Source organism: Psychrobacter sp. D2 (assembly GCF_013608135.1).
Classification (GTDB): Bacteria; Pseudomonadota; Gammaproteobacteria; order Pseudomonadales; family Moraxellaceae; genus Psychrobacter; species Psychrobacter cryohalolentis.
On sequence record NZ_JACDXZ010000001.1, the window covers coordinates 1 to 115,343 of the forward strand.

A 115,343-nucleotide genomic window follows, 5' to 3' on the forward strand; every position below is an offset into this window, starting at 1 on the left:
GAATAGAGAGCTGACGATGACCTACTCTCACATGGGCGAACCACACTACCATTGGCGCGACGATGTTTCACTTCTGAGTTCGGGAAGGGATCAGGTGGTTCCATCGTGCTATTGTCGTCAGCAAAGGGGGTTAGATATGAGTCTGTTATTATTGTTTTGACGTCAAGATATTATCTATTGGTCGACCAACTTGTAACCTAACTGAATCAAGGTTAAAGGTGATATCGAAATTATATATATTCTATAGCCTAGGCTATACAAGATAGATTAATTAGAGCTTTCATACAAACCACTTGGGTGTTGTATGGTCAAGCCAAACGAGCAATTAGTACAGGTTAGCTACACACATCGCTGTGCTTCCACACCCTGCCTATCAACGTCGTAGTCTTCAACGGCTCTTTAGGGAAATCTAATCTTGAGGTGGGCTTCTCGCTTAGATGCTTTCAGCGATTATCCCATCCGAACGTAGCTACCGGGCAATGCCACTGGCGTGACAACCCGAACACCAGAGGTTCGTCCACTCTGGTCCTCTCGTACTAGGAGCAGATCCTCTCAAATTTCCAACGCCCACGGTAGATAGGGACCGAACTGTCTCACGACGTTCTAAACCCAGCTCGCGTACCTCTTTAAATGGCGAACAGCCATACCCTTAGGACCTGCTTCAGCCCTAGGATGAGATGAGCCGACATCGAGGTGCCAAACACCGCCGTCGATATGAACTCTTGGGCGGTATCAGCCTGTTATCCCCAGAGTACCTTTTATCCGTTGAGCGATGGCCCTTCCATACAGAACCACCGGATCACTAAGACCTACTTTCGTACCTGCTCGACTTGTGGGTCTCGCAGTTAAGCGCGCTTTTGCCTTTATACTCTACGACCGATTTCCGACCGGTCTGAGCGCACCTTCGTACTCCTCCGTTACTCTTTAGGAGGAGACCGCCCCAGTCAAACTACCCACCATACATTGTCCTCGGTATTGTTATACCTGAGTTAGAACCCCAACATGACCAGGGTGGTATTTCAAGATTGGCTCCACAAACACTAGCGTGTCTGCTTCAAAGCCTCCCACCTATCCTGCACAAGTCAGGTCAAAGTTCAATGTAAAGCTGTAGTAAAGGTTCACGGGGTCTTTCCGTCTAGCCGCGGGTACACAGCATCTTCACTGCGATTTCGATTTCACTGAGTCTCTGCTGGAGACAGCGCTGCCATCATTATGTCATTCGTGCAGGTCGGAACTTACCCGACAAGGAATTTCGCTACCTTAGGACCGTTATAGTTACGGCCGCCGTTTACTGGGGCTTCGATCAAGAGCTTCGCTTACGCTAACCCCATCAATTAACCTTCCAGCACCGGGCAGACATCACACCCTATACGTCCACTTTCGTGTTTGCAGAGTGCTGTGTTTTTAATAAACAGTTGCAGCAGCCTGGTATCTGCGACTGCCAACAGCTCAAGGAGCAAGTCCTATCACCATCGGCAGCGTACCTTCTCCCGAAGTTACGGTACCATTTTGCCTAGTTCCTTCAGCAGAGTTCTCTCAAGCGCCTTGGTATTCTCTACCTGATCACCTGTGTCGGTTTAGGGTACGATTCGTTTATAACTATTGCTTAGAAGCTTTTCCTGGAAGCATGGTATTTGCCACTTCGCTGTACAAGTACAGCTTGCTATCAGATCTCAGCATAATGACAGTCCGGATTTGCCTAAACTGTCTGCCTACATCCTTTCACCTGGACAACCAACGCCAGGCTGACATAACCTACTCCGTCCCTCCATCGCATTATAAACAAGTATCGGAATATTAACCGATTTCCCATCGACTACGCCTTTCGGCCTCGCCTTAGGGGTCGACTCACCCAGCCCCGATTAACGTTGGACTGGAACCCTTGATCTTCCGGCGTGCGAGCTTTTCACTCGCATTATCGTTACTCACGTCAGCATTCGCTCTTGTGATACCTCCAGCATGCCTTACGACACACCTTCACAGGCTTACACAACGCTCCCCTACCACTTGAAAACAAATTCAAATCCGCAGCTTCGGCTCCTAGTTTGAGCCCCGTTACATCTTCCGCGCGGGCCGACTCGACTAGTGAGCTATTACGCTTTCTTTAAAGGATGGCTGCTTCTAAGCCAACCTCCTAGCTGTCTATGCCTTCCCACCTCGTTTCCCACTTAACTAGGAATTTGGGGCCTTAGCTGGCGGTCTGGGTTGTTTCCCTCTCCACAATGGACGTTAGCACCCACTGTGTGTCTCCCGGATATCACTCATCGGTATTCGGAGTTTGCATCGGTTTGGTAAGTCGGTATGACCCCCTAGCCGAAACAGTGCTCTACCCCCAATGGTGTTCGTCCGAGGCGCTACCTAAATAGCTTTCGGGGAGAACCAGCTATCACCGAGTTTGATTAGCCTTTCACCCCTATCCACAAGTCATCCCCTAGCTTTTCAACGATAGTGGGTTCGGTCCTCCGGTGCCTGTTACGGCACTTTCAACCTGCTCATGGATAGATCACTCGGTTTCGGGTCTATGCCCTGCAACTAAACGCCCTATTAAGACTCGGTTTCCCTACGGCTCCCCTAAACGGTTAACCTTGCTACAGAACATAAGTCGCTGACCCATTATACAAAAGGTACGCGGTCACCCTAATAAATTAAGGCTCCCACTGCTTGTACGCACACGGTTTCAGGTTCTATTTCACTCCCCTCACAGGGGTTCTTTTCGCCTTTCCCTCACGGTACTGGTTCACTATCGGTCAGTCAGGAGTATTTAGCCTTGGAGGATGGTCCCCCCATCTTCAAACAGGATTTCTCGTGTCCCGCCCTACTTAATATGTTAACGCTAATGTTTCGAATACAGGACTATCACCTACTACGGTCAGCTTTCCCACGCTGTTCTTCTACATTAGCATTAATCGGCTTCTCCCCGTTCGCTCGCCGCTACTTGGGGAATCTCATTTGATGTCTTTTCCTAAGGGTACTGAGATGTTTCACTTCCCCTCGTTTGCCTCTTGTACAAGTACAAGATACCTACCTTATGGTAGGTGGGTTTCCCCATTCAGAAATCTCCGGATCACAGGATATTGCCGCCTCCCCGAAGCTTATCGCAGGCTGTCACGTCTTTCATCGCCTCTGACTGCCAAGGCATCCACCATGTGCGCTTCATTACTTGACCATACAACCCCAAGTAGTCTTTCTCTAACCTTTATTACTAAAGATAGGAGTTAGATTTCTAAGTGCTATATAAGTCTAATTATGATAACGATATCACCTAATTTTATACGCTTGATTCAGTTCTCTTTACTTTTTTAATAACTCACCACTGGGATAACAACTGATGTCGTTAAGTAGTGAGTTATTAAGGTTAGAAACAACGCGTGAACACGTGTTCCTAACCCAGACTCATATCTATGTTTTTAAATAGTCTCTATGCTCTCGTCGAGTCACAGATTCTGTATAAAACAGAAAGAAGTAATCTTGTCTTTGTTAAGACGAATCACTTGTTTCTATTTGATACCTATTTATTTATTAGCATCTAAAGAATAGTTTATTATGTGGTGGAGCCAAACGGAGTCGAACCGTTGACCTCCTGCGTGCAAGGCAGGCGCTCTACCAACTGAGCTATGGCCCCTAATAATGGTAGGCCTGGGCAGACTTGAACTGCCGACCCCCGCGTTATCAACACGGTGCTCTAACCAGCTGAGCTACAGGCCTGTGCGAGGCATATACCTCTAGCTAATAAACTAGCTTAAACTAAAGAACAACTTGTTGTGAATTCTTGCTGACCGAATGCCATCTATAAGGAGGTGATCCAGCCGCAGGTTCCCCTACGGCTACCTTGTTACGACTTCACCCCAGTCATCAACCACACCGTGGTGAACGCTCCCCCGAAGGTTAAGCTATCCACTTCTGGTGCAATCAACTCCCATGGTGTGACGGGCGGTGTGTACAAGGCCCGGGAACGTATTCACCGCGGCATTCTGATCCGCGATTACTAGCGATTCCTACTTCATGGAGTCGAGTTGCAGACTCCAATCTGGACTACGATAGGCTTTTTGAGATTCGCATCACATCGCTGTGTAGCTGCCCTCTGTACCTACCATTGTAGCACGTGTGTAGCCCTGGTCGTAAGGGCCATGATGACTTGACGTCGTCCCCGCCTTCCTCCAGTTTGTCACTGGCAGTATCCTTAGAGTTCCCGGCTTAACCCGCTGGTAACTAAGGACAAGGGTTGCGCTCGTTGCGGGACTTAACCCAACATCTCACGACACGAGCTGACGACAGCCATGCAGCACCTGTATTCTAATTCCCGAAGGCACTCCCGCATCTCTGCAGGATTCTAGATATGTCAAGACCAGGTAAGGTTCTTCGCGTTGCATCGAATTAAACCACATGCTCCACCGCTTGTGCGGGCCCCCGTCAATTCATTTGAGTTTTAACCTTGCGGCCGTACTCCCCAGGCGGTCTACTTATTGCGTTAGCTGCGTCACTAAGTCCTCAAGGGACCCAACGACTAGTAGACATCGTTTACGGCGTGGACTACCAGGGTATCTAATCCTGTTTGCTACCCACGCTTTCGAGCCTCAGTGTCAGTATTATGCCAGAAGGCTGCCTTCGCCATCGGTATTCCTCCAGATCTCTACGCATTTCACCGCTACACCTGGAATTCTACCTTCCTCTCACATACTCTAGCTCAACAGTATCAGATGCAGTTCCCAGGTTGAGCCCGGGGATTTCACATCTGACTTATCGAGCCACCTACGCTCCCTTTACGCCCAGTAATTCCGATTAACGCTTGCACCCTCTGTATTACCGCGGCTGCTGGCACAGAGTTAGCCGGTGCTTATTCTGCAGCTAATGTCATCGTCTCCGGGTATTAACCGAAGAGTCTTCTTCACTGCTTAAAGTGCTTTACAACCAAAAGGCCTTCTTCACACACGCGGCATGGCTGGATCAGGGTTTCCCCCATTGTCCAATATTCCCCACTGCTGCCTCCCGTAGGAGTCCGGGCCGTGTCTCAGTCCCGGTGTGGCTGATCATCCTCTCAGACCAGCTACAGATCGTCGCCATGGTAGGCCTTTACCCCACCATCTAGCTAATCCGACTTAGGCTCATCTAATAGCGAGAGCAGTAAACTGCCCCCTTTCTCCCGTAGGTCGTATGCGGTATTAATACGAGTTTCCCCGTGCTATCCCCCACTACTAGGTAGATTCCTAAGTATTACTCACCCGTCCGCCGCTCGACGCCTGATAGCAAGCTATCATCGTTTCCGCTCGACTTGCATGTGTTAAGCCTGCCGCCAGCGTTCAATCTGAGCCATGATCAAACTCTTCAGTTTAATCTTGCTATGAAGTCCTTTAAAGAGACTTCTAAACTTGGCTCATCTAATCTGGCAAAATCGCTAAAAATTATGTTCGTAATGAATTAACTTTGAGTTTTTTTACTGTCTTAAATGATAATTTTTATAGTTAGAATCCTATCGAAAAGATAGTCAACCAACTTTATTTTTTAGCATTCTGAATCAGCAAAAATCCACACAAGTTGTTCTTTAGTTATGCTTTTAAATAATGTCTCTACTGTCGTCCAGTTAGAGTATTCTAACTAAATATGCTAAACCAATCTGGCTTATCCTATTTAGCGAGCTGACCATCATATCATGTTTTAATAGTCTGTCAACTTCTTTTCTTAATTTGTTTCAACTCGGTAATCTAAGTGATAAGTTGGTTAACTTATTGCCTAGCTTCCTTTGCTGTGGGGCGTATTATATAGATTCTGACTGGGGTGTCAACTGCTTTATCAAAGGTTTTTAAACTAATTTAAGTAGGGTTCAAATAGTCGATTGTTTTCAAATACTTAACGCATTAATTATCTTTGCTATCATTAAATAATCTTGTAAATGCACCTTTGGTCATAAATGCCCCTATTTAATTGCATTACCACTGCCTACTATCAATCTATTTTGAGTAGCTGCTTTATCGCTAAAAAGCCTTTTATTTGAGTGTATTGATATTGGTATAGAAAGCACCTATATATGGAAACTTGTTAACGACCATATAGAATAGATGGCTATTCATAACAGTCCCTACTCCCCATTTATCTAGTGTTAATAGACATTTTTTGCTATAATAGCTGACTTTATAATATTACTTAATGGCACTTCGTTTATTAAGACTTAGCTAAGAAGCTGCTGCTTTGAGCCTTGCCTTTAAGTAATACCATCTCTTACAACATATCATAGTAATTAGATATAATTGACGCAGTCTTACGGTTATATGATTGATGGTTGCAATCATCACTGCCAACGGACGCAAAAAGGTGAATAGATTATGGTAGCGATTACTTTACCCGATGGTAGCGTAAAAAACTTCGAAGGTAATACAACGGTCATGGAAGTGGCGCAAAGTATTGGGACAGGGCTTGCTAAAGCGACTGTCGCTGGACGTGTGGATGGTCAGTTGGTAGATGCGCATGACCCTATCGCCCATGATGCGAAAGTTGAAATCGTGACACCAAAAGATGATGACGGTGTCGATATCATTCGCCATTCTTGTGCTCACCTATTAGGTCATGCCGTTAAGCAGTTATATCCTGATGTGAAAATGGTGATTGGTCCCGTTATCGATGATGGTTTTTATTATGACATCTATAGCGAAACGCCGTTTACGCCTGAGCATATGGCAGCCATTGAAAAACGCATGATGGAGCTCATCAAGCAAGATTATGACGTTATCAAAAAAATAACGCCACGTGCTGAAGTCATTAAAATCTTTGAAGAACGTGGTGAAGACTATAAGCTTAAGCTGATTAATGATATGCCAGGCGAAGAAGCCTTTGGTCTATATCATCATCAAGAATATGTCGATATGTGCCGTGGTCCACACGTGCCAAATACCCGCTTCTTAAAAGTCTTTAAACTGACCAAAATGTCAGGTGCTTATTGGCGCGGTGATGCCAAAAATGAACAGCTTCAGCGTATTTATGGTACGGCTTGGGCGGATAAAAAAGATTTAAAAGCCTATATCCAGCGTATTGAAGAAGCCGAAAAACGTGACCATCGTAAAATTGGTAAAGCGTTAAATCTATTCCATATGCAAGAGCAAGCACCAGGTATGGTGTTTTGGCATGCCAATGGTTGGACGATTTATCAAGTACTTGAGCAATATATGCGTAAAGTGCAGCACGATAATGGTTATGAAGAGATTAAAACGCCGCAAATTGTCGATCGTAGCTTGTGGGAGCGTTCTGGACATTGGGGCAACTATGCGACCAATATGTTTACCACTTCGAGCGAAAATCGTGATTATGCGGTAAAACCGATGAACTGTCCTTGTCACGTGCAAGTCTTTAATCAAGGCTTAAAATCTTACCGTGACTTGCCATTACGTATGGCAGAGTTTGGTTCATGCCATCGAAACGAGCCATCAGGTTCGCTCCATGGTTTGATGCGGGTTCGCGGTTTCACTCAAGATGATGCTCATATCTTCTGTACACAATCGCAGATTCAACAAGAAGTCGCAGATTTTATTAAGCTGACCCTTGCTGTTTACGAAGATTTTGGTTTTGATAAGATCATTATGAAACTATCGACTCGTCCTGAAAAACGTGTCGGTAGCGATGAGTCTTGGGATTTTGCAGAAAAAGCATTAGCCGATGCATTGGATAGTTCCGGTCTTGATTGGGCTTATCTACCAGGTGAAGGCGCATTCTATGGTCCCAAGATTGAATTTAGTCTAAAAGATTCATTAGGTCGCGTATGGCAGTGCGGTACTATTCAGGTTGACCCGAATATGCCTGAGCGTCTTGATGCCGAATTCGTCAATGAGCAAAACGAGCGCGAAGTACCGATTATGTTGCACCGTGCCATCTTAGGTTCATTTGAGCGCTTTATCGGTATCTTGATTGAGAACTATGCCGGTTGGATGCCAGTATGGCTAGCGCCGCAACAATTAGTAGTCATGAATATCACAGATAAACAGGCAGATGCATGTGAAAATGTGGTCAATGAGTTGAAAAAAGCAGGCTTACGCGCCATTAGTGACTTGCGTAACGAAAAGATTGGATTTAAGATACGAGAGAAAACATTAGAACGTATTCCCTATATGCTAGTATTAGGGGATAAAGAAGTCGAATCAGGCAGCGTCAACGTTAGGACTCGCGAAGGCGAAAATCTAGGCGTGATGAGTGTCGCTGAATTTATCACATTAGTAGAAGCAGCTGTTGCCAAAAAGGGCCGACAGATCCCAAAAATAGATCAGGAGTAATACCTATTAAACAGTCAAACCGTTTGAACATTAATGAAGATATCAGTGCCAAAGAAGTCCGTCTGGTCAAAGAAGACGGTGAACAAATGGGCGTGGTCGATATCGACACCGCGATGAAAGCGGCACGTGAAGACAGTCTAGATTTAGTAGAGCTGGTTCCCGAAGCCAAACCGCCAGTATGTAAAATCATGGATTATAAACATTTCCTCTATGATCAGAAGCAAAAGGCGAAAGAAGCTAAAAAGAACCAAAAGCAGACTCAGCTAAAAGAGATGAAGCTACGTCCTAGCACTGAAGAAGCCGATTATCAGGTTAAATTGAGAAAAATCGTTAGCTTCTTAGAAGATCAGGATAAAGTTAAAATTAGCATCCGTTTCCGCGGACGTGAAATGGCGCACCAAGAAATTGGTCGCAAGCAACTTGATCGTATCATTGAAGATACGGCTGATATCTCAAACGTCGAACAGTATCCTAAGATGGAAGGTCGTCAAATGGGTATGCTGTTAGGACCTACTAAGAAGAAATAGACTTTTTAATCGTCTATTCTTAGTAGTGGCTGTGTTTATATAGATATTCATGATTTCTCACCACCAATATGCTACGGCGTATTGGTGGTTTTTAGTATGTAGGGCTTAATAAGCATATTTATATAGTCAGGGAAAAGTAATATCGATACATCAAGTACTGCTGATATTCATTTTCTTGCTTGCTGTGCCTACGCAGACAGAGGCTGCAAAAAATTTATATCAGCAGCACTGTAGCGTTTTTGAGATATTTTAACTATAGTTCATTATAACACTGACACCTCTTTGACCATCGTTACTTTAAATATATGAAGCCGACAGTGCTTTACAAAACCCATCTTCTCAACCTTTTCATTACACGGTAATCTAAAGACCTACTCTATCTTTATGAATCATAATTTCAATGAAAACAATTAAACTGATAAAAATAATCCATGCCTCGACTATGAAGGTCGCTGATAAAAAATATAATCTCTTTTAGATATCATAGGAAGCCTTATGCAAGAATTAACCCCACCTGTTAACACCTCTACACCAACGATTACTCTAACCGCGCCAGAACCAGTTAAAGAGATACAAAAAAGTGAAGCAGATCAGATGGTCAAGTTAGATGACAGCGATATTCCAGAGCTTGATGCTAAAGTCGATGCTTTTGTCGATCATGTCATCAATAACTCTGTACACAGCTCTGAATTTCAACAGAACGTCCAATCTATTCATAATTTGGGTAATAAAGAAATCCGTGAATCGGCGCAAGTGTCTAACCGTATGTTAGAGCTACCCGCTAAAAGCCTCAACGATAGCTTATTTGATAACTCCCCTATTGCAAAATCATTGACGGAGCTGCGCGGTATCGTCGAAGATTTAGACCCCAGCAAAAAAGAGCTGACCAGCTCACGCAAGCTATTTGGCTTGATTCCATTTGGTAATAAAGTACAAGATTATTTCCGTCAGTATGAGTCAGCGCAATCTCATATTAATGCGGTAGTAACGAGCCTATATAATGGTAAAGATGAGCTGCTCAAAGACAATGCGATGATTGAGCAAGAAAAAATTAATATGTGGGAGCTGATGCAATCGATTCGCCAATATATCTATGTGGGTAAAAAAATCGATGAGCAGCTCGAGCAAAAAGTCTATGCGATAGAAGCGACTGACCCTGAGAAAGCACGTATTATTAAAGAAGAGATGCTGTTTTATGTCCGCCAAAAAAATACCGACTTTTTGACACAATTGGCGGTAAACGTTCAAGGTTATTTAGCATTGGATACTATCCGTAAAAACAATTTAGAGCTGATTAAAGGGGTAGATCGCGCCACTACTACCACTATCTCAGCCCTACGTACGGCAGTGGTTGTGGCACAAGCCATGACTAACCAAAAACTGGTACTTGACCAAATTACTGCTTTAAATAAAACGACCAGTAGCTTGATTGAATCAACTTCGGCAATGCTCAAGCGTCAATCACTTGAGATTCATGAGCAAGCGACCAGCAGCACTATTGAGCTTGATAAATTGCAAAATGCCTTCAATAATGTCTATGACACCATGGATATGATTAGCAATTATAAAATTGAAGCGCTTGAGAATATGAAGCAAACGGTCAATACCTTGACCACTGAGGTTGATAAAGCCCAAAAATACCTCGATAAATCTAATCAGACCACGGTATTAGAAGTGTCAAAAGAATTGAGCATGGAAAAAATAACCAATAAATCAAATACGGTCGATATTGATATTTGATTTAGATAAGCATTCACTTTTAATAAAATTTGACCACTAACGACTACTCGCTATCAAATACAGATAAGACAATTGACCTAAGATATTGGGACGTTGTTCGTGTTAAGATAGTCATTATTAATAATTTAAAAATAGATACGGTAATTTATGAGTTGGAATGATCCAAACGCCTCAAGTGAGGCACAAAAATATGATAACCCGATTCCTAGTCGCGAGCTTATATTAAGCACGATTAATGAACACGGTGAAATCACCCATCAGCAATTGGCAAAAGCCTTTAATATTGCTGATCCTGATCAGTTTGACGCTTTGGGCAACCGCCTAAAAGCGATGACGCGCGATGGACAAGTCAATCGTGATGGTCGCCCTTATCGCTATCGTACGGTCACTCAGCACGATATTGTCACCGGTACAGTAACAGCCCATCCAAAGGGCTTTGGCTTTGTATTATTAAGTGATATGCCTGACCTATTCTTGCATGAAAAACAAATGCGTTGGGTCTTTAATGGCGATACAGTAGAAGCCGTTGGCACGTCAACAGACAACCGCGGTCGTACTGAAGGTCGTATCGTTGATGTCGTTGAGCGTCGTCAAAATCATTTTATTGGTACGCTGGCTCATGATGAAGACGGTTACTGCGTTGAGCTTGGTAGCCCAAATAACCATCAGCCGATTACCGTTACAGAAGACAATGTACAGGCTTTCAATGCTAAGCAAGGCTCGCCGGTAAAAGTTGATATTATTGATTGGCCAAATCAGCATGAATTTGCCACGGGCAAAATCACTGAAGTCTTATCTGATGACAATGATCGCGAACTGATCATTGAGACTACGTTACTTAATTATGATATTCCATCAGAGTTCAGTGAAGCGGCGCTCAATCAAGCAAATGATTATAAAGAGCCGACTGAAAAAGATCTAAAAGGTCGTGTCGACTTACGTGAGTTGCCATTAGTGACGATCGATGGTGAAGATGCTCGTGATTTTGATGATGCTGTGTTTGCAGAAAAGCGTTCTGGTGGTAATTATCGCGTCTTGGTAGCGATTGCGGATGTCAGTTATTATGTGACACCGAACTCGCCACTTGATCAAAATGCTTACGAGCGTGGTACGTCAGTATATTTCCCGCATCAAGTGATTCCTATGTTACCTGAAGTACTGTCTAATGGTCTCTGTTCGCTGAATCCTAATCTTGATCGCCTCTGTATGGTTGCTGATATTAAGATATCACGTGCTGGTAAAATCACCAGTTATGAGTTTTATCCTGGCGTCATGCACTCGCAAGCGCGCTTGACTTATAATCAAGTGAATGCTTATCTTGAGAATCCAAAAGACAGTAGCGTTCCAAAATCGTTGACAGAAAATAAAGAGGTCAAAAAATCTGTCGATACCTTACATCAACTGTATGAGCTACTCCTCAAAAAGCGTGAAGAGCGTCATGCGATGGAGTTTGAGACCGTTGAAACGTATATTAAGTTCAATGAAAAAGGTGGTATCGAAGCCATCTTGCCTCGTACGCGCGGTGATGCGCAAAAGCTTATCGAAGAGTGCATGTTGCTTGCCAATACCTGTGCAGCAAACTTTGCACTAAAAAACGAGCTGCCTGTGTTATATCGTAATCATGATAAGCCTGATGGCGAAAAGTCGATGCGTATCCATGAATATGCCAAAAACTTTGGTCTAAGCTTCCCAGAAGAAAATCCTACTCAAGCGGATTATCAGCGTATCATTGAAGCGACTAAAGAGCGACCGGATGCGATTAGCATTCATAGCATGCTGTTACGTTCGATGATGCAAGCAAACTATTCACCTGACAATATCGGTCACTTTGGTTTGGCTTACGACGAGTACAGCCATTTTACCTCGCCGATTCGTCGTTATCCTGATTTAATGTTGCATCGTGCGATCAAGGCGAAAGTGACAAATGCCAAACAGCCTGTGATGGATTTTTCATTAGAAGGTGCTGGCATGCAAACCTCAGATACTGAGCGCCGTGCTGAAAAGGCTTCACGCTACGTAGAATCATGGCTCAAATGTCATTATATGAAAGATCATGTCGGCGAAGAGTTCGATGGTGTCGTAACTACCGTCACAAACTTTGGTTTATTTATTACTCTGACGGATTTGTATATCGATGGTTTGGTGCATATCTCAAACGTTGGTGACGATTTCTTTGTTTATGATGAGCAGCAGCAACAGCTTATCGGTAAAGATAGAGGCACAGTGTTTGGGCTGGGCGATTTGGTTAAAGTGAAAGTAGCTGGCGTTAATATGGATCTGCTACAAATTGACTTTGGTTTACAAGCAAAGCTGCACTCTAGTAAAATGAATCAAACTAAGAAAGATCATTCAAACTCTAGTCAGCCAAACCGCAGCTCCACAAGCAAAGATCAGCCAAAGAAATCACCTGCGAAGAGAAGCGGCAGTCGTGGTGGTAGAGGCAGTAGTAAAAAGAGCTAAACCAGCTTGAATCTATAAGTATTAAAGAAGGCTAACGTTATCGTTAGCCTTCTTTGTGTCTTCAGTTTTCTAATAACAGATCTATCACTGCTCCGCAGGACTCATTTGCTCTAAGCGCGCAGCATCTGCTTGCTGTGCCTGATCGATCTTGGTAGTAGCATCATCTAGAATCGCTTTCGGCTGCTGACCTAAGGGCTTGCTTGCGATATCTGATGTATCGCTGGCATTAGCATTTCTCGTATCAGAACCATTATTTTCAGATACAGCTGCCTCACTACTCGCTGCTATAACTTCTCGGTTTTGTTCACGTTGACTGCCATTCATGACATTAAAACCCAATAACACAACCATACCAACGACCGCGAATATAATCAGATGTTTCATTTGCATAAAAATGTCTCGTTTAGTTCGATAAAATGTAGATAAACATTTCGCTGCATTTTCTATGCCGATTTTTATAGTTGGTATTCAACGCTACTCTTGCGGGCTACTATTGCTTAATAAATCAGTTTCATCTGAATTTTCGGCAATTTCCTGCTCAACCTTTTCCATTAGCTTTTCGTCAGGGCGCGCATCAAGCACTTGATCGGCATTCCGACCTTGCAAGATATGCTTCGCCCGCGCCTTTGCTTGTTGTTTATCTTTATCTTCAATCGTAGTTTCAGCCGCTTGAGCGTCATTAGCTATTTTAGAATCATTAGAAGGCTTAACGATGATAGGCGTTACTGTTATGTTTTCTTGAGACTTATCACCATTTCGACTGCTTTGGAAATACTCAAACGCTTGTTCTAGTTTATGGTTAAAGCGTAACTGATAAATGGGCTCAGGTAAGCTAAAACCTTCATCTTCTAAAGCATGCTTGGTCTCGCGAATAGCTATACTGCGGGCTTTGGAAAAATCAGCTTCTGATTGATTGACCCATACTTGGAACTGCAAAATAATGTTTGAGTCGCCTACTTCCTTGATAATCGCGGTGACTTTTGGCTTATCTAAGGCAAAACCCAATTGAGAAATCGCATCGATACCCACTTTGATGGCAGCAAGCGGATCGTCATTGGCATCAACGCCTAATTCAAAGGTAAAGCGGCGTTCAGGATTTTTGGTGTAATTTAAAATCGTGGCTTTAAAGACTTCGGCATTGGGAATACGTAATTGATTGCCATCTAACGTCATTAAAATAGTCGCGCGCGACGTCAGGCGCACCACTATTCCCTCTTGAGCATTAATCAAAATATGATCGCGGGCGCGAAATGGTTGGCGAATACTGAGCATTAAAGAGGCAATATAATTTTCAATAGTATCCTTAACCGCGAAACCAACGGCAATACCGATGACCCCAGCGCCGCCAAGTAGCGTTCCCAAAATCGTCTCCGCGCCGATTAGGCTTAACGCTAATATAAGCCCCAGAATAATAAAAATGACTTTGACAGTCTGCGACAATAATTCTGCAACAAAAGGATTGGGCGTTAAGCGCTGCCACATTTTTTGCCGATTGGACAACCAACTACCAAACCAAGTTACTAAAGCAAATAAAATAATCCCGACCAATAATAACGGCACAGCTTTGATAAGGTTTTTGGCTTGAGCTTTGATGCTTTGATAAACCGTCGTGACATTATCCTGGACATCAAGCGTTCGGTTAATCTTATCTTCAACTGTGACAACATCTGTCAAACGATTGGTAAGATTAATGGCTTGTTGGGCTTTTTTCTCGTTGGGTGTTTCACCGGTTAGAGTAACAACGCCTTGAGTGACACCAACATTAATTGCTTGCAAGCCTTCAATTTCTGAGAATATCCCACTGATACGTTGGCGGATGTCATTATCATGTTGCACAGTTTGAGCAGTTTCAATTTGAGTGTTATTACTGCTCTCGCCATCGATAGGAGGTGCAGGTTCAATTGAAATAGGGGTTAGCGGAGGTGGTACAGCTGGCGCTTGAGCCGGCAAAGTGCCACTTTCAGGAGTATTACTAGGAAGAGGGGTGCTATTAATGTCATTAGCCGCATTAGGTAATGCGTTGCTATCAAGCGCAGGCTTGGCAGCATTACTGTCTAATACAGTAGGATTAACAGTTTCGCTTTCTTGAGCGGCATAAGCTGGTAAACTTAATAGGATGCTTAATAGCAACAGCCATTGACTCCACATTTTTTGGCACTTGCGTGATGTAATGCAGTCAAAATAAGTGGCCATAAGCATCCTTGATTACGCCTTATCTATTCAAAATCTGATAAGCGTATTTTTCAAATATTATTTACCGTCCAAATAAAGTTGTGCCTCGCCCAAATCTAACGTGCCCTCATAGATAGCACGACCAGTAATGATACCTTCAATGCAATCACCATAAGGTTTTAACAACTCAATATCTTTCATATCGGTGACGCCGCCTGATGCAATCACTGGTAAGCCACCTTCACGTGCCAAATTGACGGTTTGCTCGACATTAACGCCTTGCATCATGCCATCACGGGCGATATCGGTATAGACGATAGAAGACACGCCAACATCAGCAAAACGTTTGGCAAGCTCAGTGGCTTTGGTGTCAGTCACGTTTGCCCAACCATGGGTTGCGACCATGCCATCTTTGGCATCGATACCAACGATAATGTGTCCAGCAAACTCACGGCACGCCTCAGCAACAAAATCCGGATCTTCAACCGCTTTGGTACCGATAATAATATAGGTCAGACCAGCAGTAATATACTGCTCAATAGTTTGCATATTGCGCACACCGCCGCCCAATTGAATTGGCAGTTTAGGAAAAGCTTTTGCAATGTCATGTACCACTTGCTTATGCACTGGAATCCCATCAAATGCGCCATTTAGATCGACCAAATGCAGACGGCGCGCGCCTTCTTTTACCCAACGTGCCGCCATCGCCACAGGGTCATCAGAAAATACCGTATCATCTTCCATACGACCTTGTTTTAAGCGCACACACTTACCATCTTTGAGATCGATAGCAGGGATAATCACAGGGACAGCGCACATATAGGATTCCTTATAAAACGATATTAATAATCAAAACTTGGAGGTAGGTTAGCTTACAAGAGCCATTTAAACACAAACTTAATATAAAATGTCTAGAACTGCCAATTTAAGCAGGTCACGATAAAGTCAATTCACTACGAAAGATGTATAAGCATGATAGTGATTCAAAAATGATATAGGTACTCTAGTCATAAAATCAACTAAAGTTTTCTCTCTATTGCAGCAGAAAACAGACAGTCATAACCATAAGTTTTAGCACAAAGGATTACTAGCAACATTGGGTAAATTCGATTACCAACTGGCAATTTTAGGTCAGTTTAGCGTATAATCCTAGGTAAATTTGTATTTGTGCGATAAAGCCAGATCGTCTGCTACCTATAGATGGTTTCGATCATTGCAAGATAGATGATAATGCGGTATTGATACGCTATTAAACGTTTCGCTTAGCAACGGCTGTTACTCAGTCCTAATATTTATCCTATAATCATAGGTTATTCAATAGCGCTTAGATAGCTTCTACTCAGTATCATAAGTCATTTATCTCTCATTTGTATTTAAGCAAATGGGTTGTGCTGCTTAAATCTCACAAATAGTATGGATTTTAAGATTTTAATAAATCGTATGGTAAAACCGTATTTTGTCTAACACCATTTCTTTAAGAGATGAGAGTTAGATTGCAGTGTTTTAGTATACACCTTGGTAGCCAGTCGCCACTTTGGTCATTCGAATAAGACATTAACGTGTTGTTAAGGAGTCTAAGGTCAGCGTTAATACTCTTACTAGTAGTCATGAAGTGTCATTATTAAAAACCTTATCGCTGTCTTTTTATAAGATATGATTTGGTTATTTTAGTGATGGCGTTACCATTCATGCTGCCGATATACCACACAGGACGTCTGGTATCGTTTTAGACTATGGACTAAGTTTTCGCTTATGATTACCATCAAGAAAGGTTTGGATTTACCCATCACTGGTGAACCCTCTCGCGAGATATCTGAGCACAGACCCGCCCATGTGGCACTTATTGGCTATGATTACGTTGGTATGAAGCCGACGATGAATGTCAAAGAAGGCGATATCGTAGCAAAAGGTCAACCCGTTTTTGAAGACAAAAAACGGGCTGGCGTTATCTACACTGCGCCTGCTGCTGGTAAAGTCATCGCCATTAAACGCGGTGAACGTCGTGTGTTTGAAAGTCTTGTAATTGCGGTCGACCCAAATGGTGCGGAAGTAGAATTTCAGCGCTACGACTCCCAGCAACTTGCTGACCTAGATTCTGAAGTCGTTGAAACCCAACTGCTTGCCTCTGGTGAATGGACGGCGTTCCGTACGCGCCCCTTTAGCCGTGCTCCTGAAATCGGTGCGCGTCCTCATGCTATCTTCGTCACAGCCATGGATACCAATCCATTGGCATTTGACCCGATGTTGCTGATCAATGAGCAACTGCAAGCGTTCAACGACGGTCTTGCTGTATTATCCACTTTGAGCCCAAAGACCTTTGTCTGCCATCATGGCAATAGTCAGTTGACACCAGTTGCAAAAACTGCAGCTAATAATGTCACTGAGTATCATAGCTTTGCGGGCAAACATCCTGCTGGTCTTGCAGGCACGCACATTCATTTCTTGCACCCTATCATGCGTGGTACAAGCGTTTGGACGATTGGTTATCAAGATGTGATTGCGATTGGCAAGCTATTTACTAGCGGGCGCTTATATACGCGTCGCCTACTGAGCTTAGCCGGTCCTGCTGTCAGTAACCCGCATATTATCGCCACCGAACGCGGTGCGGATATTGCTGCCTTGACCAAAGGTAATTTGACAGCTGGCGAGAACCGTGTGATTTCAGGTTCAGTGCTATCTGGGCGTCAAGTATTTGGCAATATTGCCTATCTTGGTCGCTTTGATAATCAAGTCAGTGTGCTAGCAGAAGGTCGTGAGCGTCCAGCGTTCCACTTCTTTACGCCAGGCGCCAACCGCTTCTCTAAACTGCCTATCTATATTTCGCAGTTTTTTGGTGGCAAAAAGTATAACTTCACCACCACGAGCAATGGCTCACCTAGAGCGATGGTGCCAATCGGTGTCTATGAAGAAGTCATGCCACAAGACTATCTGCCAACCCAGCTATTGCGTGCTTTGATTGTCGAAGACATTATCACGGCTGTAGATTTGGGTGTACTTGAATTGGACGAAGAAGATTTAGCATTATGCACCTTCGTATCTCCTGGCAAATATGAATTCGGCGATATTTTGCGTGATAACTTAACGCGCATTGAGCTGGAGGGCTAACCACGATGAAATTTTTACACAATATGTTCGATCGTATGGAGCCGTCTTTCACCAAGGGTGGCAAACACACAAAATACTACGCTATCTTTGAGATGTTTGATACGTTTTTGCGTCAACCAAGCTCAACGACATACGCCTCATCACATGTGCGCGACGGTATTGACCTTAAGCGTATTATGATTACCGTCTGGTTATGTACCTTCCCAGCCATGTTTTGGGGTATGTACAATATCGGTCATCAAGCATTGACTGCGATTGCAACCCTCGGCTTACAGCCTGAAGGCTGGCGCACCATTATCACCAGTATGGCAGGCTATAATCCAGACAGTATCTGGGCAAGCTTCGTCTACGGTGCTATGCAGTTCTTACCGATTTACCTTGTGACCTTTGGGGTTGGTATTCTCTGTGAGATTATCTTCGCCGTCGTCCGTGGTCATGAAGTCAACGAAGGCTTCTTTGTTACCTCTGTACTGTTTGCACTATGTCTGCCACCCGATATCCCATTATGGCAAGTTGCCTTAGGTATTATCTTTGGTGTTGTCGTGGCAAAAGAGGTATTCGGTGGTACAGGTAAAAACTTCCTTAACCCTGCCCTATCGGGTCGTGCGTTCTTATACTTTGCTTATCCGGCTTATATGTCAGGCGACTCAGTATGGACTGCCGTTGATGGTTTCTCAGGAGCAACGCCACTTGGTCTTGCTGCCCTTGGGGTTGTCCCACAAGATTTTGTTGATGTTTATGGCAATGCCATCACGTGGAGTGATGCATTCTTAGGCAACATGCAAGGCAGTATCGGTGAAGTATCGACGCTAGCTATCTTAATGGGTGCTGCTGTCCTACTTTGGACGCGCATTGCCTCATGGCGCATCATGGCAGGTTGTGTGGTTGGTCTAATTGCCACATCTCTTGTGTTTAATATGATTGGCTCTGAAGACAATATGATGATGAGCTTGCCGTTTTACTGGCACTTAGTGATCGGTGGTTTTGCTTTTGGTGCCGTGTTTATGGCAACTGATCCAGTATCTGCTGCGCATACCAATAAAGGGCGCTGGGCTTACGGTATCTTGATTGGTTTTATGACCGTATTGATTCGTGTCATTAATCCAGCTTTCCCAGAAGGCATCATGCTAGCCATTTTATTTGCTAACTTATTTGCGCCACTGTTTGACTATTTTGTCACTCAAGCAAATATCAAACGCCAAACTGCTCGGAGGGTTCGCTATGTCCAAGCCCAAAAGTAATAACGCAAAAACCATCAGTGTGGCGTTGACGCTATGTTTGGTGTGTTCGGTATTGGTCTCAGCTGCGGCTGTGGGTCTAAAGCCTGCGCAAGTAGAAAACGCGCGCTTAGACCGTAATAAAAACATCTTGGTTGCCGCTGGTATGTTTGACCCTGCGTCTGATACCAATGAAGATGTGGCGGAGCGCTTTAAAGATTTTGAGGTAAAAATCGTTGACCTAAATAAAGGCAACTACCTTGATGATGACGCGCTGACCGCTGCTGGCATCCCTGACCGTAATGCTTATGACGCCAGCCAAGCAACTAAGAATAAAGCACTGAGTGAAGATTTGGGTGGTAATGATCCTGCCGGTATCGGTCGTAAGCCTAAATATGCCAAAGTTTATGTCAAGAATGACGACGCTGGACAACCTGAAATAGTGGTACTACCGATCCAAGGCTACGGTCTTTGGGGTACTATTTATGGTTTCTTGACCCTTGAAAGCGACATGAATACCATCAAAGGTATCAGTTTCTATGACCATAAAGAAACTCCAGGTCTAGGCGCTCGTATCGAAGAGCCAGAATGGCGTGCGATGTGGAGTGGTATTCACTCTTATGATGACAAAGGTGCCGTTGCTACTGGCGTGACCAAAGCTGGTAATCCAAAAGAGAACTGGGTTGACGGTATTAGTGGTGCAACTTTGACCAGTCGCGGCGTAAGTAACATGATTCAGTTTTGGTTGGGTGAGCAAGGCTATAAGCCATACTTAGACCAGCTGCGTAAAGAGAGTGGTAAAACACTGGTAGACGCTGAAGTAAAAGCAAGTCAAAGCCCGTATAAAAAACTGGGTCAAAACTTACATCAACAGCAGGCGCATTCTGTAACCGAACTGGTAGCAGTGATACCAGCAGCACACGGCAAGGAGGCATAACATGGCTGATACAAAAAGTATTTTAACCTCGCCCATTTTTGATAATAACCCGATTGCTCTACAGATATTAGGTATCTGTTCGGCACTGGCGGTAACGACCAGTGTAGCAAATGCACTGGTGATGAGCGTGGCATTGACTTTGGTCACAGCATTTTCAAGCTTTTTTATCTCTATCATCCGTAAGCAAATCCCATCGAGTATTCGTATTATCGTGCAGATGACGATTATTGCTTCATTGGTTATCTTGGTCGATCAGATACTAAAAGCGGTCGCTTATGATGTGAGTAAAGGCTTGTCGGTATTTGTTGGTTTGATTATCACCAACTGTATCGTCATGGGACGTGCTGAAGCATTTGCCATGAGCAATCCGCCTATTCCAAGTTTCTTGGATGGTATCGGTAACGGTTTGGGTTATTCAGCCGTACTACTATTTGTCGCAAGTATTCGTGAAATCTTGGGTGCAGGCAGCTGGTTTGGTATCACTATCCTACAAACTGCGACCGATGGTGGCTGGTATGTACCAAATGGTTTATTGCTACTACCACCGTCAGCATTCTTCATTATCGCCCTGTTTATCGTGATTATCCGTACATGGAAACCTGATCAGGTCGAAGATGCTGAATTTGTAATGAAGCCGCAATCTAAAGGCATGGCTCAAGGGGGCGGTCACTAATGGGACATTATGTCAGTTTATTTATAACCTCGGTCTTTATCGAGAATATGGCGCTGGCCTACTTTTTAGGCATGTGTACCTTTTTAGCCGTATCAAAAAAGGTTTCAACCGCTATCGGTCTTGGGGTAGCAGTCGTTGTCGTGATGGCCATTACCGTACCGCTAAATAACCTACTGTTCCAGTTCATCCTAAAAGATGGTGCATTGGCATGGGCAGGTTTCCCTGATATCGACTTAAGCTTCTTAGGCTTACTCAGTTATATCGGTTTGATTGCTGCCACCGTACAGATTCTAGAGATGTTCTTAGATAAGTTCGTCCCAAGTCTGTATAACGCACTCGGTGTATTTTTGCCACTTATTACCGTTAACTGTGCCATCTTAGGTGGCGTACTGTTCATGGTGGAACGTGACTATAATTTTGGTGAATCAGTGGTGTACGGTGTCGGTGCAGGCTTTGGTTGGGCACTGGCGATTACCGCATTGGCAGGTATTCGTGAAAAATTGAAATACTCAGACATTCCAGCGCCACTGCGCGGTCTTGGTATTACTTTTATCACGGTTGGTCTGATGTCACTTGGCTTTATGTCGTTTGGCGGTATGTCAATTTAAACCGCTGAGCTTAAAAGCTTATTTAGCGATTTGACCTATTTAATTCATTTATTCGGTAGGGGTTCAGAGAAAACGCAATGACGTCTTTTCGCTCCCCTACTCCATAGATTAAGGATACCTACCATGGATTACGCTACGGCGATTGGTGGCGTTGCTATGTTTACCTTGATCATCATGGGTCTCGTTGCCATTATTTTGGCAGCGCGCTCACGACTGGTCAGTTCAGGCGATGTTACTATCCATATTAATGATAATCCCGAGAATGACGTTGTAACACCTGCAGGCGGCAAACTGCTACAAACATTGGCAAGCGAAGGTATTTTCTTATCTTCAGCTTGTGGTGGCGGTGGTACTTGTGCCCAGTGTCGTTGCCGCGTGATTGAGGGAGGCGGATCTATTCTGCCTACTGAAGAAGGTTACTTTACCCAAGGTGAGATTCGCAATCATATGCGTCTTGCCTGTCAGGTAGCTGTTAAGCAAGATATGAAAATTGAGATTGATCCTGAATTCTTTGATGTGCAAAAGTGGGAATGTGAAGTTATTTCTAATGATAACGTTGCGACCTTTATTAAAGAATTGGTACTGAAGATTCCAGATGGCGAAGAAGTGAACTTCCGTGCTGGTGGTTATGTACAGTTAGAAGCGCCACCGCATGAAGTGCATTATAAAGACTTTGATATTGCTGAAGAGTATCAAGACGATTGGAATAACTTTGGCATCTTTAAATACGTCTCAAAAGTTGATGAGCCTGTTATCCGTGCCTATTCAATGGCTAACTATCCGGATGAAAAAGGTTTAATCAAATTTAATATTCGTATTGCCAGTCCGCCGCCGCGCGGTCCTGATGGTATTCCACCGGGAAAAATGTCTTCTTGGACCTTTAGCCTAAAACCTGGCGATAAAGTCACAGTATCTGGTCCTTATGGTGAGTTCTTCGCCAAAAAGACCGAAGCTGAGATGATATTTGTCGGTGGTGGTGCTGGTATGGCACCGATGCGCTCGCACATTTTCGATCAGCTCAAACGCCTCAACTCTGATCGTAAGATTAGTTTCTGGTATGGCGCGCGTTCTATTCGTGAGATGTTCTACGTTGAAGATTATGATCAGCTAGAAGAAGAGTTTGCTAACTTTGAGTGGCATGTGGCATTGTCTGATCCATTACCAGAAGATAACTGGGATGGCTATACAGGCTTTATCCATAATGTCTTGTTAGAGGAATACCTCAAAGACCATCCAAATCCAGAAGATTGTGAATACTATATGTGTGGGCCACCGATGATGAATGCGGCGGTCATCGATATGCTGCACAGCATGGGTGTTGAAGATGAAAATATCATGCTTGATGACTTTGGTGGTTAATTGGGATGGTTAAGCTTAATCGTTAAGCAACCACAATTAACAGAATAATATATGCTAAATTAAGAGTCTCAATTGAGGCTCTTTTTTTATGGGCGAAACGGAAAGGATTCCTATGAAAACCAACTATAAAGAATTGACCATTTGGGTAACAGGCGCGTCAAGCGGTATCGGTGAAGCATTAACCATCGCCTTTGCCAAACGCGGCGCTCGTATTATTCTAAGTGGACGTGATAAAGAGAAACTAGCACTGGTAAAAAGCCGCTGTAAGAATAGTAAAAAACATATCGTTATCCCTTTTGATATAACCGATGCTGAGCAAGTAAAAAAAGCATACGCTACCGCTAAAACTCAAGCAGGAAAAATCGATTGGCTGATTAATAATGCGGGTATCAGTCAACGCGCGCTTATCATGGATACCACTGAAGACGTCGAACGCCAAATTATGGAGATAGATTATTTTGCACAGACGCGTCTGAGCAGATTGGTATTGCCAGATATGCTCGAACAAGGTGGTGGCAAAATAGTGATGGTATCAAGTGTTGCAGGGTTACTAGGTACACAATATCGCGGTGCTTATGGTGCTGCCAAAGCGGCTATTCATATGTGGGCGAACAGTCTGCGTGCTGAACTGCACGAACAAGGAATAGAAGTAGCAACGATATTCCCAGGCTTTATTCAGACCAATATCTCTATTAATGCCTTGACTGGTGATGGTAGTGCACAAGGGACGATGGATGCAGCAACCAATAAAGGTCTGACGGCGACTAGCTTTGCCAAACAAGTCGTCAAAGCCCTTACCAAAGGGGAAGAGTATATTATCGTTGCTGGTCGTAAAGAAAAGCTCGCCACCAAGGTTAATCGCCTATCACCACCAAAACTTTATAAGCTCATTCGTGAGTCGCAAGTCAAATAAATCTAGCATGTTAATTAACTATAGTTAGTGACATGTGATATCGCTACATCACGTACGGCTGGTATTAATTTTTCTTGCTTGCTATGCCTACATAGACCGCAAAAAATTCATACCAGCCTTACCGTAGCTTTTTTAGGTATTCTAGCTATATATTACATAGCAATCAATATCTGAAAATGTTTTAAGCCGACGATTGGCGTTATGGGTGACAAGGAGTGTAAAATAGGCAACGCTTAGCTTACTTAATAGCTAACACCTCATTTATCCCTTCGCTATATCAAGTTGTGATGACTCATATGAAAAACCCAAGCATAAAAAAATCAATACCACTCTCATTTTCTGTCAAATCGATGAATACCGCCCTACTACCTATTATCGCTATAAGCACTGCACTAGGGATGAGCGCTTGCCAGCAAAAGACCGATTATAATAATCTGAGCGGTGAGACCATGGGCACCAGCTATCATATTAGCTATCAGTTACCTAAGGGTGCTGATGAAGCGGCCATACAAGCAGCCATCGATAAGCGCCTGCAAGATATCAATGACAGTATGTCCACTTATCAAGCGGACTCTACCATCTCTAAATTTAATCAACTAGGCAAAGATGAGCCTATTACCATCGATGAAGATTTTAATCATGTGCTGGTAGCTTCAAGACAAGTTTATGATCTATCGGGTGGTGCCTTTGATCCTACAGTGATGCCATTGATAGACACTTGGGGATTTGGTAGCACGATGACCGTTGAGCGTTTGCAAACCCCACCGACGGCGCTTGAGATTGCGCAAGCCAAAGCCTTGGTCGACTTTGAAAGTATCATTCAAAAAGATAAGACTATCTATAAAGCCAAAGATGGCATTGGGCTTGATTTTTCAGCAGTGGCTAAAGGCTATGGTGTCGATGTCATCGCTGATGTGCTAAAAAACAATTATCAAATTCGCAATTATATGGTTGAGATTGGTGGTGAGGTGGCAACCTCTGGTGTCAGTGCGCAACAACAACCTTGGCAAATTGCGATAGATGCACCAATTGAAGGTAGTACCGTCAGCGAGCGCCAAACTATGGCAGTGATTCGCCAACCGATAAATAATGGCAACACGATGCATCTAGCGACCTCTGGCAACTATCGGAACTCAGTCGTCTTTGATGGTAAGCACTACAGTCATACCATTGACCCGACCACAGGTGAGCCGATTGTAGGTGGTGCGCCATCGGTAACCGTCGCGGCAGACACCGTCGCGCTGGCTGATGCTTGGGCAACCGCCTTAACTGCTATGCCTTACAAAAAAGCTTTGAGCGTTGCCAAGGAGCAAAACATAGCGGCATTGTTTGTCGTGTTGGCAGATGGTGTGAGCATAGAAGCAGCTGCGGACAGCATTGATGATTGGCAATTGGTGCAAACACCTGCTATGCAAGCATTACGTGCTGATAAAAAGTCCAGCTAAATCTAAAAACACTAATAGAAGCTAATTCGGTATTTTTCTTAAATTGTCTTACTCAGCTGAGAAGCTCAAACGGACAAGATGAATTTTTGCTATACTATTAAGAGGTTATCACACAGATAACTGTCCTACTTTTAACACGAGGTCTCCTCTATGCTTAGCCAACTGCTTCCCATGCTTGCTATCACCTTTACCGTATTCATGCTGTTTTTTATCTTTATGGGTATCGGTTATATGGTCAATAAAAAGCCGCTTAGAGGGTCTTGTGGCGGTGTTGCCAAATTGATGGGCAATGAGAAATGCTCGTACTGCGGTGATGATCCTAATAAATGCGATTCTCTAATCGCTGAACAACAAGAGAACGCTTTAAAAGCGGCTCAATTGGGCAAATCGGTATAAATAGTCGGTTTGTTACCATACGCTGGTAGTATTTAGCCGTCATTTGTTCTTATAATAGCGCCAGACCTTATAAAAAAAGGGCTGGCGCTATTTTTTATGGCGCAGCGTTATTGTTCCACATCATTATTTATAGATATTCATATTGCCTTACCCGTTGAGGTAGCAAGTTCATATGAATTGCTTTCTGCCAATATTTCGACATTCTATTTTTTCGTCTCACTCATCTTCTTTGTGAGATTTTTTCGGTGTTATTTTGCAAGCGACGACTCTTCGGCGCTGTTTAATGACGTGTCCTTTTTCTTATTCTAATAATAGTCGTGCTGCCATGTCTACCTCTCCTAATGTGCAAAATGATTTGCCTTTACAGTCTCAGACGGATAATCCTTCACCGTTTCAGCTGCCCTCTTCGCGCTTTACGTTTTGGCTGGTGTTGTGTGCCATGATTCTATTGGCGACCAATATGCGCTCGCCGATTGTGGCACTAGGTTCTATAGCACCGGTGGTTCAAGGAGCGCTCAATATCTCCGAAACCCAAATTGGCTGGCTTGGCGCGGTGCCGATGCTGACTTTTGCACTTGGGGCTTTTATCTCGCCAGCGATTGGTAAGCGTTTTGGGCTTGAAAACACTTTAATTGCGATGATTAGCCTCCTAACAATAGGTATGATTATTCGCAGCCTTATTCCGACTTGGATGGGTTTTTTGGGCGGCACATTACTGCTGACGTTAGCGATTGGTTTTGCCAATACCCTTGCGGCGCCTGTTATCAAGCAACGTACACCCAATCATATTCCTTTAGTTACTGGATTATTCAGTCTCACTATGACCGTATCGGCAGGGATTGTCGCGGGCGTGGTCTTGCCATTATCTGAGCAAGTAGGCTGGCAATGGGCGCTTGGTGGTTGGTCGATTTTGGGCGTGTTTGCCTTAGTGATTTGGGTGCTGCTACGACTGCGTTTGGGTTCTTCAAACCATCAGCCCGTAGTACCGCTTGCTGAAGGCATTCAAGCGTCATCGCCCATTTCTATGTGGCGCACACCCTTTGCTTGGCAAATTGCCATATTTATGGGCTTACAATCGCTGCTTTTTTATACAGCTGCCAGTTTTTTACCGTCGATTTGGCTCAGTAAAGGCTTGACAGCAGTAAGCGCGGGACAGATGAACTCGGTATTCCAGTTTATGGCACCTGTGGCGATTTTAAGCTTAACATGGTTGGTCAATCGTGGACGACCTATTCAGGCACTGGCGGTACTTGCATCGGTTTTAAATGTGATTGGTATCTTAGGTGTCAGCTATTTATCTGCTGATTTGGCATGGTTGTGGTCGGCGCTGATGGGCATTGGTTGTTCAGCGATTTTTACCTTAAGTATGATGCTGTTTTCGATGCGTACTTATACCGCCAATCAATCAAGTGAGCTGTCGGGTATGGCGCAAGCGGTCGGTTATTTGATTGCGTTTTTTGGTCCATTGGGGACTGGTTGGTTACATGAAGCAACGGACAGCTGGGATTTACCCTTATTGATTATGCTGATATTGATGGTGGTAAACGTAGGATTTGCGTGGCTGGTCAGCCGTCCGGTGATGGTCGATGGGAAGAAGGTTTAGTTTTTATCATTAATCGATTAACTTTTGCACCATATTGCTGTTTATCTGATTCTGCTAGACTGGCTCTATTGCCTATAGGACAGCAGAATTATGATAAACAAACCTTTCCGCTTACCGCAGCGCTTGCTCACGATTGTAGCATTGACGGTAGCAATCGCAATCAGTGGTTGCCAAAAAACGCCTGATGCTAATGAAGCTCAGACGGATACTGGCACTCAAGATAGTACTCAAAACAGCAGTCAACCCTCCGATACCCAATTGTCTCAAACCACATCTACAACGAACCCTGCTGAACAACAAGCGCCTTTGACCATATTGGCATTAGGTGACTCGTTAACAGAAGGGCTTGGGGTGGATAATAATGCCAATTACCCCGCCCAGCTACAAACACGCTTGCAGGAACTGGGTTATAAAGACATTAAAGTGATTAATTCAGGATTGAGTGGCGAGACCAGTACAGGCTTGGTCAATCGATTGGATTGGGTATTACAGACCAAACCTGATGTTACTATTTTGACCATTGGTGCCAATGATGCTATTCGTGGTATTGATGTCGCGACGGTTGAAGCCAATATTCGTACTGCCGTAAAGCGCTTACAGGACAATGATAGCGTGGTCATCTTAGGTGGTATGCAGATCTATGATAACCTTGGCTCTGATTATGTAAAATCTTTTGCAGCGATATATCCCAGAGTGGCGAAAGACATGAACGTGACGCTTATTCCGTTCTTTTTAGACGGTGTTGGCGGCGACCCTAAACTCAATCAAGCAGATGCCATTCATCCGACCAAAGAAGGTTATACGCTGATCGTTAATAACAATATTTTGCCGATATTACAGCCTGAGCTTAAAAAAATAAATCCGTCGAATGTGACCAATATGCCTACTGAGACTGCACAATGACATCCGCATTACCTACTTCGCAAGCAGCGCTGCTCACTGCCACTAAGCTAAATAAAACCGTACACGTTGGTGACCAGTCTTTATCTATTATTAAAGACGTCAACATTCACGTTAATGCTGGCGAGTTTGTGGTGATCATGGGTAAATCTGGCTCTGGCAAATCCACCTTGTTGGGTTTGTTAGCGGCATTAGATTATCCTGATAGCGGCGACGTTGAGCTGGCAGGTCAAACCTTAAGCCGATTAAATGAAGATGCCTTGGCGGTTATTCGTCAGCGCGATATGGGTTTTGTCTTTCAGTCTTTTCATCTGCTACCAACGTTAACCGTTGCTGAAAACATCGCTTTTCCATTGGACATCGCCCGTCGTCCAGATGCGGCGCGTGTCGATGAGTTGATTGAGGCGGTTGATTTGGGTCATAGGCGTCATAGCTTGCCAAACCAATTATCCGGTGGCGAGCAGCAGCGTACAGCAGTTGCACGCGCATTGGTATCACGCCCAAAGATTGTCTTTGCTGATGAGCCTACCGGCAACTTAGATGAACAAAATGCCAATCAAGTGATGCAGCTATTACTGGATTTGCGTCAGAAAACTGGCTCAGCGTTGGTGGTGGTCACCCATGATTCAGCACTTGCTGACATGGCAGATCGCGTTATCACCATGCATGATGGGCGGATTATATCTTGATGGATAATAAGAATATAGAAGACACTTTATCGACTGATAATACCGACAGCATGGCTAAAGAGTCAGACGCTAGTGGCGGTATCGTACGCCAGCTATTGACGAGTACCCTTGGTTTACAAAAACTAGGCTTACAAGGATTGGGCGCGCAAGCACTTAGTCGGAGCTGGTGGCAGCGCTGGATATATCCAGTATTATTTTTACTGACTTTGACGCTGTCACTTGCGACCTACCTCACACTTGACTCTATCCAGCAGTCAGTTGACACCTATATCAATGACAATCAGCGCGCTTTGGTCGGTGGCGATTTAATATTAAACAGTAAGCAAGACTGGCCAAGCGAGGTGTTGACGCAGGTAGAAACTATCGCTGATACCCAGACAGTATATGACTATCAATTTAGCGCCATGCTGGTCAATGATGAGCAAACCTTGCTTGCCAGCGTCAAAGCGGTCTCGCCGTCGTATCCCTTATACGGTACAGCGGAGCTTGCCTCAGGAAAGCCGCTTTGGGAGCAGCTAACGTCTGACAGTGTCATCGTCGCACCAGAAGTACTCAGTAGTCTACAGGCCAATGTCGGTGACCGTATCACCATTGGCGATGCGCAATTCACGATCGGTGATGTACTGACAAAAGAACCTGATAGACCGCTGACCACATTTGGGTTCGGGGGTCGTGTATTAATGCATCAAGACTCGCTTGCAGCGACCAACCTATTGGGTCAACGTAGCCGCATAAACTATCGTATCGAGATGGCAGGTGATACTGCGCTGATAACCACGCAGCGTAACAAGCTCACAGACATCCTAACCAATTATCCCGATATTGAGCTTTCTGATGCAGAATCAGCAGATACTTCGGTCTCGCGTATCTCTGACAATGTACTGATGTTTTTAAAGCTACTGGTCATCGCAGTGTTGCTATTATCTGCGGTTGCGATGTATGGTGTCATTAGCGCGTTTGTCAGTAAGCAGCAGTCTAATAATGCCATTCGTTTGGCGCTAGGCGAGCCGCTTGGGTCACTCAAACGTAGCTACTATCAATTGCTCATCATCACGACCGCTATCGCTTGTATCGCAGCGATTTTAGTCAGCTTTGGCTTACTCAAAGTCGATCAGCCTTATCTTGTGGCTATCTTGCCAGCGGACGTCAGCTTGGCTATTAATCCTATCAGCGCCATCAAAACCACCGTCATAGCTTTGGTGCTCACGCTACTCATCGCCCAACGGGGCTTGAGCACATTGAATACCACCAAACCTGCTACCTTACTCAATCAAGGTGCAAGCTCAGCTGTGCAACACCTGCCTTGGTATAAACGTTTGCCGTTAGCTTGGTATGGGTTAATGCTGGCTGGTCTATATGTGTTTTTTGTTTATGAAGTAGGTGGATGGTTATTTGGCGCGCAATTATTAATCGGTTTAATTGGCTTTGTGAGTATATTTTGGCTATTGGCACGTGGCTGGCTGTGGTTACTGGCACGTATCGCAAGTAACGCTAAAATCGGCTGGATGCAGCGTATTGCGATTCATAACCTTGCGCGTAAGGGCAACCAATCAGCATTATTTTTTGTCACCTTAGCACTATCGGTGGCGGTACTGACCCTCATTACCACACTCAATCACAGTATCAACGCCCAGTTTATTAACGCTTATCCTGAAGATGCACCCAATTTGTTTTTGTTAGATATTCAGAGTAATCAGCATGATGAGATTGATAGCATTATTGGCGCACCAGTGAGCTATTACCCTGTTATACGCGCTCGAGTAGTGACTGCTAATAATATACCGGTACAAGATATCGAGCCTGCTGATGGCTTTGATGATCCTGCGCGTGTCTTTAATCTAAGCTATGCAGATACGGTGATGGACACTGAATTTATTACGGATGCTGTAGCAGACAATCAGCTGTATGCACCCATTAACACTGAAAATAAAGACCCAGCGTCAACCGTTGCGCCCTTATCTATTTTGGACACTGCTGCTAGCTTACTCAATGTCGGTATGGGTGATGAGGTACGTTTTAATATCCAAGGGATTGAAATCGTCGGGCAGATTACCAGTATCCGCTCGCGTTTCGAGCAAGGTCCCAGTCCTTATTTCTACTTTTTATTTGAGCCAGCGGTTCTCTCTACTGCCCCGCAGATTCAATTTGCCACTGCTCATGTAAACGCTGATGATATTCCAGACCTGCAAGGAAAAATGGTACGACAATTCCCTGCGGTGACGACGATAGACGGGACCGCAATTGCTCAGCAAATTCAAGAGCTTGTAGTGCAAATGAGCCTTTTGGTCTACGTCTTTACGCTACTTGCCTTACTGACTGGGGTTATGGTCTTGATTAGCTCGTTATTATCCACCTCACAAGACCGATTGCAAGAAAGCGCCTCATTTAGGCTGCTAGGGATGCAAAAACGCGACTTATATATGCTAAACATACTAGAGCTTGGGGTATTGGGAATTAGTGCGGCGACATTTGCGATCATTATCGCCAGCGTTGGCGCATGGGCTGCCCTCACCCAATGGTTTAATCTACGCTTTAGCGTGCCGTGGACAAGTTTGGCTATCGGCGGTGCGGCTTTAATCGTGTTGCTGTTTGCCATTGCCATTATTTATGTCAGATTAGTGATTGGGCGTGGGATTATGGCTAGGGTAAGGGCGATGATTTAGCATCTATTACTAACCCTTAAAAAGCTTAAAAAAGTTGTATTCAATTTTAGCTTTAAACGAAAAACCCCTTAATAGGGTTTTTTTTAGTTCGCTATTATCTGCAAATTTTGAAGAGACTATGGCTACAACTTGGTGAGTCTCTTTCCCACGTAGCTACATCAAAAACTAGCGACCGCAACTCGCTCAGCCTGTCAGGATAGCCGCTGCTATCAGGGCTAAAATACTAATTTATCTGACGTTTATGCTGAACTACACAGTAATTTACACTACTATCTAACTGATCTTAGGATTACTAAAAACATTGAAAAGAGGATTTATGAGAGAGTTAAGTTCTAAAGAGAAGATATCATTAGCAAATATTCTAAAAGACCATTTTGACGGTGGTGACTGGCAAGAACTTATGGCTAATACAGAATGTGAATTTTATAATATTTCACAATTATTGAAAGATGTTAAATGGGGAAACGATACTTTAAAACAAAGCTGTATTGAAGTTGTTAGATTTATTTTAGATAGAGATTCCTGTAACTTAACGCATATCTGGAATATTGAAGGTACACCAAATAGAGTGGAAAGGAAATCTATTGAATTATATAAGAAAATTATCTCTATTATTGAAGACATTCCGATCGTTCAAAATGCTCCGATGGTAAATCGCACTGAAGTTACAAATAGGTTACTACAAAATGCTGAAGCATCAATAAGTATCGGTAACCCTGATGAAGCTCTTGATAGAATGCATACAGCACTACACAGCCATTTTCGAAGTATATGTGATCAACACGATATAGAGTATTCAACTAAAGACCGAGTAGATGAACTATCAAAAAAGATAGGTGATCATATACAGAATAACGATTCTATAGAAACGAACAATGATGTTTTCAAAACTTTAAGGAGTTGTAATTCTATTTTAAACAACATGAATAATCTCAGAAATGATTACAGCTTATCTCATCCTAATGAAAGCCTTTTATCTACGAGTGATGCTATGTTCTCGATAAATCTTGCACGTTCAATTATGAGGTATCTTGATGACCTTCTTAAAGATATATAAAGACGGCAAAATAGATAGTTAAGTCATATAGCAAGACAACTATAATTAAGCAGACCAGCAGGAATTTTAAACTCAACAGGTCAAATGAGTCTAATACTGCAATAGAGATACAGTTAATCCATTACAAAATCTCAAACCAAAACGCATTCTATATGAATAGAAGGCGTTTTTTGGTTCATTCAATATATAAGCATATAAACCAATATCAGCCATGCAGTTTGCTTATTTTACAGTCCTCATTTGCTATACTAGCCCAACTTTATCGGTTAAATACCAACTTATAACACCCTCCCAAACATCATGGTAGCCTTATGAAATTCTCGAAGTTCGGTCAAAAATTTACCCAACCCACTGGCATCTCGCAATTGATGGATGATCTGGGCGATGCGCTAAAAAGCGATCAGCCAGTCAACATGCTGGGCGGTGGTAACCCTGCCAAAATTGATGCCGTCAATGAGCTATTTTTGGAGACGTATAAAGCGCTTGGTAATGATAACGATGCAGGTGAGGCCAATAGTAGCGCGATTATTAGTATGGCAAATTACTCCAATCCGCAAGGTGATTCTGCCTTTATCGATGCCTTGGTTGGCTTCTTTAACCGTCATTATGATTGGAATCTGACCTCAGAAAATATCGCTCTGACCAACGGCTCACAGAACGCGTTTTTCTATTTGTTTAATCTATTTGGCGGCGCTTTCGCTGATGAAAATAGCGAATCTATCGACAAATCCATTCTATTGCCATTGACCCCTGAGTATATTGGCTATAGCGACGTGCATGTGGAAGGTCAGCATTTCGCAGCCGTATTACCGCATATCGATGAAGTGACTCATGATGGCGAAGAAGGTTTCTTTAAATATCGCGTCGACTTTGACGCACTAGAAAACTTGCCAGCATTAAAGGAAGGTCGTATCGGTGCGATTTGCTGCTCACGTCCTACCAACCCGACGGGCAATGTCTTAACGGATGAGGAAATGGCACATTTGGCCAAGATTGCCAAACGCTATGACATACCGCTGATTATCGATAACGCTTACGGTATGCCCTTTCCCAATATCATCTATTCGGACGCGCATCTGAATTGGGATAACAATACAATTCTTTGCTTTAGCCTGTCTAAAATTGGCCTACCCGGTATGCGTACGGGTATTATCGTTGCCGATGCGAAAGTGATCGAAGCAGTCAGCGCGATGAATGCGGTAGTGAATCTAGCGCCCACGCGTTTTGGTGCAGCCATTGCCACGCCACTGGTAGAAAACGATCGTATCAAGCAATTATCTGATAATGAAATTAAGCCGTTTTATCAAAAGCAGGCGAACCTCGCTGTGAAGCTGTTAAAAGAAGCGTTGGGTGATTATCCACTGATGATCCATAAGCCTGAAGGCGCGATTTTCCTATGGTTGTGGTTTAAAGACTTGCCGATTAGTACGCTTGAGCTGTACGAGCGCCTCAAAGAAAAAGGCACCCTTATAGTACCAAGTGAGTATTTCTTCCCCGGTGTCGATGTTAGCGATTATCAGCATGCGCACGAGTGTATCCGCATGAGTATCGCGGCGGATGAGCGGACACTGACTGATGGTATTAGAATGATTGGTGAGGTGGTACGCGAGCTGTATGATGCGGCTAAAAATAACAGAGCATCATAACTTCAATGATAAAAATAGTTAAATAGTAAAAAACGGACTTATGAATAATCCGTTTTTTTCTGTCGTTTGATCATAGGTTTGACTGTATTGATTGACTGAAAAATCTTCGTCCACATGGTAAGTCCATAAAGCACATACGACAGCATACAAGTATTGATAATATCATGGATACTTGCCATCAGCTCTGCGCTTTCTATACCTGCGAGACCTAGCTCGGTAATGGTCTGACGGTTATCCAAATACTCGCCTAATAAAGCAATACAGGTCACCATAATTAAAGCGATAAACGCTCTGATACTGTATTTTTTGAAAATTGGACGCAGCAAAATAATGCTCAATAGATAAACACTGACGCCCACATAGATATGTAGGGCATCTTTTTCTAATCCTGTGGCACTCACGACGCCGTTTTTAAAGAGATAAAAGTCCACTATTTATTCCACATATAAGAGAGTAGGAAGTCATTAAGCTTAAAATAAGAATAAAAAAGAGTTTGCGACCATGCAAACTCTTTTGCGCGAGAGCAAAGCAGTACTGTGCTCCTTCCTCGCTCAGATTGTGCCTTTGCCAACCTGACTGCGCAACCAAATATGTCATACTTATTTTTAAATATCCCAGTCTACAAAATTCTTTAATAGCTGCAAACCTGCGGTATGGCTTTTTTCTGGATGGAACTGGGTGGCAAATAAATTATCTTGCAAGATACTGGCACAAAACGGCTGACCATAATCACAAATAGCAGCCACTTGCGAGCTATCTGCAGGCTCACAGTAATAGCTATGTACAAAATAAAAGTGCGCCTTATCTTCGATACCACTCCACAATGGATGAGTAAAATCCATACCACTAATAGTATTCCAGCCCATATGCGGTACTTTTATTTGTGCGCCTTTTTCATCTTTCCATGCTGGATCAAAAGCGGGTACCGTGCCATCTAAGATGCTCAAACAAGGCGTGCCACCATTTTCAGCAGACTGCTCAAACAACGCCTGCATACCAACACAGATAGCCATAACAGGCTTATTAAATATCGCCTGTCGTATGACATCATCAATACCTGCCGCATGCATGCCAGCGATACAATCACGCATAGCACCGACGCCTGGGAAGAAAATCTTATCTGCTGCCGCCACGACCTTTGGGTCATTGGTGATAGCGACTTCTGCCCCGACCGCTGACAATGCTTTGCTGGCTGAGTGCAAGTTACCCATACCATAATCTAATAGTGCAATTTTTGTGGCACGACTCATCTAAAACGCCTCTTTGGTCGATGGCAAGGTATTTAGCGCACGTTCATCATATTCACACGCCATACGTAGCGCACGAGCAAAGGCTTTAAAGGTAGATTCGATTTGATGATGACTGTTTTTGCCTTTTAGATTGTCTAAATGCACGGTCATCCACGAATGATTCACAAAACCGTAGAAAAATTCGCTAAATAAATCGACATCAAAAGTGCCGACATGCGAGCGGGTAAATGGAATGTCCATATGCAGACCGGGACGACCGGATAAATCAACCACTGCTCGCGTCAATGCTTCGTCTAGTGGCGCATAAAAATGCCCATAACGACGGATACCTTTTTTATCACCTAGCGCTTTGTTAAATGCTTGACCAAGCGTAATACCCGTATCTTCAACACTGTGGTGATCATCAATAAAGGTATCGCCCGTACATTTGATGTCTAAGTCAAACAAACCGTGACGCTTGATTTGGTCAATCATATGATCCAAAAACGGGACGCCAGTGTCCACAGTGCCTTGCCCTGTACCATCGAGATTGACCGTACAGGTCACTTGGGTCTCAGCAGTAATACGCTCAACAGTCGCGATACGTTCAGGGCGACCATGTAAATTTAGTTTTTGCGTAGGATCTTGCTCAGCTGTATTGGGTATATTGGCTGTCGTCATTAAATTGGCTGTCATGGCTACTCTCTATAAATGAAAAGCGGTCAATAAAATAGGGCGAAAAACGCCCAATATATTCTTACTAGTGTCTAAAATAGATAATAAAACAATCAGGCTAAAAATAAGTTCAATGCTTATTCAAAAAGCCTGTTCAACAAGCCAAAATATGAGGCTTGATGCACACAGAACCTTGTCTATCTTCATCATAGCAAACCCTACCATTTACTGCCATGACCAAGCAGTAAACCAAGCACAAAATTCTCGCATTCTGCTAAAATAATAGCTTCAGTTTTATCAATCGTCACCTTTGCTGATTCTATTATGCCTTGCTGTATTAAATTATAGGAATTAAACATGCCTTTAGAAGCCATTGCCATCAATAGTTTGGATGCGCCACTCATCAAAAAGCCTGCTCGTGAAAACGAATTAACCGAGCGCTTAGAGGCGCTCTATGACACCGATGATAGCCAGCCTGATGGTGCTGAAGTATTGGCTATTATTGAGCAAGGTTTTAAACGTGGTCAAACGCTGTATGTCGGTATGTTTAATGACAAGCCTATCGCCGCAGTTGGCTGCTTTGATGACGGGCAAACCGATGCCAAACGCTTGCAGTATCTCACCGTACATCTGCAAAATCGCGGTCGTGCTATCGATGCTAAGTTTATCAAACTGGTTTATGATGCTGAAGTCAAAAAAGGCGTGCGTGCATTTGTTCCGGTTGATGCCGAGATTCATCGTATTATGAGTGAATACGAGCTACTACGCGTCAAGGATTAATTTTAGCCTAAATAGGCTTATTTCGATGACTCGTTCATTATTTTTGCCCTTTTATTACATATAATGCAAAAACCTCTTGACAGTAAGCGCTATATTTAGTTTAATAGCGCCTCAACGAAGACGGCTCGATAGCTCAGTCGGTAGAGCAACGGATTGAAAATCCGTGTGTCGGCAGTTCGAACCTGCCTCGAGCCACCATTCGTTTAAGCATTCTAAAAAGCCTCAAACATCACTGTTTGAGGCTTTTTTTATACCTGCAATCATGACTCCCTTCTATTAACGCTCACTTTCACTTATCTATAACATATCTATGCTACATTTGAATCGTGTAGTCTCTTTATACTAAGGCATCTATGGATAGCCGATAGGTAAGATAATGAGAGAATTTGATTATGACTTGGACTATAAAAATTTAGATTTGCGCGCGCAGCCTGAGCTATACCGTGTCGGTCGTGGCGAGCAAGGCGTATTATTGGTAGAGCCTTATAAGTCTGAAATCCTACCGCATTGGCGCTTTGCCACCCCTGAGATTGCGCTTGAGAGTAGCGATACTATTTATCAGATGTTTTTAGATTATCTAGCAGCCAATGACTTTGTAGGCGCTGATATGGCACGCAAATTTATTCAAATGGGTTTTACCCGTGCCCGCCGCTATGCCAATCATAAAGGCGGTAAAAAGTATAAAGGGGCGGTCCCTGATGATAAAAAAGGTCAAAGCGGCGCGCATGGTCGCGAAGAGTTACCACGACAAATTGAAGACCCTATCAAAGCAGAGTCTGCACGTATTTTTAAGGAAAAATGGGATTTATGCCGTGAAAATAAAGATTATTTAGCGATGAAAGCTGAGCACCGTGAGCGCTATAAAGATATTGAATAGGATAGCAACATTAAGGCTTACTGGTTTCTTATGCTATGGTAATCAACATTAACCGAATATCAATAAAAAATACAGCACTTTTAACGGGTAGAAATAATGGATAAGCAACTTTTAATTTTTGATTTTGATGGTACCCTTATTGATAGCGTGCCAGATTTGGCGGATGCGACCAATGCGATGCTGACCACTCTTGGCAAAAAGCCCTATCCTCTCAATAGCATTCGTAACTGGGTCGGTAATGGCTCAAGAATGCTTGTTGAGCGTGCTTTGGTTGGTAAGATAGAGGTGTTAGAGGGTGAATTAACTAAAGAAAGCGTCGACCATGCTGAGCAAGTGTTTTTTGACGCTTATAAAAATATCAGTGGCAGCAAAACTGTCGCTTATCCCGATGTTGATAGTGGGCTCAGAAAGTTACAAGCAGCAGGATATGAGCTGGCATTGGTCACCAATAAGCCGATTCGTTTTGTACCAAAAATACTGCAATCCTTTGGCTGGCAAGACATCTTTAGCGAAGTGCTTGGCGGTGATAGCTTGCCTAGCAAAAAACCAGACCCCGCGCCGTTATTACATGTCTGTGAGGCGCTGAATGTTACTCCAAAACAAGCGCTCATGATTGGTGATTCAAGAAATGATATCTTAGCGGGACAAAATGCCAATATGGACACGCTCGCATTGTCTTATGGTTATAACTATGGGCAAGATATTCGTGAGCTTAATCCTACGGCAGCCTTCGATGATTTTAGCGCTTTAGTTGACTATTTATTAAAGAGTTAGCCTGCAAATATAGTCAGTCTTAAATAAAAGAAGTACAAAAATTATAAGGTACTACTGGTATCAATTTTTCTTGCTTACTGTGCCTACGCAGACAGAGGCTGCGAATAATTAATCCCAGTAGCACTGTATTCTTTTAAAAGTGTATCTATTATAATTGGATCTTAAAACTATCATTTACTACGATAACTGAGCGCTTCTGATACATGGGCGCTCGTGATATCCGCGCTGTCCGCCAAATCAGCAATCGTTCGTGCGACGCGTAGTACCCGATGATAGCCACGAGCAGATAAATTAAGGCGCTGCTGAGCAAGCTGTAGTAGCTGCTGCTCGCCCGCACCTAGCTGAATATATTTATCAATCTCACTAGGACTAAGCTCATTGTTGACCTTGTTCTGTCGTATTAATTGGCGATTATGTGCTGCCGATACTCGAGTACGTACTTGCTCGGAGGTTTCTCCCGCTTGAGCGTTTTGCAGATCCACAATCGGTAATGCCGGTACGGTGATATGCAAATCAATACGATCAAGTAGCGGACCTGATAGCTTATCTTGATAGCGCTTAATCTGCTCAGGTCGGCAACGACTGACAACTACAATTTTAATTGATAATATAAGGTGAATAATGAAGAAAAAAACACAAAAATAGATGATAATTTAATGACGACTACTGAATCTACAATACTAAATGATAATTCTCCAGCAAGAATCATCCCTAGGAACCATAGAACCATGACAGGGTTTGTTCATGGTAATAACAATGGAATGTACTCAGGCTTCGAGTCAAGTCTAGAACGCGATGCCTTAATACTAATTGCGTTCAATCCATCAATAGTAAGCTATCTTTCTCAACCAAGAACTTTTAATTATTTTCATGATAATAAAAAAAGAGAATATACGCCCGATATTTTCATTGAGTATAGCAATGGAAAAAAAGTCTACATTGAAGTTAAATATCGAGAAGATATACAAAAAGACTGGAATATATTAAAGCCCAAGTTTAAAGCAGCTATAGAACATCTATCCGCTGAAAAAGATACACGATTTAAAATCTGGACAGAGAAAGAAATTAGAACTCCTCTTTTGAAAAACGCCACATTCCTCCTACCTTATAAGCATAGAAGCTTCGAAAACTACCAACTTGAGATGATTAAGAAAGTCGTTTCAAGATTCCCTGAAACTAATCCCGAAGACGTTATCAATATATGTTCTAGTAACTTGGAAGCTAGAGCTGAATTCTTAAATACTCTGTGGTATGCCTTATCTAATCAGATAGTAAATGCTGATTTAACTCGTCCTTTAACAATGAAATCTTCTATATGGATTTAGTCAAATGCAATCAGTTAAATTAAGTATAGGCGAGGAAGTTTTTAATGATAACTCTCGTTATAGAATAACAGCTATTCTAGATATGGAACACGTATGCGTTCGTAGTAGTTTCACAGGTAAAACTCAGAAGTTTCATATATCTGAGCTGTCTTCAAGTCCTACCAATATAGATAATTCAGGGATAATACCATCTGTTGAATTAATGAATATTCCAGACGATGAGTGGATCGAAATCCATGATAAAGCTGGTCTTTTCAATAATATCCTTCAATCTCCGTATGATGATAGACGTAATGAAATAAAAAAAGCTGCCGAGGAATTAGATGTATCAGAACCTACCTTATATAGGCAGTTACAGAAGTATAAGTTAAGCAACGGTGACCCGACAAGCTTATTGAGAAAGAAGCGTGTAGATAAAGGAAGGTTTGAGCCTGAAATAGAGAAAATCATTCAGTCTTGTATAACTCAATACTTATCGACCAATAAATTAAAAATTTCAGACATTTTTAGAAGTTTAGAGATTCAAATTTATCAATACAATAAGTTGCATGGTAGTTCATTCGATACTCCACATATCAATACTTTAAGGTACAGAATATCGCAACTTACTGCGGCTGAAGTAGGTTCAACAAGGTTTGGCAAAAATGGCAGAGAGTCTTATCGTCCTATTATAGGAAAGTTTCCTGAGGTAATAAAACCTTTAGAAATCGTACAGATTGATCATACTCCACTTGATGTCATGATTGTTGATGATGTTAATCGTCTCGCTATAGGTAGGCCAACAATTACACTTGCAATCGATGTATTCAGTAGAATGGTAACTGGGTTTTATATCTCTCTAGAAAAGCCTAATACTTTACTAACTGGATGTTGTATTACTCACTCCATCTTAGACAAGAAAAAATGGTTAGCAGACCATAAAATCGATGCTCAATGGCCTGTATATGGACTGATAGATACTATTCATACTGATAACGGTAAAGAGTTTCATGGTAAAGCATTAAAAAGAGCTTGTGAGAAATATCATATTAACTTAACTAAGAGACCAGTGGGGACACCAAGGTATGGGGGACATATCGAACGATTATTTAAGACCTTTAACGATGGGGGCATACATGCTCTTCCTGGTACTACGAAGTCAAATATCGTGGATAAAGGAGAGTACGATTCAGAAAAGAAAGCCGTATTAACTCTTTTTGAATTGGAAACGTGGTTTACTGAGCTGGTAGTAAATGTTTATCACCATACGGTTCATTCTGAACTTGGAATGACACCATTTGAAAAGTATAAAGAAGGTATTTTAGGTAATGAGACCACTTTAGGTAGAGGACTACCACCTAAAATAGAGAATGAACTACAACTTAAGATAGATTTTCTACCTTACGAAGAAAGAAGTGTACAGAAGTATGGCATACAACTCTTTGGTATTCTTTATTACCACGATCTTTTAAGGAAATGGATACGTCAACCTGATAAAACTCGTAAAAACTCAAAACAATTTACTATTAAGTATGACCCTAGGGACTTAAGCTCAGTATTCTTCTACGATCCTGATATGAACTCCTATATTACTATTCCATATAGAAATTTGAGCAGACCAGCGATTTCTTTGTGGGAACTAAGAGAGATTAAGAAAAGATTAGCGGATACGGCTCCAACAAGTCAGGTAACCGAAGCTGACATTTTCGAAGCTAGAATTAAAATGGCAAATATTGTTGAAAATGCATCGAAAGAAACGAAAAAAATAAGACGTTTAAAACAAAAAGAAACTGTCAGAGTAAGAGACTCCCTTCCACAAATGGCTTTGAAAAATGAGCATTTGGAAGAAATACATTTAGAAGAAGTTGACGACATAGACTTTGATATTCAGCCATTTGAAGACATAGAGGAGTAACGTATGGAGCATTTATCCGATAAAGCTCGAAGCTTAATAAACGTTCCAAATGATGAGAAAATCTTCTATATGAATACCGATAGATGGATTGGCTATCCACGATCTCAGGAAGTGCTTAATAGTTTAGAGGACTTAATGTGTTATCCAAAGACAGATAGAATGCCAAACTTGTTAATTATTGGGGATTCTAACAATGGTAAGACAAAAATACTAAAGCAGTTCTTAAAACGTTATCCAGTTGATATTGATGAGGATACTGCTCTCAACATTCAACCAGTTGTTATGGTTTCAGCCCCTTCAAAACCGGATGAAAATAGCTTCTATATTCGGCTACTACAAGAGCTTTGCACGCCTTATGTAAAGAATGAAAGCGCAAGTGTAAAGAGAGAGAGAGTCATAAGAGTATTGAAAAAGCGTAAGACTAGAATGTTAATTATTGACGAAATACAACATGTTATCGCAGGCTCATACAACTCTCAAAAGAATTTTCTTAATGCGATAAAGGATTTGAGTAACACGCTACAAATTCCAATAGTCGGATCTGGTATCGAAGATGCTTTTCATGCTATTCAAGTAGATCCACAGTTAGCCAATCGCTTTCAAGTAGAAATTTTGCCAAGGTGGAAAGTCAATACACCCGATAACACTAAGAATTTTGCTCGCTTAATTGCATCAATTGAAAAAGGTTTAGTATTACCAGAAGCGTCTCATCTCTACAAGAAACCTTATCTAGACAAAATATATTACCTAAGTGAAGGATTGATTGGCGAGGTTTTTCAAATACTAAGACAACTGGCTATTTTCTCTATTAAGAACGATCAAACTAGTATTAACGAAGAAACGTTTGAGGCTTTAGGCTTAATACCACCTTCAAGCAGACGTAAGTTATTAAGTCAATTACGATGAGCAGTAATAAATACCAAGGTTTAGAACTATCTTATAGATTGCAGTTACTTCCAATATGTAAGGATGAATTGCTTAGATCTTGGTTCATCCGTAACGCCCTATTTCTAAATATGAAGCCATCGCAGCTATCTACTATCATTTTCCGTAATACTGATATTTGGAAGTCAGATATTGATACTCAACTCTCTACCAAGAGTATTAAGTCACTACTAAGTGCTGTAGAGATTAAGAAAGAAGACTTAGATAAGACCTTAATTTCTTTGAACTGTGATTACTTTTACCCTCATTTAAATGATTCTAAGCAAATAAAGTGGGTTTTGAACATTGGTGTTCATCAAAGAGGTCGAAAAAGTAGTATTCAATATTGTCCGTTGTGCATCTCTACAGATAGGGTTCCCTACTTTAGAACATACTGGCGGTTCGGGTTTTTAACAAGCTGTCATATTCACAATATCTGCTTTTTAGACAGCTGTTATAGCTGTGGCGCTTTAATAGATTTGGTTCGTTACGATAAAAAAAATGATAGTTACTTCAACCAAATTGATTATCTAAAATGCAGTCAATGCTCTTTCGATTTACGAGAGGCTCCCAAGATAAGACCTCATCATCATGAACTTAAAGCAAACCAAGAGCATTTTAAGTTACTAACAAAAGGCTATGGTAGTGTTGGTAACTTGCATTTCAATTACTCTCATATTTACTATGATGGTTTTAAACGAATTATGTCGTTTCTACTCTGTAGTAAAAAAGGAGCTGAGATATTCAAGTACATTGTTGATATAAACAACCTAGACAAAAATCTCGTCGACGATAGATACTTAGTGCGTCAGCATTCAGAGCCTGAACATTTACGTCTTAGCATGCGAAAAGTTAGTATTATTTTCTCATACTATATAATGAAAGACTGGCCTGTAAGTTTCATTGAAATCTGTAAAGAATTCGGAATTACTAAACGATTCATATACTCTCCACATCTCAATTATCCTTTTTGGCTACAAAGAGTCTTAGATTCAAAGCTAAAGTAAATTTATGAGGGTAAGACTTAATTTATAGTGAAGAGACCTGCTTATCAATATAGTCAACTATATGATCAGTTTAACAAAACAGTAATATATTAAAACTTTTGTTGGGTTATATTACTGTTTCACTTTTTATAAATTCCTACTTTTCAAGGATGATGAAACAATGAAGTCAAAGATGTTCCAAATTAGCTTATTAGTAGCTTCAATATTTACTGTTTCAAGTATGGCACATGCTGAGACTATATCAATAGATGCTTACACGGCAGAAAACTACTCCAAGGACTTTAACGTTTCTGTACAAGAAGCAGAAAGAAGATTAGCTATTCAGTCTCAGCTGGACTATATAACTAAAAAACTGCATGAGCAATTTGGTGACACTATAGCAAGCGTATACTTTGATAATGGGTTAGACTTCAAACTGGTTGTGAGAACAACCAAAAAAGGAAATGCTCAAAAGCAAGTTATAGATTTAACGAATCAGTTATCAAAGCAGTATGAGTTACCGATAGAGGTAATTGCCAACTCACCTAGAAATTTTAAAGCTATTGAAAATATTATTGAAAATCAAAAAGCAAGAATAGCTAAGCAATATAGTGGTTTTCAAATGATAGGCTATCAACCTCAAAGAGATGCTATTAGAGTTGCTTTTTATGAGCCGGATGTATCAAAACAGAACGAAATAAAAGCTAAATTACAAAAGATCTCGGGGATGCCTACTATACTTGAGTTTATACCTAACCCTATAGAAAACACTGCTGGAACAGTTGGCGGAGGCTCTATACGGTATTCAAGTGGCGTTGGCTACTGTAGTGGAGGCTTCACTGGTACTATGAATGGTAAGCTAGGAGTGCTAACAGCAACGCACTGTATTAAGGGTGCAAATAAAAGCGTTTCTTCTTATGTGAATACTAATACTGTCAACCAAGCATATTCTCTTCCAAATGGAGAAGCTATTGTTCCACCTTCACAATACCATGAAATTTCATTTTTACCTCTTAATACAACAAGTTTGTCAGGCTCAGTTCAGCGTTCTACCGTATACCCTAGTACTAATCCTGATCTTACTATAAAGGGATTAGGGTCTGCACAAGGTCCTACTATAATAAATGGACAGAATGTAGCTGGAACGTATTTATGTCATACAGGCGATAGAACAGGATTTAGTTGTGGCAATGTAACGGTGGTAAGTTCTTATTGGGGTGGTGGTGGATGTAATACATCAGTTATAAATAATACAAATCCACTAAATGTATGCTACCCCTCTTATATAGTGGTAGAAGGACCATCTTTTAGAATTAACCAGGGAGATAGTGGTGGTCCACTTTTTGATAGTTCAGGTAAAGCGCATGGTATAGCAAGTGCCATGTATTCCTTGAACTCTGGCATTTTTTCTTCCATGTCATATCTTTCAAATTTCACTTTAAAAACTGAGAGGTAATCTAAAAATGTTTAAATTTATTACTATTTCACTAAGTATTTTTTTGTTTGGATGTTCTTCCATTAACCATACTTTACCACCTGAGAAAACAAGCAATAAAGAACAACAGATAAATAAAACCAGTATTTTTTATTACTACGTTAACCCAGTAAGGCAAGCTCAATCGGCGGCTGTTGTAGAAGGAAAATTCGCTTGGAAAGATGGTTGCATATACCTAATAGGAAAAGATGGCATTTACAATACAGCTATGTTTCCTCTATACCCGAAAGGTATTGTTCAGTGGGATGAATCAAGTAAGACTCTGAATCTGAATGGACGTGTTTATAAAATGGGAGATTCTATTTCAACGAATGGTCAGTACTCAGATTACGTACCTAATAGTCCTATTGGCAGAGAATATGAAGCGCAAGGCGATAAAAATTGTCTCAACCCTACCATGGCTTTAATTGGGACAATGGGTATAGAAAATTAAGAGATTGTTTAGTTAATACTACTGATTGTAGTAACAAAATATTGTGTGCGTTAACTGTACGAATATGTTTATCACAATTTGAAATTATCAAATATGATCCAATAAAAAAACCAGAAGCTAAGAGCTTCTGGTTTTTCATCATGTTGGTAACACTAACATTCAAACTTTCTAACTTTCAGCATTTTCTCTGCTCAAAAGACCTTTACTTATCAAGCCCTGCTTGAATCTATCTGAAACTTTATTGGCTATATGATCAGAAATTAGTTCACGGTTAGCGTATATATCACTATATATTTCTTCTTCAGTTGGTCTCTTATTGCTAGCAACAAACGCACCATCCATATTTCTGACCGTATTGTATTTGTTACTTCCAAATGCAAATTCAGTATTATTTAACATGATATATCTCCTTGTTTAGGGCGATTAGAGCTGCTTATCAATTAAAGTAGTTTTGGAAAAAGTGTTGATTAAGCTTATCTTCGAAATAATGTTTACGCTTCTTCCAAATAAAACCATCACCTTTACTAATGATGGCGACGTCGATCGCCCCACCTACACTCTCTAATGAAGAAGTCGTCCTTCTCTTCAAGAATGTTAGATAAATCAAACTCTCTGCAAGTTCAGCCAAATCTTCCTTAGATAGAAATCTTAACGCTTGTAAAGTAGGTTGTATGTGAGAATTCTGTAGAATAGATTCTATATCATTTTGCATTGAGGACATAATGTTTTCTTTGAAATCTTGTTTCAAAGTTTCTAGAAGAGTCTTATCTATTTTTCCTTCTGTATTCTTAACAATCGTACTATTGTAGGTATCTAAAGTACTTGATAATGACTTATCTAATGAATCCTTAATTATATTGTGAATGTCAGGATTCATACCTCGGATAAAAGTATTCATTACATCAGTCTGTGCAAACGGTACTAGGTTACACGGATGATGATCGCTGATAACAATATCTTGATTTACACTATAACGAAGAGCTCCGTTTACTATTCCATCTGTTTCTATAGAGTATAATGCTGGATATATTTGATCACTACCGTATCCTACAAAGACCAGCCCTGTAGCACCTAATAAGTTGATTTTCGATTGTACAATACTAATGAAAAGGTCAGCAATTTTAAGCTTTAAGTCTTCAATTTTATCTGAATATATTAGTGAAGGCGTGCTATGCTTCAACATTTCAGTAATAAAGTGATGAATCCAGTCCCTATTATTCTTATTGAAAATTTCTAAATCAAACTCGGATAAACCTTCCGATTTAGGGCAGCCATTGAAATCCTTGATATTTTGATCTAGTATTCCTTCTAATCTGTCTGCGATTTGCTTTATAATATCAATTTCATCTTGAGGTGGATTTTCATACTTTTCAAGATTATGTAGTAAAGATAAAGCTTTCAAATCATTTTGGTCAATCAAATAGTTCCTTAGATCTTCTATAATATTTTGAACTATACGGTATAAGTTATTTTCGAGAAACTCTCTTTCCTTTTTTTTAAAATTTAATAATTGGTTTTTTAAAAGAAACTTCCTGAAATCTTCACTATACTCCATTACAGTTCTAAATGACTTTTTACCTAACCCCTTCCTATATAACTTAATAATTAGCTCCCAAGGTGTAGAAAGGAACTCTGAGTTATTGTAAATCATTATCGCGACAGGATGGTGTTTCGATAAAGTAAATACTTTGTTAGCCGTATTAAAAACTTTACTCTGCGAATTATTACCATTGGTTATTGTTGCAGCACTGTCTGCTGCTAAAGCCATACCAGTTTTGTTTAGAATAGCTACTACTGCTGTCATGTAATTCCCTTTAGTTTATAAGCTTCAAACACTCTAAATATTGTATATCCCTTTAAGCAGCTCTATTTCACCTTACAAGCCATTCTTCTTAATTGATATCTATATAATTAGGTTTTAATGATCTATTGTATAACGGACAGCTCTATCAGAGCATTTAGGTAAAATACTGATAATACTACGATATACCTATATGGGTTAAAAAGGTAAGACACTCTTACTACTCTACTGGTAGTCGTGCCTAAGCAAACTGTTGGTTAAATCTAGTATAAATTATACAATAACATCAGGAATAGTAAACATTATTCTTATATTAAATAGAATTCTATAACGTCTTATTTTCTAACGTAATTTCCTATAATAGAGAAACTGAAATTCTTAAAAAATGACATCCAGATTTTCTAAGAAGTAGATCGAAAGTTACTATCACTGTAGTCTATAATTAACTTCTTTACTAAGCTCCTGCGGATTCCACTTATTCATTTTAAATTATTATATTGGAACTAAACTATATGCTTTCACCTTTGGTAACTTTCGAAGAGTTTTTAGAAAAATCTACTTTATTGAAAGATATAAATATACATTTTGGCGGTTTAATAACCTTAAACCTTCTAGCGAAGTATGAACCTTCACGTCATTCACTTAACGAATACTTAGAAATAGATACAGATAATTTAGGGTTTAATAAGAAACCTGATGTAGGTACATTATGGTATGTACGCTGTCGTGCGGATACGAAAGTAGATGCTATGAGGAAAATTCTCGATTATTTAGCTACCTTTTTAGAAGAAAACAACATAAGTCTTATGCATGTCGCGATTAGTATTCAATTAATACATTTGAATCATAAACCTATAGATCACCCTATGGTCGATCCTATTGACTATAATTTGATTGATCATCTTGAGCATAAGCAAGCTGCTATCTTTAAAAATGTTATTGAACCTGTAGAACCATATTTTGCTGTATGGAATGGTAAAAAATGGAGTCCTTCGACTTAGATTCTGTTAAAAAATAGGTTTCATCGAAGAAGTATAGTGTGTAAAAAACATCCTAAGACTAGTTGGAACCTAAGAATATAAACAAGTTTAATTTGTTCGCATTACCTATGATATTCTCAAGAAAATTTCTTAAGATATATAGAGGGATTTATTCACACTAAGGATTTCGATTATGGATGCTCTGACACTTTCAACTAGCTTTGCAGCAATAGTTGGACTGCTTGCCACATTTCAGTCCATTAATGACGAAACTTCAAATGATCTGAATGATTTTCTAGCATGGCTCCGACAAACTAATAATGAGAATACTGCTGCTATTATAGAGAGCGATACTGCCCTACAGATAAACCTGAATCACTTTATGAAACAAAATCATGATGAAGTAATGTCCCAACTATTTACTCTTAACGACCTGATGGTGACTATTGCTAATCGAATTGAAGGTTTAGATAGGCTTGCTTCTACGTTTCGCTCTGATAGTGGGCTATCAGTTCAAGCTATTGATGTATTAAGGCAATTTGTGGAATCTGGTAGTACCAATATGCATCATATGAGAAATCTTAGTCGTAATGATGGAAACGATTATATTCTCGAAGGTGCTTCTGACATAAAATATAATGAACCTAGATTTATTGAGGATGATATTAAAGGCTTAGTAGCCTTGGGTTTAATAACCCAAAGCTTTACTAAAGGTGGTGGATTAGTCTATAAAATAACTCGACAAGCTGTAAATTTCATCGAAAGTACAAAATCATAATACATAAATCATGATAGCTATCAAACAAATCTACTTGCTATACTGCGAATTTTCTAGCGCTGATCTTTGAATTAATGGAGTCAATAACTTCTTGATAACTAGTCACGATATTAAATATGGGTAGAGCCTTCTCTAAAACCTCTTTCGAGGGTGAAAATAAGTACCCATGAGTTACAGCTTCTAGCATAGTGAAATCGTTGAATGCATCGCCTATCGCCATACTATTTTCTAATGATAAAGGATATTTTTCTATAACCTCATGTTTACCATGTTGGCGACTGTATAGGACTTTATTCACATAACCTTCACTATCAACCTGTAAACGATGACAATATACGGTATCTATTGGAACTTTAAGCTGCTGCAAAAACCCTTCAAGTAATTCATGAAAGCAGTCTGATACGATCTTAATCTCAAAACCTTTCCTCTTTAATTCTTGTAGAAACTCTGTTGCTCCCTCAATTGGATCAAGTTGCCCGATAATACTCTGTATTTTTGGTAGAGTGATCTGGTACTTTGCTAGAACAGCTATTCGATATAGCATCAGTTTTTCATAATCCTCTACCTCCCTTGTGGTTATTCTAAGCTCAGATATATTTAAACGTTTAGCCAAAAACTTCCATATTTCTGGGACTAAGACGCCTTCCATATCGATAAAGGCTACTTTGTTCATTTTGATCTTCCTTAGTTTAAGTTTGTAAAGAGCAAGAACACACCTAATAGACCTAATATGAAACCAATCACTCGGTTAATTGCTACTTGCCTGTTCAACATTTTCTCTCTTAAGGTACGCTGAGAGAACAACAAAGCCACTAAAGCAAACCATATGAAATGAGCTACAGACATAAACAATCCATAACTGATCAAAATAGACTTTGGTGTGATAGCGCTAACAATTTGCGTATAGGTGCTGATAACAAATAATGTAGTCTTAGGATTCAAGGCATTCGTAAAGAAACCATATCGTAATGCTTGTGCAGAACTGATGCAGGTAGAAGAACCTACATCCTGTACAGGCTTTTGTATAAATGTCTTATACCCAATATAAATGAGATAAAACGCACCAAGATATTTTATGATAGTCAAAAAATTGGGCGCAAACTCCATTACAATTGCAACGGCTAACAAGGTATAGGCGACATGTACTAATACTCCTAACGCTATACCAATAGAAGTCAATACACCAATAGAGCGCCCATATAAGTAGCTATTTTTGGTCACAATAGCGAAATCAGCCCCTGGACTGATAACAGCAAGAATGGTAATCATAATAACTGCTAAAAATTCTGTCATTTGTCTATCTCTTTAAAAGTGACAACCAGTACATCTCTTGAACCTACTTTGTTATCACTATTATCTTGGGGATGTATCTCTGATACGCCATGGTAAACATCATGATCATTTACCATAGCAATATCTAAAAAGTTTTCAAGCTCGAAGGAAGCAAGCTTATTTTTATCTAAGTCATAAATAGTTGTAACGCCACCCACTACACTTTCTTTATTTACCATCGCCATAAGTACATAATCAACGCCGTCTCTATGAATACCCTCTGGAGTGGGTTTGCCATTAGATTGATCCTTTGCTTCAATCCTAAACTGATGAGCTTCTATATACCATTTTTTCATCTTGCCTTTATCAAAAGCTGAATAAGCTAACTGAATTAGACTGTTAAAAATAGGATTTTTAAGCGTATTTGAGTCGATCTCTTTATAGAACCTTTCAATTCCACCATTTAGGCCATTGTACTCGGTTGTTTGATAATGAGGCTGATAGTCATTCTTACTATAGTTTTGGCCATTGCCTTCTGTCGTAAAAGTAGCATGTCTTCTTGTTCTATACGTTCCATTATCCGACATAAATCTATCTAATTCTAAGTTCTTCCAGCTTTCGACAAATTCTAATTTGTCTTTATTTGAGATAATTTGATGATTTTCTTCCTGTAGATTTTGGAATGAGTTACTATCAATAAAGACATAACCATTATCTTCCAAAGTAGATACAAAATTTTGAACATTATTAAACTTGTTCAGCTCTATACTTCTAGTAGCTATATATGCTGTATTTTTCACACTTACCTCATGTAGTCATTCAATTTAGTTGTATCTTCCTATATTTCTTAGTAAACTAAAATTGAGTTATTTACATGAGTAATTATGAGTTTTTGGCATGATAGAAAAGATATCGTTGAATTCAATAAAGTTTTTTTATTACGTTGCACAGCATGGCAGTGTAACGATAGCTTCTCAAAAACTGTTTGTAACGCAAAGTGCTGTGAGCAAACAGATTAAAAATTTAGAGGACGCTTTAGGTCTAGTTTTGTTTGACAGAGTGAACAAGAAGCTTGTACTTACGCCAAACGGTCGCTTACTTTTCGTCTGTTGCCAGCAAGTTTTTGCAAAATTAGATGATTGCTTGGTTGACTTGAAGAACCAGCAATATGAAAAGAAACAATTGGTACTATCCTGCGAACCTACAATCTCTATGAAATGGTTGATACCACGTTTAGCTGAATTTAATTCGCTAAACTATGGCTTTGAAATTGTATTGCTCACAGGAGGAGGGCCAATAGACTTTCAGGAGAAATCTATCGATATTGCTTTAAGAAGAAATGATTTTGAATGGAGTAAAGGTATTTTTAATGAGAAGATTATTGAAGAATACATAGTAGCCGTTCGTAACACTCGAACTGAACAGACAAATACGCTTTTACTGACCTCTTCTCGACCAAATTTATGGCAACACATAAACAAGTCTAAGTTAGTAAGTAGTGAAATTTTATCGTACGAACATATGATTTTAGAGCATTTTTATTTGTGTATTGAGGGATGTTTAGCTGGTTTAGGAACAGCCATTGTTTCAATATTTATGGTGGAAAAGGAAATCTCGCATCAATTTTTAGAATTGGTACATCCTCCCGTAGCGGATAGTTCTTCTTATCATTTATTGTCCTATTATCCTTTCTACGAAGATGAAAGAAAGGTGATATTCAAAAACTGGTTAAAAACAGAGATGCTCAATAGCAAAGTACAGTTTATGGAAAATTTAAAATAAATCTGAAACTTCTTTGAGTCTGTATACCTGCTTATGTTCTATTAACACAGGAGTAAATAAGAGGCAACTGATTTGACGGTAAGGAACTGACTGATAAAATTGTAAGTAGCATTAGTATCTCTAATAATATCAAGGACTTTTGGAAGCAGCTCATACGATCATTTATAGAAACCAAGTTTTAAGCTAAGATGAAATATGCGCTAATATGATAACGTTGGAAGAGCTATGAATAAGTTAGTGTTTATTGTATTTCCACTTTTTATAGCGTCTTGTATGCCTACAGAAAAAGAATATGATGAATACTACGGTTCAGGTTTTACTAATGTGAATGAGATATGGTGGTCACTCGATCATACTGCTTCTTACCCTTTTACTGTCTCTCATGGTGAAATCTCCTGTAGCGTTCATCCAAAATTTGGTCGTAAAGTATATTTCATGCCGGACGGTTATACTGATGAATCGTATATAGGAACACCCTTAAATAAGTCAGCATCTGATTTTCTTGAGCAAAACAGTATGCATCCAAATGTACCTTACAGGATCAAAAAGAGCGCTGACTTAAGTGAAGCTATAGCAATTGGTTTAAAGGTATGTGATGAACAGCAAGAGGTGCTTAGCAACAATGTTTAAATAAGCATAGTGGTGGCCCCGTTTATACCAAAATGGCAGTACCGCTCTAACTTATGATATTGCTAGTTCAAAAACTCAATATACAAATGATGCATATGCTTCACTATCTTTTTCACCCATTGATTTTGCAGTATCTAGCTATGGGTTCAAGCTCAAAACTGCATCTTAATGACATAGTAATGATAGTTAATAGATGTTTTCTAGTAGTAGCTTTAGCCACTTCAAGTCTAATGGCATGTGTGAATACATCCCCAGTAACGAATAGCGCGTTAATAAAACCTATTTTAGATAATAAGCAAAGCAAAGAGCCTTATTCTTATAATAAGCATTTTGTAAATGGTCCTATTAAATATAAAAACTACGAAGAGCTAGATGGAGATAGGACACTACCAGTCGACGCCATCGGGGTAGTTGGAAGATTCTATATCAGTGAAGAAGATAATTGCCTTATATTTTTCAGTGAGGATAGCACCAAAGTAGTTACGCCCATTTTGAATTATAAATATACACAATGGAATTCTGAGACTCAGTCACTTACCATGGGTAATACTCATGTAGAGATGGGTCAATTAGTTTTAGTAGTAGGTGGGATTCAAGATACGCCTAAATCCTACCAAGGTTCCTGCTTGAACAGAGGATATATTGTAGATATGGCATCGTTTGGAGTAAAACTATTACTGGAATCCGATCTCCATTTATATAAGCAGAAATTTTAGATTTATATATTGGAGGTTATTCAAACTAAGGCTAGTTAAAATATAGTATGAAGAGGCAGCAACCTATTAAAGTACGCTGCCTTCTTCTTTTAAGTGTTTGTACTTTACAAATTTGAAGTAAGTTGCTGGATCAAATGTTGAGATAGTATTACATGCAATGAGTACTTAGCTTTATCGACAGTAGTAATTTTTATAAATAGCGTCTGCTGTACCCTGCCTCAAGTGACTATCCTACTTAGATAGTTTTATCAATATTATAGTAAATGAAGTCTATAGATTCTAAACTAGATCTTTTATATCAACGCTTAACGCATCGCATATCTCATAAGCCTTTTTTAGAGTAATATTCTTCTCTCCACGCTCAATGTTTCCCATATAGCTCCGATCAATACCGGCTATCTCTGCTAATGCTTCCTGAGATATTCCTTTACTTTTCCGTACCTCGCGGACGCGCTTCCCGAAGGTAACCATACGCTCATCTGTTGTCATCTCATTGACCACTGCTAAAAATAGCAATACTTACAGTGGTAAGCTATAATATCCACGGGATATAGTCGGTATTGAGAGATAAGCATGAAAACTAAATTAGAGTATCAGTCAGATATTACAGAAACTAATAAGCTTATCTGTGAGAGGTACTGGCTAAGAGAAGGCGATAAAAGAAGTGGTTTTATATATACCTGTAGAGAGATAGGTCAAGAGTTTGACTTCAAGCATCAAGATATACCTAGTATCGTTAAAGCAAATGCTCACCTTGTCGTACTAGATTGTCAATGCATAGACTGCGGTACAACTAAGATTTGCCATACTCGTTCACAGCTGACTCAATTAAAATCTGATAACTGGCAGTGTGAAGATTGTTGGGAGGCGCTTCAAAAAAGAAGGGATCAAGAGTACTTAGAGTATCGTCTTAAGCAAGACCGTTTAGCAGAAGAGAGAAGACAGGCCGCTCTAGAGCACATTAATCAATGCAGAAGCATTCAATTAAGCAGTATTCCTTCAGTAACTGAGCTTAACGATGTGGATAAACTTCTACTTGCAGCGACTGTAGAGAGTATAGGAGCAGAGAATTTAAGGACTACGGTCTCTCTAAGTGACAATTTATCGTTACCTTTATCACCGTTCTCTAGATTGGATGAAGAAATATTACATCACCTTTTTAACCGAAATCTACTTATCCTAACTCCTGCAAGCAGCTATGAATACGTGACCATCAACGAAGAGCAAGAGTTAGAAATAGATTTTTATCAAGCGATTTTTGAGTTTACTTATAGTATTGAGAATCTTACTAGGATCATGATAAACGCTAAATCTAGGAAAGATATCAGTGCTCTAGTAGCAGATAATCAATTCAAGAGCTGGTGTGAACAGGTGCAGCTAGGAGAGTGTCTTAGCTATTTAATTACTAGATCAAGACTGAACAATCTAGCACCGCCTATTGGCGACAAGTTGGTTAGTATTTTCAGGGCTTGTTTAGCCGAATGTTCTGTATCGACCATGCATTATATAATTTGGAAGTCTGTTGAAAGTGCTGCTGCATACGTGCAAAAACCAAATATTACTAGAAGACATGCTTCAAACTCTATTTCCGGTAATATAGAAAGAGTATTTGGCAAAATATATAGTGGTAGTTGGACTCACAATAGAGCTTATCGTGGCTCTAGCCACCCTCAATCTGCGATGGCTAAAATATTTTTTGATTATATATTTGGAGTAGATGATGGGTGTTTTCATTACACTCTTGATGAGCTATTTAAACAATATAGACAGCAGGAAAGATTGGAACAGAAGAGCTACTCCACATTAGGTAGTTTCAAAAGTTGCAACCATACAATAATGATAACACTAGGTTCTAAAGAATAAAAATATAGAAGCCTTCCTATCGAAATATGCTTATGTACAAGTATAGTCTATATTTATAAATCCTATAAAAAAACGTAGTTATATAGTCAATCCACAATAAAACTGGAACATCCCATATCATGAAAGAGTTTAGGCAAATTATTCTCCATCCAGCCTTGGCATAAAAGCTTCGCCTGTGCCCATTTCTTTTCGATAGGGTTTAGATCAGGACTATAAGGCGGTAGAAATAAAAGTCTGTGACCGTGCCTGTTGAGCAGTCTTTGTACTCGCTTATGAAAGCTGGCATTATCCATTACGATCACGCATGAAGTGTTTAAGCTTGGAATCAGTGTGTATTTGCACCAATCATAGAATATGTTGCCATTGATATTCTGCTCAAAGTAATTTAGTGCAAACAGCATCTTTTCGTACAAAGCACCAATGACGTTGGTTCGTTTTTTACCTTGCCAGTTGTAACTATCGATACAAGGCCTACCTATCAGCGCATAACCGTAAGGGTGAATGATCTCAGCTTCGAATCTACTTTCATCCATGTAGATAATGGGATAGCCTTGCTGCTTGAAATCATCAAGCTTATTCTGATATATCACTCTTTTCATCGGACAGGCTTTTGGATGCTCTAAGGTCTTTTCTTTGACTGATACCAAGGCGTTTTAAAGCCGACTCAATGCCTGATTTACTGCACCCTAAACGCTGTGCTCGCTCGTACATGTAATCATCAGGATATTGCTCAACATCTTTTAATAAGGCTTCATTAGGTATTTTAGTCGGTGCTTTATTTCTGGTTATTTTAGGCACTAATTCCTTCTGTCAACTGTGAATAGTACTGGTACTCAGCTCATAAAAGATAGCGGCTTCTCGAATAGTCATACCATATTTAATGCTACGTAATACTTGCTTGCGAAAGTCGATTGAATAAGTCATGGTTGATACTGTTAAATGAGTTTATTATAGCTATTGTATCGATTTTATATAAGATTGACTATATAGGTAAATATTATGAATGCTGTTAATCTTGATAAAAGTCCTTACTGCTCATACGCCAAAAATCAGAGTTGGTATTCCTGATGAGTTTGCAAATACTTAATTCTTATGATAAAACGCTATATTGTAGATATCTTAAAGGATGTACAATAACTTACATACATACTTCTATAAATAGCTAAAAAGCAAAGACATAAGCAACAAAGCTATTTAATAAATATAATAGTTATTTTTTCATCAATAGAATTACTGCTTATCCATTAGAAAGATGCTAAAAACCAATGAAAAGCCTATTCATTAAACAAATCATTTACCGTACGAATAATTCTATTTTTAATATCACCTTGATGATTTAGGTTTTCTACCTTATTAAAATTAGCTTCGATAGTTTGTTTAATTCCACTTCCTCCATTTCGGTTTATTTCGTTTATAACAAATTGTATTACATTTCTATTCGTATGTGATCTAGGTAAGGCAAATAGATACATTCTGCAGCCTCTTTTCCCATGAGGTTCAATATCCAGACAGTAAACTGGAGATTTTTCCTTTTTTTCTATCTTAAGAAATAACCCCTTTCTATTTCTATTTGTATTTCCCTCAGGAATTTGCGACCATTTTTTGCCCCTAAAACTAAACTCCCCGTAAGGATAAGAACTATTAACTTGACCTATCGGTAAAGCTGTAATATCCCAACCATCTTGCTCTCTCTCAATATCATGAAAAATTGTAGATGTATCATAATAAGAACTATTATCATTCTGGTCTTTCTCAGACAAAAGCTTTGCACGTCTCATTTGGTTGTTTTTTTCGTAGTTTTCTTTTGCTAACGATCCTTGGTTTGTATTATTCTCATATCCATCTTCTACAGTTACTCCTTGAACAATACCAGTAGTATCATCATCATCTTCTTTTTCATTATCTTCATTTATATCTTCAAATTTTTTCTCAATTCTTAAATTATCAAGGAAAGGAAAACGACCATGCTGGTCAATAATAATATTTATCTGAGGTTCATGTTTACTAGGGGTTTCTTGTGTGACTGTTTCAGGTTGAGCGGGATCATTCGAACTTTGCTCTTTAGGCGGTCGTTCCTCATATTTTTTTCTATCACGTTTTGGATAAATATCAGCGCTAATCATATTTAACTCTTCATAAGGCCATGAATCGTGACTAGTCTGAATTTTACGTACTAAAAAAAACTTTTCACCATCGTCTTTTTCTCCTACGTAATGACCTATTACTTCAAGCTCTGCATTACCTTCGAAGGGTAAGTTTGTTTTTAAAGGTAGTTCAGTTAAATCGTCATAATAACCACTTTCTTTTGAACTCATTAAGTAGTTGAAAGCGCAACTATGAATTTCTCGCATTGCGTTTTGAGTTGTTTTATCCATCAACCCTCTTGCTATAAAAGGCACGTCATCGTCAGGAAAAGATCTATTATTAAGCTTAATTGAACATCGGTATTTATTCTCTTCTATAGTTCCAACTAACGTTGCTACTTCACTAAGCTCGTCTTCCATAAATAAATGACGGATGAAATGTCCTGAACCCGAAAAATAGTGTCTTACAATTTCAGAATGCGGAATTAAAACTGTAACCTCCTCTCCATCAAAAATAGAATTGGGAATTGATAATAAAGATAAGTTATTATCTTTCAGAAGATACTTAAATTGTGCAGACTTAGCTAAGTCATTCTTTACCTTCTGGTAAGTTGTATGTTTCCTCTTTGAACTTAACATGATGTTTTGTGCTTTAGTTGGTTCGAAAATTTTTTGAATATTTGTGGAACTACTAGCTTTCCAAATGGAACCTGCTGACAGTATATATAGATACTCTATTTCTATATCTAAAATAACAGATCTCTCTACTAAATTTTTGCCAATATAATCAAAGTAAGTGGGATAGTAGTGTTTATTTGATAGATTCTTTAATCTATCAATAGAATTATTATCGTGTAATTCAAAAAAATTAATAGTGAGGAACTTAAACTCATCATCTTTACGGATTTTGCGTATTATTTCCAGTCTATATAGTTTTCCAGTTTTAAACTTCTCTTCCTTAAATGATATTTTCATATCGAATCTTTCTTTCCTATGCTGGTCATTTTTAAAGCTACTTAATTGTTATGAAGCTTAATCATGTTTTACTATTAATGATGTAAAGTGAAGATCTACTTGTAACTTAAGCTCTCTAAAGCCTTAAGTTGAGACTAGTCTGATGTGTTATTTTGAATTAGTTAAGGGATTGTAGTAGATAAGGATTAAATGTCACACCATATTCTCGGAGTTTTAAGCTGATTAGATGGTGAACTATAGTTAAATCTAAACTCGCACTTTTTTAAAAACAGATGAAGGTTCTTCCCATCAATTCCATTATATTTTTTGAGAGTTCGTTTAGACTGATTCTAAAAGCTCTCAATGTCATTGATATGATTGTTTTTACCAGCAGCAAACGCTTGGGAAGGGTTCACTCTAAAATGTTTTAAGTCACTCACATCTAATGCATTGTAACTTCAATAGCTATCGGTATAAACAAAGCTATCATGCTTGATTTTACAATTGATAGCAGGCATGAGAGTGGTTTGTTTGGTGTCTGCTACGACAACGGTATAAACCTTGCCATTTCTTTTTAAGATACCAAATAAGGCTGTTTTACCAGCAGCCCCACGGCCTCTTTTGCCTTTGCGTACACCGCCAAAGTAACTTTCATCTAATTCGACTTCACTATTGAAAAGCTCATCGCCTTGTAATGAGAGATGGTGAGCTATAACAAGTCTTATTTTATGATAAAAGAGTGCAGCAGTGTTAGGCTGAATATTGAACAAATCTGCGGCTGTTCTAGCGGTTACTTCAGCTGTAAAAAACTCTAATAGCTGTTTTTATACTTTTTTACTGAGTTTACAACGGACTGTCTTCATTTTATTAGTCTAGCATGGTGCTTATCTACTACAGTCCCTATCATTTTTATTTGGATCAGACTATATATGCTATTTATTCTCAATTCTTAGCAACTGGCAAAAACTTGTTTAATAACTCTTCAGCAACATTCAAACCCTGAATATGTAGTCCAAGCTCATGGTATTCTCCTCCTTTTTCTTCAAGAGCATTAGCAGATAACCAATTTAAGCTTGTCAATAAGATATCGTCATTATCCCATGCTATGAATTTAGCATGGCTTTTTGCCTTATGACTTTTCCCGCTAATTTTTTTAAGTTGTATAGGCTGAGGTAGTGACGATAGTTCTTTAGCTTTCTGTTCTAATTCAGCATCACTCATATGTCTAGTTTTTTTATAATAACAAAATTTCTGTTTAATTTTCAGTGGTGCTAAGTTGTCAAAAATAGGTCGATGAGCGATATCGCTGATAAAGTCACTAACTACATATATTCTTTTAGTAGCAAGATTTTTAGCACTGTTTATATAATCATAATGCTCCTGTTTTTTTACTAATTTTATTGTTAGCTTATCTTCACCTTTCAGAACTTTAGTTCTTTCTATTTGCTCCATTACCATATTAGCAAGTGACTCCAGTTTCCTTGATGTATCACTCATCATCACGCTTTTGCCAGTACTAATATTCGACGCTATTCTTAATATCTTAGAAGTAAACTGATTGTCGTAAATCACAGCAGAGGTTTCAAATGTATTAAAAGCAGTATAAAAGAAATTGCATGAAGTAATCATGCAACAATAACCCTTAGTTACATGATCAGCTATAACAAACTTAGCGTGAGACTCAGTCCGAGTAAAATTGTTGAAATTGACCTGTTCAGTAATTCCTTCCTCGTGTAGTTTAGTGTTAAAAAACTTAAGTGTCTGCTCTATTCCTAAGTCCTCTGCTCGGGATTTTTCAAAGCCTAAGTCATCTTCCTCACGTTCTGTTTTTCCCCATAAAATATAAACATCGACCCCTCTAAGTAGAGCAGTCTTTATAGATTCAAAGATATCAGTAAATTCTTGAGTCTTTTCGTCATAAACACATCCCGTTCTTATGAAGGTTGAATGTATGACTAAAAAGGTACTTGACTTATCTATAAGCTCTAGTAGCTTAGTTTTATTATCCTCACCACCATATACTAAAGCGGCATTTTTACGATCGATAATATACTCAGGGTTTTTCTGTTTAAATGCCTTTTCCGAATCGATTTCAATTACTTCTTGTTCAAAACTTACACTTTCCACTTTATTCTTCAGCTTAGAACCAAGTTGTTGAGCAAGTACATTATCCATAATTTTATAACCATTTCTTTCTGTTAACTCCATATCAACTATTAAGTATTTGAATCCAGTAAAATAGTTTGAATCGATTGCCGTATATCCATCAATAATTTCACCCTCGTTCGTAGCTGCTTTAATTAGCGAATCAGCTTCAGCTTCAATAGTTACATATGAGTATTCATACTTGAGTTCAATAACTTGCTTATCGCTTTGATGTTTATAGCTCGAATAAGCGGCTTTAGGCATTAGCACATTGTTTGTATTATAAAAGTTATGATAGTTACCGTTTATATCAAGAAAAATTTCTCTTTGAGATTGATAATTCGATTCAGTATATGGTAGTTCAAAACTATTTTTAGTAGATTCATAAATCTCTTTTCCCCTATAAGAGATAGCAAAAACAAATTCATCATTACCTTTTTCAATGCTAATCCAACCGACATCACACATAGGTAGTAATACTTGCAATGTAATTCTTGGATTTAGATTCAATAATTCATTTACCTCTGTATGCGTCAAAGTACGCTCGTTAAGTTCCTTGATAATTAAAAAGTCTAGAATAGACCAGCCACGTTTCTTTGTGACATCGAATAAAAATTTATTATATAAAAAAGGAATTGAAACTTGTATATATTTATGAATAATTTTTTTCTGAATTTCTTTCATATTACAATCCAACATACTGTTTAGCTGATACGAAATTAACATTTCTAAAAATTTTATCTGAAACACTACAAGAATTGTCTAACATTGTTAGATAATCTGGATAAAGGAGTGCTACAAACTTATCTAAAAATTCGAAGTTATCTTCCAATAAAATACCATGGCTTTTTTCTCTCTTATTTTTTTCATTATCGAGCCACGTTTTAAACAGACCAAAACATCCAACTATGATTAATTTATGCTTAGCACGACTTAGAAGAACATTCATGCGTCTCATTTCAACTAAGAACCCAAGAGCCTGCCTTATTGTGGGATTGACGTTATGCCTAACTAAACTAATAATAATTACATCTGCTTCATTTCCTTGAAAGGAATCCACTGTATGAGCAATACCTTCTTCAATTTCATGATTCAGCTTTTTTACTTGTTTAGAGTAAGGAGAGAGCACCTTGAGAGAATACATTTCTCCACTAATATGTCTTATAGCTTTTTTCAATTCATGAATAATTTCAACTTCTTTCATGTTTTGATTTATCTTTTCAAGAGGTCTTAGAGTAGAATTCGTTTTAATATCTGGAATATCTATCCAAATGACAGCGTTTTCTTTATTTAGTCCCTCAAGTTTTATTCTTTGTTCATCAAACACGAAGTGGTTTTGTTTAGACTTATTGACTCTATCTGAATGGGTGATTAGCTCATCATCATAGACAGTTTTTGAGATAATGTTACATATGTCAGGATGCATTCTATGCTGAATGTTTAACATGCCTCCGAAATTGTAATATTTCGATGCATTACTAGCATCTTCACATAGGCTTTTAAAAAGGGAAAAGTAACGTTGGAGGTTTCCAAGTAGCTCATTAGTATATTGTTGATTGTCTGAATCATCAGCGTCTTTAGGATTCATACCCAGCTGATCAAGTTCATGATTGGTAAGATTTGTATCTTTGAGTTGATTCAAAATAATTTTTACATCTTCGTAAGATGCATTTTGTAGAATTGATTCGATAATACCTTCTGAAAATGCTGGTAATTGTTTAGAATCACCTATCATAACTCGCTTATTTGCAACCAGCATAGCTCCAACCATCTCTATTCCTGACGCTTTAGCACTTTCTTCCATAATTGACACATCAAAACTTATTTCATTATTAACTAGAGATGCCATTAAGGCTGAATTAGAAGTGGTAAATACCAAATTAGCAGCCTTTATAATAGCATTAAAAAATCCATGTTCGGCGTTATTTGAGAAAACTCTAAGTTTGTCTGAAATCCCATTTTCTTTATGATATTTTTTGAAAAGTGGGCTTTTTTTAAAATCCTCTAAAAAAGGCTTGATAACCTCCTGTTTTTTACTAATCTTTTCAAGATTTTCATCCAGAGTTTTAACCTCTATAATTTTATTATTTTTTTTGGTCTGTAACTCATTTCCATCTTTAAAATCTGAAATAATTACCATATCTTTCAGTAAATCAATATGTTTTAATTCCTTCAAAGTTTTTTTATAAAGTAGACCCACAGTTGCATGGGCTTGTGCAGATAATAAAATCTTAGCACTATCCTCCTGAGAAACTACATGATTTACATAATTTGTTATTAAGAAAGTTTTACCAACCCCTGGAGGACCTTCAACAAAATAATTTGGATAAGTTGAAATTAAAGGCTTGAATATTTGTTTTTTAGACTCATCAAATAAACTAAGAATAGAATCTATATCGTATGTTCGTGATGTAACGTGTACTGAATCAGATGGGCGAGACAAACTTTTCGTTAATGGCATATTTTTTAGTAAATTTCTAAATACTTGTATTCGTCTTTCGATTTGAAACTCAGTGCCTGTTATATCTGAAGGATACAATAAAAAAACTTGATTTTCATATATCTGATGTTTAACCTTGTTCTCTTCAGATTCAGAAAATATGTATTGTTGCCCTAATTTTCCATGAAATTGTAAACTTATAAACTCATCATTAGCACTGTTTTTAACATTCTGCTCAAGCATAGCCCTCCAGTTATCACCAACACTGCCTTCTTCTTGAAACGATTGAATAAACCTATCAGAAGCTCTTTTATATCCAATTGCTTTTGACAATCTATTATTAGTCTTATTATCTGAATCTATTAAACTCACGAAAAAATATAATTTATTAGCATCGTTAAAAAATTTATGGTTCTTTCTAATGAACGCTCTATCCACTTTATTTAATTGTACTTTGTATTTCTGAATACTCATAAGGCTTTGCTCAACTGCAATTGACATTAGCAAGCCTTGTAAACATTCAAGCTCATAACTCTTATATACAATTTGCTTCTTTAATTTATCTAAAACTTCATTCCATGAGTTCTCTTCTTTTCTATACTTAAATTCTAAATTGTACGGGCTATTGACATACTTTAGACTTCTATATACTTTTTCACTGTTATTTCTAGCAAGTCTTGAAACTAATCCCTCATGACTATTAACAATATCCTCTAAAACCATCATACTTCTAAAGGGATACTCATTATTTTTAAATTCTCTAATCTTATATGTAAATTGTCTACCTTGAAGAAAGTACACAATACGATTGCTATCTGAATTATTTCTACTATCGTTGTAGATTTTAAAGGGATAGACATCTAAATCTTCTTCTAATATATTTTTAATTTCTTCAATCGAAGCCCTTGGAACACTTAATAAATCTCTAACACTCTCAAATACTTTCTCTGTAGATGATTTAGCGATAGATATATGAAGTGGACTATCTCTTTTTTCTACAATTACTGAATGAGAGTCTATACAATTTTCGATCAGTATTTTCAGACTGCTAACTGACAAAACGCCTTTATGAACTTCTCTTTGTGAAACTCCTTTCTGAAGCTCTCTAACGACCTTCCTTTCTTTATTGGAAATATTTGAAGTACTAAGGTTGAAATCTTCAATACCCAAGAGCTCCAAAATAAATTTAGAAAGATCGTGCCAATCTTGATGAGTGGTATAAATAATGTTCTTATTCTCATCAATTTCAACCCATTTAGGTTTGTTAAAGTCTAGTGATTTTTCAAAGCCAGCTAATATAAATTTTGCATCATTTTCATAATCATCACTTCCGTCATATATGATGCTATGCATACTAATATTTCTATGAATAATTCCATGATTATGTAGAATTTCAAGACCGTTGACTAATCTTGATATATTTTTCCAAAAGTACACTCTATTAATCGATTTCGACAAATTATCCGTATGTAGCCAATGTTTGTTAGAATTTAAAAACGATAACCTGACACTGGTTTTTATAACTTCATTTAAGCTTTTATAAGAACGGTTACTCTTATAGACTAGATAAAAACTGCCGTCTTTAACAAAGTAATCATGTATTATTTCAATATATTTACTGGCATTGTTAGCAGTTTTAAGCTTGTTTAGTTGACGAGCTTCATTCAACCAAAGAGCTTTTACAAAATCATGATTATTAGATGTATTTGGTGTCCATATCTTCACTTTATAACATTCATCCTCTTCATCATAAAACTGAATGTCTAAAGTATAGTTAGCTTCTTCTGTATATTTTGGTATCACATCTGTAGAGATTAGTCCCACTTTAATGTTTTCCTTTCAGCTTTATTTATGTTTAAATTAATAAATACATATTTTTAGTCGGATTAAGTTTGGTAATTTAAAATGGGTTCTTATAGAATATATACGATATTCATTAATTTGCGTTGAATATCTATCAAACTTATGTGGTTTATGATTTATCTTAATGCTTCACATGCGATACCATCTTTGTCAAGATCCAAACGTTTGTATCCCGATTTCTTCGCATCGAAATAAGCTTGAGCTTCAGCTTGGCTTCCGAAATCAGCGCATACCACGCTGCCTGCATAAGCAGGAAATGACGCGTTTAATATTAAAAGTGATATCGAATAACTAATAACTTTTCTCATAATTCACTTTTCTGTGATTAACTGCTCTCTAAATATTTAGGGGCTGTAGTAGATAAGGATTAAATATCACACCATATTCTCAAAGTTTTAAGCTGATTAGATGGTGAACTATAACAAGTCTTATTTTATGATAAAAGGGTGCAGCAGTGTTAGGCTGAATATTGAGCAAATCTACGGCGGTTCTAGCAGTTACTTCAGCCATAAAAAACTCTAATAGCCGTTTTTGTACTTTTTTACTGAGTTTATAACGGGCTATCTTCATTTTATTAGTCTAGCATGGTGCTCATCTACTACAGCTCCTAAAATAATTATCCCTGAATCTTAGTTTCACACCGAATCCCTGTACTCTTGTTTAGAGGACTCTAGATATTATCATTTATATTTGTTTTTATCACTTATATTTATAATTATTGATTAGTGTTGTAGTTGTCAACGACAACGCCCTGAGCCATCACCATCATAGCCACACGGGCACGGGTTCATCGCTGCCACCAGTTGAAAATTTGCTGGAAAGGTCATCTGTGAGTTAGCACGGCTGATAGTGATTTGTTTTGCCTCTAGTGGTTGGCGCAGTACCTCTAACACCGTACGATCAAACTCGGGTAATTCATCAAGGAATAGTACGCCCTTATTGGCCAGCGTAATCTCACCAGGTTTGGGACGTGAACCGCCACCGACCAATGCCACTGCTGATATGGTGTGATGAACTTGTCTAAAAGGTCGTGTGCCATAATCATAATCACTATCGGCAACCGAATACGTACTGGCAACCTCTAGCGCATCTTCTGCACTCAAATCTGGCAAAATAGTTGGCAGGCGTGACGCCATCAAGGTTTTTCCTGAACCCGGTGGTCCTGTAAGTAACAATGAATGACCACCTGCTGCGGCAATCTCTAAGGCACGCCGTGCATGATGCTGTCCTTTTACGTCTGCCAAATCTACTTGATAGCCTATATGCTGCTGGATTTGATTCGGCTCTACTTCGGTTAAGCGTTCATCCAAAAAACTGCTATCGGTAAGTGATTGCAAATGATTACATACAGCCTTTAAATTTGACGCTGCCAATACGGTGATGCCATCCACACGGCTAGCCTCTGCCCCATTGATGGTTGGGACAATGAGTTGCCGTGTTGACGACATCATCTTCTCATCACCTTTTAACAGTTGCGTCGCCAATACCTCAGCTTTCATTGCTCGTGCAACCGCCAAACTACCGCTTACTTGCCGCAGCTCACCATTGAGCGCCAACTCCCCAATAAACTCAAACCCTGACAATACCTTTGGATCCAACTGATCACTGGCTGCCAAAATACCGATAGCTATAGGCAAATCAAGACGAGCACCATCCTTTGGTAAATCGGCGGGTGCTAAATTAATCGTCAAACGTCTATTAGGAAACTGAAATCCAGAATTGAGTATCGCTGAGCGAACTCTATCCTTGCTCTCACGTACCGCCGCTTCAGGCAAACCAACAATGGTCAATGCTGGTAGTCCTTGCGACAGATGCACTTCAATGATGACTTCAGGTGCGTGCAGCCCGACGACCGAGCGGGTATAGACTTGAGCAAACGACATAAGCCTTTCCTATAGAGAGATTTATCGATCATAGAGGATTATTAATAAGTGCGCAAATGTTGCGTATTTATTTTTAATTTACTTAAAAAATATTGTCAGCGAGATTCTTCATCACCTAGCTATACAACTTTATAGCTATATGATTAACGTCGCTGTATAACTAACCTCGCTGTCCATGCCACTATAAGCTGTGATTTGTTATACTAGTCATTACTTATTTCAATCGTTTTTTATTCACTTTCTTAAGAAATACAGCTATTAGAAAAACCATAAATTTCTTATTCAAAATAGCGATCGATACAGTCAAACGAGGAATCTCGCATGTCAGAACAACTTGATATCAATAGCACACCTGAATACGCCATCAATGCGAGCGAGCAGCCCACTACAGTGCGTCCTGTTATGCAACCGGACAATCCATATGCCAGTACTCGTGGCAGCATCACCAGCAAACAGCTGCCAGCATTCGATCAAGATATCATTAATAAGTATAATCGTTCGGGACCACGCTATACCTCTTACCCAACTGCTTTAGAGTTTTCATCGATACCAGAAGGGCTTGAGACAAAAATCCTGCAAGAGCGCGAAGTCCATGCGCCGTTATCGCTTTACTTCCATATCCCGTTTTGTCGCCATCTTTGCTATTACTGTGCTTGCAATAAAATCATCACCAAAAAGAATAGCGATGCAGGCGATTATTTAGCCTATCTAATTGCTGAAATTAAACACAAACGTAGCTTATTAACGCCACCAGAAGACGGTAAAAAACCACTGGTTAAACAGCTACATTTCGGTGGTGGTACGCCAACGTTTTTACAAGACAATGAGTTGATACAACTGTGGGATTTTTTGCAGACCCAGTTTGAATTTTTACCAGAAGATCAAGGTGATTACTCTATCGAAATTGACCCGCGCGAGCTCAGTAGCGAGACCTTAAAAGTATTGCGTACTCTTGGTTTTAACCGCGTCAGCTTAGGCGTACAGGATTTAGACGAGACCGTACAAATTGCGGTCAATCGTGTGAATTCAGCAGAGCTTATTGAAAATGTATTAAATGAGGCGCGCGAATTAGGCTTTCATTCTATCAATGTCGATTTGATTTATGGCTTACCACATCAAACGCCTGAAACCTTTGATAAAACCATACGCCGTATTATCGAGATGTCGCCAGATCGCTTGTCGGTGTTTAATTATGCTCATTTGCCTGAACGCTTTAAGGCGCAGCGTCAAATCAAAGAGGACGATTTACCCACTCCATCTGATAAGCTCACGATGCTCGGTAATACCATCAATACCTTAACTGAAGCCGGTTATCAATATATTGGCATTGACCATTTTGCCAAACCTGATGATGAGCTGGCCATCGCCCAGCGTGAAGGCAGGTTGCATCGTAACTTTCAGGGTTATACCATCATGGGCGATTGTGATTTACTGGGCTTTGGCGTGTCTTCAATCAGTCAAATTGCCAATGCCAACAGCAGTTATATCCTACAAAACCATACTGATTTGCAAGTATATAAAGACACTATCGATGCAGCACGTAATAATCCTACCATCATGCCAGCGGTCAACGTGATTAAAACCTCTATCAAAGATCGCTTACGCGAATACGTGATTATGAATTTACTGTGTCATGATTATATGGACTTTAGAGACATCAATCAGAAATTTGGCATCGATGCTATTACCTACTTTATCAATGAGATTCAACAGCTTGGTGAAATGCAAGAAGACCGCTTGATTGATATGGATGCTGCTGGCATTCGCGTATTACCAAGAGGTCGCTTATTGGGTCGTAATGTAGCCATGGTATTCGATGAATATCTGGATAAAAAACATAAAGACCGCTTCTCAAAAGTTATTTAAATCATTATCCTCTAAAATATAAATAATAAAAAAGACCTCGATTGAGGTCTGTTTTTGGTTAGTGATAAATGTAATGTCTTATTATTAGAGACCGTCTTTATGCAGTAGGCATCACAAGATATAATCGATTGGCATCCTCTATGTTTTTTTCTTTATCTAGGTATTTTTGTTCAATCGTGCTTTTTGCATCCACTATCTCTGTATCTGTCAGCGCAAAATCATCATCATTGAGTAAACCTAACGAGCCGTCTTGCCGTAACCATAAGCCTTCAAGCTTATCATGCGGATAATCTAGCGTAGCAAGCACATCGACGACCAAAGTTTTTTTAACAGGCTTGATAGCTATAGTTTCAAGTAGTTGCCAGCTTGCTTCGTTTTCTGCTATCAATTGCTCGAGCGTTTGACCGTCAATAGTCAAACCGAAAGGATCATCTTGTTGGATGATATGTGGATTATCAGCACTAATAATGGTTTCAATATCTGTTGCCTGAGAAATATTTATTTTATAAATAAGTTTTTTCGCCAATTTATCTTGTAAAGGAAACTTGCGGTCATGCTCAATGAGATAAAATTCATGTTCATTGATAGCGACTATCCCTGATGCCACGTGCTCTGCAATATCAAGACGATATAAATATTGTGCTATCTGACCTGAGATTAGGTTAATAGCAACGATACGCACCAAACTAGAGCCACGACCCGATTTGTCAGGATTGTCCATAGAAGACTCCATGGTACCTACAAGCGTAGTCTGGTCAGGCGTAATGGTTAATGCTTCCATACCACGATTGGCTCGGCGCTTGGTAAACTCTGTTGGTAATAACACCTGCTTACCGTTAATAATCACATTATTGCGTTCATCATCGGCAAAAGGATTGATACGGGCAATTTCCACCCCATCCGCGTCATAGTGGACAAGATGTGGACCATATTCATCGCTGACCCAAAAACTGCCATCTTTGAGCGCGGCAAGTCCTTCAGGGTCTAAACCATTGATATCACTTCTGATAGGGTTGGTCACTTCATCAAAAGGTAAATCTGGATTCACCGTCATCGGCTGACCATTGATATCGTAAGGTACTTCATTGGTGCCGCCAAAGGCTTTTGGATTCGGTAGTCCAGAGATAGGATTGCCATTGCTATCTTTAAGCAATATCTCTTTTGCCTTGATGATTTTGCCATCAGCTTGCAACTCAAACAGTCCAATAGATGGCGTATAATTGGGCACTAAAAACTGCTTACCTTTACCAGCAATACCATCAAAGTCCGCATTGGGACCTCGATCGGTAAGTACATAGAATTGATTGGCATTGCTTGGATGTGCTGCAGCGTCCGAGCCATAACCGCCACCGCGTATTTCTAAATTTTTCTCAGGATAGGCAGCATTAGTATGCGTTGCGTCAAGCACGCTATAAGGTAATGGACTGCCTTGCGGAAAATCCACAATTGAGATTACTTCTATAGTTAGCTTCTGCTCAGTCATTATCATTTTCCTTATCTCAATATTCTTAGTATTCAAAAACGGTATTTCATAAAAAATGATAGATAAGTTAAAGGCAAAAAAATAACCAGTGCTTAGCATACTCACTGGCTATTTTTATACGTTGTGCTTATAGCATGTGGTCAAAGCACAGCTGCTTAAACCTTAAGCTTATCACCGACCATGCCTTTTACGGTACTTAGAATGTCAGCGGGTAATACCACCATTTTTGAGTTATCAGACTCAGCCAGCTGACGAATGGCTTTAATATACTGCTCGCCAAGTAAGTAGACAATCGGCATCTCTTCCGTACCCATCGCCGCAGTGATTAGACGGATAGACTCCTCTGAGCCTTTCGCCAGTACCACCTGCGCCTCAGCGTCACGGCGTGAGGCCTCTAAACGCCCATCTGCTTCTAAGATAGCCGCTTGCTTTTGACCATCAGCACGGGTCACTGTCGCTCGGCGTAGACGCTCTGCCGCTGCCTGTTCTTCCATTGATGCTTGCATGGTTTGCGAGGGGTTAATGTCTTGAATCTCTACTGTCTTTAACGTGATACCCCAATCTGCAATATCTTCTGAGATGGCATGCTTGAGCTTCATTTTTATTTCATCACGGCTAGATAAGGCACTATCAAGATCCATCTCACCGATGATTGAACGTAAAGACGTTTGTACCAGATTACGGATACCATACTCATAATCTTCGATGCCATAGACCGCTTTATCAGGGCGAATAATATTAATATAAGCCACAGCATTAGCGATAATCACTACGTTATCGCGGGTAATCACTTCTTGTGACGGAATATCAAGGACGATATCTTTGGTCGTTACTTTGTAAGAAACATCATCGACATAAGGTATAATAAGGTTTAGACCTGGTTCTAACGTTTGGCTATATTTCCCTAAGCGCTGTACCACCCATTTATACCCTTGTGGTACGATTCGCACACCTTTAAAAACGGTAAAGACTACCAGTGCAACCAAAACCACCATAACAATGCTAAAGCTTTCCATAATTTATCCTTATTATTATACGTGCATATTTTGGTTCACAGCTGCCTTCGATGTCATGCTACTCACAATCAGCTCGTTACCAACGATATCTGTTACCACTACTCGATCACCGACTGCCACTTGCTCGCCTCGAGTACGGCACATCCATTCAGTAGCACCCACAATAGGCACATTAAAACGCACCATGCCCGCTCTATCTGGCTGCGGCTGCGCAATAATCATACCTGTTTCACCAATGATCACACTGCCGCCAAGTCCTGCTTTTGTACGATCAACCGATAAAGGTTTGATAAACTTAAACCATGCCAGCAAAAAGATAGCGGAGAGGAGTAACCAGATAATGATTTGTACGGATACCGAAACAGGCAGAAGCCATGCAAGCGCAGCCACTATGATAGCAGCAGCACCAAACCAAAGACTGGCAAAGGTTGGCACAAACATCTCGACAATCAGCAGCGAAAAGCCTAATACCAGCCAATGCCAAGGCTCAATCATCCAAAGAATCTCCATCATTGCTTTATTCCCTATCTTTGTTATCCTAGCTTTCAATGTAGCACATTTACTCCTCTAAGGACGTTTTAAAAGCGCTATAAAAACAATATCTTAATCCAATTAACTTTCTTAGTATTAAAGCGCATCAATATTTGCCTTAAACTAAGACTAGTTATATTGTGCTTAAAAAAAGCAAAAAAAAACGACCGCCGAAGCGATCGTTTTTTATTTTGGGCGTTCTTATTAATACTTTAATATAAAGAGATTAAGTATCAAGAAATTAGAACTTTAGCTGTGCACCGACAGTCATAAGATCTGCGTCACTACCTAGCTTGTCATATTCAGCTTCAACACTGAAGTTAGGGTTTACTGAGTAGCCAAGACCAACACCACCAGCTAAACTAGTATCGCTGTCAGAGAAGTTATTAAACGCAGTACCAGTCGCTTCTATTTCAGTTCTTGCAACACCTAGCTTACCTTTAGCATATAGACCAGTATTTGGGAAAGCATAACGGTAGGTACCATAAGCGCCGTAAGTTTTTGCGTCGATGTCACCGCCTCTGTAATCTGCGTCATCTGAGCCTACAAATTCAGCTTCCATACCAAAGTTAGGATCGAAATTGTAGCCTGCATATACGCCATATGCGTTTGGATCATCAGCGCCATCAACGTCTAAATCAAATTGACCGACTTTAGCCCCAACATATGGTTGACCAGTGTAGCCGTTACCATAAGAAACGGCAGCTTGTGCACCCATGCTTAGTAATGAACCGGCTGCTAATGCAATTAGAGTTTTCTGTAGAGTTTTCATGTGTATCTCCTTAAAATCACTGTGGACAAACAAGTTATTTATTTATGTGAACTTTTTAGTCATATCGCCTTGTTTGCTAACGATGTATACATAGTAACAAACCATGTCAGAAACTCTGTCAGTGTTTAATGGTAAGAAAGTTAAGTTTTGCAAGTGTTTATCAGTGTTCAAGTTACAAAGGCCGATATATGAAATCTTTTGTTACAACCACTCAGTTTGTGCAATAATCCCTACTTATTCTTAAGACGATTTACTCAGAAACTGATTTTAATAAGTAAAAACGATCAAATAAAAGCGATTAAATAAAAAAAGGGACCTCAATGACTGCTCTTATTATCAATCGTCTGCAAGAGTCGCTCAACGCGCTAAAAGCAGCGAATCAATACCGTCAGATACCTAACTTACAACACCATGAGCAATATGTGATTAGCGAAGGCAAGCGATTACTCAATATCGCTAGCAACGATTATCTTGGCTTGGGCAGTAATAAGCAGCTCCAGAGCAATTTCCTTAATCAACTCAATCAATTTCCAATCGATAGTGTGCCTAGGATGAGTGCCACCTCCTCTAGGCTCTTGACAGGTAACGATGAACATCTGCAAGCATTGGAGTCTGAACTACAAGAATGGTATCAAAACGCCGTAGACAAGAAAAACCTATCCTCATCAAAATCGGTACTAGTATTCAACAGCGGCTACCATGCCAATATAGGTATTTTGCCTGCACTGACGACATTGCCAATCAAAACGCTCATTTTGGCAGATAAACTGGTGCATGCTAGTATTATCGATGGCATACGCCTCAGCCAAAGTAAGCTAGTCAGCTATCATCGTTACCGTCACAACGACTATGAGCATTTAGCCAAATTTATTGAGCAAGCAGATTCAAGTGTTGAGCGCATTATCATTGTCACAGAGAGTATTTTTAGTATGGATGGTGACCGCGCTGACTTGGCGCAATTGGTACAACTAAAAGCAAAAGATGCTCGTATTGAGCTGTATATCGATGAAGCCCATGCTATCGGTATCTTAGGTGATTCAGGTTTAGGATTGGCAGAAGAAACCCAAACACTGGCTGATATTGATTATCTGGTGGGGACTTTTGGTAAAGCTTTTGCCTCTATTGGCGCTTATATCATGTGTGATGATGTCGTCAAACACTGGCTAATTAATCAGATGCGCCCCCTCATTTTTAGCACCGCATTACCACCCATTAATCACGCATGGACACGTTTTATCTTAGCAAAAATGCCAAGCTTAACGGAGCAGCGCCTTCATTTGGCACGGCTATCCGCCACGCTTAGTGACGCTATTCCCGAACGATATCGCGTGTCGTTAATTCATCAAGATACAAGCTATGCCTCCCCTATCGTGCCTTACATACTAGGCAATAATGCGCTCACTGTCGAAAAAGCAAAGCAGCTACAAGCAGCAGGATTTTATGCCTTACCTGTCAGACCGCCTACTGTTCCTCCCAATACTGCTCGTATTCGCTTAGTGATGAATGCAGCGCTTAGCCTTGAGGACTGTCAGCGGCTGATAGCGCATTTATAATGCGATTATTTTTTAGTAACAACTTTCTTTTAGCGTTAAGCGAATTATTTGGATGCAACAAACAACATGAAACCTCCTGCTACACCTGACATCCTCAGCACAAGAAAACAAACCATCGCGCGTCATTTTGCCACTGCTAGCGATTATGACCAGCATGCCCATATTCAAGCGCAAATCTGTCAGCATCTCCTTGCCCTTATCGCTCGTACTAAGCAAGATAGCGTATTTGAAATCGGTGCAGGCACAGGTCAAATGACACGTTTGTTGTCAGAGAACGTTCAAAGTCAGCACTGGTTTATCAATGAGCTGTGTTCTGAAAGGGCAGCGATATTGCAATCGATAGTACCGACAGCTAATATAATAATTGGCGATGCTGAAACCATTGAATTATCCAAAGTCTCTAACTCAATAAACCCTAGTTTGATAGAGCACAGCCTAATAGTCAGTGCAAATGCGGTACAGTGGTTTGATAACCCATTGAGTTTTGTAAAAAAATCTGCACAGCGTTTGCGAGCAGGAGGGCAATTAGTCTTTAATACTTTTACGCCAGATAACTTTTTGCAAATTAAGCAACTAACAGGTCAAGGGCTACATTATCCAGCTATCAGTGACTGGCAATCAGCATTAGAAGTCGCAGGTTTTGAGAATATCAAACTATCAACTCAGCGCTTTGATGTACCTTTTGCCAATCCCTACGCTGTTCTTAAACATATGAAGCTAACAGGGGTTTCGACTAATCGAACGCAAGATCAGTCAAGTAGTGGTCAGCCATTTACATGGACCAAGTCCCGTCTAAAACAATTTGAGCAAGATTATTGGCAACAGTTTGCTAAATTAAATAAAGACAGTCAACCTTATGTGAATTTGACTTATGATGTGCTGATGATCAGCGCTTTTAAAGCGTGACATGTGAATTGCAATCTTATTAATGAAATAAAAAAAACGCACCCCGAAGGATGCGTTTTTTATTTAACTACTTATTAGCAGTATAATTATTTTTTGTCGTCTTCTACTTCAGTGAACTCAGCATCGACCACATCGTCGTCTGCTTGGTTGCTCTCGCCAGCATTATCCGCACCTTGTTGGAACTGGTTTGGATCCATACCTTCAGCGCTAGCGCCTGCATCAGCATAAATCTTCTGGCTAACTGGTAAAAAGGCATTGTCTAATGCTTCAAGCTTGGCTTTGATCTCTTCATGGTCATCTTCTTTCGCCGCTGCTTCAAGCTCAGAGATAGCCGCTTCTACTGATGATTTTTCATCGTCAGATACTTTATCAGCCGCATCTTTTAGCGCTTTTTGTACCGCATGGATACGACCATCCGCTTCGTTACGCACTTGCGCAAGATTTGCGAATTTCTCATCTTCAGCAGCATTGGCTTCAGCATCACGAATCATTTGTTCAACTTCTTCGTCCGATAAACCAGAATCCGCTTTGATTTGGATACTTTGAGCTTTACCAGTACCTTTATCCGTCGCTGAGATATTCATGATACCGTCAGCATTGATGTCAAAGCTTACTTCGATTTGTGGCAAACCACGTGGTGCTGGTGGAATATCAGTTAAGTCAAAACGACCAAGCTGTTTATTTTGGTTCGCAATTTTGCGCTCGCCTTGATAAACCTGAATACTAACCGCTGGCTGGTTGTCTTCAGCCGTTGAGAATACCTGTGATTTCTTAGTCGGAATCATGGTATTTTTCTCAATGATTGGCGTCAAGATGCCACCCATGGTTTCTATACCTAGCGTCAATGGTGTCACATCAAGTAGCAATACGTCGGTTTTTTCACCAGACAATACCGCACCTTGAATAGCTGCACCGGCTGCTACTGCTTCATCAGGGTTCACGTCTTTACGTGGCTCTTGACCGAAGAATTCTTGTACTTTTTGCTGTACCAATGGCATACGAGTCTGACCACCAACCAAGATGACATCATCAATATCGCCGATTTTTATACCTGCATCTTCAAGGGCAATCTTACAAGGACCCATGGTACGTTGTACCAATTCTTCAGTTAAGCTCTCAAGTTTTGAGCGACTGATAGTAACAACCAAATGCTTAGGACCACTGCTATCAGCAGTGATATACGGCAAGTTTACTTCAGTACTTTGGGCACTTGATAGCTCAATTTTTGCTTTTTCTGCCGCTTCTTTGAGACGCTGCATCGCAAGAGAGTCACCTTTTAGGTTGACGTCTTGGTCTTTTTTGAATTCAGCGACTAAGAAGTCAATCAATGCTGAGTCAAAATCTTCACCACCAAGGAAAGTGTCACCATTGGTCGCTAATACTTCAAACTGCTGCTCGCCATCAACGTCAGCAATTTCGATGATTGATACGTCAAAGGTACCACCACCTAAGTCATAAACGGCAACAGTGCTATCGCCTTGCTTTTTGTCCATGCCGTAAGCAAGAGCCGCTGCTGTTGGTTCGTTGATGATACGTTTTACATCAAGACCCGCAATTTTACCAGCATCTTTAGTTGCTTGGCGCTGTGAATCATTAAAGTAAGCAGGTACAGTAACGACTGCTTCAGTAACGGCTTCACCAAGATAATCTTCGGCTGTTTTTTTCATTTTTTTCAAGATTTCCGCAGAAACCTGTGGTGGTGCTAGTTTTTTGCCGTTGATTTCAACCCATGCATCACCGTTATCGGCTTTGGCGATTTTGTAAGGCACCATACCAATGTCTTTTTGCACGACTTTGTCATCAAAACGACGACCAATCAAACGCTTGATAGCAAAAAGCGTGTTATTTGGGTTGGTGACTGCTTGACGCTTGGCTGACTGACCGACAAGGATCTCGTCATCTTTATAAGCGACAATTGAAGGGGTAGTACGAGTACCTTCAGCATTTTCGATGATTTTAACTTTATCACCTTCCATTACTGCGACACATGAGTTGGTTGTACCTAAATCAATACCAATGACTTTACCCATAATGAATTGCTCCTAATTTATTTTTAAATAAAATTTTATTTCATCAGACCGTCGATCACTAGATCGTAGTCGGTCACTTGTTGCTTTATATCGGTTTGCTTATGTATTTTTTCAAGTCGATAGCCATGCAAATAATGCCTTTTGTGTGATTTTTTGTGAAAACCCTCACTAATAATAAGGTTTAGCACAGTTAAAGACTGAATATCTTTTGCCTATATACTCTATAAGCATCTAGGACTACATTGGCGACGTTATATGCTTAGCATACTACCGCTTTAGCGCCTGTCCTACTTACTACTGACCAACACGTACCATCGCCGGACGTAATAAACGTCCATTTAAACTATAGCCTTTTTGCAATACTGTACCAACAGTATCAGCTGGCGCATCAGCGTCGATACCGACCGCTTCATGAAAATCAGCGTTGAATTTTTCGCCTTGTGGCTCGACCACTTCGACACCATTTTTGTTCAGCACATCTAGCAATGCTTTATGTGTCAGTCTCACGCCTTCAGTAACAGGATCGTCTGCATTGACGTTTTCAATCGCACGCTCCAAGTTATCCACCACTTCCAAAAGCTCTTTGGCAAATTTCTGTAGTGCAAAACGTTTGCTCTTATCCGCCTCTTGCTCCATACGCTTTTGCGCATTGTAAGTTTCGGCATTGGCACGAGCGGTACTTTCTTTAGCTTGTTTAACTTCGCCTTCTAGCTCAGCGATACGGGCTTTAAAGGTATCAAGATCAATATCATTTTCGATGACACTTTCTTCACCAGCATTATTTTGTGGGTCAAATTCTTTTAAAGTCTCTTCTAAGATGCTCTCATCGTGTGCCACGTTGTCATGTGAGACATTGTCATGTGAAACATTGTCATGTGAAACATTTTGATCGATCGATTCGTGGTTGTTATTTTGCTCACTCATGATAACTCCTTGATAGTGTCATAATTTAATAGCGTCATAATTCAATAGTGTCGTAATAATGATGCAATGTAGCACACAAAAAATTTGCGCAGCGCTCGCCACTCTGTGGTTATTACTAATGCATTTACTCATAATTCATAGGCTTATACTGCCTACTTAACCTTTATTACTGGTTCTTTATATAACTATATGTAATCACCTTTCAATAGCTGCTTGATAAAGGTTGTGGAGGCAAATTTCAAGCCCAATGCAAGGAATTTTTCTCACCAATAAAAAACCCTATGCAAATAAAGAAAAAACAGTCGGATATCTATCAATTTCGCATACACATTGCTGATCTTTATTAACCATAAATATGTAGTTAAGCCAACAAAAGGTACAAAAAGTCGTCATTTATTCCCAATCCTTTACGCTTTGTACCCAAACTATTACCAAAGAATACCCAACTTAATTTTTGATTATTTTATGATTGCTATAATCAAAATTGACTGCATAACAGTCATTACACATTTGCCAAATGTCAGCAAAATACTAACAGTGAGTACTTACCATTAATAAGCACTCACCATGATTTTTAAGAGGTGTTATGTCTAATTCAACAGTACTATCAGTCAACACCTTACTCAATAAAGCGGTGAAGACCCTAAATCTTATGTCATTTGGACAAGATAAGAACCCCAAAGACCCTGATATCAATGTATCAGCTGAAATAATGGATATAGAAGAGAGTACCTTGCAAGATAGTCGCGAGGATAAAGGCTTATCTATTAAAGAAAAGATACTCGAGCACCATCTGATGACCAACTATCAACCGCATCTACTGCACTATGCCATAAAAAGCTTTGGCTGCTTACCTACGCCGATTCTTGAGAGTTTGATAAAGTGTTTAGATGGACCTACTTCAAAGCAATATTTGCATGTTGATGCCCATCTGCGCTTAATACTTGCGGTCAATAGCAAGCTAAAAACGCCTTTGCAGCTGATAGAGATGTCTGAGCTGCGTAAACGCTTTGCAACAGATGCGGTCGCTATGCAAGCACCAAAAGTATGGCAACAAGCTTCTGACAACTTGCTTAGCAATTTGAAACAGTTTCATAAAAAAGGCGATAGCGCTATCAGTTGGCAAGATAGAACGATTGCCAATGCCGACGACGGTGATATGACCATTCGCTGCTATCAAAATGAGACCTCTGATAATGGTTTTGGCTTTAAAAAAGAGCAAACCAGTAATCCTGATGAGACCGTGCTATTGTTTTTTCATGGTGGTGGATTTTGTATTGGTGACCTTAATACCCATCATGAATTTTGTCATGCTATTTGTGAGCAGACGGGTTGGCCGGTCATTAGTGTTAATTATCGCTTAGCACCTGAACACCCTGCCCCTGCTGCCGTAAGAGACTGTATCAGTGCCTATGCTTGGTTAGCTGAACATTGTGAAGGATTTGGTGCTTTGCCATCACGCATTGTATTAGCAGGTGATAGCGCAGGTGGTGGATTATCTACTTTGATGGCTCAGCAAATCATCACGTCAAATAAAGAGGCTTGGTTAGATCTAGGTGATGAAGGTCAAAAGACCTTTGATATATTACAAGGTTTACCACATCCTATGGCACAGATGCCCTTATATCCTGTGACCGATATTGAGACCGATTATCCAAGCTGGGAATTATATGGTGAAGGTCTATTACTCGACCATGCTGATGTTGCCATTTTTGATGCCGCTTGTTTAGAAAATAGTCCGTTACCGCGTCAGCATATCCTGACCTCACCGATGCTTGGGGACAATCGACAGGTTTGCCCCAGTTATGTCGTTGCGGCAGAATTAGATGTCTTACGTGATGAAGCGTTTGCTTATGCCAATCAGCTAAAGAGTTATGGTATAGCCATACAAACCCATACGGTACTTGGCGCACCGCATGGATTTATTCACTTTATGAGCGTTCATCAAAGATTAGGGCAAGAAACTCAGCATATCATCACAGGGTTTGCTAATTTTGTGCGTGAAATCATAAAAACAAGGGCGCTATTGAGCGCTTAATTAGAATTTTAATATTTGAGTGCTTATTGATTTTAAATTTGAGTACCTATATCGGTACCTATAAGATTGATTATCCAAATCTCTGATCGGGAGCCTAGTCGAAACGGTATCCCCCAAAACCCATAGCCTGAGGACACCAAAAAATGTCCATTACCAATGGCTTCATAGCCATAACCTAAACGGTTAATCGCGCTGACGATAAAATTAGCAGGGAATATTTGACCGTTATGGGTATGTCCTGATACTTGCAAATCTATTGGTAGCTGACTGTGTTCGATGATAGCGCTGGGTCTGTGATCTAAAAGAACCACTGGCTCAGCACTATTTACTTGTGCGAGCAGCTCAGTCGTTGCGACGCGCTGACGCTTGTGATTATCAAAGCGTCCCATAAGCCATACCACTTCTCCTTGATGGCTGAAGTGTGTTGCTTCATCATTTAATAACTGCACGCCCGCCGCGCGTAAAGAGTCGCTGATGGGCTGCTCATGACCATATAAATCATGATTACCCAACGTCGCATAGACACCATATGGCAAACTGGCGACAAGTTTTGCCAAGCTATCTTTCATATTATAAGTGTTAAATGCCTGTGTATTGTCATCCATGATATCGCCCGGCATCAATAAAACATCTGCTTGATACTTGCTTAGCATGATATGCAGCCGCTCAATAGCTTTATTACCAAATAGCCGACCTAAATGTAAATCACTAGCGACCGCGATACGCAATGGATTGTTTAAAGGTTTATGAATATGAATCGACAGCTCACGCACAACGGGTATATAAGCGCTATATAAAGCATATGCAAACAGCCCTATAAAAAACAGCAGCGCAAAAACGCGTAATCCAGCAGCAATTATCTCTGAATGGTCAAGCGTACTATCAAGCAAGGGGGTTAAAAGCCAAGACCCTCCATACAATATACCAGTCGCTACCGCAGTCAGCATCATGAAATGCATCACTAACATCCAACCACTCATCCAGCGATAGCTATTAGAAAATAGCTTGGTAACGCTTAGTAATAATAAAACATGAGTGATTAAAAACACCCCTATCCATACCGCAATCGATGTAGTTGTAGAATCTATCCAAGGCTGCAGCCACCACTGCAAGCTGAGCGCTGCACCCGTGCTAAAAAGCTCTAGCAGCACAATAATGGTGAGAATAAAGGCGTAACGCATGAGCAAATCCTTGAGCGGGGTTTAAGCACTGTGTGTTTATTCTAAGCTAAATTCATTTAATCACAATATATTGAAGCGCATTAGGTCGGTTGTAAAGTAATCAACCAAATCTCAGAGCGCGTCCCTAGCCTAAATGGCACCGCCCCGATACCATAGCCTGAAGTGACCAAAAACTGGCTACCATTTACTGCTTTAAAGCCATAAACCAAAGGCGTAAACCATTTTAATAAAACGGTTAAAGGAAATATTTGACCGCCATGGGTATGCCCTGATAAATGTAAATCAACTGGCAAATCCTTTATTTCTGCTAAAGCCTCAGGACTATGCTCCAAAAACAGCACTGGTTTATCAGTTTGAATGTCACCCATCAAATCTGCTGCAGCAGGACGCTTAGGGTCTGTCGCATCTGAACGCCCAACCAGCAATACAGCATCATCCAACCATACGCTTTTATTATCAATCACCTGTATGCCGGCACGCTCAATCGCTTCGGCAATCGCAATCTCATTACCAGAGTAATCATGATTACCCAAAGTTGCATAGACACCAAGTGGCGCTCTTAATTTTGATAAATGCTCATGCATATTGGTTTTATCATAAGCATCAGTAGAGTCGTTCATGACGTCACCGGCGATAAGCACCACATCAGGATTTTGCCCATCTATTAGCGCAACCATTTTATCTATCTGCTGATTACCAAACCATCTACCCAAATGGGTATCAGAAACTAAGGCTATTCTCATCGGTTTGACTAAGTTTTTTTCCGTTTTTACCGTCAAATGATGAATGACTGGAGAGTAGGCATTAAACACTGCCAAGCTTATAATCCCCGTATAAACAGCGACTGCAAACGCGCGGATGGATACGTTATTGAGCTTCCGTTTAAAAACCTGAGTATAAATAATAGCAATGATAGCGGTGACCAAACCAGCATACAACATAAAGCCTTGCAAAATACTGGCGGCCAGATAGACATGAAAGCGCTCTCGCCAAAACTCACTCAGCCCGTAGATAAGAAAAGTATTATTAATCACAAAAATACTGAGGACTAAACTTATACGACTAAAGCGAGATTTTGGTTTGATTAACCACCAAAATATCATACTCGTCATAAACGCCAGTAGTTGCGTACCTATTATAAAAAGCCACATAACAAAATTTAACCAGCCAAAGACGCACGTATAGTACGTCAATATTCTTACCTGTTGAAGACAGAGTTCTTGTTTATTGAAACCTGACACTATTTATGTTTTTATCCCTTTATAAAAACCAAAAAAAAGCGGATTGTTTCACATGAAACAATCCGCTTTTTTAGTCTATGAAATAGCTATAGCGCTTACTATAGATTTATTATGCCAGATTTGATGAGGACTATTTTACTGCTTGTTGTTCCAAGGCTTCTTTAAGCGTTTGATGTTTAAACTCAAACCCACCATCAAGCAATGCTTTCGGCAGCACCTTCTGTCCATCAATAAGCAGGGTCGACATTTCACCAAATATCAGCTTAAGTAAAAACGCCGGCAAAGTAAAAAAGGTCGGTCGATGTAGCCAAGCGCCTAATGTTTTGGTAAAAGTATGATTAGTCACAGGATTTGGCGCGGTTAGATTATAAATTTTCATGTCGTTAATGCTTGCTGGATGGAGCGTATTCCCGTTAACCTGAAAAGCACTATCATCAAGCTGCTGCTCTATAATAAATGTTACTGCCGCTACCCAATCATCACGGCTGATCCAACTCATGATTTGTTGACCATTACCTAACTGCCCACCAACACCTATTTTAAAAGGGGTTAAGAGCTTGCTAAGCATACCGCCTGTAGGATGGATGACCACACCCGTACGCACAAGCGTCACTGGCACACCAAACTCAGTTGCTTGTAACGCCAGTTGCTCCCAGTCATCGCATAACTGATGGGCAAAATCTGTCTGGAAACCACTGCTCTCGGTCAAGGGTTTAACGCCTTGATTGCCATACCAACCAATCGCGGAACCACTAACAAGCAATTTTGGCTTTACATGACTGCGGGCAACAAATGCCAGTATATCTTTTGTCGGCTTCATTCGACTGGCTAGCAATTGCTCTTTACGATCGTCACTCCAGCGCGCATCAGCAATACCTGCGCCAGCTAGATTTAAAATCACATCAAAGTATGCATCTGACTTTGCAAGTTCATCATAGGTCATCATCGTGATATCACTAGGATGTGCTTGATTACTATCACGGGTCAACCAAGTAATCTGTAACGCTTTTCCCATCTCTTGATAGCGCATCAAGAGCTCTTGGCTAAAAGCACTACCCAAAAATCCCGAACCACCGCTGATTAGAATATTCATCACTTATTATCCTTATTATTGATTATATTCTCATCAGTGTGACAAAAAGCACACTATGAAAACAAGGGGACAAGTGTAGACGTTAGGGCTGAGTAATGAGAATCAGAGATAGTGATACGAAATTTTGGCTATTAAATATTAGACTATCGAATAACTTGTCCTGTCAATGCATCGCCTATTTGGCTTGGCAATTGATAGCCTAGTGTTTCCCCTTTAAGATAACCAACGCACTCATTTGAGTTTACATTGTCACCTAAGAAATAACTCTGTGCTTCGATGAGTGACAGAGCAGGTGGCTTTCCTGATGGGTTGCAGCTTGTTGAGACGACAAAACCGTAAGGATTGCTAACTGACACCATTTGCGCGCACAGTTGCTTAACCAATGGATGATCAATCACACGCACGGCAACACTATTATGAGTACCCGTAATCCATGATGGAATAGAGATAGGCAGGTTTTGTGAAGCAGGCAATAACCAAGTATGTGCTTGTTTGGCAGTAGCGTCTTTCGAATCAGTTTGCCAGCTATCAAGCACCCTTTGACGTTGGTCAATACTCAAACCTTCTAGCAGCGCTGTAAGTCGGCTAGGACTATCAGTGACCACAATCATCCCCTTCTCTATTGGGCGCTGCTTGATATCAAGTAGCCGCATGACTGCTTGCTTATTGAATGGGTCACAACCAATGCCCCACACACTTTCGGTTGGGTAAGCAAGTAGCTGCCCCTTTTTAAGCCAAGTAGCCGCTTGAATAGTAGAGTCAGTAATAAGGGGTATAGATAAGGACATAAATAATGCCTTTAGAACAAAGAGAATGAAAAGAGATTGCGTGAATTTATTTTACAAAAAATGCAGTGCTGCAAGTATATTTAAAAATATTAGTATCATTAAATACGTAAATAGCGTCCACCTTGGACCGTCACTGCGCCCAATAGCTCTAGCTCCATCAACTGCCCAATCAATTGTGCGGGCACAAGATCAGTCACAAGGATAAGTGCATCCAAATCTTGACCATGCCAGTCCAACTTTTCAAACAAGGTGGTTAGATGCTCAGGTACAGTAATACTAGGCGCTGGCTTCACTTCCTGAGGTTTTATTGTTTTTTTAATGGTAGCAGACTGCTCAAATACTGACTTATCAAGACTTTGTGCTTTTGAATTATGATCAAGTTGATGCTGCTGAGACTGGCTTGGCAATTGCACACTGATATCATCCAATACTTGCTGAGGATGATAAACCAAGGTCGCACCCTCACGTATTAGATGATGGCACCCTTCAGCATTACTATTGTCTATATGACTTGGAATTGCAAAAACTTGCTTGCCTTGCTCGGATGTGAGGCGCGCAGTAATGAGCGAGCCACTTTTAATCGTTGCCTCAGTGACGATGGTCGCAAGGCTCAACCCTGCAACCAAGCGGTTGCGACGTGGAAAAGTATGCTTATGTGGTAGCGTATGCGGTAATAGTTCACTGATGATGCAACCACCTTGCTCAATAATTTGGCTAAACAGACGATCATGATGATTGGGATAATTAACATCAATACCCGTCCCCATAACGCCGACTGTGCGACCTTGGCACGCTACATCGGTCTGTGCCAATGCGCCAAGATGGGCACGTTTATCCACACCAATGGCAAGTCCACTGGTAATGACGTAGCCTGCTTGTGCAAGATACTGTGCCATATCAAAGGTAATTTTTTGTGCGTGTACCGTCGGCTTGCGACTGCCAACAATAGCGATTTGCGCCCAACGCAACAATTCACTATTACCTCGATAAAATAACAGCGGCGGCGGATCGTAGATTTCTAACAATTGAGCAGGATAATTAAGTTGGTCGGCAAATAATAGACCGTACTTCTCTTCTATCAATGCTTGTTGAATGGTATCGATGCTGGCGCGCGTTTTCTCTGGGTGTTCATGACGAGTTAAATGGCTATGATGAATCCCTAATTGACGCCACGACTCTACGCCAGCTTGCCATGCAAGCTGCGCACTATCATAGTTATGAATGAGTTTATGATAAGAGGATAATGACGCATTTAACTCAAACCACAGCGCCAGTATTGCACGCTGCTCATCTGATAAAGTAAAAGTGGCTACCGTCATCATCGTATGACTCTTATAGGCTTATTTAAGATCTGCTCGCTAAAACTTAAGGCAGGGTTATAAATAAGGAGGTGGCAACAGCTGATCACCAATGCTCAGTGGCAGCTCAGACTCAAGCACATAAGCATAACTGATATTGTCAAAACTATTGAACACCATCACCATACCGCTTGGCTCACTCGGCAAACGTACCGGTGTATCATTGTCCTTGATATCACGTATGACTGCGCCTTTTTGATAAACAGTCAACACATCACCCGGCTTCGCACCATGTATGCGACCCAAGTTAATTGCCACCACACTACCTTTGGCAGCTGAGCTGATAGAATCCATCACACGAACAATCATACCACCGCGATTAACGGTTGCAGGCGTCGGATAAAAGACTGGTGGGATAGCATTGTCTAATTCAACAAATACTCGATCGCCTTCACGAACTTCTTTACCGTAACTGTCGATAAGCTGCAAGCTCGTCACGCCATTGGTTGCCGTAGACGTAACCAATCCCGTTGCCACTTGTGTGACTTCTAAACCAATGACTTTTTGCGTTTTTGGCTCGATATACATCTCGCCTTCACGGTAGATACCATAACGTTGACCTACAAGCAGTGGCACGCCTTTGGCATAAACCTTGTCACCACTAGCCGTAATTAAATTACCTTTTTTAGAGGCTAGAATATAAGGCGTGGTATTAAAATCTTGCGGATTAACAATCAGTGTCTTATCAAGCCAATGCTGAATGGCAGACCAAGGAATCGGCGGAATGCTATTGACAGCAGAGGTAACAGCGACTGTCGTAGTCACCACATTGCCTGTTAACTGTTTTTCAATCCCTGCACAACCCTCGCCCGTATCAACGCCGATCAGAGTTTTACCTTGTATGACGCATAAAATCAAAACGTCGTTAGGATAAATAAGATGAGGGTTTTTGATTTGCTTATTGGTCGCCCAAATCTCTTTCCAGCGCCATGGACTATCCAGATAACGTCCTGAAATATCCCACAAAGTATCGCCTTTTTTGACAATATAGCGATTGGGCGCATCCGCTTTAATGGTCGGCGGCGGATTATTAGCGTGGGCGGTGCTCATCAGCATTGCACCACTAAAGGTTGTCACCAATAGCGCTTTTACGATATTTTTTAAGCTCATCTTCATGGTTATATCCACAATATGTAACGCTGGTAGCGCCATAATCAAGGCTACTTAAGTTGACTTATTTTACCTTTATTTAAAAATAACAACAAAGAATTAAGGAAAAATAAAGACTTATAGCACCTTATCATAACGTCTATAGAGCAGCTATTCAGTGTTAGTGACTGATATGAGTGACAGGTATGATTGCTAAAAAAGCGTCTGGTAAACCGATGACCTACCGACGCATTTTCTAATATTACAATTATATCCACCATAACACAATCATAAACACTTTTTTACAATAGCGTAACCTTAGACTGGATATTCATTTTAACAACTAAATAAAAATAAAATCGACTAGGCAGGATTTGGCGTGACCTGTTGACGAATTTGCTCAGCAACCAACTTAGCCTCATTATCAAGTACCACCACATATTGCGGTAAGCTCTCTAAACCTTCGGTATGGGCTGGACGAGCAATATCTATTTGACCTATTGCTTCAACAATCGTATCGGCAAACTTAACAGGTAGTGCTGTTTCGGCACAAACAATCACTTCGCCTTCGCGCTGTAACTCTTTAGCAACTTTGATACCATCAGCGGTGTGCGGATCAACCAGCTCTCCATGCTGCTCATAAAGCGCTTTAATGGTTTGCAGGCGGTCATTATGGGTCGACTTACCTGCAGCAAAACCGTAGCGAGTATTGACCGCTTCCATCAAATCAGGCAAATCAAAACCTTGACCAGATTTCACACCTTCAAATAATTCATGGACGCGGGCGCTATCTTTATCTAATAACAAATAAACAAAACGCTCAAAGTTAGAAGCTTTAGAGATATCCATCGAAGGACTTGAAGTAATATAGGTTTTGGCAGTCGGACGCGGCTGATAAGCACCTTGATTAAAAAAGTCGTTCAGTACATCGTTCTCATTAGTCGCGACGATTAGACGATCAACTGGCAGACCCATTTCTCGGGCGATGTGACCAGCACAAATATTACCAAAGTTGCCTGATGGCACACTAAAACTAACCTTTTCGTCGTTACTTGAAGTCACGGCAAAGTAAGCTTTAAAGTAATAAACAATCTGCGCTAGGATACGTCCCCAATTAATAGAGTTAACCGTGCCTAAGTTATAAGCTGCTTTAAATTCTGCATCTTGTTGTAATGCTTTGACGATATCTTGGCAATCATCAAACATACCGTCGATGGCAATATTATGGATATTTTTATCAGTCAGGCTATACATCTGCGCGCGCTGAAATTCGCTCATTTTGCCGTGCGGTGACAGCATAAAGACTTCGATATTCTCTTTGCCGCGTAGCGCATATTCTGCTGCACTGCCTGTATCGCCACTGGTTGCACCAATAATAGTAATACGTGCGTCTTTTCTTTTAAGCACATATTCAAAGGCGTTGCCCAAAAACTGCATGGCAACATCTTTAAATGCCAGCGTAGGACCATTTGATAAGCCTAAAATGTATAAATTATCTTCAAGCTTGCGGACAGGGACAATCTCATCAGAACCAAATATATCAGCGGTATAAGTGCGCTCAATAATGTCTTGCAAATCAGCCGCAGGAATATCGGTCGCAAAGCGCTGCATAATCGCCATCGCAAGCTGTGGATAGCTCAGCGCGCGCCACTCAGTAAGCGTCGCATTATCAATGTTGGGATAATGCTCAGGCAACATCAAACCACCGTCTGGTGCAAGACCCATTAATAACACATCACTAAAATCCATCGGCGCTGTCTGACCACGGGTACTGATATATTTCATTAGATTGTCCTGTCTACAATGAGATGATTAATTAAAACAGTTTATTCAGCGGTTTTGTGCAGTAAGGCATAATAAAAACCATCGCCGCTCTCGCTATCTATTGGCAAGCACTGACGACCAATCGCTTGTTCGATACCCCAATTGCAATCGTCGCTAAATTCAACGGCTGCTACATTATTATAATGAGTCATGAAATCCTGCATCTGTTCGACGTTCTCTTGCTTTAGGATAGAGCAAGTAACATACAACAGGTAACCGCCAACCTTAAGTTGTGGCCAAAGGTTGTGCAAGATATCGGCTTGCAAAAGTGCGGTTTGTTCGACGTCTTCTTCAGTACGCAAGATACTGATATCAGGATGGCGACGAATCACACCAGTCGCCGTACAAGGTGAGTCTAGTAATATAGCGTCAAATACGAGCTTGCTCTTTTTCTTACCCGCCCCTTGCCATGTGGTCGCATCAGCACAGACAATATTAAGCTCAATATTTTTCTCAGCTTGCTGCAAGTCGTGCTGACTTAAGTTTAAGCGCTGTAAATTAGTATGAATACGCTCGATACGTGGCGCTTCATTATCTATCGCAGTAATCTTAACTTTCGAAATCACAGGCGACGTTTCAGCATCGTCTTGTTTCACGTGAAACAATGAAGACTCGTCTGAACTGATTAACTCTAACCAATGAGCAAGCTTACCACCCGGCGCGGCACAAGCATCTAAAATGCGGATCTCGTTGTTATTGGTGTCTATATCGCCGTCTGCATCATCGCTTTTAACAGTCAGTTTATTAAGTAAAGCGCTATGGATAAGCGGTGCTGCAAGCTGAGCATGCATGTCTTGTACACTAGCCGCACCTTCAGCGAATTGAGGTAAGGCATTGACTGCCGTGCTTTGGTGTAGTCTAAGACCTTTGGTTACTATACTATTAGATGCGGCTGCATCCGATGAGTTGGGTAAATTAAAACCACTCGTTAGCTCAACCAAATCTGCTTCAACTTCAAATTCCACCAATGCTTGCTGATAATCCTCTACCGAGGTAACCGCTGTATTCACGCGTAAAAACATCGGTGCAGGTTGACGTAAACCCTGCATCAGATCGTCATACTGCTCACTCCAATCTTGCTTGAGCTGATAGGCAAGCCAATTCGGTAAGCTGTGTTTTTTATCACATTTCTTACGGAACTTACTTGGGTTCTTAGCGACTTTACGCAAGATGGCATTGATTAAACCCGTCGCGTGCGCAAATTCGATTTCTTTTGCTGCTTCAACCGTTTCATGAATTGCCGCATGGTCAGCCACTTGCAAATAGAGCAGCTGTGTCAAACCCACTTGAATAGTCGTACGTACTTCTTTTTCATCAATCGAGTTATCAGCCAGACTATCGAGTAGACGCTCAAGGGCATACCACTGGCGCAACGTCGTTAGCAATAACGCATGAGCAAAACCTTTATCCCCATCATGCAGACTATTTAGTAACGGATCAAGGACGCTTGCAAGCGACTGACCATTTTGAATAGCCAGTAAAGTACGAATGACGCGAACGCGAACGCTACCATTCATGATAAGGTTGCTTGATGGTTTGAGCTTGTTATTTCTTGGTGCAGTGCTGGTTTGTCTCATTAAATTGAATTTCCTTGACGTCTAATAGTTAGCGTCTTGTGCGATTTGGATTAGGTATATCTAAATGAAATTATTTTGTCTCTTTACTAAACTGGTCGCCGTCATTGAGTTGACTGCCATGACAAATTTGTTCAGCGCTCACAGGTTTGCTACCTGCAAACTGTAGCTGAGTGATCGCTAAAGTACTGGCTTGCGGCGTATTAGCGTCTATATTAATATCAATATTATCGTTATGACCACAAGCGACTAAGATTGCTTTGCGCCCAACGCTAATAACTGTACCTGCTTGTTTATCGGTTGGTTGCGATGCATTCACAGGTAAACTGGCTAAAATTTTGACACGCTGACCTGCTAAAAAGGTATAAGCACCAGGCCAAGGAGTTAAGCCACGAATTTGTCGTTCAATCACAGTGGCAGACTGCGTCCAATCAATTTCACCTTCAGTTTTGACTAATTTTTCAGCATAATTGGCTTGGCTGTCATCTTGTACTATAGCCTGAGCTTGATAGTGTGGTAAATCTTGTAGCACAGTAATAATGGCAGTCGCACCAAGATCAGCCATTTTATCATGTAGGCTGGCAGCCGTATCATCAGACTCAATACTAGCACTGACTTTATAAAGCATGTCTCCAGTATCAAGCCCTTTATCCATCTGCATAATAGTAATGCCAGTCTCGCTATCACCAGCCAATAATGCGCGGTGAATAGGCGCTGCACCACGCCAGCGTGGTAATAATGAGGCGTGGATGTTTAAGCAACCATAAGTCGGCGTATTCAAGACACCAATAGGAAGAATCAACCCATAAGCAGCAACAATCATTACATCGGGTTGATAATCTTGCAAAGTTTGCCTTGCTATTACCCCTTCTACACTTGATTTTTTAAAGGTCTCTGGCTGCTCAACAGCGATATCATGTGCCAATGCTACTTGCTTGACCGCAGATGCCGCCAGCTTTTGTCCGCGGCCAGCTTTACGATCAGGCTGACTATAGACCGCTACAATACTGATATTCAATGCCTGTTGCTGCTTGATTAATGCCTCAAGACTCACAGCGGCAAACTCAGGCGTGCCAGCAAATACCACTCTTAACGGCTCTGTACACGTCGGTTTAAAGTTATCATTATTAAGAGATACATCAGGAGTACAAGCAAGTGTGGTCATAGTTTAGGCAATATTAATAAGTAATAAAGCTATTATAGGTGAGTTTGTGGCGTTGTGCCATGATTGTAATAGCCACAATCAAGCGCTACTAATGCGTCTGATTATCTTTATAATAGCAATAAGATTCAGTCTCATTTTTCACATTGTCATATACTAGCTAGCTATCAATATTGTTTATTGCTTTGTTGTAGGCTAATAATAAAGAATATAGCAGTAAAATCTAACGAAACCATTTTAAATTTACTGTGTATTATTATGCCGACTTAGGGTCATGCCTTTATGCCACAATTTCAGTCTCTGCAACGCCTGTTGGCTTTCTATACTTTGACATTACTTGCCATGTTGTCATTGTATTATTTCATCATGTTTCATGAGATGAAGAATGAGAGTAAGCAGCACAGTGTAGAGACGTTTCATACCCTGCAGTATCAGATTTCCGAGCTTAGTAATCCTATAAACCCTGCCGTTAAAAAGATAGTAGAGAAGCCTTTTTTGGCAGGAATCAGTTATCAGCTTATTTTTATGATGCCCTCCGGCCAAACTTTCATTTACCATCAGACTGAAGCTGATGAACCTGAATTTACGGGGATTATGTTTCCAAGTATTGAGACTTCGCTATTATCAAATAAGAATACTCATAGCACCTATACGTTATCCAACGATAAACTAGTCGGAACCATCGAGCTTAAAAGCGGCCATAAATTTTATACCATTTTGCGTCATAAGCCGCTCAATATTAACTGGGTATCTTATCGCTATTGGTTGCCTTTAATGACCGCCATCATGTTTTTTACTTTGGCACTACTATATACCTTAAAACGCCGCGCCAATTGGGTACAGTTACTGCTTTATACCGACAACTTAAGCAGTCATGCAAAAGAGGCGTATACACCACCACCGTTTGTCAGCAAAGAATCTACGCCTGAGTTTTTGCAATTGGGTCATGCACTTAGTCGTATCAACTATCAATTGCATAACAATCATCGTCATATTACCACTCTAAAGCATCGCCTAGAGCGTTTGGTTGATCACGCCCCACTACCAATGCTAATGGTTATGAGACAAGGTCAAATTAGCTTCTTTAATCAACGTTTTGAGCAAGTATTCTCTACTGCCTTTCAAAATGACAGCAATTATAAATTAACAGATTTTGTTTTTACTGAAGATGAATCTACCCAGCTACTGCTGCAACAACTAGAAAATCTTCGTGTTACGCGTACGTTTATGGTATATGGGCTGGCTAATAAAAAAGCTTATCAGCTACATATTACCCCGTGGTTTGGTGAGCATGGTCAGGTTCACGGTTTTACCGTATTACTGAATAATGTAAATGATTTGATAAGCCAAAACGAACAGCTGCAGCAACAAAATATAGAAATACAGCGACAACTTGATGAATTTAATGCACTCAAATCAACGATGGGTCATGACTTACGGCTGCCATTAGAGGCTATGATTGATACTTTAGAACCGATTGATACTAGCGTTTTGACTGTCAAAGAGCACCAGATTGTCAATACTCTGATTGAAACCAGTCATGCTATGCTTATTATGCTCAACGAGATGCTGGATATAGGGGAGATAGAAGTTCGAAAAACTCGTTTGAATATTGAAACTGTCGACATTTATAAAATGGGGCAACATGTCAGTCATTTAGTCACAAAAGATGCGAGACAACATGGGCTTGAATTACTATACTTTTTCACGCCTGATTGCCCTCGCCTCATCGATACCGACCATAAACGTCTGCAGACAATCTTACGTAACTTACTGGATAACGCTATTAGATATACCAGTTCAGGTTACGTTGTACTGACGATTGAAGCTGTGAATACGGAACAACTATCTGCCAAAAATACCCTTCTGGTTAATGATTTAGTGAACGGTACAACTAATAAATTAGTGCCTGATAATACCAACAGAAAAACAAACCCAGCGCATGACTGGGTTCGCTTTAGTATCCAAGATAGTGGCATTGGCTTAGAGACAACCCAGAGAGATAAACTTCATAGTTATTTTAATCAAACAGCTCAACTAGGAAACACACAATTAGACCAGTCGAGTTACTCGCAAAAAGCCAGCCAAATTCATACTCAAGTCAGTCAAGCAGATGTAGGACTGACAACTGCTCATAGTTTTGCTAAATTATTGGGTGGTTTTATAGATTTACATAGCACACCTGATATTGGAAGTACCTTTGATCTTTATCTGCCTTGCCAAAATCCAAACTATCAACCCATCTACCACCTCAATCAGCAGTTAACGCGATTGCATCTTATTGCCATCATCAATCAGCCACTTGCCGCTGAACATCTAAAACGCCTATGTACCCATTTATCTATAACAGTCACTATTTTTACATCTACTGATAGCGTGACCCTACAGCAGCTCAACGACGAACTGATGCAAAACCAGCGTACACTCGCTCCAATATTGCTCCTCGACTACGATTATTATGAAAGCATTACGCTTGCTTTATCTAATCAATCAAATATGAAAGATGAAAAAGGCATCCATGCCAATATGGTAGAGGAACAAATAAAAGAAGAAGATTTAGCAAATACGTTATCTAGCAATATTGACAGACAGCATACATTAAATCACTTATTGGCTAATGTATCACTACCAAAGATATTACTAAGTATGAAGTCTGAGCGCCGCATCGCTTCTATGCTACTAGATAGATGTGATGGATTTTTAACCAAGCCGCTAGATGTGAATTTACTGCTCTCTGAGCTACTGCGCTTAACACTTCCTACCAGACAGATACTCATACAAGCAGCAGATATTAAGTATAACGACAGCGTTGTAGTGTCAGCAGATAATAGGTCTAATGAAATCATCTCACCTCTGATTTTAGTGGTAGAAGACAGTCCTACCAATCAAAAAATTGCCTGCAAAATGCTCGCCAAACTTGGTTATCGTAGCGTGGTGGCAGAAGACGGTCAGCAAGCATTAAATATACTGCAAGCGCAGCGTCAAGAGATTGATCTTATTCTGATGGATTGCCGGATGCCAGTGATGGATGGATTGCAAGCAACTCAGGCAATTAGAGCGCAAGGCGATGATATTCCTATCGTTGCACTTACAGCCAACAATACTGAAGAAGACCGCTCAGCGTGCTTAAAGGTAGGTATGGATGAGTTTTTAGCCAAACCTATTAATAAGGATAAACTACAAGACGTCTTAACAGCACTGATTAAACCCTAAAAAATACTACTAAAACTCATAAAGGATGTTAGTGATCACTTACACAAAACCATGCCAAAACAAGATAGCTTCCATACTTCTCACTTACTGCTAATATAAAATTTGCAGCAAGATAAAACTGTTGTTTTAAATATGACTTACTTCATAAAGCCATTATCTGCTAAAAAAGCTTCAGTAATATTGCTTTGCGGGCTAATATTTGCAGTGTCTTCCTGCGACTTATTTAATAAACGCTCCAAATACCTAGCCACAATATCTACCTCCACATTGACCTTGTCTCCTACCAACCAATGCTGTGCAATATTGGTCACTTGAGCTGTATGCGGAATGATATTGAGTGAAACAATATTATCACGCACTAAGTTAGTCGTGAGGCTAATACCATCAAGAGTAATAGATCCTTTCGTCGCTGTATAATGCGCCAGCTCTTTTGGTATCTCAATTTCGATATATATAGAACGTGCATCCTTTTGCAACTTACTAACGACCCCTACTCCATCGACATGACCTGCGACAATATGCCCACCAAAACGTGTAGTCGGTAGCATTGCCTTCTCTAAGTTGACAATATGCCCCGGTTTCAAATCTTCTAACGCTGTTCGCGCTATAGTTTCACGTGAAACATCAACGGAGTAATGATTACGACCAAAATCTACAACCGTAAGACAGATACCGTTAGAAGCTATAGAGTCTCCAAGCTTCACATCGCTAAAATCTAAGCCATCAGACTCTATAGTCAAGCGAATGTCGCCGCCTGTAGATTGCATCGACTTAACCTTTCCCACACTTTCTATAATTCCGGTAAACATATCAACCTCTTCTCATTATTTTATTGTCGTTATACATAGCTTTTCTGAGTAATAAATGTGCTATATCACATATATTTCGGGATAAACTGTGGATAAGTGAGGGATAACACTTACCTATAAGCTTAAAAGCCTTAGTTATTAACAAGTTATCCACAATTAATATTGTTTTCACTCAATATTTTTATATCTAATCACTATAATACAAGTAATTGATTTTACTACAATTTATTTATAAAATTAACATTTAACCAAAATCAAAAGTTTCATGTGGAACAAAGTTATACACAGTTTCATGTGAAACTAATATTAGTAGTCATTATTTATGCCTAACCATCATATCTTGCATTAAGAGTGTGGATAGATAATTAACAATTAAATGGGTAATAAGGTCAATTTCAGATCAGAACCAAGCTGTTCATGACATTGAATATCAAAACGCAACTGCTGAGCTAGCGATAAGGGGTTAATGTCAACCATCGCTCGCGCTTTTTGCCCTAACAGACATGGCGCTTGATACACAATCAACTCATCTACCAATTGCTGTTGTAAGAAGCTACCAGTAACACTGGCACCTGCTTCTATCAATACGTCATAACACTGATACTCAGTGACTAATACCTTTAATAACTCTCTTAAATTATCTTCACACCAATACAGGGTATCTGGGCGACGACATAACTGATAATCAGACTGTAGATCATGGTTTAAACGACCTCGTCTATCAAGTATCACCACTTTAGGATGTGGAACCTCTTCAATTGCTATACCTAGTTGGTTAGAGCGTACATTTAACTGAGGGTTATCGACAATAACCGTTTCGCTACCAGTAATGATAGCCCCACTTTGCGCACGCAGTTTTTGCACGTCTTCACGAGCGGCTGGACCTGTAATCCACTTTGATTCACCTGTCGCCATCGCCGTACGACCATCAAGGCTGGTCGCAATCTTAAGCCTGACATACGGCATTTGGGTACGCATGACCTTTAGAAAGCCTTTATTTAACGCTTCTGCTTGCGTTGTTAATACACCAACGCTCACAGCTATACCCGCTTGTTCTAACAATTTCACACCGCGACCTGCGACCTGTGGGTTTGGATCTAGCCCAGCAACAACAACTCGTATGACGCCAGACTCTATCAGTGCTTTTGCACAAGGCGGCGTACGACCCGTATGACTACAAGGCTCTAAAGTGACATAAGCGGTAGCACCAACTGTTCTTATACCAGCATCTTTTAGAGCAAATACCTCAGCATGCGGCTGACCGGCTTTAGGATGGAAGCCTTGACCGACAACTTCCTCTGCTTGAACAATGACACACCCTACAGCAGGATTGGGTCGAGCGGTATACAAGCCAAGCTTTGCTTGCTCAATAGCAAGCATCATAAAATAGCGGTCTTTCGCATCTTGAGAATGGTCTGAATTTGACATAAAAAAGGGCTTAATAAATAATGAGGGGTTATTATCAATGGTTTCATGAAGTAGCATAAAATTATAAGCTTAAGAAAATATCAAAAGCCTAACGGTCATGCTTATTTTTCATTAGGTCGTATATTGGCAATCTCTTGATGAAAAGCATCAATATCCTGAAAGTCACGGTAAACACTAGCAAAGCGCACATAAGCGACATCATCAAGCGTTTTAAGCTCACTCATAATGATTTCGCCAAGCACTTTACTGCTGACCTCACGTTCACCCATTTGCCGTACACGCTTTTCAATCCGGCTAATCATCCCTTCTTGCTCATCGATAGTGATAGGACGTTTTTGTAGTGGTAACAAAATTGAGCGTCGTAGTTTATCATTATCATAAGGTTCAATCTTACCGCTGGACTTGATAATACGAGGCATCACCACTTCGACCACTTCAAAGGTAGTAAAGCGTTCTTGACAGCTATTACATGAACGACGGCGGCGCACTTGCGCACCTTCAGCAGCAAGACGCGAGTCGATTACCTTTGTCTCTGACGCATTACAATAAGGGCAATGCATACGGCTTTCCTTGTCTTTATATGAAGCACTATTAAACGAGTCATAATCCTACCTTTACAGCTACATCATTCAAATTTATAACCGTAAATAAGATTACTTACCAATGCAAAAACTGCCAAAAATCTTGCCCAACAAATCATCTGCACTAAATTCCCCGGTAATTTCGCCCAGACTATGCTGAGCTTGACGCAAACTTTCAGCGACTAACTCACCCGCTTTAAAGACGGTTAGCTGCTCATGAGCTTCTGCTAAATATTCAGCCGTTCTTCTTAACGCATCTAGATGACGCGTACGAGCTATCAAGCTATTTTCGGGTGGATGAAACCCTACTTTGGCACACAGAGTTTCGACTAAATCATCAATACCTGCGCCTGTTTCACATGAAACATTAACTTGCTCGTAACCGCGATTATGAATCTCTTGTTGCGAAATAGAGGTTATTTCTTTGCTGCTATTATTGTTTAATAAATCACTTTTATTAGCGATAATTAACAAGCGCTTGGCTTCTGGTAGCTCGCCAAATAGCTGCTCAGCGAGCTGTAATGGGGTACTTTCTTCTTCAAGATCACGGGTTACATCATAAACCATTAACAGCATATCTGCCTGAGCAATCGCTGTACGCGCGCGCTCAATGCCGATACGCTCGACCGTGTCTTCTGTCTCGCGCAGGCCTGCCGTATCAGTCAAGTGTAGCGTCAAACCATTGAGGACAACGGTTTCTTGTAGTGTATCACGCGTTGTACCCGCCACATCAGTGACGATAGCACGCTCTTGACCAGCTAGGCGATTAAGCAAGCTTGATTTACCAGCATTAGGTCTACCTGCCAATACCACATGAATACCATCACGTAATAATTGTCCTTGCTTAGCAGTCGCCAAGACCTGCTGGATTTTTTCTTGTGTCTGTTCAAGCTTACCTTGTATGACCCCATCTGATAAAAAATCAACGTCTTCTTCATCAGGAAAATCGATGGCTGCTTCAACATGCAGACGCAGATGAATTAACTGCTCAAGTAGCTGATTAATCTTTTGTGAAAACTCGCCGCTGAGTGACCGAATAGCACTGCTAGCAGCGGCGGCGCTGGTAGCATCAATCGCATCTGCAATGGCTTCTGCCTGTACCAAATCCAACTTATCATTATCAAAGGCACGATAAGAGAACTCTCCAGCGCTGGCTTGTTTTGCCCCTAACTCAAACACACGTGCCAACAACTGATTTTGCAAAATCATGCCACCATGACCTTGCAGTTCAATCACATCTTCGCCGGTAAACGAGTGCGGACCCTTAAAATACAGCACCAACCCTTCATCGATGACCGTGCCATCTGCTTGATAGAATCGGCAGAAGCTCGCCATGCGCGGTTTAAATGCTGATTTTCCTGTCAGTGTACAAGCAATGCTATACGCACGTGTGCCAGACAGACGAATAACCCCGACCCCACCCCGTCCAAGCGGTGTAGCAATAGCTGCAATGGTAGGTAGACTCGAAAAACCGAGATTTTTTGATGACTCAGGGGCGGCTAACGCCAACTCTTGGGAATCCACAAGTACTCTCAATAACTAAAAACCCCATTATAGACGGCTTAACGCACACTGACAAAACAATCTTTAAAGAGCGCAATCTCCTCATTGTAAGTCTTTTCCAATATCATCTAGCTTGGCTGTAGCGACTATGGCGTAGTCTTAAGTAGGTATTCATACCAGATATGACATTAAGAGCATAAAAAAACCACCGCCGTAACGATGGTTTTTTAAAACTATAAACTATTAAATGATTAATCCAGTACCTTAACCGTACGAAGCTTTTGCTCTTCTTCTACTTTTTTATTGACGATATATTGATGCGTCATACTAAATAAGTTATTCACAGTCCAGTATAGTACTAGACCTGCTGGGAAGAACAGCATGAACGCGGTGAAAATAATCGGTAAGAACTTCATTACTTTCGCTTGCATCGGATCAGCTGGCTGTGGATTAAGCTGCTGCTGGATAAACATCGATGCACCCATTAATAGTGGCAAAATAAACCACGGGTCCATCGCTGATAAATCCTGAATCCATAAGATCCACGGTGCATGACGTAGTTCAACACTCTCAACCAGTACCCAATACAAGGCTAAGAAAATCGGCATCTGCATCAGAATCGGCAAACAACCCGCCATTGGATTGACTTTTTCTTCTTTGTACATTGCCATCATTTCTTGTGACATTTTCATGCGATCGTCGCCATGCTCTTCTTTTAATGCAGCAAGGCGCGGTGCAATCGCACGCATCTTCGCCATCGAGTAATAGCTCTTGTTTGAAAACCACATCAATGCCAGCTTCACTAAGATAGTCAATAGAATAATTGACCAGCCCCAGTTACCGATGACTTTATGAATGCCATCCAAAATACCAAACAATATCTTTGATATTGGCCATAACAGACCATAATCGACCGTCTGATTTAACCCTACCGCTACATCCTTAAGCTCAGATTGTACCTTTGGTCCTGCATATAGCGTCGCATTTAAGGTTACTTGCTTGTTTGGTGCAACATTGACAGGCTGACTGTTAAAACCGATAAAGTAATCATCACCTGTTTCGCGGCTAAAGAATTTACCAGTAAAGTTTTCAGGCGTCCATGCTGACACAAAGTAATGCTGTACGATGCCAACCCAACCTTTATCACTGGTTGTGGTCAATTCACCATCATTAAACTTACCAAACTTCAGCTTATTATAGGGATCATCGGGTGTACCCCAAGCGCCGCCCAAATAGGTTGCCATACTAAGCGCACCTTTATCAGACATACCGGGATCCTTACTATCATCACGCTTTAGCTGCGCAAACATCTGACCTTGCCATGCCGCTGTAGAAGCATTTTGAATCTTATAGCTGATATCAATAGGATATTTATCGTGAGTAAAGGTAAAGGTCTTAGTGACTGTCACGCCATCTTTTTTATACGTAAGCGGCACTGATAACGTTTGCTGGCCTTTTTCCATCACGTAATTGTTAGCGGTATGGCTGTATTTGGCACGACCTTCTGCGGTATCGATACCATTTTGACCAATCAGACCAGACTGAGCCACGTAAACGCGGTTACTGTTGTTTTCTAGCAATACAAAAGGCTTATCGCTATCAAGGGTCGCATCATACTGCTTTAGCGCAGCATAAACGATGTCACCGCCTTCTGGATTGATTTTGATGTCATAACGATCAGTAGTGACTGTGATTAGTCCTGCATCAGTAGCAGGTGTAGCAGTCACAGCGCTATCAACTGTACCGTTGTCGACAGGTAGCGTCTGTACTGGAATATCACCTGCTGCACCGCTAGTAGAAGGAATATCGGCTCCTACTGAAGCTGCAGTTTCTGGCACCGTGTCTACAGCTGGGGCATCTGCATAATCATCACGCCATGCCAAAATCAGCAGATAAGCGGTGATTAACATCGCAATGATGATCATCACCCGAAATATCTTTTGCATAAACCTTTCCTAGATTAAAAAATTAGGGAATAAAAAAACTAGGGCATGTGTTATGACCACCACACAGCATTGGCCCATATAGTGAACGGTAATGTCAGTAGTCAATCACATAAAATGTTCATCATTTTACTAAAAAACGATTCTAAATGATACCAACAGTGTGGATAACTTGTGGGTAACTAGGTAGATATATAGAAACGCTTAGTAAAGCTTACGTCTTAGGTCAATTTCATCATATGATTTAGGCGAGTAACATAGCCATGATTATCTCGATAAACATAAAAACCGTGAAACTGTCCATGAGCTACTAGATTACGGGATAAGTATTGATAACGATAAGAAGCCAAAGGTAGAGGCACAAAATCAACTCCATGTCCGCCTAATGGATGACAGCGACTAATGCGTTTTAATAATAGTAAACTCCCATTCCAAACACCATACCAAGCTAGAGCTTGCTTACCATAGTTTGAACAGGTTGGATAATATCGACACCGAGCAGGTAATATGGGACTTATTATTTTTTGATAAAAAGCTAATAAATTATATAATAAATTATATAAGTATTTATTTATTATTTTTATAAACAAATTCATATTATTTTTTTTCTATTTTTTTAAAAATATTAATTATTTCCATTTTTATTTCTTTATTACTTAAGCCTTTAACAGAGTTTTTAACGATAAAAACAATGTCTTTATTTTCTAAACTAGAAGCTTTTATTCGAAACTGCTCACGTATTTGACGTTTGATTAGATTTCGCGAAACTGCCGTAGGGACTTTGCGCTTGGTGATCGCCATACCGACTCGTGGCTGCTCATGAGTGTTAGTACGCACAAACGCCATCAGATGGCTCTGATGTAGCTTACGCTCAGGCGCGTCAAAGACCTCACGAAAGGCTGCAGGCGTGAGTAAACGCTGCTCTTTAGTAAAGCGGGCATTTAGTGTCGTTGGAGGAGTATTAGACATAGTACAACCTAGTATAAGAGATGATAACGATAGTAGAAATAATAACAAAATATAGAGACAAAAAAAGCGCCGATGTGGGCGCTTTTAATATATGGCTAAGTGTCAGTTGTGATGATTGACTATCGCAATCTATAAATAATAGAAACACAACAAGCACTATGAGCCATGCTTATCGCAATCTACTGATTATACAGTAAGGCGATGACGTCCTTTAGCGCGGCGACGAGCTAAGACCTGACGGCCTTTTTTAGTTGCCATACGAGCACGGAAACCGTGAGTACGTTTACGCTTGATCACGCTTGGTTGGAATGTACGTTTCATAACTCACCTATCAAAATAATGGACTAAATTCGTAATAACGGAGGATTATATCATTGCATAGGATGTGGGTCAATAAACTATTCACTACGTTTTAAAGCAGCGTGATATCGCTCTTCGATTTTTTACTTTTTGTAGAAAGCTGATGAGTTTTTTAAAACTCATCTAAGAAGTTAGTCATCCTCTGCGTACTTGATAAATTCACTACTGTAAATCTTATTATCTAGTTTGAAAACAATTTGTATTATTGGCGATGATTTTTAAAGTTATCCACATTTTTGATCCATTCTTATAATAATTAATTGATTAATATATATAGATATTGTTGTTATTGGGGTACTGTTTTTCTGTGGTTAAGTGTTAATTTTCTTTTATAATCAAAGATTTAAGCTATGGGTAACCCTGTGTATAACCTGTGGGTGGAATATGGATAACTTAATATTATTACTTATACACAAAAATATCCACAGGCTTATCCCCAGAAAACAAGGTTTTATCCACAGGTTATTTGTGGTAGATTACTCCCCTATAAGATATAAGATGTTAGTGTACTTTGTAATAGGTTGCTTAACGTAAGCCTCAACGCCTTTTTAGACCTAATTCGATCTATTCTTACAATAAAAAATGCTAATACTTTGAACTATAGGGCTACTGATATTCATGATAGATACAGCAAACATTTGGGATAAATGCCTAAACGACCTACGTTATCATGTCAAAGATAACGTGTTTACCATGTGGTTAAGGCCATTGTCAGCTCATCAAGAAAACAACACCTTAATCATTCTTGCACCTAATGATTATTTTGTAACTTACATCAAAAAGAACCACTTAGAGGATATTCAGCAGCTGGTTGCTAAGCATAGTCAGGGAAGTATTGAAGAAGTTATTGTACGTGTTGATAACGCTGGTCGCGATATCGATGATAGTAGCTCGCTGCAATCGGGATCATTATTCTCAGAAGATAACCTCTCCCCTACCCCTTCAAATCATGATTTTGAAACGATTCATCATAATAATGCCAAAGCAGATATCGATGCCAATATGCGTCATGCGGAAGCCGTTGACTCTGCTGATGCGAAATCCTTAAATTATTTAAATCCTGATTTTACCTTTGAAACCTTTGTCACAGGTAAGTCTAATAACCTTGCCTATAAGGCATGCTATGAGCTTGGTAAACGTCAATCAAAAAACCGTCACAATCCTTTGTTTATATATGGACCTTCTGGTTTAGGAAAAACCCATTTAATGCATTCAGTAGCACATCGCTATTTAAAAAATAATCAAACTTTTTATTATTTCACTTCTGAAAAATTTATTAATCAATTGGTTTATTCATTAAGAAATAATAAAATAGAAGACTTTAAAAAGAAAATAAAAAAAGTAGATTTGTTAATAGTAGATGATATTCATGTATTAGCTGGAAAGACTAAAAGTAGTAATGAGTTTTTAACATTGTTTGCAGATTTCACCAGTGGTGATAAACAGCTAATTTTGGCATCCGATCGGCATCCCTCACAGATGACCGAATTTGACGAGCGCTTTAGATCTCGTTTTTCTTGGGGCTTAACGGTCGCAGTTGATCCGCCTGAAATTGATACGCGCGTACAAATCTTACAAAGGAAAGCCGCCTCTTATGGAATGAGCCTTCCTAAAGAATGTGCATTATTCATCGCTCAAAATGTTGTTTCTAATGTGAGACGTTTGGAAGGCGCTTTAAATCAGGTATTTGCCAATGCTAACTTAACCGGCGCCCCTATTACCCTTGAAATGGTGCAATATGCCTTAAAAGATATCGTTGCCATGCGCGTACAAGCGGTCAATATGGATAATATTCGTAAAGTGGTCGCTGAATATTATGATGTGACGATTAAAGATATGCTCGGTCGCAAGCGTACGCGTAGTATTGCTAGACCTCGCCAAATAGCGATGGCACTATCACGAGAGTTGACCAGCGAGAGTTTTCCTGAGATTGGGCAGTCTTTTGGAGGACGCGACCACACAACAGTGATGCATGCTTGTGATAAAGTGAATGAGCTACGTGCCGCCGATCCAGCGTTTGACAAGGATTACAAGACCTTAGCTTTGATGCTGCAAGCTGGTTAGAAGGCTCTACTATCACTATATTTTAGTAGATAGATATGGTTTATAATGTTGAAAACGGGCGTATACAGACCCCTAATAGATTATCGTCAGTAGACAGGGTATATTAAGTCAATATTCTTTATTTTTATAAAAAGAATCAATCAAATAAGAGTAACTAAGCATGCAATTATCGATTAATCGAGAGTCGTTACTAAAAGCCATTAACTTGATCGCCAAGGCTGCTGATAAACGCCACAATATGGTTATCTTGGGTAATATCAAGCTACAGCTATTTGAATCAGAGCTTGTTTTGACAGCTTCTGATTTAGAAGTAGAGCTGACATCGACGTTGAAATTGCCTGCTGGAGCTTGTGTTGAAGCAGGTACAACGACATTGCCTGCCACTAAATTAAGAGATATCTGTAAATCTTTACCCGCTCAAGCACAAGTTACTCTGATAACTCAAGAAAACCAACGTTGTTTACTAACCAGTGGCAAAAGTCGTTTTACCTTAGGTACATTGCCTAGCGAAGACTATCCAAGTTTGGGTAACCCTGAAAATATCACGCCATTGACGATTAGCCGTAGTCGTCTTATTGATTTGATTCATAAGACCCAATTTGCGATGGCGATTCAAGATGTCCGTTATTATCTAACGGGTATGCTATTTGATGTATCACAGCAGCAGTTAACGACGGTTGCAACCGATGGTCATAGACTGGCATTAGCACGTAGTGTTATTGAAGTCAGTGCTGATTTAAGTATGCAGGCTATCTTGCCACGTAAGGCTGTAATTGAGCTTGAGCGTTTGGCTACCGAGCTGGGCAAAATGCTTGGTGATAAAGACAATGCCGTCACGTTGAGTTTCGGTCGTGAGTTTCTGCAAGTGAGCTTACCATTTGGTGATGTGGATAGCGCAGGTCAGGTCAGTCAGGATTTGATGGTGACTTTTACTGCGCGTCTGATTGATGGTAAATTTCCTGACTATCGCCGTGTGATGCCTAGCAATACGGACAAACTTGCTCTATTTAATCAAGAGAAAATGATGGATGTGCTGCGCCGTGTCGCGATTTTGAGTAATGAGAAGTCTCGCGGAGTAGTCTTTAATTTTGCCAGTGATGGTATGGTAGAAGTACGCGCCAATAATGCAGAGCAAGATGAAGCGGTGGAGATGATTCAAGCTAAGTATCAAGGTGAGCCGATGGAGTTGTCCTTTAATGCTGCTTATCTACAAGACGTGCTAGGTGTCATCCAAGGCGACTTGCAAATGCATATGAGCCAGTCAAATGCGTCAGTATTGGTTAATCAGTTAAATGATGAGTTTCATCAGTACGTTATTATGCCAATGCGCATATAATCTATTCTTTAAATGATAGATAATTAGGGTTGAAAGTTATAATTGTTATGAATTTTAACCCTCATCATATCGATAATTTCAAGCTTCCAAAGCTTAAAATCTTATATTTTAATTAAACTTTTGCCTGCTAAAATACAAGCAAGATTTATAGGCGGCTGTCGGTATTATGATTGAACGTCTACAAATCTCTCACTTGCGCAATTTAACGCACATCAATTTATCGCCTGCAGCTTGTAATGTTATTATCGGCGTTAATGGCAGTGGTAAAACCTCGTTACTTGAAGCTATATTTTTGTTATCAAGAGGCAAAAGTTTCCGTCATCATCAGCCTAAACGCTATATCCAACATTATCAAGAGTCTGCCACTATACATGCTAATCTCAATGACAGCCGTACCTTAGCTATCCAAAAGAAAGCAGATGCAACGACTATTCTGCGTTTAAATCAAACCACCGTTTACAACCAAAGCATCTTGACCGAGCAGCTACCAACATTGCTTATAGATCCATCAACGATGGACATGCTAGAGCAGGGTAGTGCCAGTCGTCGCCAACTATTGGATTGGTTAGTGTTTCACATGAAACAAGGCTTCCACCCCCAGTGGGTTGCTTATCAACGTCTTTTAAAACAGCGCAATAGTTTACTAAAGCAACGGCGTCATTTGACTCAGGTTCAGCTCGCTGAGCTTAAAGCTTGGGATAAGGGGCTGGCCAGTCATGCAGCGCTGATTCATCACTACCGTCAAGCTATATTTGAAGCTTGGCAGCCTTATTTTTCTAAGAGCATTGCACAGTTATTGCCTGCTTATGCTGAACACTTGAGCTTAAGCTACAATGCGGGCTATGATACTGGTATAGCGCTCGACATACAGCTTAATGAACGCCTAGAGCAAGATTTGCAGTTGGGTTATACCCGTATTGGTAACCATCGTGCTGATATTCACGTACATTGGCGCTCGATAGGCTCAAGACAGATAGCTGATGAAAATCTAAACCCACCTTTATCAGCGGATCCGACTGTTAAACTGCCTATTTTAAAAGAGCAGGCAGCTAATATTTTATCTCGTGGAGAGAAAAAACTGTTGATTACGGCATTGCGTTTATCACAATTACCATTGTTGCTTAATGCTAAAACTAATAGCGAGCTATATAACAGTGACGCTAAATTAAGTGCTACACCAGTAGTATTACTAGATGATATTACTGCAGAGCTAGATGATAAGGCGATAGAGATTTTATTATCAACATTAGCACAGCTACCATGTCAGGTATTTGTGACCAGTTTGACAGACAGCATTTTACCTTTAATACATAAATATTGGGAAAAATCTCAAGTGTTTCACATGAAACAAGGAGCTGTTTTATCAGCTCAGTAGCTTTTACTAGGGTACTGATATCTGCGTTATTAATCCTTATTTTATGTCCTTAAGCACCCTTCCCCTTGCATATTTTACCCTCATTCTATACCGCATTCTGATACCTAGAAATCGTTCCCTAAACAGTGACTTACAGGCAAAAAAATGCTAAAATAGAGCTTTATTTTTGTCCTATTCTTAGCAAGTTATCTTACCGTTTTATATGGATCTTTATTATTGGTTGTAAGTACTTAAGTTGTTGATAATAATTAATTTTTATTCAATATTTTTAAATTTCATAGTTTTTAGAATAATCGCAGTATGGATCAAATAGAGTATGCAGACCTGACATATTTTTCAATCTGGTTTTTTGCCTCTATATTATTTTCTAAAAAGCTTGGGCCAACCTTAATAAAGACAGTATATGACTACAAAACGATATTATAGATAGCATCATTAAGTATCACCACTGTGGTGAGCTGATGATAAACAGCTGATAATGGCTAGATCAAGGAATGCACATGAGTGACTCATTACCTACCGACCACCAGCAATTAACGTCAGACAGCGCAGTTGAGACTATTGCCGCCGCTGTCGCTCCTGAGGTATTACCCTCTGATTACAGCTCGAAAGACATCCGAGTACTGCGCGGACTAGAAGCGGTGCGCGTGCGTCCTGGTATGTATATTGGTGATACCGATGATGGTACCGGCTTGCATCATATGGTCTTTGAGGTGGTGGATAACTCTATCGATGAAGCGCTTGCTGGTCATTGTGATCAAATTGATATCATTATCCACGAAGATGAATCTGTCAGCGTGATGGATAATGGTCGCGGTGTCCCTGTTGACATTCATCCAGAAGAAGGTGTGTCTGCCGCACAGGTTATTATGACGGTACTGCATGCTGGTGGTAAGTTTGATGATAATAGCTATAAAGTTTCTGGCGGTCTGCATGGCGTTGGCGTTTCAGTCGTTAACGCCCTATCCAAAAAGCTTGAGATGAATATCTGGCGTGAAGGTTATCATTATCATCAGACTTATACTGATGGTGTGCCTGATGGCGATATTCAGCAAATGGAAGCGACAGATCAAACTGGCACACAAATCCGTTTTTACCCTAGCAATGACGTATTTACTGGTACTATTTTTGAATATGATATTTTAGCCAAGCGTTTACGTGAGCTGTCATTCTTAAACTCTGGCGTACGTATTGTTTTGACTGATGAGCGTATTGATAAGCGTCATGAGTTTGAACACAAAGGTGGATTATCAGAGTTTGTCAGCTATATTAATGCTGGTAAAGATGGCATCAATGATGTGTTCCATTTTATCAGTAATCAAGATGATGGCATCAGTGTCGAAGTGGCGTTGCAGTGGACAGATACCTATAACGAAAAGGTGTTTTGTTTTACCAATAACATTCCACAACGCGATGGCGGCACGCATTTATCTGGCTTCCGCTCAGCACTCACGCGTTGTTTGAATACCTATATGGATCGTGAAAATCTCTTCAAAAAAGAGAAAGTGGCTGCGACTGGTGATGATGCCCGTGAAGGTCTAACGGCTATCGTATCTGTCAAAGTTCCAGATCCTAAGTTTTCAAGTCAAACCAAAGATAAACTGGTATCAAGTGAAGTAAAATCTGCCGTCGAATCAGCAATGCACGATAAGTTTAATGATTATCTGCAAGAAAATCCGAGCGCTGGTAAATTGATTGCCGGTAAAATCATTGATGCTGCTCGTGCTCGTGATGCTGCTCGTAAAGCGCGTGAGATGACGCGTCGTAAGACCACATTAGATATCGCAGGTCTGCCGGGTAAATTGGCAGATTGCCAAGAAAAAGATCCTGCATTATCAGAGTTATATATCGTGGAAGGGGACTCTGCTGGCGGTTCAGCCAAGCAAGGTCGTAGCCGTAAAACTCAAGCGATTTTGCCCCTAAAAGGTAAAATTCTAAACGTTGAGCGAGCGCGTTTTGATAAAATGTTATCGTCACAAGAAGTCGGTAATCTAATTACTGCACTTGGTTGCGGTATTGGTCCTGACGAATATAATCCTGATAAAGTTCGCTATCATAAAATCATTATCATGACCGATGCGGACGTTGATGGGTCGCATATTCGCACTTTACTATTGACCTTTTTCTTCCGTCAAACGCCTGAATTGATTGAACGTGGTTATATTTATATTGCTCAGCCACCGCTTTATAAAGTCAAAAAAGGTCGTCAAGAGCTGTATCTAAAAGACGATGAGGCACTTAAAGCGTATTTATTATCTTCAACGATTGATAATACTAGGCTGCATATCAGTGCTGATGCTCCTGCGATTACTGGTCAAGCGTTAGAGACTTTATTAAACGACTATAATCAAACGCAGCTTATTAAAGCGCGCTTGCAGATTCGTTATCCAGCCGTGTTGTTAGATGCGTTGACTCATACGCCAAAACTTAGTACTGACATGACATATGATAAAGATGCAATGCAAGCGTGGAAAGACACACTGCAGACTCAGCTTGAGCACTTTGGTAGTGACTTAAGTCCTGAGATTGAGCTGGTGAATATCCATGCACCGCAGCCTAAAAACATGGATGCCGCTGCCGCTGATTTATTGGGTATGAAACCTGTCGTTGCCGTTGAAGAAGGTGATAGCTTTGATGCCGAAGCAGTAGCACCTAAAGCACAATGGCTGCCACGTATTACGGTCTATGTGCATCAGTTGGCCCATCATTACTTGCTCGATGCCAGCTTTATCAATTCGGGTGAGTATACTAAGCTGCTGCGTTTATCAGCTGAATGGAATACCTTGCTTGATGAAGATGCTTTTATTCGCCGTGACGCAACAGCGGGTACAACCAAAGACATCCCAATACGTGACTTCGATTATTTGTGGCAGCAAATGATGCTGGACGCGCGCCGTGGTCTAGCGATCCAGCGCTATAAAGGGTTGGGCGAGATGAATGCCGATCAGCTGTGGGATACTACCATGGATCCTGAAAACCGCCGTATGCTGCGCGTCAATATTGAAGATGCTATCGCAGCGGATCATATGTTCACCTGCTTGATGGGTGATCATGTAGAGCCGCGTCGTATCTTTATCGAAGAAAATGCGTTAACGGTTTCTAATTTAGATATCTAAATGGCATAATATTGTGAATCAATGAAAAACCACCGCTTTGGCAACCAATGCGGTGGTTTTTTAATATTAAGCTTGTTTCACGTGAAACTTAATTGAATAAATGCTTCAAATAATGGATATAGAAATGATCGAAGTTATTTTACTTGCTATAGCATTGGCAATGGATGCGTTTGCGGTATCAATTGGTTTAGGCGCTAAGTCCCAAAAACAATCGTCCGCTTATGTTTTACGTTTAGCGGTTTATGCAGCACTGTATTTTGGTATCGCACAAGGCGTGATGCCACTGATAGGGTATTTATTGGGTGCAGTATTGCTAGGCTGGTTGGCAACTGCTGCCCCGTGGCTTGGCGGTGGTATCTTGATTTTACTTGGCGCTAAGATGTTATATGAAGCGTTTAATGGTGAGGTTGAAGCGGTATTAGAAGACAGTTTTGAGAGAAATATGCAAGAAAAAATCAATCATCGCATGATGTTTACACTGGCTATTGCCACCAGTATTGATGCCATGGCAGCAGGATTTACTTTAAATTTACTGGCACTTAATGCGTGGTTAGCGTGCTTCATCATCGCTATTGTCACTGCTGGATTTGGCTTTTTTGGTATCTATTTAGGTAAGTCTTCGGGAACGTGGCTTGAGGATAAAGCTGAGATACTTGGTGGATTGGTATTGATAGCCATTGGTATAAAGGTTATGTTTATCCGTTAATAAGCACCATTATTTGGATTAATTCTCTACAATAAAAAGCACCCCTTTGATGATCAAAGGGGTGCTTTTTTGTTTCACGTGAAACTATAGTTATTTATGATCTTAATTATTATTTACTCTTCATCAGTATTAAAACGCCATGCAAGTATACGAGTACTTTTTTGACCTTGACTCATCTCGATGATACGCATTTGGGCGACACCAAGTTGTTTTAACAGCAATTGCAGAGGTTTTACGTTTTCTGATTTTGAGACCAAACTTGTGAACCAGCCAACGTGCTCAGCGAAATCTTGACTCTCTTTTGCCATCTTAGTTAAAAAGGCAATCTCACCGCCCTCAGACCACAGCTCTTTATGCTGACCACCAAAGTTTAGGTTTTGCGCGGCATTGCCAGACTTTGTTGAGCTGCGGCTAATTTGTTCATTTTCATTCTTACCGCGATGTCGTTGTAAATTATGCTGCTTACGACTATTGGCTTCCATCGCTTCTTCTAACGAGGCATGAAACGGCGGATTACATACCACTACATCAAAGTAGTCTTGGCGACCGATGATATTTTTAAAAATAAATTTAGGTTCGGTCTGTAGTTTGACTTTAACGGCGCTTTTTAGCTTTGGGTTGGTCTCACAAATCAGCGCGGCGGTATTGACCGAAATAGGGTCGATATCAGAGGCAGTAAAGCGCCAGCCGTAGCTTTGACTACCAATAATCGGATAAATCGCACTGGCACCTGTGCCAATATCTAGGGCGTGGATTTCTTTGCCATTTGGCGGTGTATTGTCTTTATTCACATGCGTGGTTTGCGCGAGCAGGTCAGAGATATAATGGATATAGTCGGCACGACCAGGGATCGGTGGGCAGAGATAACCTTCAGGAATATCCCAAAATTTCACACCATAATAATTTGCTAGTAGTGCCTGATTAAGGACGCGCACGGCGGCACTGTCTGAGAAGTTAATCGTCGACTCGCCTTTGGGATTGGTAATGGTGTGCTTAGCAAGCTCAGGCAAAGCGCGAGTCAATACTTCAAAGTCATAACGACCTTGGTGCGGATTGCGCGGATGTAGCTGTCCTAATTTTTTGGCAGTTTCAGGCGATCTGTTTCTGTGGTTATTGGCGGTTGGGCGACGGTTCATAGGCTTACTGGTCATAGTATCGGGCTTTGATGTTTGAATATAATGCACCATTTTAGCAGATTTCACGAGTCACTAGCGTCTTATCGACTACGTAAAATAAGATTTAATCCCAATATTATCATCGCTGTACCCAATACGCGGTCGATCCAATGTTCAAAACGTTGAAAGCGACGATGAATGGCAGGAATAGAAAGTAACATCACCACGGTACTAAACCATGCCATCTGCAAGACCATCATCCATACGCCATAAATAGCTAGTTGCCACACCGGTATATCGGGTGATAGTACGAGGGTAAATATCGCGACGAAATATACTGGTGCTTTTGGGTTAAACACATTGCAAAAAAAGCCACGGCGCAGAATGGAAGCGGTCGATTCAGTGTCAGTAGACGGTTTCTTATTACAAATAGCTTTGTCAGAAAGTGCTGTATGAGTGCTAAGCGTCGTTTGCTTAGAAAGTGTATCGTGCGAAACGTGAGCGCCTGAATCTGTTGGTTCTGCGGAAAGGGCTAAATCAGCTGGCTTTTTAGCTTTGGCTTGAATACCTTGCCATCCGAGATAAATAAGATAACTACCGCCTAACCATTTGATAGCGGTCAATAATGGCTGCGAGTGGGCAATCAGCGTTGCTAGTCCCAGCACCGAATAAATAATGTGAACAGCTAAACCCAAGGTGATACCAAGGCTACAAATTAAACCCGTGCGTCGCCCTTTTGCCAAGGTTTGCTGCGACACCAAAACAAAATCAGGCCCTGGAGAGGCGGCAGCGAGTAGATGAACGCTGGTGATCAGCAAAAAACCGTGCCAAAATTCCATAAAATGCTCTGAGTCATGTCTTGAGTTGGATAATAGTTGCATTTATCGTAAATGAGGTCAACTGATATTGATATCACCGCTGATATGGTGCTTGCGTTGCACCGAACGTATGTCTATATTGAAAGGAAGGTTTATTAACTGTAGTAATATCAATTTAGTGTAATTTGTACTCTATAAATAAATGCTTTAAAAAGGATAAGACCATGACTACGGAAAGTAATAATAGTAATTCTACTAGCAATGACACTCGCATTACCTATGACGTCCAAGATTATATCTGCCTAATCGGACTCAATCGCGTGGATAAACGCAATGCCTTTGATAGCCATATGATCAAGCAACTCTCTGACGCACTTACTCAATATGAAAATGACGCGAATCTTCGCTGTGCGCTGATATTCGCTCATGGAGATCATTTTACCGCAGGTCTGGATTTGGTAGAGCTGCAAGACAAGCTAAATGACGGTGTGTTTGAGTTTGACGATAACCAAATCGACCCGTGGGGCATCAGTGGAAAATTGCGTACTAAGCCTGTTGTGGTGGCAGTAAAAGGCACTTGCTTTACTGTGGCTATCGAGCTGATGCTCAATAGTGATGTGGTCATCGCTAGTGATAACTGCAACTTTGCGCAAATGGAAGTGCAGCGCGGCATCATGCCATTTGGTGGCGCGACGGTACGCTTTGTCGCAGCAGCAGGCTGGCAAAAAGCCATGCCGTATCTACTCACGGGCAAAGCATTTGATGCGCAAACGGCTGATAGGTTGAATTTGGTCAGCGAAGTGGTGGCAAATGGGTCTGAATACGATCGAGCATTGACACTGGCGCAAGCGATCTGTAAAGCTGCGCCTTTGGGTGTAAAAGGGGCGCTATCATCCGCGCAAGATGCCAGTCGTAATGGGGCAGCGACTGCATTGGCCAATATCCATAGCTATCTCCCGCCGCTCTTTCATTCAGAAGATGCGAAAGAAGGGGTGATGGCGATGGTTGAGAGACGTGAGGCTGAGTTTAAGGGTAAGTGAAACATAAGGTCTCATTTATGTGGAAGCAAAAAATAATAGCGATATGGTCTAAGTATTTTTTGAAAAATTGGCAACCAGACTTTGAAGAGCTTTCACCTTATATCTCTCCAGATATTCTATACTTCTTCACTGTAGATAAAGACTCTTCATACTGTATATCATGGAATACAACGTATTCTGAGTTATTAGCTCTTAATTTAGGACATCTAGAAACAGATATAAATCATGTACAATTTTATTATTTTGATATACCTATTATAGTGGGTCATATCAAATTTAATCATGCAAAGATTTTATGGAACTCTACTTCATTAGAGTCACCAATCCAGCATTATATAGTCGACATTAGAGAAGGAGTAAGGTATATAGACACTTACTCAAAGCTAGCAGGAATGCTCTCTAAATATGAGACATATGCGCAAAAAATTACCGATAATATGGTTATGGATGAAGACTCTTTTAATTTGTGCATAAAAGATATCTTCTACGTCCTTAATTATTCTATATCTGATAGATGTACTCGCTTAGATATTTATAATAAGAGAGATTATGCTTATCCTATTTTACTAGATAGTAATTATCAGCATCAAGGCACTGTTAGCAAAATTCACTATATGAGCTATGGGCTTAAAATTGAGCAATATCATCACTATTATGATTACTGTATAAAACCTGTACCAAGCTTCATCACTGCATTACTTGAGTATGATGAAGATAATATCTTATGGATTGATAATATAAATAAGGTAATAGGTTTCAAAGGTGATAAGTCTTGCTTGGTACTACCTAATAAAATCGAAAGTATACAGATTGACAATCTACGTCCTGCGAAAGGTTGGGGTGGTTGTTGGATGGAGATTAGGATAGCTGGTTTTAAAAATAGCATTCGTATTTATCAAGTACTAGATGTTAATCAATTAGATAAACACGTAGACGATTTTTCTGCTTTTTTTGGAATTAATGTTGTTATCAATGATAGAGGTTATGACTGTTAGATTAATAACGCCTATTTAATTTACACCATACGCTAGACAATCTATAAATTAAACGATAATAGCGAATGGCAGGATTGGCTCCAGCTTCATAACAACTTTGATAACCACGAAATCTAAAGCGGTACTTCAAAACACAATCAAGCAAACCAAACATACCAACCAAAAAAACCTCGCAATTGCGAGGTTTTTGTTTTATCTAGTATGACTGACTATAACTACACCAGCGTCAGTGTTAACCGCTCAATTATAATTATTTAGCCGATTTGTAGTAGTCAACCATCATAGTGCCTAACGTGCCGTTGTCATCAATAGTGACGATTCTGACCGTACCTGACTGTGCTGCGGTACTAGATTGCACTTGTCCAGCATTACCTAAGACGACTTGATTGTTTTTCGTCGCCATTGCTCCGTTACCGATAGCGATGCTGTTCATGCCGCCAGCCATAGATTTATTACCTAACGCTACCGAGTTTGCACCTTGTGCGGCTGCCGCTTCACCAACTGCGGTAGAGCGTACGCCACTAGCATCGGCTAGATGACCGAAAGCTTGCGCGCGTTCGGCAGTGGCTTTTGACTGCCAACCGATGGACGTTGAGCC

The 115,343-nt window shown here is 40.4% G+C and carries 91 protein-coding genes, 3 tRNA genes, 3 rRNA genes and 4 pseudogenes (1 of these 101 running past the window's edge); 47 read left to right on the forward strand and 54 right to left on the reverse strand.

What is annotated here, in order from left to right; genetic code table 11:
- Positions 1–8 precede the first annotated feature (8 nt).
- From rrf to H0262_RS00025, 5 genes are all read right to left on the reverse strand, one after another.
- Positions 9–122 (reverse strand): 5S ribosomal RNA (rrf, locus tag H0262_RS00005).
- 182 nt (positions 123–304) lie between these two features.
- Positions 305–3,166: ribosomal RNA gene (locus H0262_RS00010) — 23S ribosomal RNA — on the reverse strand.
- A 380-nt stretch (positions 3,167–3,546) separates the two neighbouring features.
- Positions 3,547–3,622 (reverse strand) — tRNA-Ala (locus tag H0262_RS00015).
- A gap of 6 nt (positions 3,623–3,628) precedes the next feature.
- Positions 3,629–3,705: transfer RNA gene (locus H0262_RS00020), tRNA-Ile, on the reverse strand.
- A gap of 85 nt (positions 3,706–3,790) precedes the next feature.
- A 16S ribosomal RNA gene (locus tag H0262_RS00025) occupies positions 3,791–5,329 on the reverse strand.
- Together the 16S, 23S and 5S rRNA genes with 2 tRNA genes alongside form the textbook arrangement of a ribosomal RNA operon.
- A gap of 988 nt (positions 5,330–6,317) precedes the next feature.
- On the opposite strand from H0262_RS00025, the gene thrS reads away from it, so the two are divergent.
- The 4 genes from thrS (at position 6,318) to rnr (ending at position 12,979) form a co-directional block, all read left to right on the forward strand.
- Entirely contained in the window at positions 6,318–8,252 is a 1,935-nt protein-coding gene (gene thrS / locus H0262_RS00030; protein ID WP_181209239.1) for a threonine--tRNA ligase, read from the forward strand.
- A 23-nt stretch (positions 8,253–8,275) separates the two neighbouring features.
- Positions 8,276–8,779 (forward strand): translation initiation factor IF-3, encoded by a 504-nt coding sequence (gene infC / locus H0262_RS00035; RefSeq protein WP_011281352.1) that lies wholly within the window; start codon positions 8,276–8,278, stop codon positions 8,777–8,779.
- 495 nt (positions 8,780–9,274) lie between these two features.
- Positions 9,275–10,519, forward strand: a complete 1,245-nt coding sequence (locus tag H0262_RS00040) for a toxic anion resistance protein (protein WP_181209240.1) — start codon at positions 9,275–9,277, stop codon at positions 10,517–10,519.
- Positions 10,520–10,666: 147 nt separating this feature from the next.
- Positions 10,667–12,979, forward strand: coding sequence for a ribonuclease R (rnr, locus tag H0262_RS00045; protein WP_149492257.1), 2,313 nt, complete (start codon positions 10,667–10,669; stop codon positions 12,977–12,979).
- An 84-nt stretch (positions 12,980–13,063) separates the two neighbouring features.
- Here the strand turns inward: rnr and H0262_RS00050 are convergent, their stop codons facing one another.
- The 3 genes from H0262_RS00050 to hisA all read right to left on the reverse strand — a co-directional run bounded on the left by H0262_RS00050 (position 13,064) and on the right by hisA (position 15,970).
- Complete coding sequence (locus tag H0262_RS00050; protein ID WP_133104063.1) at positions 13,064–13,369, reverse strand: hypothetical protein; 306 nt, start codon at positions 13,367–13,369, stop codon at positions 13,064–13,066.
- Between the two features lie 84 nt (positions 13,370–13,453).
- Complete coding sequence (locus H0262_RS00055) at positions 13,454–15,172, reverse strand: mechanosensitive ion channel family protein (RefSeq protein ID WP_181209241.1); 1,719 nt, start codon at positions 15,170–15,172, stop codon at positions 13,454–13,456.
- Positions 15,173–15,229: 57 nt separating this feature from the next.
- A complete protein-coding gene (gene hisA / locus H0262_RS00060; RefSeq protein ID WP_011514724.1) occupies positions 15,230–15,970 on the reverse strand; it encodes a 1-(5-phosphoribosyl)-5-[(5-phosphoribosylamino)methylideneamino]imidazole-4-carboxamide isomerase in 741 nt (246 codons plus the stop codon).
- 933 nt (positions 15,971–16,903) lie between these two features.
- Between hisA and H0262_RS00065 the strand changes: the two genes are divergently transcribed.
- From H0262_RS00065 to H0262_RS00135, 15 genes are all read left to right on the forward strand, one after another.
- A complete protein-coding gene (locus H0262_RS00065; protein WP_011514725.1) occupies positions 16,904–18,256 on the forward strand; it encodes a Na(+)-translocating NADH-quinone reductase subunit A in 1,353 nt (450 codons plus the stop codon).
- Positions 18,257–18,261: 5 nt separating this feature from the next.
- Positions 18,262–19,497, forward strand: coding sequence for an NADH:ubiquinone reductase (Na(+)-transporting) subunit B (locus H0262_RS00070; RefSeq protein WP_011514726.1), 1,236 nt, complete (start codon positions 18,262–18,264; stop codon positions 19,495–19,497).
- Positions 19,478–20,410: a Na(+)-translocating NADH-quinone reductase subunit C gene (locus tag H0262_RS00075; protein WP_181209242.1), complete on the forward strand. Its 933-nt coding sequence runs from the start codon at positions 19,478–19,480 to the stop codon at positions 20,408–20,410. The genes H0262_RS00070 and H0262_RS00075 overlap by 20 nt, the downstream gene beginning before the upstream one ends.
- Position 20,411: 1 nt before the next feature.
- The gene (locus H0262_RS00080; protein WP_011514728.1) at positions 20,412–21,083 is read left to right on the forward strand and encodes an NADH:ubiquinone reductase (Na(+)-transporting) subunit D; all 672 of its coding nucleotides are present in this window, start codon (positions 20,412–20,414) and stop codon (positions 21,081–21,083) included.
- On the forward strand, positions 21,083–21,691 hold the full coding sequence (gene nqrE, locus H0262_RS00085; protein WP_011281361.1) for an NADH:ubiquinone reductase (Na(+)-transporting) subunit E: 609 nt from the start codon (positions 21,083–21,085) through the stop codon (positions 21,689–21,691). Before H0262_RS00080 ends, nqrE begins: the two co-directional genes overlap by 1 nt.
- Before the next feature lie 123 nt (positions 21,692–21,814).
- Positions 21,815–23,050, forward strand: coding sequence for an NADH:ubiquinone reductase (Na(+)-transporting) subunit F (nqrF, locus tag H0262_RS00090; protein ID WP_011514729.1), 1,236 nt, complete (start codon positions 21,815–21,817; stop codon positions 23,048–23,050).
- A 112-nt stretch (positions 23,051–23,162) separates the two neighbouring features.
- Positions 23,163–23,963, forward strand: a complete 801-nt coding sequence (locus tag H0262_RS00095) for an SDR family NAD(P)-dependent oxidoreductase (RefSeq protein ID WP_181209243.1) — start codon at positions 23,163–23,165, stop codon at positions 23,961–23,963.
- Between the two features lie 296 nt (positions 23,964–24,259).
- The gene (locus H0262_RS00100) at positions 24,260–25,408 is read left to right on the forward strand and encodes an FAD:protein FMN transferase (protein WP_181209244.1); all 1,149 of its coding nucleotides are present in this window, start codon (positions 24,260–24,262) and stop codon (positions 25,406–25,408) included.
- Positions 25,409–25,558: 150 nt separating this feature from the next.
- The gene (nqrM, locus tag H0262_RS00105) at positions 25,559–25,804 is read left to right on the forward strand and encodes a (Na+)-NQR maturation NqrM (RefSeq protein WP_011514732.1); all 246 of its coding nucleotides are present in this window, start codon (positions 25,559–25,561) and stop codon (positions 25,802–25,804) included.
- 283 nt (positions 25,805–26,087) lie between these two features.
- The gene (locus tag H0262_RS00110; protein WP_181209245.1) at positions 26,088–27,407 is read left to right on the forward strand and encodes an MFS transporter; all 1,320 of its coding nucleotides are present in this window, start codon (positions 26,088–26,090) and stop codon (positions 27,405–27,407) included.
- Positions 27,408–27,497: 90 nt separating this feature from the next.
- Positions 27,498–28,310 carry an arylesterase gene (locus H0262_RS00115; RefSeq protein ID WP_181209246.1) on the forward strand — a complete coding sequence of 271 codons (813 nt, stop codon included), beginning with the start codon at positions 27,498–27,500 and terminating at the stop codon, positions 28,308–28,310.
- Positions 28,307–28,996: an ABC transporter ATP-binding protein gene (locus H0262_RS00120; RefSeq protein WP_020444520.1), complete on the forward strand. Its 690-nt coding sequence runs from the start codon at positions 28,307–28,309 to the stop codon at positions 28,994–28,996. The genes H0262_RS00115 and H0262_RS00120 overlap by 4 nt, the downstream gene beginning before the upstream one ends.
- Positions 28,996–31,659: an ABC transporter permease gene (locus tag H0262_RS00125; RefSeq protein WP_181209247.1), complete on the forward strand. Its 2,664-nt coding sequence runs from the start codon at positions 28,996–28,998 to the stop codon at positions 31,657–31,659. Before H0262_RS00120 ends, H0262_RS00125 begins: the two co-directional genes overlap by 1 nt.
- A 316-nt stretch (positions 31,660–31,975) precedes the next feature.
- Complete coding sequence (locus H0262_RS00130; protein ID WP_181209248.1) at positions 31,976–32,716, forward strand: abortive infection family protein; 741 nt, start codon at positions 31,976–31,978, stop codon at positions 32,714–32,716.
- A gap of 311 nt (positions 32,717–33,027) precedes the next feature.
- Positions 33,028–34,362 carry a valine--pyruvate transaminase gene (locus H0262_RS00135; RefSeq protein WP_181209249.1) on the forward strand — a complete coding sequence of 445 codons (1,335 nt, stop codon included), beginning with the start codon at positions 33,028–33,030 and terminating at the stop codon, positions 34,360–34,362.
- A 38-nt stretch (positions 34,363–34,400) separates the two neighbouring features.
- On the opposite strand, the gene H0262_RS00140 is transcribed toward H0262_RS00135, so the two are convergent.
- The 4 genes from H0262_RS00140 to H0262_RS00155 form a co-directional block, all read right to left on the reverse strand.
- Positions 34,401–34,793 carry a hypothetical protein gene (locus H0262_RS00140; protein WP_181209250.1) on the reverse strand — a complete coding sequence of 131 codons (393 nt, stop codon included), beginning with the start codon at positions 34,791–34,793 and terminating at the stop codon, positions 34,401–34,403.
- Positions 34,794–34,967: 174 nt separating this feature from the next.
- On the reverse strand, positions 34,968–35,612 hold the full coding sequence (hisH, locus tag H0262_RS00145) for an imidazole glycerol phosphate synthase subunit HisH (protein ID WP_181209251.1): 645 nt from the start codon (positions 35,610–35,612) through the stop codon (positions 34,968–34,970).
- Positions 35,613–36,287, reverse strand: a complete 675-nt coding sequence (gene hisB, locus H0262_RS00150; protein ID WP_020444527.1) for an imidazoleglycerol-phosphate dehydratase HisB — start codon at positions 36,285–36,287, stop codon at positions 35,613–35,615.
- A gap of 197 nt (positions 36,288–36,484) precedes the next feature.
- Positions 36,485–36,625: a hypothetical protein gene (locus H0262_RS00155; RefSeq protein ID WP_181209252.1), complete on the reverse strand. Its 141-nt coding sequence runs from the start codon at positions 36,623–36,625 to the stop codon at positions 36,485–36,487.
- Between H0262_RS00155 and H0262_RS00160 the strand changes: the two genes are divergently transcribed.
- The 4 genes from H0262_RS00160 (at position 36,624) to H0262_RS00175 (ending at position 38,697) form a co-directional block, all read left to right on the forward strand.
- Complete coding sequence (locus H0262_RS00160) at positions 36,624–37,046, forward strand: hypothetical protein (protein ID WP_181209253.1); 423 nt, start codon at positions 36,624–36,626, stop codon at positions 37,044–37,046. The genes H0262_RS00155 and H0262_RS00160 overlap by 2 nt on opposite strands.
- 122 nt (positions 37,047–37,168) lie before the next feature.
- Positions 37,169–37,244 (forward strand) — tRNA-Phe (locus tag H0262_RS00165).
- Positions 37,245–37,422: 178 nt separating this feature from the next.
- Entirely contained in the window at positions 37,423–37,923 is a 501-nt protein-coding gene (locus tag H0262_RS00170; protein ID WP_181209254.1) for a DUF4385 domain-containing protein, read from the forward strand.
- A gap of 96 nt (positions 37,924–38,019) precedes the next feature.
- On the forward strand, positions 38,020–38,697 hold the full coding sequence (locus H0262_RS00175; protein WP_181209255.1) for a phosphoglycolate phosphatase: 678 nt from the start codon (positions 38,020–38,022) through the stop codon (positions 38,695–38,697).
- A 170-nt stretch (positions 38,698–38,867) separates the two neighbouring features.
- Here H0262_RS00175 and H0262_RS00180 read toward each other — a convergent pair.
- A pseudogene (locus H0262_RS00180) lies at positions 38,868–39,278 on the reverse strand (ATP-binding protein); the annotation flags it as partial.
- A 33-nt stretch (positions 39,279–39,311) separates the two neighbouring features.
- Here H0262_RS00180 and H0262_RS00185 point away from each other — a divergent pair.
- The 6 genes from H0262_RS00185 to H0262_RS00210 all read left to right on the forward strand — a co-directional run bounded on the left by H0262_RS00185 (position 39,312) and on the right by H0262_RS00210 (position 45,754).
- A complete protein-coding gene (locus tag H0262_RS00185; RefSeq protein WP_181209256.1) occupies positions 39,312–40,022 on the forward strand; it encodes a TnsA endonuclease N-terminal domain-containing protein in 711 nt (236 codons plus the stop codon).
- 4 nt (positions 40,023–40,026) lie between these two features.
- Entirely contained in the window at positions 40,027–41,916 is a 1,890-nt protein-coding gene (locus H0262_RS00190) for a Mu transposase C-terminal domain-containing protein (protein ID WP_181209257.1), read from the forward strand.
- Positions 41,917–41,919: 3 nt separating this feature from the next.
- Complete coding sequence (locus H0262_RS00195) at positions 41,920–42,822, forward strand: TniB family NTP-binding protein (protein ID WP_181209258.1); 903 nt, start codon at positions 41,920–41,922, stop codon at positions 42,820–42,822.
- Positions 42,819–43,847, forward strand: a complete 1,029-nt coding sequence (locus H0262_RS13260; protein ID WP_181209259.1) for a TniQ family protein — start codon at positions 42,819–42,821, stop codon at positions 43,845–43,847. Before H0262_RS00195 ends, H0262_RS13260 begins: the two co-directional genes overlap by 4 nt.
- 160 nt (positions 43,848–44,007) lie before the next feature.
- The gene (locus H0262_RS00205; RefSeq protein ID WP_181209260.1) at positions 44,008–45,282 is read left to right on the forward strand and encodes a trypsin-like serine protease; all 1,275 of its coding nucleotides are present in this window, start codon (positions 44,008–44,010) and stop codon (positions 45,280–45,282) included.
- Between the two features lie 7 nt (positions 45,283–45,289).
- Complete coding sequence (locus H0262_RS00210) at positions 45,290–45,754, forward strand: hypothetical protein (RefSeq protein WP_181209261.1); 465 nt, start codon at positions 45,290–45,292, stop codon at positions 45,752–45,754.
- A gap of 168 nt (positions 45,755–45,922) precedes the next feature.
- Here H0262_RS00210 and H0262_RS00215 read toward each other — a convergent pair whose 3' ends face one another.
- Entirely contained in the window at positions 45,923–46,153 is a 231-nt protein-coding gene (locus H0262_RS00215; RefSeq protein ID WP_181209262.1) for a hypothetical protein, read from the reverse strand.
- A 37-nt stretch (positions 46,154–46,190) separates the two neighbouring features.
- Positions 46,191–47,558: a hypothetical protein gene (locus tag H0262_RS00220; RefSeq protein ID WP_181209263.1), complete on the reverse strand. Its 1,368-nt coding sequence runs from the start codon at positions 47,556–47,558 to the stop codon at positions 46,191–46,193.
- Between the two features lie 509 nt (positions 47,559–48,067).
- Here H0262_RS00220 and H0262_RS00225 point away from each other — a divergent pair.
- Together H0262_RS00225 and H0262_RS00230 are read left to right on the forward strand one after the other, a co-directional pair.
- Positions 48,068–48,556: a hypothetical protein gene (locus H0262_RS00225; protein ID WP_181209264.1), complete on the forward strand. Its 489-nt coding sequence runs from the start codon at positions 48,068–48,070 to the stop codon at positions 48,554–48,556.
- Positions 48,557–48,728: 172 nt separating this feature from the next.
- A complete protein-coding gene (locus H0262_RS00230) occupies positions 48,729–49,313 on the forward strand; it encodes a hypothetical protein (RefSeq protein ID WP_181209265.1) in 585 nt (194 codons plus the stop codon).
- Positions 49,314–49,350: 37 nt separating this feature from the next.
- On the opposite strand, the gene thrH is transcribed toward H0262_RS00230, so the two are convergent.
- From thrH to H0262_RS00245, 3 genes are read right to left on the reverse strand one after another with little or no spacing between them, the layout of a single operon-like run.
- On the reverse strand, positions 49,351–49,986 hold the full coding sequence (thrH, locus tag H0262_RS00235; RefSeq protein ID WP_181209266.1) for a bifunctional phosphoserine phosphatase/homoserine phosphotransferase ThrH: 636 nt from the start codon (positions 49,984–49,986) through the stop codon (positions 49,351–49,353).
- Between the two features lie 11 nt (positions 49,987–49,997).
- Positions 49,998–50,606, reverse strand: coding sequence for a LysE family translocator (locus H0262_RS00240; protein ID WP_181209267.1), 609 nt, complete (start codon positions 50,604–50,606; stop codon positions 49,998–50,000).
- Positions 50,603–51,385: a 2OG-Fe dioxygenase family protein gene (locus H0262_RS00245; RefSeq protein ID WP_181209268.1), complete on the reverse strand. Its 783-nt coding sequence runs from the start codon at positions 51,383–51,385 to the stop codon at positions 50,603–50,605. The genes H0262_RS00240 and H0262_RS00245 overlap by 4 nt, the downstream gene beginning before the upstream one ends.
- A 97-nt stretch (positions 51,386–51,482) precedes the next feature.
- On the opposite strand from H0262_RS00245, the gene H0262_RS00250 reads away from it, so the two are divergent.
- From H0262_RS00250 to H0262_RS00260, 3 genes are all read left to right on the forward strand, one after another.
- Positions 51,483–52,367: a LysR family transcriptional regulator gene (locus H0262_RS00250; RefSeq protein WP_181209269.1), complete on the forward strand. Its 885-nt coding sequence runs from the start codon at positions 51,483–51,485 to the stop codon at positions 52,365–52,367.
- 225 nt (positions 52,368–52,592) lie between these two features.
- Positions 52,593–52,997 (forward strand): hypothetical protein, encoded by a 405-nt coding sequence (locus tag H0262_RS00255; protein ID WP_259275367.1) that lies wholly within the window; start codon positions 52,593–52,595, stop codon positions 52,995–52,997.
- 95 nt (positions 52,998–53,092) lie between these two features.
- Entirely contained in the window at positions 53,093–53,713 is a 621-nt protein-coding gene (locus H0262_RS00260) for a hypothetical protein (protein ID WP_181209270.1), read from the forward strand.
- Positions 53,714–53,992: 279 nt separating this feature from the next.
- Here H0262_RS00260 and H0262_RS00265 read toward each other — a convergent pair whose 3' ends face one another.
- Positions 53,993–54,202: a helix-turn-helix domain-containing protein gene (locus H0262_RS00265; RefSeq protein WP_181209271.1), complete on the reverse strand. Its 210-nt coding sequence runs from the start codon at positions 54,200–54,202 to the stop codon at positions 53,993–53,995.
- An 84-nt stretch (positions 54,203–54,286) separates the two neighbouring features.
- On the opposite strand from H0262_RS00265, the gene H0262_RS00270 reads away from it, so the two are divergent.
- Entirely contained in the window at positions 54,287–55,576 is a 1,290-nt protein-coding gene (locus H0262_RS00270; RefSeq protein WP_181209272.1) for a hypothetical protein, read from the forward strand.
- 86 nt (positions 55,577–55,662) lie between these two features.
- Here H0262_RS00270 and H0262_RS00275 read toward each other — a convergent pair whose 3' ends face one another.
- The 9 genes and pseudogenes from H0262_RS00275 to H0262_RS00315 all read right to left on the reverse strand — a co-directional run.
- Positions 55,663–56,175: a transposase gene (locus H0262_RS00275; RefSeq protein WP_181209273.1), complete on the reverse strand. Its 513-nt coding sequence runs from the start codon at positions 56,173–56,175 to the stop codon at positions 55,663–55,665.
- Positions 56,150–56,374: an IS630 transposase-related protein gene (locus H0262_RS13080; RefSeq protein ID WP_310502975.1), complete on the reverse strand. Its 225-nt coding sequence runs from the start codon at positions 56,372–56,374 to the stop codon at positions 56,150–56,152. Before H0262_RS13080 ends, H0262_RS00275 begins: the two co-directional genes overlap by 26 nt.
- Before the next feature lie 476 nt (positions 56,375–56,850).
- Positions 56,851–58,635 carry a hypothetical protein gene (locus H0262_RS00285; protein ID WP_181209274.1) on the reverse strand — a complete coding sequence of 595 codons (1,785 nt, stop codon included), beginning with the start codon at positions 58,633–58,635 and terminating at the stop codon, positions 56,851–56,853.
- A 185-nt stretch (positions 58,636–58,820) separates the two neighbouring features.
- Positions 58,821–59,477, reverse strand: a pseudogene (locus tag H0262_RS00290) (IS1595 family transposase).
- A 79-nt stretch (positions 59,478–59,556) separates the two neighbouring features.
- Entirely contained in the window at positions 59,557–61,443 is a 1,887-nt protein-coding gene (locus H0262_RS00295) for a phospholipase D-like domain-containing protein (protein WP_181209275.1), read from the reverse strand.
- A 1-nt stretch (position 61,444) separates the two neighbouring features.
- Positions 61,445–65,023, reverse strand: a complete 3,579-nt coding sequence (locus tag H0262_RS13215) for an AAA domain-containing protein (protein ID WP_181209276.1) — start codon at positions 65,021–65,023, stop codon at positions 61,445–61,447.
- Positions 65,024–65,178: 155 nt separating this feature from the next.
- The gene (locus tag H0262_RS00305) at positions 65,179–65,370 is read right to left on the reverse strand and encodes an excalibur calcium-binding domain-containing protein (protein ID WP_181209277.1); all 192 of its coding nucleotides are present in this window, start codon (positions 65,368–65,370) and stop codon (positions 65,179–65,181) included.
- A gap of 97 nt (positions 65,371–65,467) precedes the next feature.
- Positions 65,468–65,632: pseudogene (locus tag H0262_RS00310) on the reverse strand (IS1595 family transposase); the annotation flags it as partial.
- 170 nt (positions 65,633–65,802) lie between these two features.
- A pseudogene (locus H0262_RS00315) lies at positions 65,803–66,945 on the reverse strand (YifB family Mg chelatase-like AAA ATPase); the annotation flags it as partial.
- Positions 66,946–67,347: 402 nt separating this feature from the next.
- Here H0262_RS00315 and hemN point away from each other — a divergent pair.
- Positions 67,348–68,811, forward strand: a complete 1,464-nt coding sequence (gene hemN / locus H0262_RS00320; RefSeq protein WP_409033813.1) for an oxygen-independent coproporphyrinogen III oxidase — start codon at positions 67,348–67,350, stop codon at positions 68,809–68,811.
- Between the two features lie 97 nt (positions 68,812–68,908).
- On the opposite strand, the gene H0262_RS00325 is transcribed toward hemN, so the two are convergent.
- The 4 genes from H0262_RS00325 to H0262_RS00340 form a co-directional block, all read right to left on the reverse strand.
- Entirely contained in the window at positions 68,909–70,294 is a 1,386-nt protein-coding gene (locus H0262_RS00325) for an esterase-like activity of phytase family protein (RefSeq protein WP_181209279.1), read from the reverse strand.
- Positions 70,295–70,449: 155 nt separating this feature from the next.
- Entirely contained in the window at positions 70,450–71,310 is an 861-nt protein-coding gene (locus tag H0262_RS00330) for an SPFH domain-containing protein (RefSeq protein ID WP_011514749.1), read from the reverse strand.
- Positions 71,311–71,325: 15 nt separating this feature from the next.
- On the reverse strand, positions 71,326–71,823 hold the full coding sequence (locus tag H0262_RS00335) for an NfeD family protein (RefSeq protein WP_181209280.1): 498 nt from the start codon (positions 71,821–71,823) through the stop codon (positions 71,326–71,328).
- A 259-nt stretch (positions 71,824–72,082) separates the two neighbouring features.
- On the reverse strand, positions 72,083–72,613 hold the full coding sequence (locus H0262_RS00340) for a porin family protein (RefSeq protein ID WP_181209281.1): 531 nt from the start codon (positions 72,611–72,613) through the stop codon (positions 72,083–72,085).
- 320 nt (positions 72,614–72,933) lie between these two features.
- On the opposite strand from H0262_RS00340, the gene H0262_RS00345 reads away from it, so the two are divergent.
- Together H0262_RS00345 and H0262_RS00350 are read left to right on the forward strand one after the other, a co-directional pair.
- Positions 72,934–74,166 carry an 8-amino-7-oxononanoate synthase gene (locus H0262_RS00345; RefSeq protein WP_181209282.1) on the forward strand — a complete coding sequence of 411 codons (1,233 nt, stop codon included), beginning with the start codon at positions 72,934–72,936 and terminating at the stop codon, positions 74,164–74,166.
- Between the two features lie 66 nt (positions 74,167–74,232).
- On the forward strand, positions 74,233–75,072 hold the full coding sequence (locus tag H0262_RS00350; protein WP_181209283.1) for a methyltransferase domain-containing protein: 840 nt from the start codon (positions 74,233–74,235) through the stop codon (positions 75,070–75,072).
- Between the two features lie 86 nt (positions 75,073–75,158).
- On the opposite strand, the gene dnaK is transcribed toward H0262_RS00350, so the two are convergent.
- Both dnaK and grpE read right to left on the reverse strand, forming a co-directional pair.
- Positions 75,159–77,102 carry a molecular chaperone DnaK gene (dnaK, locus tag H0262_RS00355; RefSeq protein ID WP_011514754.1) on the reverse strand — a complete coding sequence of 648 codons (1,944 nt, stop codon included), beginning with the start codon at positions 77,100–77,102 and terminating at the stop codon, positions 75,159–75,161.
- A 294-nt stretch (positions 77,103–77,396) separates the two neighbouring features.
- Positions 77,397–78,026, reverse strand: coding sequence for a nucleotide exchange factor GrpE (gene grpE / locus H0262_RS00360; RefSeq protein ID WP_181209284.1), 630 nt, complete (start codon positions 78,024–78,026; stop codon positions 77,397–77,399).
- A 586-nt stretch (positions 78,027–78,612) separates the two neighbouring features.
- On the opposite strand from grpE, the gene H0262_RS00365 reads away from it, so the two are divergent.
- Positions 78,613–80,064 carry an alpha/beta hydrolase gene (locus tag H0262_RS00365; RefSeq protein WP_181209285.1) on the forward strand — a complete coding sequence of 484 codons (1,452 nt, stop codon included), beginning with the start codon at positions 78,613–78,615 and terminating at the stop codon, positions 80,062–80,064.
- 32 nt (positions 80,065–80,096) lie between these two features.
- Here the strand turns inward: H0262_RS00365 and H0262_RS00370 are convergent, their stop codons facing one another.
- The 9 genes from H0262_RS00370 to fmt form a co-directional block, all read right to left on the reverse strand.
- Positions 80,097–81,245: a metallophosphoesterase gene (locus H0262_RS00370; protein ID WP_181209286.1), complete on the reverse strand. Its 1,149-nt coding sequence runs from the start codon at positions 81,243–81,245 to the stop codon at positions 80,097–80,099.
- 80 nt (positions 81,246–81,325) lie between these two features.
- Complete coding sequence (locus H0262_RS00375; protein WP_262880856.1) at positions 81,326–82,279, reverse strand: metallophosphoesterase; 954 nt, start codon at positions 82,277–82,279, stop codon at positions 81,326–81,328.
- A 337-nt stretch (positions 82,280–82,616) separates the two neighbouring features.
- On the reverse strand, positions 82,617–83,579 hold the full coding sequence (locus H0262_RS00380; protein ID WP_181209287.1) for a TIGR01777 family oxidoreductase: 963 nt from the start codon (positions 83,577–83,579) through the stop codon (positions 82,617–82,619).
- A 143-nt stretch (positions 83,580–83,722) separates the two neighbouring features.
- Complete coding sequence (locus tag H0262_RS00385; protein ID WP_181209288.1) at positions 83,723–84,367, reverse strand: L-threonylcarbamoyladenylate synthase; 645 nt, start codon at positions 84,365–84,367, stop codon at positions 83,723–83,725.
- 98 nt (positions 84,368–84,465) lie between these two features.
- Entirely contained in the window at positions 84,466–85,689 is a 1,224-nt protein-coding gene (gene dprA / locus H0262_RS00390; protein WP_181209289.1) for a DNA-processing protein DprA, read from the reverse strand.
- A gap of 54 nt (positions 85,690–85,743) precedes the next feature.
- Entirely contained in the window at positions 85,744–86,841 is a 1,098-nt protein-coding gene (locus H0262_RS00395; protein WP_226939318.1) for a LysM peptidoglycan-binding domain-containing protein, read from the reverse strand.
- 336 nt (positions 86,842–87,177) lie between these two features.
- Positions 87,178–88,599 (reverse strand): threonine synthase, encoded by a 1,422-nt coding sequence (thrC, locus tag H0262_RS00400; RefSeq protein WP_181209290.1) that lies wholly within the window; start codon positions 88,597–88,599, stop codon positions 87,178–87,180.
- 41 nt (positions 88,600–88,640) lie between these two features.
- Complete coding sequence (locus tag H0262_RS00405) at positions 88,641–90,215, reverse strand: transcription antitermination factor NusB (protein ID WP_181209291.1); 1,575 nt, start codon at positions 90,213–90,215, stop codon at positions 88,641–88,643.
- 70 nt (positions 90,216–90,285) lie between these two features.
- Positions 90,286–91,377 carry a methionyl-tRNA formyltransferase gene (fmt, locus tag H0262_RS00410; protein WP_181209292.1) on the reverse strand — a complete coding sequence of 364 codons (1,092 nt, stop codon included), beginning with the start codon at positions 91,375–91,377 and terminating at the stop codon, positions 90,286–90,288.
- Between the two features lie 279 nt (positions 91,378–91,656).
- Here fmt and H0262_RS00415 point away from each other — a divergent pair, with 279 nt between their 5' ends.
- The gene (locus H0262_RS00415) at positions 91,657–94,587 is read left to right on the forward strand and encodes a response regulator (RefSeq protein WP_181209293.1); all 2,931 of its coding nucleotides are present in this window, start codon (positions 91,657–91,659) and stop codon (positions 94,585–94,587) included.
- A 137-nt stretch (positions 94,588–94,724) separates the two neighbouring features.
- On the opposite strand, the gene H0262_RS00420 is transcribed toward H0262_RS00415, so the two are convergent.
- The 8 genes from H0262_RS00420 to rpmH form a co-directional block, all read right to left on the reverse strand.
- Positions 94,725–95,396: a riboflavin synthase gene (locus H0262_RS00420; RefSeq protein WP_181209294.1), complete on the reverse strand. Its 672-nt coding sequence runs from the start codon at positions 95,394–95,396 to the stop codon at positions 94,725–94,727.
- Positions 95,397–95,768: 372 nt separating this feature from the next.
- Positions 95,769–96,824 carry a bifunctional diaminohydroxyphosphoribosylaminopyrimidine deaminase/5-amino-6-(5-phosphoribosylamino)uracil reductase RibD gene (gene ribD, locus H0262_RS00425; RefSeq protein ID WP_181209295.1) on the reverse strand — a complete coding sequence of 352 codons (1,056 nt, stop codon included), beginning with the start codon at positions 96,822–96,824 and terminating at the stop codon, positions 95,769–95,771.
- Between the two features lie 101 nt (positions 96,825–96,925).
- The gene (gene nrdR, locus H0262_RS00430) at positions 96,926–97,384 is read right to left on the reverse strand and encodes a transcriptional regulator NrdR (protein ID WP_011514769.1); all 459 of its coding nucleotides are present in this window, start codon (positions 97,382–97,384) and stop codon (positions 96,926–96,928) included.
- A 93-nt stretch (positions 97,385–97,477) separates the two neighbouring features.
- Positions 97,478–98,914 carry a tRNA uridine-5-carboxymethylaminomethyl(34) synthesis GTPase MnmE gene (gene mnmE, locus H0262_RS00435; RefSeq protein WP_181209596.1) on the reverse strand — a complete coding sequence of 479 codons (1,437 nt, stop codon included), beginning with the start codon at positions 98,912–98,914 and terminating at the stop codon, positions 97,478–97,480.
- A 245-nt stretch (positions 98,915–99,159) separates the two neighbouring features.
- Entirely contained in the window at positions 99,160–100,854 is a 1,695-nt protein-coding gene (gene yidC, locus H0262_RS00440) for a membrane protein insertase YidC (protein ID WP_011514771.1), read from the reverse strand.
- 218 nt (positions 100,855–101,072) lie between these two features.
- Entirely contained in the window at positions 101,073–101,447 is a 375-nt protein-coding gene (gene yidD / locus H0262_RS00445; protein WP_181209296.1) for a membrane protein insertion efficiency factor YidD, read from the reverse strand.
- Position 101,448: 1 nt separating this feature from the next.
- Positions 101,449–101,820, reverse strand: coding sequence for a ribonuclease P protein component (rnpA, locus tag H0262_RS00450; RefSeq protein WP_181209297.1), 372 nt, complete (start codon positions 101,818–101,820; stop codon positions 101,449–101,451).
- Between the two features lie 186 nt (positions 101,821–102,006).
- Positions 102,007–102,141, reverse strand: coding sequence for a 50S ribosomal protein L34 (rpmH, locus tag H0262_RS00455; protein ID WP_007394757.1), 135 nt, complete (start codon positions 102,139–102,141; stop codon positions 102,007–102,009).
- A 657-nt stretch (positions 102,142–102,798) separates the two neighbouring features.
- Here rpmH and dnaA point away from each other — a divergent pair.
- The 5 genes from dnaA (at position 102,799) to H0262_RS00480 (ending at position 110,777) form a co-directional block, all read left to right on the forward strand.
- Entirely contained in the window at positions 102,799–104,244 is a 1,446-nt protein-coding gene (gene dnaA, locus H0262_RS00460; protein WP_181209298.1) for a chromosomal replication initiator protein DnaA, read from the forward strand.
- A gap of 160 nt (positions 104,245–104,404) precedes the next feature.
- Complete coding sequence (gene dnaN, locus H0262_RS00465; RefSeq protein WP_181209299.1) at positions 104,405–105,580, forward strand: DNA polymerase III subunit beta; 1,176 nt, start codon at positions 104,405–104,407, stop codon at positions 105,578–105,580.
- A 166-nt stretch (positions 105,581–105,746) separates the two neighbouring features.
- Positions 105,747–106,955, forward strand: coding sequence for a DNA replication/repair protein RecF (gene recF, locus H0262_RS00470; RefSeq protein WP_181209300.1), 1,209 nt, complete (start codon positions 105,747–105,749; stop codon positions 106,953–106,955).
- Positions 106,956–107,455: 500 nt separating this feature from the next.
- Complete coding sequence (gene gyrB, locus H0262_RS00475) at positions 107,456–110,071, forward strand: DNA topoisomerase (ATP-hydrolyzing) subunit B (RefSeq protein ID WP_181209301.1); 2,616 nt, start codon at positions 107,456–107,458, stop codon at positions 110,069–110,071.
- 124 nt (positions 110,072–110,195) lie between these two features.
- A complete protein-coding gene (locus tag H0262_RS00480) occupies positions 110,196–110,777 on the forward strand; it encodes a manganese efflux pump (RefSeq protein ID WP_220432352.1) in 582 nt (193 codons plus the stop codon).
- Between the two features lie 113 nt (positions 110,778–110,890).
- On the opposite strand, the gene rlmF is transcribed toward H0262_RS00480, so the two are convergent.
- The gene (rlmF, locus tag H0262_RS00485; RefSeq protein ID WP_181209303.1) at positions 110,891–111,928 is read right to left on the reverse strand and encodes a 23S rRNA (adenine(1618)-N(6))-methyltransferase RlmF; all 1,038 of its coding nucleotides are present in this window, start codon (positions 111,926–111,928) and stop codon (positions 110,891–110,893) included.
- A gap of 65 nt (positions 111,929–111,993) precedes the next feature.
- The gene (locus tag H0262_RS00490) at positions 111,994–112,731 is read right to left on the reverse strand and encodes a LysE family translocator (protein WP_181209304.1); all 738 of its coding nucleotides are present in this window, start codon (positions 112,729–112,731) and stop codon (positions 111,994–111,996) included.
- Positions 112,732–112,934: 203 nt separating this feature from the next.
- On the opposite strand from H0262_RS00490, the gene H0262_RS00495 reads away from it, so the two are divergent.
- On the forward strand, positions 112,935–113,750 hold the full coding sequence (locus H0262_RS00495; protein WP_181209305.1) for a crotonase/enoyl-CoA hydratase family protein: 816 nt from the start codon (positions 112,935–112,937) through the stop codon (positions 113,748–113,750).
- A gap of 17 nt (positions 113,751–113,767) precedes the next feature.
- Positions 113,768–114,745: a hypothetical protein gene (locus H0262_RS00500; protein ID WP_181209306.1), complete on the forward strand. Its 978-nt coding sequence runs from the start codon at positions 113,768–113,770 to the stop codon at positions 114,743–114,745.
- 250 nt (positions 114,746–114,995) lie between these two features.
- Here the strand turns inward: H0262_RS00500 and H0262_RS00505 are convergent, their stop codons facing one another.
- Positions 114,996–115,343, reverse strand: the 3' end of a protein-coding gene (locus tag H0262_RS00505) for a hypothetical protein (protein ID WP_181209307.1). The gene runs 483 nt beyond the window's last position; only the last 348 of its 831 coding nucleotides appear in the window; its start codon lies beyond the right edge, outside the window; it ends in the stop codon at positions 114,996–114,998.

Bases quoted from the DNA above. Each gene is read 5' to 3' on its own strand.
- thrS (WP_181209239.1), top strand. From the start codon at position 6,318: ATGGTAGCGATTACTTTACCCGATGGTAGCGTAAAAAACTTCGAAGGT.
- H0262_RS00040 (WP_181209240.1), top strand. From the start codon at position 9,275: ATGCAAGAATTAACCCCACCTGTTAACACCTCTACACCAACGATTACT.
- rnr (WP_149492257.1), top strand. From the start codon at position 10,667: ATGAGTTGGAATGATCCAAACGCCTCAAGTGAGGCACAAAAATATGAT.
- H0262_RS00050 (WP_133104063.1), bottom strand. From the start codon at position 13,369: ATGCAAATGAAACATCTGATTATATTCGCGGTCGTTGGTATGGTTGTG.
- H0262_RS00055 (WP_181209241.1), bottom strand. From the start codon at position 15,172: ATGGCCACTTATTTTGACTGCATTACATCACGCAAGTGCCAAAAAATG.
- hisA (WP_011514724.1), bottom strand. From the start codon at position 15,970: ATGTGCGCTGTCCCTGTGATTATCCCTGCTATCGATCTCAAAGATGGT.
- H0262_RS00065 (WP_011514725.1), top strand. From the start codon at position 16,904: ATGATTACCATCAAGAAAGGTTTGGATTTACCCATCACTGGTGAACCC.
- H0262_RS00070 (WP_011514726.1), top strand. From the start codon at position 18,262: ATGAAATTTTTACACAATATGTTCGATCGTATGGAGCCGTCTTTCACC.
- H0262_RS00075 (WP_181209242.1), top strand. From the start codon at position 19,478: ATGTCCAAGCCCAAAAGTAATAACGCAAAAACCATCAGTGTGGCGTTG.
- H0262_RS00080 (WP_011514728.1), top strand. From the start codon at position 20,412: ATGGCTGATACAAAAAGTATTTTAACCTCGCCCATTTTTGATAATAAC.
- nqrE (WP_011281361.1), top strand. From the start codon at position 21,083: ATGGGACATTATGTCAGTTTATTTATAACCTCGGTCTTTATCGAGAAT.
- nqrF (WP_011514729.1), top strand. From the start codon at position 21,815: ATGGATTACGCTACGGCGATTGGTGGCGTTGCTATGTTTACCTTGATC.
- H0262_RS00095 (WP_181209243.1), top strand. From the start codon at position 23,163: ATGAAAACCAACTATAAAGAATTGACCATTTGGGTAACAGGCGCGTCA.
- H0262_RS00100 (WP_181209244.1), top strand. From the start codon at position 24,260: ATGAAAAACCCAAGCATAAAAAAATCAATACCACTCTCATTTTCTGTC.
- nqrM (WP_011514732.1), top strand. From the start codon at position 25,559: ATGCTTAGCCAACTGCTTCCCATGCTTGCTATCACCTTTACCGTATTC.
- H0262_RS00110 (WP_181209245.1), top strand. From the start codon at position 26,088: ATGACGTGTCCTTTTTCTTATTCTAATAATAGTCGTGCTGCCATGTCT.
- H0262_RS00115 (WP_181209246.1), top strand. From the start codon at position 27,498: ATGATAAACAAACCTTTCCGCTTACCGCAGCGCTTGCTCACGATTGTA.
- H0262_RS00120 (WP_020444520.1), top strand. From the start codon at position 28,307: ATGACATCCGCATTACCTACTTCGCAAGCAGCGCTGCTCACTGCCACT.
- H0262_RS00125 (WP_181209247.1), top strand. From the start codon at position 28,996: ATGGATAATAAGAATATAGAAGACACTTTATCGACTGATAATACCGAC.
- H0262_RS00130 (WP_181209248.1), top strand. From the start codon at position 31,976: ATGAGAGAGTTAAGTTCTAAAGAGAAGATATCATTAGCAAATATTCTA.
- H0262_RS00135 (WP_181209249.1), top strand. From the start codon at position 33,028: ATGAAATTCTCGAAGTTCGGTCAAAAATTTACCCAACCCACTGGCATC.
- hisH (WP_181209251.1), bottom strand. From the start codon at position 35,612: ATGAGTCGTGCCACAAAAATTGCACTATTAGATTATGGTATGGGTAAC.
- hisB (WP_020444527.1), bottom strand. From the start codon at position 36,287: ATGACAGCCAATTTAATGACGACAGCCAATATACCCAATACAGCTGAG.
- H0262_RS00160 (WP_181209253.1), top strand. From the start codon at position 36,624: ATGCCTTTAGAAGCCATTGCCATCAATAGTTTGGATGCGCCACTCATC.
- H0262_RS00155 (WP_181209252.1), bottom strand. From the start codon at position 36,625: ATGTTTAATTCCTATAATTTAATACAGCAAGGCATAATAGAATCAGCA.
- H0262_RS00170 (WP_181209254.1), top strand. From the start codon at position 37,423: ATGAGAGAATTTGATTATGACTTGGACTATAAAAATTTAGATTTGCGC.
- H0262_RS00175 (WP_181209255.1), top strand. From the start codon at position 38,020: ATGGATAAGCAACTTTTAATTTTTGATTTTGATGGTACCCTTATTGAT.
- H0262_RS00190 (WP_181209257.1), top strand. From the start codon at position 40,027: ATGCAATCAGTTAAATTAAGTATAGGCGAGGAAGTTTTTAATGATAAC.
- H0262_RS00195 (WP_181209258.1), top strand. From the start codon at position 41,920: ATGGAGCATTTATCCGATAAAGCTCGAAGCTTAATAAACGTTCCAAAT.
- H0262_RS13260 (WP_181209259.1), top strand. From the start codon at position 42,819: ATGAGCAGTAATAAATACCAAGGTTTAGAACTATCTTATAGATTGCAG.
- H0262_RS00205 (WP_181209260.1), top strand. From the start codon at position 44,008: ATGAAGTCAAAGATGTTCCAAATTAGCTTATTAGTAGCTTCAATATTT.
- H0262_RS00210 (WP_181209261.1), top strand. From the start codon at position 45,290: ATGTTTAAATTTATTACTATTTCACTAAGTATTTTTTTGTTTGGATGT.
- H0262_RS00215 (WP_181209262.1), bottom strand. From the start codon at position 46,153: ATGTTAAATAATACTGAATTTGCATTTGGAAGTAACAAATACAATACG.
- H0262_RS00220 (WP_181209263.1), bottom strand. From the start codon at position 47,558: ATGACAGCAGTAGTAGCTATTCTAAACAAAACTGGTATGGCTTTAGCA.
- H0262_RS00225 (WP_181209264.1), top strand. From the start codon at position 48,068: ATGCTTTCACCTTTGGTAACTTTCGAAGAGTTTTTAGAAAAATCTACT.
- H0262_RS00230 (WP_181209265.1), top strand. From the start codon at position 48,729: ATGGATGCTCTGACACTTTCAACTAGCTTTGCAGCAATAGTTGGACTG.
- thrH (WP_181209266.1), bottom strand. From the start codon at position 49,986: ATGAACAAAGTAGCCTTTATCGATATGGAAGGCGTCTTAGTCCCAGAA.
- H0262_RS00240 (WP_181209267.1), bottom strand. From the start codon at position 50,606: ATGACAGAATTTTTAGCAGTTATTATGATTACCATTCTTGCTGTTATC.
- H0262_RS00250 (WP_181209269.1), top strand. From the start codon at position 51,483: ATGATAGAAAAGATATCGTTGAATTCAATAAAGTTTTTTTATTACGTT.
- H0262_RS00255 (WP_259275367.1), top strand. From the start codon at position 52,593: ATGAATAAGTTAGTGTTTATTGTATTTCCACTTTTTATAGCGTCTTGT.
- H0262_RS00260 (WP_181209270.1), top strand. From the start codon at position 53,093: ATGCTTCACTATCTTTTTCACCCATTGATTTTGCAGTATCTAGCTATG.
- H0262_RS00265 (WP_181209271.1), bottom strand. From the start codon at position 54,202: ATGACAACAGATGAGCGTATGGTTACCTTCGGGAAGCGCGTCCGCGAG.
- H0262_RS00270 (WP_181209272.1), top strand. From the start codon at position 54,287: ATGAAAACTAAATTAGAGTATCAGTCAGATATTACAGAAACTAATAAG.
- H0262_RS00275 (WP_181209273.1), bottom strand. From the start codon at position 56,175: ATGAAAAGAGTGATATATCAGAATAAGCTTGATGATTTCAAGCAGCAA.
- H0262_RS00285 (WP_181209274.1), bottom strand. From the start codon at position 58,635: ATGAAAATATCATTTAAGGAAGAGAAGTTTAAAACTGGAAAACTATAT.
- H0262_RS00295 (WP_181209275.1), bottom strand. From the start codon at position 61,443: ATGAAAGAAATTCAGAAAAAAATTATTCATAAATATATACAAGTTTCA.
- H0262_RS00305 (WP_181209277.1), bottom strand. From the start codon at position 65,370: ATGAGAAAAGTTATTAGTTATTCGATATCACTTTTAATATTAAACGCG.
- hemN (WP_409033813.1), top strand. From the start codon at position 67,348: ATGCAACCGGACAATCCATATGCCAGTACTCGTGGCAGCATCACCAGC.
- H0262_RS00325 (WP_181209279.1), bottom strand. From the start codon at position 70,294: ATGACTGAGCAGAAGCTAACTATAGAAGTAATCTCAATTGTGGATTTT.
- H0262_RS00330 (WP_011514749.1), bottom strand. From the start codon at position 71,310: ATGGAAAGCTTTAGCATTGTTATGGTGGTTTTGGTTGCACTGGTAGTC.
- H0262_RS00335 (WP_181209280.1), bottom strand. From the start codon at position 71,823: ATGATGGAGATTCTTTGGATGATTGAGCCTTGGCATTGGCTGGTATTA.
- H0262_RS00340 (WP_181209281.1), bottom strand. From the start codon at position 72,613: ATGAAAACTCTACAGAAAACTCTAATTGCATTAGCAGCCGGTTCATTA.
- H0262_RS00345 (WP_181209282.1), top strand. From the start codon at position 72,934: ATGACTGCTCTTATTATCAATCGTCTGCAAGAGTCGCTCAACGCGCTA.
- H0262_RS00350 (WP_181209283.1), top strand. From the start codon at position 74,233: ATGAAACCTCCTGCTACACCTGACATCCTCAGCACAAGAAAACAAACC.
- dnaK (WP_011514754.1), bottom strand. From the start codon at position 77,102: ATGGGTAAAGTCATTGGTATTGATTTAGGTACAACCAACTCATGTGTC.
- grpE (WP_181209284.1), bottom strand. From the start codon at position 78,026: ATGAGTGAGCAAAATAACAACCACGAATCGATCGATCAAAATGTTTCA.
- H0262_RS00365 (WP_181209285.1), top strand. From the start codon at position 78,613: ATGTCTAATTCAACAGTACTATCAGTCAACACCTTACTCAATAAAGCG.
- H0262_RS00370 (WP_181209286.1), bottom strand. From the start codon at position 81,245: ATGCGTTACGCCTTTATTCTCACCATTATTGTGCTGCTAGAGCTTTTT.
- H0262_RS00380 (WP_181209287.1), bottom strand. From the start codon at position 83,579: ATGAATATTCTAATCAGCGGTGGTTCGGGATTTTTGGGTAGTGCTTTT.
- H0262_RS00385 (WP_181209288.1), bottom strand. From the start codon at position 84,367: ATGTCCTTATCTATACCCCTTATTACTGACTCTACTATTCAAGCGGCT.
- dprA (WP_181209289.1), bottom strand. From the start codon at position 85,689: ATGATGACGGTAGCCACTTTTACTTTATCAGATGAGCAGCGTGCAATA.
- H0262_RS00395 (WP_226939318.1), bottom strand. From the start codon at position 86,841: ATGAAGATGAGCTTAAAAAATATCGTAAAAGCGCTATTGGTGACAACC.
- thrC (WP_181209290.1), bottom strand. From the start codon at position 88,599: ATGAAATATATCAGTACCCGTGGTCAGACAGCGCCGATGGATTTTAGT.
- H0262_RS00405 (WP_181209291.1), bottom strand. From the start codon at position 90,215: ATGAGACAAACCAGCACTGCACCAAGAAATAACAAGCTCAAACCATCA.
- fmt (WP_181209292.1), bottom strand. From the start codon at position 91,377: ATGACCACACTTGCTTGTACTCCTGATGTATCTCTTAATAATGATAAC.
- H0262_RS00415 (WP_181209293.1), top strand. From the start codon at position 91,657: ATGCCACAATTTCAGTCTCTGCAACGCCTGTTGGCTTTCTATACTTTG.
- H0262_RS00420 (WP_181209294.1), bottom strand. From the start codon at position 95,396: ATGTTTACCGGAATTATAGAAAGTGTGGGAAAGGTTAAGTCGATGCAA.
- ribD (WP_181209295.1), bottom strand. From the start codon at position 96,824: ATGTCAAATTCAGACCATTCTCAAGATGCGAAAGACCGCTATTTTATG.
- nrdR (WP_011514769.1), bottom strand. From the start codon at position 97,384: ATGCATTGCCCTTATTGTAATGCGTCAGAGACAAAGGTAATCGACTCG.
- yidC (WP_011514771.1), bottom strand. From the start codon at position 100,854: ATGCAAAAGATATTTCGGGTGATGATCATCATTGCGATGTTAATCACC.
- yidD (WP_181209296.1), bottom strand. From the start codon at position 101,447: ATGAATTTGTTTATAAAAATAATAAATAAATACTTATATAATTTATTA.
- rnpA (WP_181209297.1), bottom strand. From the start codon at position 101,820: ATGTCTAATACTCCTCCAACGACACTAAATGCCCGCTTTACTAAAGAG.
- rpmH (WP_007394757.1), bottom strand. From the start codon at position 102,141: ATGAAACGTACATTCCAACCAAGCGTGATCAAGCGTAAACGTACTCAC.
- dnaA (WP_181209298.1), top strand. From the start codon at position 102,799: ATGATAGATACAGCAAACATTTGGGATAAATGCCTAAACGACCTACGT.
- dnaN (WP_181209299.1), top strand. From the start codon at position 104,405: ATGCAATTATCGATTAATCGAGAGTCGTTACTAAAAGCCATTAACTTG.
- recF (WP_181209300.1), top strand. From the start codon at position 105,747: ATGATTGAACGTCTACAAATCTCTCACTTGCGCAATTTAACGCACATC.
- gyrB (WP_181209301.1), top strand. From the start codon at position 107,456: ATGAGTGACTCATTACCTACCGACCACCAGCAATTAACGTCAGACAGC.
- H0262_RS00480 (WP_220432352.1), top strand. From the start codon at position 110,196: ATGATCGAAGTTATTTTACTTGCTATAGCATTGGCAATGGATGCGTTT.
- rlmF (WP_181209303.1), bottom strand. From the start codon at position 111,928: ATGACCAGTAAGCCTATGAACCGTCGCCCAACCGCCAATAACCACAGA.
- H0262_RS00490 (WP_181209304.1), bottom strand. From the start codon at position 112,731: ATGGAATTTTGGCACGGTTTTTTGCTGATCACCAGCGTTCATCTACTC.
- H0262_RS00495 (WP_181209305.1), top strand. From the start codon at position 112,935: ATGACTACGGAAAGTAATAATAGTAATTCTACTAGCAATGACACTCGC.
- H0262_RS00500 (WP_181209306.1), top strand. From the start codon at position 113,768: ATGTGGAAGCAAAAAATAATAGCGATATGGTCTAAGTATTTTTTGAAA.